General features: G+C 47.3%; 100 protein-coding genes (1 of these 100 cut by a window edge). 68 read left to right on the top strand and 32 right to left on the bottom strand.

The features are described from left to right. Nucleotides 1-96: 96 nt before the first annotated feature. Nucleotides 97-561 carry a helix-turn-helix domain-containing protein gene (locus NH568_RS16910; RefSeq protein WP_349288017.1) on the bottom strand — a complete coding sequence of 155 codons (465 nt, stop codon included), beginning with the start codon at nt 559-561 and terminating at the stop codon, nt 97-99. Between the two features lie 213 nt (nt 562-774). Here NH568_RS16910 and flgB point away from each other — a divergent pair, with 213 nt between their 5' ends. The 21 genes from flgB (at nt 775) to NH568_RS16805 (ending at nt 22,941) form a co-directional block, all read left to right on the top strand. Continuing rightward, nucleotides 775-1,185, top strand: coding sequence for a flagellar basal body rod protein FlgB (gene flgB / locus NH568_RS16905; RefSeq protein ID WP_253049061.1), 411 nt, complete (start codon nt 775-777; stop codon nt 1,183-1,185). A 2-nt stretch (nt 1,186-1,187) separates the two neighbouring features. Beyond that, nucleotides 1,188-1,619 (top strand): flagellar basal body rod protein FlgC, encoded by a 432-nt coding sequence (gene flgC / locus NH568_RS16900; RefSeq protein ID WP_253049058.1) that lies wholly within the window; start codon nt 1,188-1,190, stop codon nt 1,617-1,619. A 15-nt stretch (nt 1,620-1,634) separates the two neighbouring features. Beyond that, entirely contained in the window at nt 1,635-2,312 is a 678-nt protein-coding gene (locus tag NH568_RS16895; RefSeq protein WP_253049055.1) for a flagellar hook assembly protein FlgD, read from the top strand. 37 nt (nt 2,313-2,349) lie between these two features. After that, nucleotides 2,350-3,693, top strand: a complete 1,344-nt coding sequence (gene flgE, locus NH568_RS16890; RefSeq protein ID WP_138546201.1) for a flagellar hook protein FlgE — start codon at nt 2,350-2,352, stop codon at nt 3,691-3,693. A 113-nt stretch (nt 3,694-3,806) separates the two neighbouring features. After that, a complete protein-coding gene (locus tag NH568_RS16885) occupies nt 3,807-4,571 on the top strand; it encodes a flagellar basal body rod protein FlgF (RefSeq protein WP_138546202.1) in 765 nt (254 codons plus the stop codon). Nucleotides 4,572-4,589: 18 nt separating this feature from the next. Then, nucleotides 4,590-5,378 (top strand): flagellar basal-body rod protein FlgG, encoded by a 789-nt coding sequence (gene flgG / locus NH568_RS16880; RefSeq protein ID WP_138546203.1) that lies wholly within the window; start codon nt 4,590-4,592, stop codon nt 5,376-5,378. Nucleotides 5,379-5,393: 15 nt separating this feature from the next. Further along, on the top strand, nt 5,394-6,083 hold the full coding sequence (flgH, locus tag NH568_RS16875; RefSeq protein WP_253049052.1) for a flagellar basal body L-ring protein FlgH: 690 nt from the start codon (nt 5,394-5,396) through the stop codon (nt 6,081-6,083). An 11-nt stretch (nt 6,084-6,094) separates the two neighbouring features. Then, nucleotides 6,095-7,189: a flagellar basal body P-ring protein FlgI gene (locus NH568_RS16870; protein ID WP_138546205.1), complete on the top strand. Its 1,095-nt coding sequence runs from the start codon at nt 6,095-6,097 to the stop codon at nt 7,187-7,189. A gap of 103 nt (nt 7,190-7,292) precedes the next feature. After that, entirely contained in the window at nt 7,293-8,258 is a 966-nt protein-coding gene (flgJ, locus tag NH568_RS16865; RefSeq protein WP_253049049.1) for a flagellar assembly peptidoglycan hydrolase FlgJ, read from the top strand. A gap of 1 nt (nt 8,259) precedes the next feature. Then, nucleotides 8,260-10,272, top strand: coding sequence for a flagellar hook-associated protein FlgK (flgK, locus tag NH568_RS16860; RefSeq protein WP_253049046.1), 2,013 nt, complete (start codon nt 8,260-8,262; stop codon nt 10,270-10,272). Between the two features lie 2 nt (nt 10,273-10,274). Continuing rightward, nucleotides 10,275-11,510 (top strand): flagellar hook-associated protein FlgL, encoded by a 1,236-nt coding sequence (gene flgL, locus NH568_RS16855; RefSeq protein WP_253049043.1) that lies wholly within the window; start codon nt 10,275-10,277, stop codon nt 11,508-11,510. A gap of 379 nt (nt 11,511-11,889) precedes the next feature. Beyond that, nucleotides 11,890-12,852, top strand: a complete 963-nt coding sequence (locus tag NH568_RS16850) for a flagellin (RefSeq protein ID WP_253049040.1) — start codon at nt 11,890-11,892, stop codon at nt 12,850-12,852. A 514-nt stretch (nt 12,853-13,366) separates the two neighbouring features. Continuing rightward, entirely contained in the window at nt 13,367-14,332 is a 966-nt protein-coding gene (locus tag NH568_RS16845; RefSeq protein ID WP_046003947.1) for a flagellin, read from the top strand. A 163-nt stretch (nt 14,333-14,495) separates the two neighbouring features. Then, a complete protein-coding gene (locus NH568_RS16840; RefSeq protein WP_046003946.1) occupies nt 14,496-15,458 on the top strand; it encodes a flagellin in 963 nt (320 codons plus the stop codon). An 82-nt stretch (nt 15,459-15,540) separates the two neighbouring features. After that, entirely contained in the window at nt 15,541-15,972 is a 432-nt protein-coding gene (locus tag NH568_RS16835; RefSeq protein ID WP_253049038.1) for a flagellar protein FlaG, read from the top strand. A gap of 24 nt (nt 15,973-15,996) precedes the next feature. Further along, the gene (fliD, locus tag NH568_RS16830) at nt 15,997-17,403 is read left to right on the top strand and encodes a flagellar filament capping protein FliD (protein WP_253049035.1); all 1,407 of its coding nucleotides are present in this window, start codon (nt 15,997-15,999) and stop codon (nt 17,401-17,403) included. Nucleotides 17,404-17,412: 9 nt separating this feature from the next. Continuing rightward, on the top strand, nt 17,413-17,841 hold the full coding sequence (gene fliS, locus NH568_RS16825; protein WP_054015578.1) for a flagellar export chaperone FliS: 429 nt from the start codon (nt 17,413-17,415) through the stop codon (nt 17,839-17,841). Then, entirely contained in the window at nt 17,831-18,127 is a 297-nt protein-coding gene (locus NH568_RS16820) for a hypothetical protein (protein ID WP_253049030.1), read from the top strand. Before fliS ends, NH568_RS16820 begins: the two co-directional genes overlap by 11 nt. 18 nt (nt 18,128-18,145) lie before the next feature. Beyond that, nucleotides 18,146-20,227, top strand: coding sequence for a 6-hydroxymethylpterin diphosphokinase MptE-like protein (locus NH568_RS16815; protein ID WP_253049028.1), 2,082 nt, complete (start codon nt 18,146-18,148; stop codon nt 20,225-20,227). 6 nt (nt 20,228-20,233) lie between these two features. Then, the gene (locus NH568_RS16810) at nt 20,234-21,562 is read left to right on the top strand and encodes a DUF4910 domain-containing protein (RefSeq protein WP_253049025.1); all 1,329 of its coding nucleotides are present in this window, start codon (nt 20,234-20,236) and stop codon (nt 21,560-21,562) included. A 2-nt stretch (nt 21,563-21,564) separates the two neighbouring features. Beyond that, nucleotides 21,565-22,941 carry an FAD-dependent oxidoreductase gene (locus NH568_RS16805; protein WP_253049022.1) on the top strand — a complete coding sequence of 459 codons (1,377 nt, stop codon included), beginning with the start codon at nt 21,565-21,567 and terminating at the stop codon, nt 22,939-22,941. Here the strand turns inward: NH568_RS16805 and NH568_RS16800 are convergent. From NH568_RS16800 to NH568_RS16700, 21 genes are all read right to left on the bottom strand, one after another. Then, nucleotides 22,938-23,927 (bottom strand): GNAT family N-acetyltransferase, encoded by a 990-nt coding sequence (locus tag NH568_RS16800; RefSeq protein ID WP_253049018.1) that lies wholly within the window; start codon nt 23,925-23,927, stop codon nt 22,938-22,940. The genes NH568_RS16805 and NH568_RS16800 overlap by 4 nt on opposite strands. Continuing rightward, the gene (locus NH568_RS16795) at nt 23,917-24,594 is read right to left on the bottom strand and encodes a class I SAM-dependent methyltransferase (RefSeq protein WP_253049015.1); all 678 of its coding nucleotides are present in this window, start codon (nt 24,592-24,594) and stop codon (nt 23,917-23,919) included. Before NH568_RS16795 ends, NH568_RS16800 begins: the two co-directional genes overlap by 11 nt. A 31-nt stretch (nt 24,595-24,625) precedes the next feature. Further along, nucleotides 24,626-25,369, bottom strand: coding sequence for a nucleotidyltransferase family protein (locus NH568_RS16790; RefSeq protein WP_253049012.1), 744 nt, complete (start codon nt 25,367-25,369; stop codon nt 24,626-24,628). A gap of 1 nt (nt 25,370) precedes the next feature. Beyond that, nucleotides 25,371-26,816, bottom strand: coding sequence for a PfkB family carbohydrate kinase (locus tag NH568_RS16785; protein WP_253049009.1), 1,446 nt, complete (start codon nt 26,814-26,816; stop codon nt 25,371-25,373). Between the two features lie 3 nt (nt 26,817-26,819). Next, entirely contained in the window at nt 26,820-28,280 is a 1,461-nt protein-coding gene (locus tag NH568_RS16780) for a hypothetical protein (protein WP_253049004.1), read from the bottom strand. 4 nt (nt 28,281-28,284) lie between these two features. Continuing rightward, nucleotides 28,285-29,337, bottom strand: coding sequence for a zinc-binding dehydrogenase (locus NH568_RS16775; protein WP_253049001.1), 1,053 nt, complete (start codon nt 29,335-29,337; stop codon nt 28,285-28,287). Next, nucleotides 29,330-30,187, bottom strand: a complete 858-nt coding sequence (locus NH568_RS16770) for an NAD(P)-dependent oxidoreductase (RefSeq protein WP_253048997.1) — start codon at nt 30,185-30,187, stop codon at nt 29,330-29,332. The genes NH568_RS16775 and NH568_RS16770 overlap by 8 nt, the downstream gene beginning before the upstream one ends. Nucleotides 30,188-30,196: 9 nt before the next feature. Then, on the bottom strand, nt 30,197-31,273 hold the full coding sequence (locus NH568_RS16765; RefSeq protein WP_253048994.1) for a radical SAM protein: 1,077 nt from the start codon (nt 31,271-31,273) through the stop codon (nt 30,197-30,199). 13 nt (nt 31,274-31,286) lie between these two features. Continuing rightward, nucleotides 31,287-32,522, bottom strand: coding sequence for a methyltransferase domain-containing protein (locus tag NH568_RS16760; protein WP_088531047.1), 1,236 nt, complete (start codon nt 32,520-32,522; stop codon nt 31,287-31,289). Nucleotides 32,523-32,524: 2 nt separating this feature from the next. Then, entirely contained in the window at nt 32,525-33,451 is a 927-nt protein-coding gene (locus NH568_RS16755) for a transketolase C-terminal domain-containing protein (RefSeq protein WP_088531046.1), read from the bottom strand. Beyond that, nucleotides 33,448-34,212 carry a transketolase gene (locus tag NH568_RS16750; RefSeq protein WP_253048990.1) on the bottom strand — a complete coding sequence of 255 codons (765 nt, stop codon included), beginning with the start codon at nt 34,210-34,212 and terminating at the stop codon, nt 33,448-33,450. The genes NH568_RS16755 and NH568_RS16750 overlap by 4 nt, the downstream gene beginning before the upstream one ends. Nucleotides 34,213-34,215: 3 nt before the next feature. Further along, nucleotides 34,216-34,995 (bottom strand): SDR family NAD(P)-dependent oxidoreductase, encoded by a 780-nt coding sequence (locus NH568_RS16745; protein ID WP_253048987.1) that lies wholly within the window; start codon nt 34,993-34,995, stop codon nt 34,216-34,218. Nucleotides 34,996-34,997: 2 nt separating this feature from the next. Then, nucleotides 34,998-36,050: a transketolase C-terminal domain-containing protein gene (locus NH568_RS16740; protein ID WP_253048984.1), complete on the bottom strand. Its 1,053-nt coding sequence runs from the start codon at nt 36,048-36,050 to the stop codon at nt 34,998-35,000. Then, nucleotides 36,040-36,999: a thiamine pyrophosphate-dependent dehydrogenase E1 component subunit alpha gene (locus NH568_RS16735; protein WP_253048981.1), complete on the bottom strand. Its 960-nt coding sequence runs from the start codon at nt 36,997-36,999 to the stop codon at nt 36,040-36,042. The genes NH568_RS16740 and NH568_RS16735 overlap by 11 nt, the downstream gene beginning before the upstream one ends. 4 nt (nt 37,000-37,003) lie before the next feature. After that, nucleotides 37,004-37,459, bottom strand: coding sequence for a hypothetical protein (locus NH568_RS16730; RefSeq protein ID WP_253048978.1), 456 nt, complete (start codon nt 37,457-37,459; stop codon nt 37,004-37,006). A 21-nt stretch (nt 37,460-37,480) separates the two neighbouring features. Beyond that, the gene (locus tag NH568_RS16725) at nt 37,481-38,140 is read right to left on the bottom strand and encodes a class I SAM-dependent methyltransferase (RefSeq protein WP_253048975.1); all 660 of its coding nucleotides are present in this window, start codon (nt 38,138-38,140) and stop codon (nt 37,481-37,483) included. A 10-nt stretch (nt 38,141-38,150) separates the two neighbouring features. Further along, the gene (locus NH568_RS16720; protein ID WP_088531039.1) at nt 38,151-39,146 is read right to left on the bottom strand and encodes a GDP-mannose 4,6-dehydratase; all 996 of its coding nucleotides are present in this window, start codon (nt 39,144-39,146) and stop codon (nt 38,151-38,153) included. Further along, nucleotides 39,143-40,426 (bottom strand): hypothetical protein, encoded by a 1,284-nt coding sequence (locus tag NH568_RS16715; protein ID WP_253048971.1) that lies wholly within the window; start codon nt 40,424-40,426, stop codon nt 39,143-39,145. The genes NH568_RS16720 and NH568_RS16715 overlap by 4 nt, the downstream gene beginning before the upstream one ends. Next, on the bottom strand, nt 40,427-41,041 hold the full coding sequence (locus NH568_RS16710) for an SIS domain-containing protein (RefSeq protein ID WP_253048968.1): 615 nt from the start codon (nt 41,039-41,041) through the stop codon (nt 40,427-40,429). Beyond that, entirely contained in the window at nt 41,038-41,985 is a 948-nt protein-coding gene (locus NH568_RS16705; protein ID WP_253048965.1) for an SDR family oxidoreductase, read from the bottom strand. The genes NH568_RS16710 and NH568_RS16705 overlap by 4 nt, the downstream gene beginning before the upstream one ends. A gap of 94 nt (nt 41,986-42,079) precedes the next feature. Next, nucleotides 42,080-42,796, bottom strand: coding sequence for a glycosyltransferase family protein (locus NH568_RS16700; protein ID WP_349288015.1), 717 nt, complete (start codon nt 42,794-42,796; stop codon nt 42,080-42,082). A 330-nt stretch (nt 42,797-43,126) separates the two neighbouring features. Here NH568_RS16700 and NH568_RS24230 point away from each other — a divergent pair, with 330 nt between their 5' ends. The 5 genes from NH568_RS24230 (at nt 43,127) to NH568_RS16675 (ending at nt 48,694) form a co-directional block, all read left to right on the top strand. Continuing rightward, nucleotides 43,127-44,227 carry an FkbM family methyltransferase gene (locus tag NH568_RS24230; RefSeq protein WP_253048962.1) on the top strand — a complete coding sequence of 367 codons (1,101 nt, stop codon included), beginning with the start codon at nt 43,127-43,129 and terminating at the stop codon, nt 44,225-44,227. Nucleotides 44,228-44,300: 73 nt separating this feature from the next. Continuing rightward, a complete protein-coding gene (gene pseI / locus NH568_RS16690) occupies nt 44,301-45,341 on the top strand; it encodes a pseudaminic acid synthase (protein ID WP_253048959.1) in 1,041 nt (346 codons plus the stop codon). Further along, nucleotides 45,338-45,589, top strand: a complete 252-nt coding sequence (locus NH568_RS16685) for a phosphopantetheine-binding protein (protein ID WP_253048957.1) — start codon at nt 45,338-45,340, stop codon at nt 45,587-45,589. Before pseI ends, NH568_RS16685 begins: the two co-directional genes overlap by 4 nt. Then, complete coding sequence (locus NH568_RS16680; RefSeq protein ID WP_253048955.1) at nt 45,586-47,184, top strand: pseudaminic acid biosynthesis protein PseG; 1,599 nt, start codon at nt 45,586-45,588, stop codon at nt 47,182-47,184. The genes NH568_RS16685 and NH568_RS16680 overlap by 4 nt, the downstream gene beginning before the upstream one ends. Next, nucleotides 47,177-48,694, top strand: coding sequence for a class I adenylate-forming enzyme family protein (locus tag NH568_RS16675; protein WP_253048953.1), 1,518 nt, complete (start codon nt 47,177-47,179; stop codon nt 48,692-48,694). Before NH568_RS16680 ends, NH568_RS16675 begins: the two co-directional genes overlap by 8 nt. A gap of 9 nt (nt 48,695-48,703) precedes the next feature. On the opposite strand, the gene NH568_RS16670 is transcribed toward NH568_RS16675, so the two are convergent. Genes NH568_RS16670 through pseB form a run of 3 tightly spaced genes read right to left on the bottom strand, consistent with a single transcriptional unit; the run spans nt 48,704 to nt 52,055 of the window. Beyond that, on the bottom strand, nt 48,704-49,840 hold the full coding sequence (locus NH568_RS16670; protein ID WP_253048951.1) for a Gfo/Idh/MocA family oxidoreductase: 1,137 nt from the start codon (nt 49,838-49,840) through the stop codon (nt 48,704-48,706). Nucleotides 49,841-49,845: 5 nt separating this feature from the next. Continuing rightward, complete coding sequence (gene pseC, locus NH568_RS16665) at nt 49,846-51,036, bottom strand: UDP-4-amino-4,6-dideoxy-N-acetyl-beta-L-altrosamine transaminase (protein WP_253048949.1); 1,191 nt, start codon at nt 51,034-51,036, stop codon at nt 49,846-49,848. A gap of 17 nt (nt 51,037-51,053) precedes the next feature. Further along, nucleotides 51,054-52,055 (bottom strand): UDP-N-acetylglucosamine 4,6-dehydratase (inverting), encoded by a 1,002-nt coding sequence (pseB, locus tag NH568_RS16660; RefSeq protein ID WP_253048947.1) that lies wholly within the window; start codon nt 52,053-52,055, stop codon nt 51,054-51,056. 226 nt (nt 52,056-52,281) lie between these two features. Between pseB and NH568_RS16655 the strand changes: the two genes are divergently transcribed. Together NH568_RS16655 and NH568_RS16650 are read left to right on the top strand one after the other, a co-directional pair. Beyond that, nucleotides 52,282-53,067, top strand: coding sequence for a flagellin (locus tag NH568_RS16655; RefSeq protein ID WP_253048945.1), 786 nt, complete (start codon nt 52,282-52,284; stop codon nt 53,065-53,067). 361 nt (nt 53,068-53,428) lie between these two features. Continuing rightward, complete coding sequence (locus tag NH568_RS16650; protein ID WP_253048943.1) at nt 53,429-54,871, top strand: sigma-54 dependent transcriptional regulator; 1,443 nt, start codon at nt 53,429-53,431, stop codon at nt 54,869-54,871. A gap of 242 nt (nt 54,872-55,113) precedes the next feature. On the opposite strand, the gene NH568_RS16645 is transcribed toward NH568_RS16650, so the two are convergent. Further along, nucleotides 55,114-55,728 carry a DNA-3-methyladenine glycosylase I gene (locus NH568_RS16645; RefSeq protein WP_253048939.1) on the bottom strand — a complete coding sequence of 205 codons (615 nt, stop codon included), beginning with the start codon at nt 55,726-55,728 and terminating at the stop codon, nt 55,114-55,116. Between the two features lie 182 nt (nt 55,729-55,910). Between NH568_RS16645 and NH568_RS16640 the strand changes: the two genes are divergently transcribed. From NH568_RS16640 to NH568_RS16500, 29 genes are all read left to right on the top strand, one after another. After that, nucleotides 55,911-57,023 (top strand): ATP-binding protein, encoded by a 1,113-nt coding sequence (locus tag NH568_RS16640; RefSeq protein ID WP_253048937.1) that lies wholly within the window; start codon nt 55,911-55,913, stop codon nt 57,021-57,023. Continuing rightward, complete coding sequence (locus NH568_RS16635) at nt 57,020-58,432, top strand: sigma-54 dependent transcriptional regulator (protein ID WP_253048935.1); 1,413 nt, start codon at nt 57,020-57,022, stop codon at nt 58,430-58,432. The genes NH568_RS16640 and NH568_RS16635 overlap by 4 nt, the downstream gene beginning before the upstream one ends. 195 nt (nt 58,433-58,627) lie before the next feature. Then, nucleotides 58,628-58,969 (top strand): flagellar hook-basal body complex protein FliE, encoded by a 342-nt coding sequence (gene fliE, locus NH568_RS16630; protein WP_054015615.1) that lies wholly within the window; start codon nt 58,628-58,630, stop codon nt 58,967-58,969. A 20-nt stretch (nt 58,970-58,989) separates the two neighbouring features. Next, complete coding sequence (fliF, locus tag NH568_RS16625) at nt 58,990-60,711, top strand: flagellar basal-body MS-ring/collar protein FliF (RefSeq protein ID WP_253049071.1); 1,722 nt, start codon at nt 58,990-58,992, stop codon at nt 60,709-60,711. Next, complete coding sequence (fliG, locus tag NH568_RS16620; RefSeq protein ID WP_253048933.1) at nt 60,704-61,744, top strand: flagellar motor switch protein FliG; 1,041 nt, start codon at nt 60,704-60,706, stop codon at nt 61,742-61,744. The genes fliF and fliG overlap by 8 nt, the downstream gene beginning before the upstream one ends. 3 nt (nt 61,745-61,747) lie before the next feature. Continuing rightward, complete coding sequence (gene fliH, locus NH568_RS16615) at nt 61,748-62,563, top strand: flagellar assembly protein FliH (protein ID WP_253048931.1); 816 nt, start codon at nt 61,748-61,750, stop codon at nt 62,561-62,563. Between the two features lie 102 nt (nt 62,564-62,665). Further along, complete coding sequence (fliI, locus tag NH568_RS16610) at nt 62,666-64,009, top strand: flagellar protein export ATPase FliI (RefSeq protein ID WP_138546248.1); 1,344 nt, start codon at nt 62,666-62,668, stop codon at nt 64,007-64,009. Further along, a complete protein-coding gene (fliJ, locus tag NH568_RS16605) occupies nt 64,009-64,455 on the top strand; it encodes a flagellar export protein FliJ (protein WP_138546249.1) in 447 nt (148 codons plus the stop codon). Before fliI ends, fliJ begins: the two co-directional genes overlap by 1 nt. A gap of 107 nt (nt 64,456-64,562) precedes the next feature. Further along, complete coding sequence (locus tag NH568_RS16600; protein ID WP_253048929.1) at nt 64,563-66,809, top strand: flagellar hook-length control protein FliK; 2,247 nt, start codon at nt 64,563-64,565, stop codon at nt 66,807-66,809. 44 nt (nt 66,810-66,853) lie between these two features. Beyond that, entirely contained in the window at nt 66,854-67,378 is a 525-nt protein-coding gene (fliL, locus tag NH568_RS16595) for a flagellar basal body-associated protein FliL (RefSeq protein ID WP_253048927.1), read from the top strand. 9 nt (nt 67,379-67,387) lie between these two features. Beyond that, the gene (gene fliM / locus NH568_RS16590) at nt 67,388-68,482 is read left to right on the top strand and encodes a flagellar motor switch protein FliM (RefSeq protein WP_253048925.1); all 1,095 of its coding nucleotides are present in this window, start codon (nt 67,388-67,390) and stop codon (nt 68,480-68,482) included. Between the two features lie 29 nt (nt 68,483-68,511). Further along, a complete protein-coding gene (gene fliN / locus NH568_RS16585; RefSeq protein ID WP_054015623.1) occupies nt 68,512-68,913 on the top strand; it encodes a flagellar motor switch protein FliN in 402 nt (133 codons plus the stop codon). A gap of 11 nt (nt 68,914-68,924) precedes the next feature. Beyond that, nucleotides 68,925-69,296, top strand: a complete 372-nt coding sequence (gene fliO / locus NH568_RS16580; RefSeq protein WP_253048923.1) for a flagellar biosynthetic protein FliO — start codon at nt 68,925-68,927, stop codon at nt 69,294-69,296. Between the two features lie 4 nt (nt 69,297-69,300). Continuing rightward, nucleotides 69,301-70,041 carry a flagellar type III secretion system pore protein FliP gene (gene fliP, locus NH568_RS16575; RefSeq protein ID WP_253048921.1) on the top strand — a complete coding sequence of 247 codons (741 nt, stop codon included), beginning with the start codon at nt 69,301-69,303 and terminating at the stop codon, nt 70,039-70,041. A gap of 1 nt (nt 70,042) precedes the next feature. Beyond that, on the top strand, nt 70,043-70,312 hold the full coding sequence (fliQ, locus tag NH568_RS16570; protein WP_054015626.1) for a flagellar biosynthesis protein FliQ: 270 nt from the start codon (nt 70,043-70,045) through the stop codon (nt 70,310-70,312). 4 nt (nt 70,313-70,316) lie between these two features. Then, a complete protein-coding gene (gene fliR / locus NH568_RS16565; RefSeq protein ID WP_253048919.1) occupies nt 70,317-71,096 on the top strand; it encodes a flagellar biosynthetic protein FliR in 780 nt (259 codons plus the stop codon). 21 nt (nt 71,097-71,117) lie between these two features. Then, the gene (gene flhB, locus NH568_RS16560) at nt 71,118-72,248 is read left to right on the top strand and encodes a flagellar biosynthesis protein FlhB (RefSeq protein WP_253048917.1); all 1,131 of its coding nucleotides are present in this window, start codon (nt 71,118-71,120) and stop codon (nt 72,246-72,248) included. Between the two features lie 60 nt (nt 72,249-72,308). Next, nucleotides 72,309-74,405: a flagellar biosynthesis protein FlhA gene (flhA, locus tag NH568_RS16555; protein ID WP_253048915.1), complete on the top strand. Its 2,097-nt coding sequence runs from the start codon at nt 72,309-72,311 to the stop codon at nt 74,403-74,405. A 20-nt stretch (nt 74,406-74,425) separates the two neighbouring features. Further along, nucleotides 74,426-75,949, top strand: coding sequence for a flagellar biosynthesis protein FlhF (gene flhF / locus NH568_RS16550; RefSeq protein ID WP_253048913.1), 1,524 nt, complete (start codon nt 74,426-74,428; stop codon nt 75,947-75,949). Further along, complete coding sequence (locus tag NH568_RS16545; RefSeq protein ID WP_046003902.1) at nt 75,942-76,802, top strand: MinD/ParA family protein; 861 nt, start codon at nt 75,942-75,944, stop codon at nt 76,800-76,802. Before flhF ends, NH568_RS16545 begins: the two co-directional genes overlap by 8 nt. 2 nt (nt 76,803-76,804) lie before the next feature. After that, entirely contained in the window at nt 76,805-77,539 is a 735-nt protein-coding gene (locus NH568_RS16540; RefSeq protein WP_138550023.1) for an RNA polymerase sigma factor FliA, read from the top strand. 43 nt (nt 77,540-77,582) lie between these two features. Next, on the top strand, nt 77,583-77,966 hold the full coding sequence (cheY, locus tag NH568_RS16535) for a chemotaxis response regulator CheY (protein WP_054015632.1): 384 nt from the start codon (nt 77,583-77,585) through the stop codon (nt 77,964-77,966). A gap of 19 nt (nt 77,967-77,985) precedes the next feature. After that, nucleotides 77,986-78,756, top strand: coding sequence for a protein phosphatase CheZ (locus tag NH568_RS16530; protein ID WP_253048911.1), 771 nt, complete (start codon nt 77,986-77,988; stop codon nt 78,754-78,756). A gap of 15 nt (nt 78,757-78,771) precedes the next feature. Further along, on the top strand, nt 78,772-81,006 hold the full coding sequence (locus tag NH568_RS16525) for a chemotaxis protein CheA (RefSeq protein ID WP_253048906.1): 2,235 nt from the start codon (nt 78,772-78,774) through the stop codon (nt 81,004-81,006). A gap of 80 nt (nt 81,007-81,086) precedes the next feature. Further along, entirely contained in the window at nt 81,087-82,247 is a 1,161-nt protein-coding gene (locus NH568_RS16520; RefSeq protein ID WP_253048904.1) for a chemotaxis response regulator protein-glutamate methylesterase, read from the top strand. 54 nt (nt 82,248-82,301) lie between these two features. Next, complete coding sequence (locus tag NH568_RS16515; RefSeq protein ID WP_054015636.1) at nt 82,302-83,087, top strand: ParA family protein; 786 nt, start codon at nt 82,302-82,304, stop codon at nt 83,085-83,087. Beyond that, complete coding sequence (locus NH568_RS16510) at nt 83,080-83,895, top strand: chemotaxis protein CheW (RefSeq protein ID WP_253048902.1); 816 nt, start codon at nt 83,080-83,082, stop codon at nt 83,893-83,895. Before NH568_RS16515 ends, NH568_RS16510 begins: the two co-directional genes overlap by 8 nt. A gap of 24 nt (nt 83,896-83,919) precedes the next feature. Further along, entirely contained in the window at nt 83,920-84,417 is a 498-nt protein-coding gene (locus NH568_RS16505) for a chemotaxis protein CheW (protein ID WP_253048900.1), read from the top strand. 3 nt (nt 84,418-84,420) lie between these two features. Then, entirely contained in the window at nt 84,421-84,849 is a 429-nt protein-coding gene (locus NH568_RS16500; RefSeq protein ID WP_054015638.1) for a DUF2802 domain-containing protein, read from the top strand. Between the two features lie 147 nt (nt 84,850-84,996). On the opposite strand, the gene NH568_RS16495 is transcribed toward NH568_RS16500, so the two are convergent. From NH568_RS16495 to NH568_RS16470, 6 genes are all read right to left on the bottom strand, one after another. Then, nucleotides 84,997-87,144, bottom strand: a complete 2,148-nt coding sequence (locus NH568_RS16495; RefSeq protein ID WP_253048898.1) for an ATP-binding protein — start codon at nt 87,142-87,144, stop codon at nt 84,997-84,999. Nucleotides 87,145-87,242: 98 nt separating this feature from the next. Beyond that, a complete protein-coding gene (locus tag NH568_RS16490; protein ID WP_253048896.1) occupies nt 87,243-87,941 on the bottom strand; it encodes a hypothetical protein in 699 nt (232 codons plus the stop codon). Nucleotides 87,942-88,014: 73 nt separating this feature from the next. After that, a complete protein-coding gene (locus tag NH568_RS16485) occupies nt 88,015-88,392 on the bottom strand; it encodes a hypothetical protein (RefSeq protein ID WP_253048894.1) in 378 nt (125 codons plus the stop codon). 255 nt (nt 88,393-88,647) lie between these two features. Then, complete coding sequence (locus NH568_RS16480; protein ID WP_010385716.1) at nt 88,648-88,944, bottom strand: EscU/YscU/HrcU family type III secretion system export apparatus switch protein; 297 nt, start codon at nt 88,942-88,944, stop codon at nt 88,648-88,650. 253 nt (nt 88,945-89,197) lie between these two features. Further along, the gene (locus NH568_RS16475; RefSeq protein WP_253048892.1) at nt 89,198-91,168 is read right to left on the bottom strand and encodes an amidohydrolase family protein; all 1,971 of its coding nucleotides are present in this window, start codon (nt 91,166-91,168) and stop codon (nt 89,198-89,200) included. A gap of 124 nt (nt 91,169-91,292) precedes the next feature. Beyond that, nucleotides 91,293-93,863 carry a flagellar hook-length control protein FliK gene (locus NH568_RS16470; RefSeq protein ID WP_253048890.1) on the bottom strand — a complete coding sequence of 857 codons (2,571 nt, stop codon included), beginning with the start codon at nt 93,861-93,863 and terminating at the stop codon, nt 91,293-91,295. Nucleotides 93,864-93,967: 104 nt separating this feature from the next. On the opposite strand from NH568_RS16470, the gene ccmA reads away from it, so the two are divergent. The 11 genes from ccmA to NH568_RS16415 all read left to right on the top strand — a co-directional run. After that, on the top strand, nt 93,968-94,591 hold the full coding sequence (gene ccmA, locus NH568_RS16465; protein ID WP_125720822.1) for a cytochrome c biogenesis heme-transporting ATPase CcmA: 624 nt from the start codon (nt 93,968-93,970) through the stop codon (nt 94,589-94,591). Then, nucleotides 94,591-95,277: a heme exporter protein CcmB gene (gene ccmB, locus NH568_RS16460; protein WP_046003892.1), complete on the top strand. Its 687-nt coding sequence runs from the start codon at nt 94,591-94,593 to the stop codon at nt 95,275-95,277. Before ccmA ends, ccmB begins: the two co-directional genes overlap by 1 nt. Before the next feature lies 1 nt (nt 95,278). Beyond that, nucleotides 95,279-96,016 (top strand): heme ABC transporter permease, encoded by a 738-nt coding sequence (locus NH568_RS16455; RefSeq protein ID WP_253048888.1) that lies wholly within the window; start codon nt 95,279-95,281, stop codon nt 96,014-96,016. A 2-nt stretch (nt 96,017-96,018) separates the two neighbouring features. Next, the gene (gene ccmD / locus NH568_RS16450; RefSeq protein ID WP_054015643.1) at nt 96,019-96,222 is read left to right on the top strand and encodes a heme exporter protein CcmD; all 204 of its coding nucleotides are present in this window, start codon (nt 96,019-96,021) and stop codon (nt 96,220-96,222) included. Beyond that, the gene (gene ccmE / locus NH568_RS16445; RefSeq protein ID WP_125720826.1) at nt 96,219-96,698 is read left to right on the top strand and encodes a cytochrome c maturation protein CcmE; all 480 of its coding nucleotides are present in this window, start codon (nt 96,219-96,221) and stop codon (nt 96,696-96,698) included. Before ccmD ends, ccmE begins: the two co-directional genes overlap by 4 nt. A 1-nt stretch (nt 96,699) precedes the next feature. Further along, a complete protein-coding gene (locus tag NH568_RS16440) occupies nt 96,700-98,655 on the top strand; it encodes a heme lyase CcmF/NrfE family subunit (RefSeq protein ID WP_253048886.1) in 1,956 nt (651 codons plus the stop codon). Continuing rightward, a complete protein-coding gene (locus NH568_RS16435) occupies nt 98,655-99,227 on the top strand; it encodes a redoxin family protein (RefSeq protein WP_054015646.1) in 573 nt (190 codons plus the stop codon). The genes NH568_RS16440 and NH568_RS16435 overlap by 1 nt, the downstream gene beginning before the upstream one ends. Next, nucleotides 99,224-99,697, top strand: a complete 474-nt coding sequence (locus NH568_RS16430) for a cytochrome c-type biogenesis protein (RefSeq protein ID WP_046003886.1) — start codon at nt 99,224-99,226, stop codon at nt 99,695-99,697. Before NH568_RS16435 ends, NH568_RS16430 begins: the two co-directional genes overlap by 4 nt. A 5-nt stretch (nt 99,698-99,702) precedes the next feature. Next, nucleotides 99,703-100,968, top strand: coding sequence for a c-type cytochrome biogenesis protein CcmI (gene ccmI, locus NH568_RS16425; protein ID WP_253049068.1), 1,266 nt, complete (start codon nt 99,703-99,705; stop codon nt 100,966-100,968). Then, on the top strand, nt 100,969-101,700 hold the full coding sequence (locus tag NH568_RS16420; RefSeq protein ID WP_253048884.1) for a VacJ family lipoprotein: 732 nt from the start codon (nt 100,969-100,971) through the stop codon (nt 101,698-101,700). A 219-nt stretch (nt 101,701-101,919) separates the two neighbouring features. After that, nucleotides 101,920-102,156, top strand: the start of a protein-coding gene (locus NH568_RS16415; protein WP_253048882.1) for a hypothetical protein. It continues 1,380 nt past the right edge of the window; only the first 237 of its 1,617 coding nucleotides appear in the window; it begins with the start codon at nt 101,920-101,922; its stop codon lies off the right edge, out of view.

Below are 102,156 nucleotides of genomic sequence, written 5' to 3'. Positions count from 1 at the left end.
TACTTTCTTTCTGGGATCTTTAGTCTGTTTGGAGAGCTTACTAAATTCAGAGGGCAGCAAAATCATTATCACATCGATGGATATTAGATTTTGATATTAGATCATAAATTTAATCAATTTGGTATTATCCCCTTTAGGGTGGATTGACCGACTGCTGATCCATGAGAAGTTTTGCCTTTTCAACAATCTGTGAACGGCTGATAACTCGTACTCAATGTGAAAAGACTCAGATATATACTGCTGAATATCTTCTAGTGTTAGCCGACCACCTTCCGTGCGGTCTATAGAGTCGAGTACATATGCTTTAAGCTGCTTCAATTGTGCATCATCCAGTTTGCAAGGGCGGCCCGAGCGAGGTAGTTCTTCCAGGCCTTCTAATCCATATTCGAGATAGTCTTTCACCCATTTGTTCACGCTCGTACGACTGACCTTTAAGTATTCAGCAATCTGATAGCGAGATTTACCTTCAAAGAAATGAGCCAACGCGAGCATGCGTACTTTCTTTCTTGGGTCTATAGTCTGCTTGGAGAGCTTAATAAATTCAGTGGGCCGCAAAATCACTATCACTTCGATAGATATTAGGTTTTGACATTAGATCATAAACTTAATCAATTTGGTATTAGGTGATCTCAGCAGTGAATAGCTTAGCTTTTCGACGGCGAATCTTCCGTTACCTGATTGTAGCCTTGTAGGCAATGCGGCAATTTTCCGCCACCATAATATTGGCCTCATTCTTGCTTTTATCTCACTAAGTCAAATTTTTGGAGTCGGGTTATGGCAATTAGTTTTGATAAAGCATTGGGGGTTCATCCCCACACTATGCTGATCCGGTCTCAGCGTGCTGAAATTTTGGCTAGCAATATAGCCAATGCAGATACTCCTGGATACAAAGCTAAGGATATCGACTTTGGTCAGGCTTTTAAAGCGGCAAAATCGGCACAGCTAAGCGGCAATAAGATGGTAAGAACCAATGATAAACACCTCAGTGGTGGGACTCAATTAAATAATGGTATTGAACAATATCGTACGCCAAATCAAGCAGATACTGGTGATGGCAACTCTGTTGATATACAAGTGGAACGAAACTTGTATGTACAAAATGCATTAGAGTACCAAGCTAGTTTGAATTTTTTATCTGGTAAATTTAAAGGGCTGAAGAAAGCCCTTAGTGGTCAAGGTGGGTAATCATGAGTTTATATAATGTTTTTGATATAGCGGGCTCAGGCATGAGCGCTCAGAATGTCCGTCTGAATACGACCGCCAGTAATATTTCCAATGCAAACAGCGTTAGCTCAAGTCAGGATCAGGTTTACCGAGCCAGACACCCAGTGTTTGCTGCTGAATTGAACAAGGCAGCAGCTGCTCATCCTAACACGATGGGATCATCCGTGGGTGTGAAAGTACTGGGGATTGTTGAAAGTGACAAACCACTTCAGGTTGAGTACAACCCAAATCATCCGAGTGCTGACAAAGATGGGTACATCTATAAACCGAATGTGAATGTGGTTGAAGAGATGACAAATATGATCTCTGCATCGCGTTCGTACCAAACGAATGTTCAGGTAGCGGATGCCGCTAAGCAAATGCTTAGCAAAACCTTGCAACTTGGTCAGCGCTAAGTGGGAGTATAGCCAATGAGTAACGACGTCAATTCAGCAACCTCGACCTATGTCGATTCATTGCGTTGGCCAGATAGACAGGTGCCGACAGAAAAGAATGATGAGTTGAAGCAAGAGGATTTCTTTGCGTTATTGACTCAACAATTGTCCTATCAGGATCCGAGCAAGCCTGCGGACAATGATCAGATGATTGCGCAGATGACGAACTTCACAATGGCCGAGGGAATATCGGATCTGAATTCAAAGTTCGAATCATTGGCTGATTCTATGACTTCTAATTCTGCCTTGCAGGCGTCTACCTTGATCGGTAAAAAGGCGTTGCTAGAGTCGGACACGATTGAGCATGGCCCAGACATGCAAGCACGTGGATCAATCATTGTGACGGAGCCGGTGGAAAAACTGACGGTAAGTATCCTCAATGATAAAAACGAGCTTGTCAGAACCATTGATATGAAAGATCAGCAACCCGGCGCGGTGCGATTTGAATGGGATGGCAAAAATAAAGAAGGCGAGATGCTTCCGCCTGGTGATTACACAATCAAGGCTGAAGGCTCAGTAAATGGCAAGTTTACAGCCTTACCTACGGCGACTTTCAGAAACATAGAGAGCGTCAACGTCAATGGTGCTAGCGGCATCGTTATTAATACTAAAGCAGGTGCCGTGCGACTGACTGACGTCGCAGAATTGGCCTAATTAAAAAGATTTAACCTTAATCGCAAGAGGTGAGAGTATGAGTTTCAATATTGCATTAACAGGTTTAGCTGCGGCTCAGAAAGATCTGGATACGACAGCTAACAACATTGCCAACGTAAACACGACAGGCTTTAAGGAATCACGTGCTGAGTTCGCATCCGTCTATGCATCTTCGGTATTCAGCGCTGGTAAAACAAAAAATGGTGATGGTGTGCAAACCACTATGGTTGCACAGCAGTTCCACCAGGGATCTCTGAACTTTACTCAGAATTCGCTGGATCTGGCGATTACGGGTGAGGGCTACTTCGCAATGAGTGAAGAGTTGGGTTCTCAAGACTTTACTTACAGCCGTGCAGGTGCATTTAAGCTCAATAAAGATAATTTTATTGTTGATGCTCAGGGCAACTTCCTGCAAGGTTTCCCTGTTGACCCAAGCACAGGTGATACGACATCGGTCAGCTTGAGTACATCTGCTGCATTACAGATCCCAGATGCATCGGGTTCTCCTCGTGCAACAACAAACGTTTACACCTCATTTAACCTGGATTCAAGAGTGACAGCGCCTACATTGGCGTTTGATCCAACAGTAAGTGCTTCATACAACAGCTCAACGTCTACAACGATTTATGACAGCTTAGGTGAGCCGCATACACTCCAGATGTACTTTGTTAAAGAAGATCCAGCGACAAACCCAAACCAGTGGCAGGTTTATGCAACACTGGGTGGGCAGTTAGTCGGCCCGGCGGGTGACGGCAGTGTAGCTGGTCCAATTACCGAGTTTGAGTTTGATTCTAATGGTAACCCAGCCTCAACCGGTGATCCAGGTGTGCCAGTCTCTGGACCAACTTTTGACCCGTTCAATATCCCAGCGGGTGCAGGCGCGGGTTTGTCAACATTATTGACCAATGGTGCGACCTTCCCGAGCAATATCCAGATGAACTGGCGTGACGAGGCAAATACTAAGCCACCGACACAGTTTGCGAGCCGTTTTGAAGTAAAAGCACTCGAACAGGATGGTGCGACAACGGGTCGACTTGCAGGTATTGATATTGGCTCTGATGGTAAAATTGTCGCTTCTTACAGTAATGGTGACTCTACTTATCTGGGCCAGGTTGCGATGGTTCGTTTCTCAAACTCGCAAGGCTTACAGCAAGTAGGCAACACAGGATGGAAAAAGAGTTTAACATCAGGTGAGCCTATTGCGGGTGAGCCAGGGTCGGGTACGCTGGGAACCATCAACTCCTCAGCACTCGAGCAGTCGAACGTTAACCTGACCAACGAATTGGTTGACCTGATCAGTGCACAGCGAAACTTCCAGGCAAACTCCCGGGCACTGGAAGTGAACTCAACACTTCAGCAGAACATTCTGCAGATCCGATAATCACCTTCATCACCTCTCAAGGCCGCTCAATGCGGCCTTTTCATTTTCTTGACGATCATGTTGGCATTTATATTGCTTATTCAGTATAGATTGAACAATTTTAGGTCGTTCCCATGGATAAAATGCTGTATGTCGCCATGTCTGGTGCCAAACAAAACCTGGTTGGTGTCGGGCTTAAAGCGAACAACCTGGCCAACGCCAATACCACCGGATTTAAGGCAGACTTTGCACAGGCCCGCTCTATGCAGGCTTTTGGTGAAGGGCTTCCTACCCGTGTGTTTGCTATGCAGGAGCGTCCGGGGACCATGATGACGGGCGGGGCTATCACTGAAACGGGACGTGATCTTGATATTGCGGTTGATGAAAAATCCTGGATCAGTGTGGTGGATGCCGCAGGTGAAGAAGCTTATACCAAAGTTGGCACGCTGAATATCACCGCTGATGGTGCATTGGTCACCAGCCATGGTCGTCAAATTATTGGCGAAGGTGGTCCCATCATTTTACCTTTGCCGGTAGAAAAGGTGGTGTTCAGTGACGATGGTTCTATTCAGGTCAGACCCCAGGGAGCGCCTGCCAACTTTTTGGAAGTGGTCGACCGATTAAAGATAATCAGCGCAGACAATAGCAAACTTGAAAAAGGTAATGACGGTTTGTTCAGACCAAAAGAAGAGCTACTGGAAGATGGGGTGTGTGGATTTTGTGAAATTTCCCCTACCGCCAAGGTTATGAGTGGCTATCTGGAAATGTCTAATGTAAACCCAGTTCACGAGATGGTGGACATGGTAAACCTTCAGCGCCAGTTTGAAATGCAGATGAAACTGATGAAAACAGCTGAAGAAATTGATGAGCGACACACTTCGCTCCTGCGTATCGTTTAAGAGAGTGAGGTAAAGATTATGAACCCAGCATTATGGATCAGTAAAACCGGCTTAGATGCCCAGCAGACTGATATATCAGTTATTTCAAATAACCTGGCGAATGCTAGCACGGTTGGCTACAAAAAGAGCCGCGCGATATTTGAAGACTTACTCTATCAGAATATTAACCAACCTGGTGGACGCTCCTCTCAGGATACCGAACTGCCATCAGGTTTGATGCTAGGTGCCGGTGCTAAGGTGGTTGCCAACCAGAAGAACTTTTCGCAAGGCAATATGCTGAGCACAGAGAACTCACTGGACTGGATGGTTCAGGGACCAGGATTCTTTGAAATTCAGATGCCAGACGGCACAATCGCATACACGCGTAATGGCCAGTTCACCACCGATGAAGAAGGTCGTATCGTGACCTCTGGTGCAGGTTTCCCGCTACAGCCGGAAATGAATGTACCGGATAATGCCAATTCCATCACCATCTCTCAGGATGGGGAAGTGTCTGTCAGTATTCAGGGAGAAGCGGCTAATACAGTTATTGGCCAGCTAGTGATTAGCGACTTCATTAATCCGTCTGGCCTTGAGCCGATTGGCCAAAACCTTTACACCGAAACGGCGGTTAGTGGTGCGCCAGTACAAGGCAACCCAGGCGTTGAAGGTCTTGGATCAATTGTGCAGGGGGCACTGGAAACATCTAACGTTAACGTAACTGAAGAACTGGTCAATCTGATAGAAACACAGCGAGTTTACGAAATGAACTCTAAAGTGATCAAGTCGGTCGATGAGATGCTTAGTTACATTAATCAACAGCTTTAATTGATTGGGGGTAGTATGGACAAGTTAACTACACTTGGCCTGATAGCGGCAGGCTGTATAGCATTGAGTGGTTGTACAACAACGCAGAATAAAGATGTTAAGCGGGACGATCCTTACTACGCCCCCATGTATCCAGAAGCTGAAGCGGCGCCAGTTGTACCAACAGGTTCACTGTTCAATGCTTATGCCAACGATCTGTACTCGGATAAAAAGGCGCTTCGCACCGGAGATATCATCACGGTGGTATTGCGAGAATCAACTCAGGCGTCAAAAGCCGCGAACTCCAAGCTGGATAAAGACAGCGAAGTTGATATCGATCCTATATTGGGATTAGGGGGCGCAGCGGTTAACTGGGGAAGCAAAAGTATTCAGTTGGATGCTGGCTCAAACTCGTCCTTTCAAGGTGACGCGCAGGCCAACCAGTCAAATAGTCTGATAGGTAATATTTCTGTCAATGTGATGCGGGTTTTACCCAATGGTAACTTAGTGATCCGAGGTGAAAAGTGGCTAACTCTGAATACAGGTGAGGAATTTATCCGCCTTGAGGGCCTGGTCAGGCCGCAAGATGTCAATGCTGATAATACGGTAGAGTCAAATCGCATCGCCAACGCGCGTATTCAATATTCAGGTAAAGGCGATACCCAGGAAGTACAAAGTGCTGGCTGGCTGACTAAGTTCTTCATGAGCGCCATCATGCCATTTTGAGGTAAAAGACGATGAGATTATTCAACATGCTTGTTCTGGCCGTGTCACTTGTTACAAGCCAGTTTGTACATGCAGAGCGGATCAAAGATGTGACTATGGTTGAGGGCGTACGTTCAAACCAGTTGGTTGGCTATGGTCTGGTCGTGGGTCTGCCGGGAACAGGTGAACAAACGCGCTTTACCGAACAAAGCTTTAAAGGCATGCTGAATAGCTTTGGTATTACCATGCCTGCCAACCTCAAGCCAAAAATTAAAAATGTCGCGGCGGTCGCCGTCCATGCTGAGTTACCGGCGTTTGTAAAGCCTGGTCAAACAATTGACGTTACCGTGTCCTCCATAGGTAGTGCAGGGAGTTTGCGCGGCGGAACGCTGTTACAGACTTTTCTTAAAGGGGTTGATGGTAATGTCTATGCCATTGCTCAGGGCAGTATGATTGTAGGAGGCCTGGGTGCAGAGGGGTTAGACGGGAGCCGCGTGGTCATCAATACGCCAACGGTAGGGCGAATTCCAAATGGCGGCACCGTTGAGCGTGCAGTCAGGAGTCCGTTTACGCAGGGCGACCACATCACTTTTAATCTAAACCGTCCAGATTTCACTACGGCGAAACGTCTGGCGGACACCATTAATGATCTGGTTGGCCCGCAAAGTGCGCAGGCTATGGATGCGGCATCTGTACGTGTTATAGCACCGCGCGATCCATCACAACGTGTTGCTTATTTATCGACCCTGGAGAATTTAGAGTTCACCCCGGCAGATACTTCCGCCAAGATTATCGTTAACTCGCGTACCGGTACTATCGTCATTGGTAAAGAAGTGAAACTGCAGCCAGCGGCCATCACTCATGGCGGTTTGACCGTGACCATTGCAGAGCAGGTGAACGTATCTCAGCCACAGCCTTTGTCTGAGGGAGAAACGGTTGTTACGCGTCAAAGCATTGTCGATGTTGACCAAGATGATTCTCGTGCCTTCGTATTTGACCCTGGTTCAAGCCTGGATGATTTGGTGCGAGCTATCAACGCAGTCGGCGCCGCGCCTGGCGATTTGATGGCGATACTGGAAGCGCTAAAAGAAGCTGGCGCGATACATGGTCAATTAGTCGTCATTTAACGCTTCTTTTATAATCAAATAGTTAGCCCCGTTTTACGGGGCTTTTTTATTGGCTCAATAATTGCATTGTAATTGGTTATGTATATTGATGTGATTTTGAGCAATGAATACTGATCCGACTCGCAACCAAAGTTTCTATGACTTAACCGATTTGAACTCGTTAAGACAGGACGCACTGAAAAGTACCGGAGATGCCGATGCCTCTGAGGAAGCGTTGCGCAAAGCGGCTCAGCAATTCGAATCTATTTTCACGCAAATGATGTTGTCCAGTATGCGTAAGGCGAATGAAGTGCTGGAAGACAAAGATAGCCCATTCAACTCGAGCAGCGTCAAATTCTATCGTGATATGCATGATCAACAGATGTCTATGCAGCTTTCGAGCGAGGGCAGTCTGGGTCTTGCTGATCTTATTGTGCAGCAATTGTCACCGAATCGCGACGGGTACATGCCTGGTTCGGTGCTGCGTACCGGCGCAGAGTTACAGAGTGACCGAATAGCTAATGGTGAAGCTAATAAACCAATTCAGGATAAGCCAACTGAGGTCCGGGAAAAGGCGGACGGTGAAGTGCGCTTTGATGATCCTGAGTCTTTCGTTAGCCAGTTGTGGGACTATGCCAAATCTGCGGCAGAGAAGATTGGGCTTAATCCAGCGGTTATGGTTGCGCAAGCGGCACTGGAAACCGGGTGGGGTAAACACATTATCGCGCGCCAGGATGGAGAAAGCAGCTTCAACCTTTTTAACATCAAAGCAGATAAGCGGTGGCAGGGTGACAGCGCCAGTAAAATGACACTGGAGTTTGAACAAGGTTTGCCGGTGAAAAAACAAGCTAACTTCAGAGCCTATGATTCGCTCAAAGATAGCATCAATGATTATGTCGATTTCCTGCAGTCAAATCCCAGGTATCAGGACGCCTTGAATAAGACAGACAATCCGGAGCAATATCTGGATGCACTGCAACAGGCCGGATACGCAACAGATCCAAATTATGCAGAGAAAATTAAACGTGTGTTGGGCAGAGGAGAGTTTCAGTCCATGTTGTCAGCGTCAGTGCATCAGGGAGTAAATTAAGATGTCCTTTAATCTTATGAATATTGGTACGTCGGGAGTCAGAGCCAGCTCTGAGCTGCTCCAGACCACCAGTAAAAATATCGCAAACCTGAATACCAAAGGCTACGTTCGCGAGCGGACAGAGCATACTACCATGATTAACAATCAGGTAGGCCGTGGTGAAACGGTACGTTTGCTCAATGAGTTTGCCCAGAAACAGCTCAATCGAGATTTATCGAGTCAGGCTTACTATGAGCAGTTTGTGACCGAAGCCACTCGGGTTGATACCTTGTTTGGTGAAGAATCAAATAATCTGAATCAAAGTATTAACTCCCTGTTCAACAATATGCAGGAGGCGATGAACTTACCCTCCTCAACGGTTGCGCGCTCCCTGTTTTTGACTGATGCCCAGAACTTGATCGATCAGATGGATCGATTATCCGGTATTGTGTTTGATCAGAGCAACATCGTTAACGAACAATTGTCTATCTACTCTGATGAAGCCAACAATCTCATTCAGAAGATCAGCGATATGAATGGTCAGGTTGCTGCACTGAATGGTAATAACAGTGATGGCAGTGGCAGCTCTTTGCTTAACCAACGCGATCAGGCCATCAGAGATTTAGCCGAGCTGGTGGACATAGAGACCTTAGATGGAGCCAATGGTGAGAAATTGGTTTTTCTGGGTTCAGGACAGTCTCTGGTGATGGAGAATGGCAGCTTTAGTCTTTTTTCGATGGATGGCGACCCCGATCCCAATCATAAAACACTGACTCTTGACGTCAAAGATGGTTCAGCCGTCGCACTTGAAGTAGATCACACTACGCTGAGGGGGAAAATCGGCGGGCTGATGGCTTTTCGCGATGACATTCTGGTACCCGCTCAGACTCAACTGGGCCAAATTGGACTATCACTGGCGGATGCCTTTAATCAGCAAAACCAATTGGGGATGGACTTAGACGGTAATATAGGTGGGAATATATTTGAGCTACCGACTGTCGGTGGGTATCCCTATGCCAGCAACACCAGTACGGCACAGTTAACGGCAACTGTTGAACCAGGTAAAGGTCGCGAGGTACCCTCTTCCGACTTCAGAGTAACGTACACGGCTGCAAATACGGTTGAGATAGCTGCGGTTGATAGTAAGGGAAATGTGCTTGGAACACCTGTCACCGCCACAGTCAATGCCGGGGTAATTGATTCGAATTCGGTAGCGGCGGGCGTTGACATGTTTGGTTTGCAGATGAACCTGACAGGCACCGCTAATGTTGGGGATAGCTTTTTAGTTAAACTCAACTCCGGTACTGCTGGTAATCTGCAGCTGGCAACAGACCGTCCTGAAAGTCTTGCACTGGCCTCTCCCATTCGTACAGAGACCGCGGCAAATAATGTCAGTAATGCCACTATTTCAGTGGGTTCTGTAACCAACACGGACCCCGCGACCAGTAACTTTACAGCGGCACCACCGAGTCTTACCAATGGCACCATTACGTTAACTAAGACGGCAAATGCCAACGAATATCAGATTGTGGATGGCAATGGTACTAATACCTTTACCATTACACCGCCAGCTGAAAACATCCTTGCACAGGCAGGCGGTGCGTATGCCAGCTATGGTTTCGATTTCAATATAGAGGGAACACCTGCGACAGGTGATACCTACACTATTGAGTTCAATACGGGCGGTTTCGATGATAACCGGAATGGTCTGGAGTTGAGCAAATTACAAAGCGCGGAATTGGTTAGACAAAATGTAGTCACCACTGCAACAGCAGACAACTTGAAGACGTTCAATGAAGCCTATGCCGGTCTGGTGACAGAAATTGGGGTTGTGGCTAATCAGGCCAAAACCAATGGTGCAGCATATGAAGCGCTGGCTGCTCAGTCAGAAGCCTGGTACGAGTCTATGGCAGGCGTAAACCTGGATGAAGAGGCGGCCAATTTGCTACGTTTCCAACAATCTTACTCAGCGGCTGCGCAAGTACTTAGCGCGGCAAGAACTGTGTTTGACACCTTATTAAGTGCGGCGAGGTAATTATGCGTTTATCTCAAAATATGATGTATCAGAACAATTTGAACTCGATACTCGACAATCAGCAGGAAGTAAATAAAGCGATGCAGCAGGTTAATACCCAAAAGCGCGTATTGACTGCGTCCGATGATCCATCTGCGATGGCACGGGCTTTATTATATACAGATAGGATCCAGACCAATGAACAGTACACAAAAAACCTGACCATGCTCAAAGGTCGGTTGGATACTCAAGAGGGTGTACTGGACAATATCAAAGATTCGTTAACGCGGGCTTTAACCCTGACGGTTCAGGCCGGTAATGGTTCTCTGGTAGATGTAGACCGGGCATCACTATCAGAGGAGCTTAGTGCAATACAAACGGCAGTGCACGACCTGATGAATGCCAAAACCGAAGATGGTCGGTACATATTTTCCGGTTATCAGGACAACACCGAAGCTTACTCGTACAACAGCACGCAGCAACGCTATCAGTATAATGGCGACCAGGGTCAGCATAAGATCAAGGTTGCAGAAGGGGTTGAGATTAAGTCCAGTGATAACGGGTTTGACGTGTTTGAAAGTGTAAATACGCGCCTGAATGTAGCTTCCAATACCGCAACTGTGTCAGGCAGCGTGGTGAGCTCTGATGTCTATGTGACCAAACAAGGTCCTTTTGATGAGTTTCACAAAGCGAATTACAATCCTGACCCGACAGCGCCTGCTGGCTCGAATACCTTCAGTCTGGTACTGACTGCAGGCACACCTAATACCTACACTTTGCAGCAAGGCGCGACAGTATTGGCTACCGGAAGCTATGAGGAAAATCACATTGAAGTGGCGGGAATGGAGTTTAGCTTTACCGGCAATGCTCCTGCGCAGATTGATTTTGATCTGGAAGCGCCAGAAAAAGACAATGTACTTAACATGCTGGATGATTTGGTCGCAGCACTGAATGACACTACACTCAGTGAAAAAGACTACCGTCAGGTACTGGCCGATTCCATGATAGGAATAGATAACGCCAAAAATCGGGTTTCGCAGACACAGTCGGGTTTAGGTGGCAGGCTCAATACAGCAACACGTATCACTGATGCCAACGCAGACTTAGATATTAATAACAAGATTGCAAAAGCCGAGCTGGTTGAATTGGATATGGCAGAAGCCATCACCGATTTGACTAAGCACGAAACCGCTTTGCAGGCATCTCAGGCTACCTTTGGCCGGCTTTCCAACCTGTCTTTACTTGACTATATCAGGTAGTCCTACATTTTAGCGGCTTTTGAGGTGTACCTCGGCCGCTTACATTTCTTTCCGTTTTTTACCAGTTTACATTCTAACCCTATAACTTATATGCCTTTTACTATTCAGTTTCAGATTTGTTCGTAGAATAAAAGGCGGCAATTTATTTCCCACTTTGAACAACTTTAATAAGTTAATTCCATTTAAAATCAAAAGCTTGATAATTTTTTATAAATTTCTCTAAAGTATTTTTTCTGCCGTCCGATAACTTAAGTAACCAAGCCGGAGAGTGAAAACAAACCTTGAAGGCTAAGAGAGTAAGTTTTAGAAGTTTGAGAGTGGGCACTTACAGAGTAAGCACTCGAAGAGTAAGCACTCAGATTACAGTGGGAGAATCACCATGGCACTTTATGTAAATACTAACGTAAGTTCATTGAATGCTCAAAGACAATTAAACAATTCAGGCAACTCGCTTGATGTTTCCTTCAAGCGTTTATCATCGGGCTTCCGTATCAACAGCGCTGCTGACGATGCAGCAGGTCTACAAATTTCAGACCGTTTGACCTCACAAATCAACGGTTTAAACCAAGGTAACCGTAACGCGAACGACGGTATCTCGCTGGCTCAGACAGCTGAAGGCGCGATGGACGAAGTTACCTCAATGTTCCAGCGTATTCGTACTCTGGCACAGCAAGCGTCAAACGGTTCTAATACAGATGAAGACCGTTTAGCAATTCAGGAAGAAATCCGCTCACTTTCTTCAGAAGTGAACCGGGTAGCAGCAGATACAACCTTCGGTGGTCAAAACCTGCTTGACGGTACTTATTCTGCAAACTTCCAGGTGGGTGCTGATGCAGTACAAACCATCGGTTTCAGCATGCAAAATGTTGCCGGTACTACCAATGATATGCAGGCAAATGGCGGTTTTACGCTTTCAGGTATCGCAGGTATCGCCAGTGGCGTAACAGGTGTTGCTCTGAGTACGACGACAGAAACCATCAGTACAAATATCGGTACTGAAGCAGATGCGAAGGTTTTCTCTAACGTATTCACTGAATCAGGTATTTCAGTATCATCTCAGGCAAACGCACAGGCAGTATTGGCTGGTATGGATAACCTGATTGCAGTAGTTGACAAGAAACGTGCAGAGCTAGGTGCGGTACAAAACCGCTTCCAGTCTACGATTCGTAACCAGTCGAATATTTCTGAGAACCTGTCAGCTGCGAAATCACGTATCAAAGATACTGACTTCGCTCAGGAAACTGCAAGCTTAACTAAAATGCAGATCCTGCAACAGGCGAGCCAGACAATCCTGAGTCAGGCTAACCAGCGTCCACAGGCTGCACTAAGTCTACTGGGATAAGATAGGTAGGAAAACAGGTGCCCGGACTTGATGGGGTATTAGCCAGGGCACCTAATTGGATGATAAAGCGGAGGAGCTTAAATCCAATTTAGTTCATCAAAACAATGAACACGTTAATATTAGCACTTTCCGTGCCAATATTATGAAAAAATATTGACACCCACTCTCAAACTTCAAAAAAGAGGCTCTCAGGCCTCTTTTTCTTTTATTTGGCTATGCAGGCAAGTTTTAGACAGACCTTGTTGCACGCCTTACTGGTATTTCGCTAGCCGTTACAACAGAACCGGTACTGATCAGTATAGTTCACAGTACGATGTAGCGAGTCGAAGATGCTATTTTACGCATTGTCAAAATTTCTTGGCACACACCTTGCTTTATTCACTCCAGAAGAAATTAAGTTTGTACAAGCGGCATTGGATTGCCCCTTCACTGAGCCCCGGCCAGTGAAAACAATTGCCTCCTTGTACACCAATGAACAGCTCAATGCTGAGCATTTGTATAGAGAGAGTGAATCATGGCTTTATTTGTAAATACCAATGTCAGTTCCATTAATGCGCAACGACAACTACAAAACTCCGGTGTTGAGCTGGATACGTCCTTCAAACGCTTGTCTTCAGGTTTACGGATCAACAGTGCGGCAGATGATGCTGCCGGTCTGCAAATCTCGGACCGACTACAATCGCAGATCTTAGGTTTGAACCAGGGTAACCGGAATGCCAATGACGGTATTTCTCTTGCTCAGACTGCTGAAGGTGCAATGGACGAGATTACCTCTATGTTCCAGCGCATCCGGACTTTGTCGCAGCAAGCCGCTAACGGTTCGAACACCGATGAAGACCGGCTGGCAATTCAGGAAGAAATTCGCCAGTTGGCAGCCGAAGTAAACCGGGTTGCCAGCGATACCACGTTTGGTGGTCAAAACTTATTGGATGGCTCTTATTCAGCTAACTTCCAGGTGGGTGCAGATGCTGTCCAGACCATCGGCTTTAGTATGCAGTATGTGGGTGCCACGACCAACTCTATGGCTGATAATGGTGGTTTCACGCTTTCAGGTGTGGCAGGGGTTGCCAGTGGGGTATCGGGTGCAGCGCTGAGTGCGACAACAGCAACCATCAGTACAAATATCGGTACTGAAGCAGATGCCAAAGTGTTCTCTAACGTATTCACTGCCGCAGGCATTTCTGTGTCGTCACAGGCCAATGCGCAGGCGGTTATGGCGGGGATGGATGCACTGATTGCGGTTGTCGATAAAAAACGTGCTGAACTGGGTGCGGTACAAAACCGATTCCAGTCGACGATTCGAAATCAGGCGAATGTCTCAGAAAACCTTTCAGCAGCAAAATCTCGGATCAAAGATGCAGACTTTGCGATGGAAACAGCTAAACTGACTAAAAACCAGATCTTGCAACAGGCTAGCCAGACCATTCTTGGCCAGGCAAATCAGCGTCCACAGGCCGCACTGAGTCTGCTACAGGGTTAATAACACAAAAAAATTAAAATAATTTGCAAATAAGGCTAAAGCTTTCGCTTTATCAGTCGATAGCGGATTTAGAGAACTATAAATCTAGGACTCTAAATCATCGCTGCTGGCAGGGTAGGGGTATCCCGTCTCAGCGAGTTATATTGATAAAGCGGAGGCTATTATGGCTTTATATGTAAACACCAATGTGAGTTCACTGAACGCACAGCGGCAATTGAATAAATCCTCAGGTGCGTTAGATACATCTTTCCAACGCCTATCATCGGGTTTGCGCATTAACAGTGCAAAAGACGATGCTGCAGGTATGCAAATCACCAACCGTCTGAACGGTCAGATCAACGGTCTGAATCAAGGTATCCGAAACGCAAATGATGGTATCTCATTGGCGCAAACTGCTGAAGGTGCGCTGGACGAAACCACTCAAATGTTTCAACGGATCAGAACGCTTGCACAACAGGCGTCTAACGGTTCAAACACCGATGAAGACAGACTGGCACTGCAAGAAGAAATTCGCTCACTTTCTGAGGAAGTAAACCGAGTTGCAGCTGACACCACCTTTGGTGGTCAGAACCTGCTTGATGGTACTTATGACGCAAACTTCCAGGTAGGTGCGGATGCGGTACAAACCATCGGCTTCAGTATGCAAAACGTTGCCGCCACAACCAACGACCTGCAAGCGAACGGTGGCTTCACGCTGTCTGGTATTGCTGGTATCGCCAGTGGGGTAACCGGGGTTGCACTGAGTACCACCACAGAAACCATCAGTACAACGATAGGTACAGAAGCTGACGCGAAAGTGTTCTCAAACGTATTCACTGAAGCGGGTATATCAGTTTCTTCGCAGGCCAATGCGCAAGCGGTACTTGCCGGTATGGATCAGCTAATAGCTGTTGTGGACAAAAAACGTGCGGAGCTGGGTGCGGTACAAAACCGGTTCCAGTCAACCATTCGTAACCAGTCAAACGTTGCGGAAAACCTGACAGCTGCGCGTTCTCGTATTCAGGACACTGACTTTGCGGCCGAAACAGCCAGTTTGACTAAGATGCAGATCCTGCAACAGGCAAGTAGTTCAATCCTGAGTCAGGCTAATCAGCGTCCTCAGGTCGCCCTGTCGCTCTTAGGCTAATAATAGTGTGACGTCAAGTTTGCATGAGAAATCGCGAAACTTGGCGTATACTTACAATTAGACTAGAGATTGGAGGTGTATTGTGAAAGAGATTCAGGCAACATTAGGGCTTGGCTCAAATAATGCGGTGCTCACTCCTGGTCAAATTAAGCCTGAGGAAAACGCAGAGACGCTGCGGGCTGTAGAGAAGTTGACCAAGTTGGTTGACAGCCCTGCAGTTCGTGCTCAGGACAAGCAAAAGGAAGAAGCTGACCCTGATGCAGAGGAGAAATTGTTCGCCCAGGTTAAATCTGATCTGGCAAAGCTAAATGACTTTATACCGGTCACAGCAACCAATTTGTCGTTTGAGTTTGATGATAAAGGTAATCCGCCTTTCATCAGAGTCATTGACAAAGGAAGTGACGAAGTGATCCGTGAGATCCCCTCAGAGGAATTTCGCGAAGTTGCTAAGGCTTTGGAAGAATTTGCCGATAAAGTATCAGGAAAAGGTTTGCTGTTTGACAGGACAGCATAAATGAAAGTGAATTGGAGGTAGCAAATGCCACTTATAACGTCTGCAGGCGTCGGCTCAGGCCTGGATTTGGAGAGTATTATTAAAGCATCCGTTGATGCCGAAAATATTCCTAAAATGCAGGCCTTCGTCAAGAAAGAAGAGTCTTTGAAAGTAGAGCTCTCTGCCTTGGGCGAGGTTAAGTCTGCTATCTCCAAACTCAACGATACAGTTAAAAAGCTGGCTGATCCTGATAACTTCGGTAAAAGGGTTGCCAACATTACACAGCCTACATCTGGCGACATCATTAGTGTGACACCTACGTCAGATATTTCAGTTGGTAATTTTGATATTGCCGTCAAACAATTGGCACAGGGGAGCCGAGCTGTCTCTGCTGATGGTGCCTATACATCAATTGATGACGTCGTTAGCGCCACTGGAGGGACGTTAACATTTGGCGCTGGCGCAGATAATAGCTTCACATTAGATGTAACAGCTGGCATGACGCTCGGTGAATTGCGAGATGCAATCAATGCGTCCGATACAAACTTTGGTGTGACAGCCAACATAGTAAACACCGGTACTGCAGCAGGGTCTAAGTTGATACTGACATCGAATGTCAGTGGTTCAGGTAACGACCTGACCGTAACTAATGACAATGCAGAGCTTGATAAAGTCTCGATTGGTACAACTGGTGGAATGACCATTGCTACAGACGATGCTGCACGTAACGCAATCATTACTGTGGATGGCTTAGAAATACAAAGCGATACCAATACCTTTAAAGATGCAGTGCAGGATATGACCATCAAGGCGTTGGCGAAAAGCGCAGGAAACGACACCGATGGCTATGATACGGCAAGCTTGAATGTTGACTATGACAGAGAGTCAGTTAACACACTCATTGATGAGTTTATCGCTAATTATAACAACCTTGTTGGAAATATCGGTTTTCAGACTCGAATTGGCAAACCGTTGAATGGCGATTCATCGATGCGTACTCTGAGTGACCAGCTCATCACTACACTGTCAACGACACTGACCGATGCAGGTCCATTTGAAACCATCTTTGATATTGGTTTGGGAGTGGATAATGACGGCTATCTTGAAAAATCATCTCTGGTTCGTAGCCTGAATGATGCAATGGACAGTAACTACGATGATATTGGCACAGCGTTTGCAGGAGAGAATGGAGTCGCGAAACAACTTGAGACTTTGCTTGATAACTATGCAAGTTCGAGTGGTTTGATTAAAGATCGTGAAGATGGCCTGAATGGCCAGATCAGTGATTTAGAAGACGATGTTGAAAATCATGAATTTCGAATGGCGTCTTTGGAAGAACGGTTGAGAAAGCAGTATGCTGGGCTAGATGTATTGATTGCTCAGATGCAGCAAACCCAGTCTTATCTTGGGGCTCAGCTCGCGAATTTACCAGGGTTCACCAAGTCTACGTAAGGAGCCATTATGTATAACGCAAGAGTTAAAAATTACCAAAAAGAAGCACTGAAAACCCGAGTGGCAGGTGCGGATCGTTACGAAATTATCCAAATGCTAATGGCTGGCGCAGTCGAAAAGATGGTACTTGCAAAAGTATCTATTGAGAAACGTCACCTGGAAGCAAAGGCAGAGCATATCTCAAAAGCCTCTGCAATTTTGGAAGCGCTTCGTGGTTGTCTGGATTTCGAAGTTGGTGGTGAAGTGACCGAGAATCTGTATGCATTGTATTCTTACATGATCGATAGGTTACTGGACGCCAGCATTCAAAATGATCCGGCGATCGTCGACGAAGTATCAAACCTGTTAAAGGAAATCAAGTCAGCCTGGGATGCAATTCCTGTTGACGTGCGTCAGCAGACATTGACTGCCAATGGCGCTGACGCCAATGTCGGTTGATTTTGCGCCAATAGAAGCAACCCTGGATAAGCTAGATGTTGCCTGTCAGGCTGGTGAACTGGAAGAGGCGCAACGTCTCTTCAAGCAAGCAGATGCGCAGATCCGCGCCACATTGACCCGAGAGGTGCTGGCAGACTCTGAACAGTGTCAGCGCTCTGCTGCTAACATCTACCACCATATCCAAGAATTAACCACCCAATTACAGCTAAACAGATCGTCAGTGGCAAAAGAACTGTCGCAGTTTGTTGGCAATCAAAAAAAGATCAAAGCGTATAAAAATACTTAATACGACATTGGCTGAAGTATGAACAAAGATTCCATTTCACAACAATTAGAATCTCTCAGCGACCAGCTTGCTGAGAGTGTCGCTCATCAAGCCCGAGAAGAGCAATTTGCCAAAGAAGCAAACGAACGTTTTAGTAAAAACCTGAAGTGCTTTGAGCAATACTACCCAGATATCGCAAAAGCAATCAATGCACACCAAGTGCGAGACGATTTCTGTTTGCATGTGACAACATCCGGGCATGGCAATTTTGTGCCTAAAAACGGCTCTGCGCCAATATACTCCCAGTCACCCATAGAGCAAACGCAAGGGCAGGTTGATAAGCAGCTCAATAACCCGGTTATGAGCCTGACAGACTATACGGGCTATGGTCAAAACCAGGAAGATGAACGCTTACACGTTAAGTATATGACTCAACTGACCAATCTGATGGTTGATGTCCGTGAGCAAAATAAAGAAAAATTGCACAAGATCCCAGAGAGCTTTCCCAGTGCCATTATCTTTGGGATAGGGCTGGGCTATCACATCCCATTGTTACTCGAACGTACTCAGTTTGATTATATCTTTTTAATTGAACCCGATTTCGAACAGTTTTTCGCAAGCCTTTTTTGTACTGACTGGCATCAGGTGATTGCAGATATTGATGAACAAGGTGGTTGTCTGTTTTTTCACCTGGGGGTTGATCACGCATCTTTTATCCAGGATATTGAAAAGGTGGCGGAAGATGTTGGGGCGTTTGCGCTGGTACGTAGTTTTTGTTATCAACATACGCCAGGTAAAGAGCTAAACACACTGATCCAGCAATGGGTTAAAGACTATTTCCGCTTCCAGTTTGGGCATGGTTTCTATAATGATGCTGTGACCGGTCTGGCCCACGGCATCCATCATATTCGCAATAAAGCCGCCTGGTTGACTAACTCTGCGAAGCATCTCAACAAAGAGACACCGATATTTATTATTGGCAATGGGCCGTCGTTAGATGAGGCGGAAGCCTTTATTAAGCGCAACCACCACAAGGCAATAGTCATTGCTGCTGGGACTTCTATTGCGACCCTGTATAAAAAAGGGATCTCGGTTGATTTTCATGTACTCGTTGAAAGACCTTACTCGAACTACAAAATATTTGGGGAAATAGTACCGCCAGAGGTATATCAGAATACCAATTTAATTGGCTTAAGCACACTTTACCCTGATACGAACCACAGATATAAATGGTCCGGTATTGCAGCCAAAGGGGCAGAGGCGGGGACTTCTCTGCTGGATATCCTGGCATTGCAACACCTTTCTCAAACACTCCCCAAAATACCTTACTGTAACCCTGTAGTGGCCAACGCAGCGATGTCGTTTGCTTTATATCTGGGTTTTCGCAACGTGTATTTATTTGGTGTGGATAATGGTAAGGCCCCCGGTGGTGCTCATCACAGTAAAGACAGCATCTACCGCGACCGGAATGAAGATACAGATGACGAGGGACATTGTCATGTGCCAATCGAAGGTCATACGCTGCCAGCTAATTTTGGCGGTCATGTTTTGTCGAACGATTTGTTTATGGTTGCGCACTCTCAGTTAGAGAAGCTACTTCGCTACTATGATGTTAATTCCTGTCTGAATGTTGGCAATGGCGCCAAGCTTGAGAAGGCGATGGGAGTCGAAGCTGAAGATTTGCTGGATATTGAAGAACAATATGATATCGAGTCGATAGTTGAGCAGATTAAAGCGGAGTGTTTTAGCACATTCCCTCTTGACGACGTCAGTGATGAGTCTATTGCGCTCGATGGGCTAAAAGAGCTCACGGAGCATATCTGTCAGATAGCTTCTGAGCCGGTAGCAAACCGACGTGAAGCTGCAGATCAGCTGAGACGACAGGCACGTTATCTGTATGCATACAGAGACTCTAAATGGGGACACTTGTTTCATGTGATAAGAGGGTCATTGCTCTATTACCATTGTCCGCTGATAACGCTCTTGTATACGTACGAAGATGAAGCGTTTTGCGTCGAACAATACCGCCGTTTAAATGATTTATGGATGAGCTATATCAAAGAAATATATACACATTTTTGTGATCATTACACAGAAAAGTGTGACCTGGGACGGGAGTAATTAGCGGTGCAATATCAAGAAACAGAAGCGTTTTATAGTACCCTTTATGATGAGCTGTTTCCCATCCTGAGATCGATAACAGGCCCTGGGTTGAGACAAAGTTATGATATTTTTGGTCGTTACCTGCCTCTGGAGCGGTTGTCGATCCCCTCGGGCACAGCTTTATTTGACTGGCAGGTTCCAAAGGAGTGGCACTGTGATGAGGCCTATCTGTTAGGGCCAGATGGTGAACGTGTGGCGGATATGCACAGACTTAACCTTGAAGTCGTCAATTACTCTGAGCCTGTGGACATCACTCTGTCTCTGGAGGAGTTACAAGCTCACTTGTACAGTTTACCTGAGCTGCCGGAAGCGGTGCCCTATGTGACCAGTTATTATAAAAAACGCTGGGGGTTTTGTCTCAGTCAGTCACGCCGCGAGCAGCTTAAGCCAGGTCGGTACCGTGCGGTGATCAGAAGTCGCTTTGTCGATGGACATCTGGATCTAGCACAAACGGTACTTCAAGGACAGTCTGAGCAGGAGGTGTTGCTCAGCTCCTATTTGTGTCATCCCTCAATGGCCAACAATGAACTCAGTGGTCCGCTAGTTTTACTGGGCTTGTATCACAGGATAAAGCAGTGGCCAAATCGTCGCTATACGTACCGATTTATGTTGCACCCTGAAACCATAGGGAGCCTGGGTGTGTTGCATCTGATGCAGGACCATTTTCGCCAAAACTTGGTGTCAGGATTGGTATTGAACTGCTTGGGAGGAGACCCTCAGGAGCTGGTATTTAAACACAGCCGCAATGACAATGGGCTACTAGACAAACTCTTGTATCACCTGAGTGAGCAAGGTCATGGTCATAGCAACATTCCATTTAGTCCGCTCAGTGGTTCTGATGAGCGTCAGTACAATGCGCCGGGATTCCAGTTCCCCGTATGTTGTGTAAGCCGCAGTTTTCATACCGGCTACAAGGAATATCATACATCACTGGATAACAAAGACTATATGGGTATCAAACCACTACTGGACAGCATTGATAAGCTCGAAAAAATCTTTTTGGCATTTGAACAAAGCGCGCGGTTTGAAAATACCCATCCTTATGGTGAACCTAACCTGGGTAATCGAGGCTTGTATCCGACGCTGAGTTTTTTCAGTGAAGAGCGGACCCGTCAGCTCGACGAGCTCAACCACATTAAGATGTTACTGTGTTACAGCGATGGCCAGCATGACACCATCGACATTGCAGACAAGTACAATCAATCTGTCACGGAATTTGCAGGTGCAATTATGAAGCTGGAGGCACATGGATTGTTGAAAATGTTGTCACCAGAGGAACAGTTGGAGACGTAGTTATGGCAAATAATCAGGCGGTTGTTGTTGGCGGTGGTATTTGTGGCATGGTTGCGGCTTTGCTCTTAAAGCAACGCTTTACTGATGTGGTGCTGATCGAGCAAGCCGATACGGTTGGTGGCTTGTTTTGCTCCGTCAAAGACAGTTCAGGTGCTGCTTATGATATGGGCTCACATATTCCCAACGCCACCGGTGTGGCAGAATTAGACGAGATATTATTCGCTGATGCGGATACAAGCAGTTGGCATAAAATTGCCAGGCTATGCTCAGGCAATTACTTCGGTGGCAGCTGGGACTTGAACAGTCCGTTTCCGGACGCGTCTAAGTTACCACAAGATATCTATCAGCAAGGATGTGGTGAGTTGATCAACCTCGCCAGCTTACCAGAATCAAACTTGATTTATGAATATTGCGCCAACTCTCTGGGGATTGTTTTCACCGAGAGTATAGTCGTGCCAATATTACGCAAGTTATATGGTCAGGATGCGCCGCTGAAATCATTGACTATGGCTGCGGGATTATTTGGTTTTACCCGTATTCTGGCATTGCCCGCTGATGTAACAGCGACTCTCAAGCAGCTACCTGCCTTTGATGCCAAGCTTGGTTATCAGCGGGAAGCCGATTTTCAGCAGCGTAAAGCACAGGATAATCTCGGTGAGGTGACTTACTACTACCCAACGACGGGAGAGGGCATTGGCTACTGGGTCGCTCAACTGCAAAAACGCGTTGAGCGCGTGGGTGTTGAAATTGTCACCTCTGAACGTGTGGCAAACATTGCGCATCATGATAAAAAGGTGACCAGCCTGGTTTTGGCCAACAGCGGGCGTGTGCTTGACTGCGATTTTCTTTTCTGGAGTGCTCCGCCTTTTATTGCCTTAGCCGCGATGGGCCTGACGCCAGCCAGAGGCCAGGTAACCTTACGCACAGCGCTTATTTTTCATCTCAACTTTGACAGGCCTTTGCTTGATAAGCAGTCCCACTATCTCTGGGTCTGGGATCCGAGCAGTGCGATTTTCCGTCTAACCTTGTATCCAAATTTAACCGGGCAATGTAATCATAATCACTTATCCGCTGAGATTTTGTGCAGTCCCGATGAGATTAACTCCTTTACACAGTCGGAGATCATAGAGCAGCTTGTGTCGATGGGGATAGTTGACCCACTGGCAAAGTGTGTCAGTGGAGAGACTCAGGTAATTAATAACACGTTTCCGGTTCCTACCACAGAGTTTCAGGCCGTTAATCAGCAAAACTACGAGACATTGTCAAACTGTGTTGACAACGTCATCGTATCAGGCCGGTTCAGCGGAAAGTGCTGGCGTCAGGCTGAGGTGTTGATCGAAGCCTACGAGTCGATTATGCAGGCAACCGACGCGAGTTAAGCGTCGGCCCTTGCCAGTCGAACATGAAAATATGGCTCTACATTGCCGCCAAAGCTCAGTTTGAACCAGCCTCTCTGAGGGCTGTTGATCCCCTCTAAATCTAATCGTGATACGCCTTTTTGTGCGAGTAAAGGGAAAGCCTGCCATAGCACTGCAGTACCAGTATGGCTGTCACGCATATCCGGGTGGTTTGCGCCGTAAAAGTAATAAGCCGTGTCCTGATGCATCAAGTAGGTCGCAAAACTGCCGACTTCCTGATCGCGAGTTTGTGCCTGATACATGCAAAGCAGCCCCTGCTGTGCCAGGCTTTTGACTCTTGATGCAAGCGTATCCAATTGCGCTGTACTAATTTCAATTCCCTGGCGTGCCATGGTCATTCCGTAGTACTTTGCAAACAACGCGAAGTCTTGCGACTCTCTGAGGGTAACCTCTTTTTTAATACCGTAGCGGATCTCCTGACGTCTCGACACCGAGCTGTTGTTATAGTTGTCAGAGCATTCCAGAGTATCCAGTGGTGCGGCAAACTCGTCCAGCTCAAGTATGGAAGTATAGCGCGGGTTTACGGCAAACTTGGGTCCATCGTTATGATAATTGACCCACAAAAAAGCACGAATATCCTTAATGGCGGGGTGTAACTTGAGTTGCACTTGAGTGTAATGCTCAGCGAGATACTCAGCAATATATTCTTGTGCAGCGAATAACTCGGAATGGCCTTGGGCACGATTAAGATGATTGGTATTGCGATGCACTATGCCATCATGGATCACATCATGGTGGCCGATAACCTGTGCTTCGCTATCATCTACGATAAGTAGCACCGCGGCAATTCTCTCTTTGCCTTTACAACAGTAATAGGCGTGATATTTCACACTCAGTTGGGCAATAAACTGGCTATGAACAAACGGGCTGCCATGGGGAGATGTAGCAATGAAGCTGTCCCAATTCGGGTCCAGCTCACAGCGTTCAAGACTAAACTTATTCTTCATAAGCGGTTTTTTTCAGCACCATACTCCACGCCGCATGGACGCTATCACTGCCATATTCACTAGACTGAGCATGACTGAGTGAAACTATTTCAAATTTCGATACCAGCTGGTGGATAAGGTCAGCATCAAAAAAGTTAACATTACCGACACCTGCAAACGGGCCCCAGGTGTAGCCGGTTTTGGTGTATTTATCGACTGACTCTGGCGCTTTGTTATAGTCAGAATGTTCAGTGCTAAACCAGTCTGTGATTAGGATTACACCGCCGGGTTTAAGTTGAGTGTACGCCTGATCCAGATAGCGCTGAATGCTACTGGCCGGGTTGTGCACGGACGCGCCCCGGTCGACGATTAAGTCGAATTGTGCCTCAAAGGGCCAGGGCTGAGTAAAGTCGCCCACATATAAGTTTTCGGCAATATCAGTGAATCGTTTTTTCAGTTCACCGATAATGAAGTCACTCCCATCAATGCCATAGACATTTGGACAATAACTCAAGAAAAAGGGGAAATTCGCGCCCGCGCCACAGCCCACTTCCAGTATGGTAAACGACGGGTCGCCGTCGCGCAGACGGGTATTGCGTAGTGCACCACTGACGACTTCGCTCCACGGCCACACGGACATGTGTTGATTGTTGCGGTACAGTTGATCCCAGTTTTGACAAAATGACATATATAAATCCTTCGAAGTAACTATGCTGTTGTTAAGCAAGGTTTGAGCCAGCGTGACTGGTATGATGAACCGCGCTTTTGGCCATAATTTGTGCCCGTGCGTAGCTGTCTGGCGTTCCAATATCGATGTAATGATCATCGACCAGCCAGCCTTGTAATTTGCCAATCATACCAGGCACAACATCCAGACTAAGCTCATAGGGGCGCTGTGCTTCCAGGTGCGAGAAGTAGCGTTCATAGACCTCAGGCGAAAAGATAAAAAGCGCACCACTGGCAAGGTTACCAGGTGGGTTTTCGACCTTTTCGTGAAACTCCTGTATAACCTGATTGGCGTCTAATTTAACTATACCGCAGCTACGTGGCGCCGGGGTTTCGAACAAAAGTAAAGTGGCATCGGTCTGCGTCTGGCGTTGGTTATGAGCCTCAAGCATGCTCTCTAATGAGCTTTGACAGTAGTTGTCAGCATGTATCACCATACATGTTTCGTCTTGCCAGAATGTATGGTTTTTCACCAATGTGCCAGCAGTGCCTAATAATTGGGGCTCATAGCGCAAAGTAATTTTATCCCTGTAAGGGCTATTGGCTACTAATGCCTCAACCTGTTCAGCGAAATAATGTGTATTGATAAGAATGGCTTCTACCCCGAGGTGTACCAGCTTTTCGATCCACAGACTAAGTAAGGGTTGCCCGTTGATAGGGACCAGGCATTTCGGGATATTGTCTGTGATGGGACGTAATCGAGTTCCGAGCCCGGCTGCGAGTAAAATTGCTTTCATTTTAGCTAAATGACTCCTCGATTGCTTTTTCCAGAAACTGTGAGGAAAGGGGCGTGTTACCCAGCGAAGCGACCTGACAGGCCGCAGCGAGGGCGCCAAGATAGCTGGCTTGCCAAATATTACCACCGGCCACCAATGCAAGCGAACTGGCAGCCAAAAGGCAGTCACCGGCGCCTGCGGGATCTACAGCATTCTGATTTAATGCTGGTAATCTGTCATTTTCCCACTTATCGAATGTTGTATTCGGTTTGTGGATCAGCACTCCTTCTTCAGCCAATGTTATCATAAGGTTTTTAGCATTGGATTTTTCAGCAAGTTTCTGGGCAAGTATGACTAATCCATCGTCGGGGTTATTGAGTGCAACACGGACTTCTTTTTCCGTTGGTGTTATCAGGTCCATGTCCAGATAGCGCGAAATATCACCAACTTGTGAAGAGGTCTGACTGTCGGCAACAACTTTCACGCTGTATTTTTTACACAAAGCAGTAATACGGTGTACCAGTGAAGTTGGTAGCAGACCATAATTAAAATCAGAGAAAACCAACAAATCGGCCTCTTGTAAAAGGCTATCAAGCTGCACCAAAATTTCGTTTTGCTTTTCTTTGTCTATTTTATGTCGTCTGACCTGATTGACACGGAGGAGGGTTTTGTTACCGGCCCGATATCTTGTTTTCAGAGGTGTAGGCCTGCTTTCATCAAGATAAAAGTAAGGTTTTACCTTATAGTCTTTAATTTTATCATGTGCATACTGAGCCGCTTTGTCGTTCCCAAGCACAGATATCAAGCTTACTTGCTTTGCTCCAATTGATTTAATATGAGCGGCTGTAATAGCTGCACCACCTAAGAATGTGTCGGTCCTGTTGGGCGTCATGACGATGGTGGGATCTTCTTGTGACATACCCACAGCGGTACCCTGAACATATTCGTCTACGATCACTTCGCCAATAACCACTGCGGTGATTTTTTTTACGTTTTGCAAACATTTATTTATTGAGTCCAGGTCTACGCCATGACGTTTGGCATAGGTTTTTGACTCAGCATAGTCAAAGCTACTCTTTAATTGATCTGCACGCTTGATGTATTTGTCAGCGTTTGATTCAAACTCACCAGAACCAAAAATGAGCTTGCCGCCATAGCTTTTTAATGCATCCAGCTCCGGATTCTGCTTTTCTTCAAATTCTTTGCCCTTAACAACAACATCAGGGCGGTATTTTTTAATGAGCATGCTGGCTGTATCTAAAGTCAGGAAAGCCTCATCAACACATTCGAGAGATTTCACCATTTCTAATCTATGTGTCTCACTAACTCGACTTTTAACTTCCATAGCATGGTCGCTATTCACGGCAACAATCAGAAAGTCTCCGCACTCTTTTGCAAATTTTAGCAATCTAATATGGCCAGGGTGGAGAACGTCAAAGTTTCCCTGAACTAAGACTGTTTTACTCATAAATTACTGCTCTACCTTTTTTAGTAAGTAAACATGGGCGTTATCTTTGTTTAACTGCAATTCGGGAAAAGTCTCATCAATTAGATGTAAGTCACTGGACACGTGTTGCAAGGTCTTTACTGCGAATAGCAATGTTATGAGGTTTTCACTGCGTTGCCCGCTTTGTGGGATGTATTTTGCAATCAGATCGCCACCGTTGCTGAGGCAGGACAGCACCGCATTGAGTATATCTTGTCCCGCTTGATAGAGTAGCTCAGCATCTTCAATGTAAATTAAGTCAAATGTCTTCTTAGGCAATCTTTCAAGCATATACTCACCATGCAAACTCAGTGAGTGCTCGGTTTCGGTGTTTGCAAGCGTAATAAAACCGGGTGTTAACGAATCTCGATGTTGCGAAATAATCAAACCATACGCACTTCTGAGCCAGGGACTGCTACGATAATGGCACAAAGGGGCTGTAAATCTCAGCAACGCGTTGTCTGTGGGGGGGCTCATACTCTTGGAAATGGTTACTTCAAGTAGAGTACGAGTACCACATGAGCCTCTGACACCTCGATGTGTGACAAGAGAATTATTAAACAGTAAGAAAGTACCAGCCTCACCCTCAATTGTATTTATTTCGCCTGCCGGGTCAATAAACTGCGTAGTACCTGTTGTCATTGAAGGTGGGGTCAGATAGAAGAGTATCTTATATATATTTTCATTGTAGCCATCTAAATGAAAGACTTCCGACCCCACGAGTTCTTCAGATAAATTGAACTGCTTTACCTTGACTGACTCTGTCTGCCAGTGACTCTTTAATTGTTGGCTGACTTCTGAATAGACAGATTTCAGGGCGTCAAGCACACGGGCTTCGAGCGCTGAATTTTCTTTGCGGTAGCTGACAGATTTAATTGTGTTTTTGACTTCATCACTGGAAATGTTCTTGTTACTGACGTAACCAAAAGTTGAGCGTTGGTCTATATCATAATTAAAACGTTGATCTATCGCATCGATGATTTGCTTGCTCTGCTCGGCAGTGATAGACGAAACGTAGAATTTTGTTTTTGCAAAATCACTCTCTGGCTTTGTGTGATTAGAATATGCTGCAGAACAAAGGTCACTATACTCATTCCACGACCTTTCTAATGTATCACTGCCTCGTAAGTCCAGAATGTTTGAAGCTGAAAAATGTGAGTTATTTACAATTTTATTGGTAATCTCTTCAATAAAGCCAAGTGAAGCGATGACAATTTTGGCATTTGTGGCTGTGGTATTTTCATCTAAACTGTTCAAGTTTAATGCTTCAGATATCGACTCCGTGTTTGGCGCCAGATCTAATACTGCCTGAGGTGGTATACACTTTTGTTCCTGAACATAATTTAAGATTATCCGTGCACAGCTCCCTGAGCCATACAGATAATATGGCATATGTTCCAAATTATGGCGTTTGTAGAGTTGATGAAACGCATTAACCACATCCATAAGGTTACCCTTCTAAATCTATGACGGCTCTGACTACCTGATTATTTTCCAAGTCATTCAAAGCATTATTGATTTCACTCAAGGTATATTGGTGTGAAATAAAAACCTCCATAGGAAAATCCAGCTCTTGAATAATGCGTCCTATTTTGACTAGATCTCTGTCTGGGTTGGAACCGCCTCCCCAGGAACCCTCAATTCTTTTGCCACAGATGAGGGCATGAGGATCAAGTTGGATTTTCTCCCCGTTAGGTGGGTGAGAGGCAAAAATACACTTACCGGCGTTATGAATTAATTCAAATGCCATTTCAATTGAGCTGGTGTGTCCTGCACACTCGATTGCAAAGTCAAAACCTTGCGGAAAATTGGCAGCAATTTCACTTTGTATGTCATCATGAAGTACATACCCATGGTCTGCACCCAGTGCCATTGCAATCCTGACTTTTTCGGGGTTTGTGTCAATTACAACCACATGCTTCGGTCTAAAGTGCTTAAGCATTAGCAGAGCACTCAAACCAATTCCTCCCAGACCAATTAAAAGGACTGTTTGTTCGTGGCTTGGTTGTACTTGGTTAAGCACAATGCCGGCGCCGGTAGGCAGGGCACATCCGAGTAACACGGCCATGTCATCATTTATGTCATCGGGGCATTGTGTGATCCGGTTTTCTGACACGACAGTGTATTCTGAAAAAGTGGTCACTGGTCCACCATTGATCGTTTCGCCGTCTTGTGATGAGAAAACAGTACCTCCGGCATCAATGCCACTGCCTTTTAACCAACCCAGAATAACCCGATCCCCGACTTTTACTTTTGCGATACCTGGTCCGGTTGCGACGATATTGCCGACGCCTTCATGACCTAGCAGGTGGGGAAGGTACTTATCTTCTCCCCGGTGTCCTCTTGCTTCCATCAGCTGGCTTCTGCACAGTCCTGCGCGGGTCAATTTTACAAGGACTTGTCCGGTTCGAAGCTCGGGCACTTTTAATTTTTTTATCTGTAAGTCTTTATTTAGCTCAGTTAATACGGCAGCGTTAAAATGGTCTGGAATAATGTTATTCATCGTTCAGCTCAGAGACAAAGTGGGTTAGCGAAGTAAGCATATTTGGTACTACCAAGTCAGGAAGACTAAGTTCAAGCCGTGAGTTATCAAGAGAGAGATCAAAATCTCTGTCGGATTTTTGCTGGAACAGTCGAAGTCTGGCCTGCGTTAAACTGACGGATTCAATCAGCTTAATGACATCTGCGATGTTCATTTCCTGGCCTGTTGAAACGTTATAGGTGCCACTTTTGTTATTAGTAAGTAAGCTATAGGCGGCACTGGCTATCAGGGTGACCGGTACAAAATCTCTCTTGCTTTGCCCGTTATTGGTTAACGTGATTTCAGCGCCTGATTTGACTGAATGAAACAAACGATATATCAAGCTGCTGGTATCACCCACACCACCAAAAACGCCGGAAAACCGCATAATAGATAGCTTACATTGGTGTGCCAGATTAATTCTCAGCATATGTTCGGCAAAGACCTTAAAAGCACCATACTCATTTTTAGGCTCCAAAGGGACGATCTCTTGTGCTTGGCTACCATAGTGGCCATAAACGTCGGCAGCACTGAGGTAGACTACTCGCTTGGGTGTGGTGTTTTGTAATGCTTTGAGTATGGTCTGCAGCTGAATAATGTTCTGCTGGCAGCTATCTGTGTCATTCGCCACGGTACGGGTGATAGCTGAGCAGATTATTAAGTTGTCGCAGTCCCTCAGGTGCTCAACGAGATCTGCAACACCTTGGTGCTGGTTTTCAAGATCAACGTCCTTGCGACTAAGTGCGGTAACGGCCATACCTTGCTCAGCCAGTGTGGCTGCAATATTGCGGCCGATATAGCCGCTACCGCCTAAAATCAGTGTTCTATCCATGTGTATCCTCTATAACGTTAACGAGTCTATGATATTGAGATCGGGTCTGGGTCTTATCCAGCCACACCGGTTACACCCCTCCACCAGGTGTTTTGACAGCGCGGCTTTGAACTCGGTAAAGACTTCACCGGTCACGATGTCATGTAAAGAGGTGGTCTTTACATTTCCCATACTTACTGCAATACATGGGAAAAGGTTGCCGTCAACGTTGATGTGAACACTGGACCAGGGGAATTTACACGCCTGAAAATCTTTAGGTCGAAAGCGTTCGCTATTAATATAAGTCACCCTCGGGATCGGTTCAGAAGAGCTGAGATCACATATTTTAGGGTGAACAAAGGCATTACAGGCACTGTTTTGATTGTACTGTCGGACTAACTCAAGCTGCTCGAGAATAACGTCAAAGTGGGTGTATGTCGGTGCGTGAGATGTTGCATACATTTCTACCATCTCATGCATCTTATCAGAATGCTGAAGATGGCTGCCTTTCAAAAACTGGAAGGCGTGTGTATTAGCGCCAAGTACTTCAACGCAATACTTGTGGATTGCAAGCAGATCATGAGCATTTTTGTCCAGAACAACTGTTTTGATATCGAGTACACACTCGCTGTTCAACTCCGCTTTTCGTTTGTGAAAATAGCGGATCTGTTCAAGCAACTTTTCCCACTGTCGAGGCTTCACATCTCGATTCAGGTTACCTATGTCATCTATCGAAATAGAGAGCACTTTAAAGCTAGGTTTACTTAAGATGAAGTCAATTTTCTTTTCAGACAGTAATAGTCCATTTGTGATCATGTTGCAATCGTGCTTTTTGGCGACTTCATCCACGATGACTTCGAAGTCTTTAAATGCTAAGGGCTCGCCTCCTGTGAAAGTCACACGCGCATACTCAGGCAATTGTGCAACTACGTTAAGCCAGTCTTGTGTTGTCATAGCGTCGTCACGTCTGTCCCTGTCTTGAAAGCAAAAGCTACAGTCCAGATTACACAGATTCGTTAAAACAAATACATACCGATGCGGCATCGTCAGTTCACCACTGAAGATTTTATCGGTGATAGCTTCATGCTTATTGTGAAAAGAAGACATAGTGTTGCACCCTCTATAGCGTGCCGTTTAGTAAATTAAACGGGTAATAAATTTGCTTTGGTTTAAGCTCATTACTGAGCCTGGCCAGCATTCTTTTCGCATTTAATCGAGAAGAAAATGCGCTGAGCATGACAGCGGCGTCGGATATGTTGTCAAGACACTCAGTTGATACAATGGGCGTTGTCGAGTTTAAATAGTACTGGCCATTGCGATTAGGGTTGTCATCAAAAACCTTACTAATAGCAGCAAGTTTATTTGGGAAATGATACTTGATGACTGGCAGCATTAGCGCGGCGCCATAACCATATACAGGGAACTTTGTTGCAGCAGCTTCTAATGCTATTTCGCAAGCTTGCATCTGACTATTAAAAACACGGAGACTAGTCGAAACGGTTGCCAATGATATCGGCGGGTTTGTTACTTTTTCTGCGGCAGGCTGATTAGTAAAGGCGAAAATTGCGCTGTTCCAATGATCTTCATTAACCGTCCAGTCTATTAATGTACACCCCAGAGACTCTAGCAGCGTATTAAATGAGGCCAGGCTGAAATAGTTAAGATGTTGGTGAAAAACATGATCAAAGTTGTAGTTCTCGATCAACTTATCCCAAATTGGCACTTGAATTAAGAACAGCGAATTCTTACTTGCAACCTCAACCAGCTCCTGAATGAGTGCTTTAGGATCCGTGACATGTTCAATGACGTCTTTGCAGATGACCAGGTCAGGGGATTCGCTAATCTTACAGCTTTCAAAGAATTCACCGTATACGGTGACTTGGTCGTCATTGATCTGCTGTTCATGACCACGCAATATAGGGTCAACACCAATTAACTGATGTGCGAGTGGCTTCAGTTCCTTCAGCAAGTATGCGTCATTGCAGCCAACCTCAAGAACACAATCATACGTCGGCTTGAAGTTGAGAGACTGTAAAAACTGTTTGAAGAATTCAGCCGTTTTTCGGCCTGTATAGCTTTGCGAGCTTCTGAACTCATACCCTGATTTACTCGCATAGAGAAGTGATTGATCCAGGACATGCTGTAACTGGGCATGACCACATTTTTGGCAGTAGTGCAAAGACTGGTCAGTTTCACCGAGTCCTGAGAGGCCGGGCCGGTTGATAAAGACCTCAGTAAGCGGCAGTGCTGGAAGTTCCAGCACTGGTGTGGTGTTGGTGTGGCCACATACTGAGCACGCTGTTCGAGTTTCATACTTAATATTGCGATATTTATTCAGTTCGTGCTCTTGTGACATAACTAAACCTTTTTGTTCTCAATTAGGGTATTTGCATGCATGACGATGTTATCATCCGTTAAACCAGCAACCTGACACAGTTCGTCATATGTGCCGTAATCGTGAATCATGTTGTTAATCGCCATCTGCTTAAATTGTGCTTTGTCACGGCTTGCCCAGTGGCGCATAACTAAGTCATATACACCGCCATGTTGTGAAAGCTCTTCACATACGATCACCGCTTTTGTTTTGGAGATACTCTGAATGACTGTTTCAGCGTCAAACGGTTTAATCGTATGGATATACAACAATTCAACACTGTGTCCTTGTGCTTTTAATGTTGCACAGGCACGAGAAGCTTGTTTTAACTGAGGACCTACGGCTATAAGTGTGATGTCGCTGCCTTGCTCAATGATCACCGCTTTGCCTAATTCTATTTTTCCAGTTAAATCAAATGAGTGTGGGTTTTCAGTCAGTTTGAAGTAATTGATGGAGCCTTGATCATAGCACTGTGAAAACAGAGTCGAAAACTCGTATGCGCTTGCAGGACTTGTCACTACAGTATTGTCCAGCTGGCACATTAGTGACACATCATTGTAGCAGTGATGACTACAACCAAGTTGTGCGTAGTCGAATGCCCCGCCAACCGTGATAAAATTACCAGCAAGTTGCTGGTAGGCAAAGTCTAGTTTAATTTGCTCAAAAGACCGCTCTATTAAGAAGGGAGCAATCGTATGTGCCACAGGTATTAGGCCTGTGCTTGCTACACCTGCTGCCATTCCCACAATGGTTGGTTCACAAATGCCCACGTTGTAATAGCGATCAGGGTACTCAGCTGCAAACGGTTTAAGTATGCCATGGCTTATATCTCCTACCATAACAACCAGACGAGGGTCTGAAGCGCCTACAGCCAGCATTTTATCGGCAAATTCTTGTCTCAGGTTACTCATGACAGTGCTTCCATTATTTGATCTAGCTCTTCTTTGGTAGGGATCTTATGGTGCCAGGGGCCATGTCCTTCGGTCATACTTACCCCTTTGCCTTTGATATTTTTGGCAATTAAAACTGTAGGAGCATCATCACTCGATTGTGAAAATGCTTGTTCAATTTGCTGGGGGTCATGCCCGTCAAAAACCACGGTATGCCAACCAAAGCTTTTCCACTTTGCGGGGAGATCATCTTTTGGGCATAGCTGCGCAGCAGACTGATTCCAGTCAACAATGACGGTTAGATTATTCAGGTTGCGGTTTGCTGCAACATGGGCACTTTCCCAGACAGTCCCTTCGTGGCATTCACCATCGCCAACCAAGCAGAAAACTCTGTTACTCTGACGCTTTATTTTGTTCGCAAGTGCACAACCCACAGCCATAGGCATGCCGTGCCCTAGTGACCCCGTTGACGCTTCTACGAAGGGCACTTTTGTACGGTCTGGGTGACCTCCCAATATACCTCCGAATTGTGAATATTGTTCAAGTGCATTGTCTGGGAGGAGTCCGAGCTTTTCTAGCACAACCCACAGCGCAGCACATCCATGTCCTTTAGACAGGATGAAGTAATCTCGCTCTTCCCACTGGGGATTGCCAGCGTCAAATGACAACACGTCGGTGTAGAGATAGTTGATGATATCGACAATGGAGTAGGAGCTAGGAATATGCCCTTCTTTTGACTTGTAGATGATCTCCGCAATGCGTTTTCTTAGGTCTTGGTTCATAAATTACCCCTCATAAAAGACGCGGCCTTGACCACCATCAACCAGTAAAGAAGTGCCTACACAGAAAGAGGCTTTGTCCGAAACCAAGAAAGCAACTAACTCACTGACTTCTTCCCGTGTACCAAAGCGTTTAATGGCCATACGCTCGTTTAGGTATTTTTCAACATGTTCAGGTCTGGTTTTGCTCGTTTCATCCCAGTACCCGCCTTCAGTGAAGACCGCGCCTGGTAAAATACCAGTCATTATGACGTTATGTTCCGAAACGTATCTGCCAACACTACGGACGTAAGCGTTTAGCGCGGCTTTGGAAGCACAATATTGCGGTGCTCCTTGATTTTCCAAAGAAGCAATAGAAGAGACATGGCAGATCCTGCCCCATTTTTTCTCGATCATGGTATCGATGAAGTGATTGTTAAGTTCAATCGCATTAAAAAGATTAAAATCAAACACGTTTTTCCAGTCTTGGAGACCTGAGAGCGGATCGGTGACGCCTAAGTTGCCACCCACATTGTTAACGATGATATCAGGTATCAAGCCTAGTTCTTTTAGCTTTTCAGCCAACGCTCTGGCACCTGACCCATCTTGTAAATTGGCTTCCACAACAAAGTTTTTGTTGTTATACAAAGCACCACAGCGCTCTGCGTTTTGTTGTAGTTGTTCGATGTCACGCGCGGCCCAAATAACGTTCACACCTTCTTTTGCAAGTGACTCGGCTATTGATTCACCCAAGCCACGGCTACTGCCGGTGACCAGAGCAAGCTTGTTTGCGATCTTTAAATCCATAATTAAAAAGGCCCTTTAAACCATTCGCCAGGAATATCATGATGTTGTGTAGTTGTAATTCTAGCAATATCCACACCACAATTTCCTGATATTGTTTGAATAAATGAATTAATGTTGGGGTAGTAGTCGGGTGTCAGGCCGTAGCTAGTTGGCTCTGGATAATGTGGCAGGCCAAGGGTGGTGACCGGACATAGCAAGCTCTGAAAGCACTCGCTATAAATTCGATTGGCTATTTCACTGGCTAGAGAGCAAAACGTATGGCCCATATCCGTTACAATACAGCGTCTGGATTTTTTTACAGATTGATACAGTACGTGCCAGTCAATATTGGTCGGTGAGGCGATTTCTATGACTTCACACTGGATACCAAATTGTTGCATATATTTTTGCGCTTGCAGTGCCTCAGACAACATGTAGCTGTTGCTGATAATTGTATAATCTTCACCCTCACGCAAAATACGCGTATGGCGGGGCTGCTCAGTCAGTGGCTGACATTCATCTTCGCTTGCAATTTGGTTATGAAGCCACCTGTGCTCCAGAAAGATAGTTGGGTTATTGTCCATAATGGCGTCATACAGTAACTGTCCGGCATTGTCTGTTAAGCCGGGAACCACCACTTTCAATCCGGGAATGTGTGAAAACCAAGACTGTAAACTTTGCTGATGAGTGGGTCCTTGTCCCCATCCTCGCCCAACAATGAGGCGAATGGTCAAAGGTACCGACATTTGACCATTGAACATGTAGTGCCATTTAGCTGCGTTATTGACCAGTTGATCCATTGCAAGCAGGAAAAAATCGACCCGCTGGTGAGTCATTAAAACACGAGTGCCAGCAATAGCGGCACCGACTCCTATACCTGTCATTGCGTTTTCGGCGGTCGGCATATCGAATACCCGGCTTTGACCAAAAGCCGTCTGTAAGCCCGATGTTGTGCCGAATATTGCTTTTGGATCGTCTATGCCCAATCCCATACATATCATACCAGGGTCATTTTGCATTGCATGATGCTGAGCTTTCTGCAGTTGTGTTGCGAAACTAGTGGAGTTATTTGGCATAGATATACCTCTCGTTATCTATGGGATCCCCAAAAGGGGAGCTTGAAGCAAAATTGAAAGCGGCTTCTATTTCTTGGGTAATTTGTTCAGAAACGCGTGCCTGGAAATGAGAGAAGTCGGAGTCTGAGGATAGCAATTTCTGTAAATTTTTCAGTGGATCATTGGCAAGCCACTCTTCCACTTCGTGCGCCTCACGATAGTTAAGTTCATCGTCAAAGTTTGGCCCACAGTGTTCCCGATGTCGATAGGTAAAGTACTCGACAAGCGCAGGTTTACGTTCTTTCCTGATGAACTCAATCGCTGCCTGGGAAGCTTCAAGTACCCGTTGAGGATCGTTGCCATCCACACTGAAACTTTTGACGCCAATTTCTGCTGCTAACTTGGCAATACTGCGTGAAGCGGGTTGTCTGACGCTTAAAGGACTGTAAACTGAGTACTGATTGTTTTCACAGGCATATAATATGGGTAATGAGCGTACAGTCGCGAAGTTCAACGATTCATAGAAAGCACCTTCTTCGGTCGCTCCATCACCGAAATAACTGATTGTAATCCCATCGCTTTGGCTTAATTGCTGATGTAATGCATTCCCTGTTGCAAGAGGAATGCTGTTTCCGACTATGGCTGTACTGGCTATAAAACCGCAGTCGAGGTCACTCAAGTGCATAGAGCCACCTCGACCAGCTGTACACCCACCGGATTTACCATGCAACTCAGCAATCAATTTGGATAAATCTCCGCCTTTAGCAAGGTAGTGGGCGTGTGCCCGGTGCGAGCTATACGCTTTGTCCCGCGTCGTAAGGTATTGTGAAATAGCAACTGGCACCAATTCTTGACCTATGGATAGGTGCGTTGGGCATCGCATTTTCTGCTCACTATAACGCTCGGCAATAGCCTCTTCTATCTTTCGAATTCTGAGCGTCTGAAAATAGACTTCTTTTAAATCAGGCATGGTTTTATTTACCCTTATCCACAGTAGCTATACAAAACGCAATGGGGCTGTCGCTGATGTGAGCAACATTTCTAAGTGATGCCACTTGTTGCACATCGAGAAAATACTGAGGCATTAATGTTCTTATTTTTTGATAAAACTTGAGTGAAAGAGGACCAGTTTCGTTTATCACTGAGTTACAGCTACTTAGTCGGCCATTGAGTTTGCCAGTCATGAAACACACACCGCTGCTCAGCCTGCCGTACAAATCGATTGCACTAGAATTTTTCACTGTAGAGGCTGAGCTTTGTCTTGTAGACCTTGCAATTGCAAAGTCTGCTTTTTTTAGCAGAGGAGTTAAAGTTATAGGTGCTGCTCGCACAAAGAGAGAAGTAAACAGGTATGAGACTGCATCGCCGAGCGAATAGTCTGGGCTAATTTGAAATTGAATGTGTACTTCTTCAACGTTAGTATCGAACATCTCCGGCGCCTCATTTACGTACTAAGGGATAAACCAGTAGTAATCTCCACTGTAACCTACCTTCTCAAAGAATTTTTTCCAGTCGTCAACATGCTTGATGGTTTTTGCCGTTAGGTTCCAGGCTTCCATTCTGGCTTTCTCTTGCTCACTACGATAAGCATCAACAGTGATAAAGCTCTGACCACGGCTAACTCGTTCGATTTCCTGGAGTGCCAGCGCACAAGCGTCTTCTTCTAGATTGTGTATGGTGTTGATTGAGATCACAGTGTCGAAACTATTGTCTTCAAAAGGCAAGTCAGATGCACATGCGTTCAAAAGATGGGGTTTAACCTCATCTTTGGCATGTTCAATAGCATAGTCAGAGATATCAATACCCTTAAGCTGGATATCAGGTAAAGCCATCATCAAATCAAATAGCATAAACCCTTTAGCGCACCCTACATCCAGTACGCTGCTGTCATTACTGAGGTTAAAATGTGTTATCAAGTCAGGAATGACAGGTTGCCAAAATCTGGGATGATAGTTAAAGCCACCGTAGCCATGATCGCGCTCACCATCAAAAAACTCTTTGCCAAATTGGCGCGCAATCGCTCTTACGGCCTCACTTTTTGATTCCAATCGCCCAGTTAAGTCTCGTTTTGCTTTTGGGTAATTCTTAAGTAAATCTATTTCTTTTCCCATTGCCATTTCTCTATGGTTTATGCACATAGTCCTTAGGTAGCGTGTTTAAAGTATCCAGGTTGTCTTTTACCCAGCTGATGGTGCGTTCCAGGCCATTCTCAAGTGTGATTGTGTCTTGCCAGCCCAGTTCGCTTTTCAGTTTCTGGCTGTCCAGAAGATAGGCGGCATCTTTGCCTAACCTGTCCTCACTCACCTGGCAGACCTGCTCAAATGGTTTTCCGAGCATTTCGCAAATTTTCATCACAAGCTCTCTGACGCTGATGTTTCGGGTTGTGGAGATGTGATAAATATCTCCGTTTTGTCCGTTTTCGCCAATGGAGTGTGTTGCACTTGATACATCATCCATATGAATGAAGGAGCGGGTAGAGTGTCCGCCGCCGTGCAGCGGCAAGATTTCATTGTTTAAGGCACACATAATCGTTTTAGGGATGATGCGATAAAGCTGTTGGCCTTCACCAAATACATTTGCAGCGCGGGTAAAGACAACAGGGAAATCATACACATCGTTGAAGGTGTGTAGGCTCAGATCTGCGGCAGCTCGAGACACTGCATAAGGCGTACTTGGTTGGTAATGTCTGGACTCAGTAACTAAGCCTGAACACGAGCCGTAAACTTCCGGTGTAGATACGTGTACATACCTCTCCAGCCCATCGTACTGTCTGAGCAAGTTATGGAGCTTTATGGTTGATACGGCATTAGTCATGAACCAGTGCTCTGGATACTGCCAGCTTTGCCCAACCATGCTTTGAGCCGCAAAATTGTAGATGTGGCGTATCTTGTACTTCTCAATCAGCGCCATTATTTCTGCCAGGTGGTGATTTAGATCCAATTGATGAAAATTAATTTGATGATCTAAAGAAAGCCACTTGTAGGGGAGCAGTACGGGGTTTGGCTCATTTGAGCGACTGACCGCAATAACCTGTTTTTCCTGCTTAAGCAGGTAAGAGCAAAAAGAGGCACCGGAAAATGAGTTGCTTCCTAAGACTAATACTGGAGACTCGATCATAGTGTACTGTTAGCCTCTTTTATTTTTGAATCTAATGAGAAAAACTGCGCCTGAATGTTCTCAAGTGAATCATTCATCCAAGCATTGATTTGGAATGGGTTATCATTAAAAAAGTGGTTCTTACCTACCTCAAAGAAGTGCTTTTCGTTACTTCTATCAGACAAATTTGGAATGTCGTTGGTTTGAAACCTAAAAATAATTGAGCGAGCACCAGCAAGGTAACTAATGGGATAGAGTGGTCCATTGTCTACGCCCATATTTATGTATGCTTTGTGATACAACGCAAGCCTGATACTAAGGTCAACAGACGCTTCCGGGTAGGTTGGTAAATCGCTATATTTATCGGGCAGTGGCTCACTTACCTTGTAGGTATCTCGGACAATGAGAGGGTAATACTCATTTCTATCCAGAGACAAGACAAAATCTAGCCAGGCATTTACATTGCTATTTCTGTGTTCTGCATTTGACCAGTATTCACGTAAGGTGATGGTTATCAGCTTTTTGTCACCTACCTGATGGCGAATATACTCTGCCACAATAGCACTCGCTTGCTTAGGCGGTATCAGGTTACTGAGTTTGATTTTGTCGTTGACATAGGATTTCAAAATAGTGAAATCCCCCGCTAACTGACGAGGGTTATTGAAATAATTATCTGGATACGTACAAACATTCAGCTTTTTATAAAAGTCTACACAACTTTTCGAGAAAGGCTGATCGATACCGATACAAGCAGGTAAACAGGAAAACATAGGTTTAACGAGCTTTTCAATTCGCCAGTTAGCGTCTTGCTTGTCGTGGAACACGTTGACTTCGGTCGTATTTTCACAGCGACTGGGCAGAATAACAAACTGAATGAATTTTTTGTTTTGTTTTTGTCTTTCGATTTCAGCAAGTACCACGAAAGTTGTGACATCAAAACACGGTAAATTGTAAGACAAGTCATAGAAAGCAAATAATGTGGAGTTCACATCTGCTTTGTCTGCAAGTAACTCCGCGCACGGGACCAGCTGACCACTGGTATGGTTAAAAAAGAATGACTGCTCAATGGAAATACCGATATTTTGCAGAGAATTCAAAATGTCGAGGACAAACTCCGAACAAATCACTACTCTGAGGTCTTGTTTATTTTCAAGCTCAGATAATGCTTGCAGGGAGATAGCTGTCTCTCCCATGAATTCTTCTCCACCAGATGTACACGCATAGATGTTGTCGTCATTGTTAAACTCTGAGCGAACAAACATGTCGGTAGAGGCTGTAATACCATAAACTACAGTAGACATTTAATTTCCTGCTTTTAATTCTTCGTATAAGGCCTTCATTAAAATGTGACCCAGCACCACCTGGGTGTCTTCTGATATCTGCATGTCCTGAATAGCAAAGTGAAATACCTGGTCGACCAGTCGCTTGGCGTGACCGCCATCAAACCCGAGTATTCCAACGGTATGCATACCCAAAGTCTGGGCTTGCTCTATGGCGCGGATAATGTTGCCTGAATTGCCACTGCCAGACAGTACGAGTAATACGTCTTGTGCCGATGCTTTGACCTTTAGCTGGTGAGCAAAAATGTTGTCGTAGCCTATGTCGTTACCAAGGCATGTCAACACTGAACTGTTTGCTGCCAGTGCTTCCACTTTCAGGGCATCTCCCTGGGGGTGAACACCAAATGTAAAGTCGTTTGCAAGGTGGATGGCATTGGCGGCCGAGCCACCGTTGCCACACAAATACAAGGTACCGCCGTTGGCTTTCATATCCAGCAAAGTGCTGACCAGCTGCTTGACTGCATTACCATCAAGTTGTGTCAGTACCTGGCTGAGCGTGTGAACATAGTCCTCAGTCAGAGCGACAATCGGATCCTGGCGTGGTATGGGGGCGACGATGCCTTGTTGTTTACTCATAATACTTCTCGCTGCATCCATTTAAGGTTATAGAAGCGATCTTCATTTTTTAACTGGCCAGCACGATAGGCGCTGATCAGTTCTTCAATCGCAGTGGCGACATTTTTGGTGGGTTTAAATCCTGTCGCCAGCAGTTTATCTGAGTTGATCCGGTAGCACCTTGGGTCATTCGATGGGGTTACCTCAATGTCACAATCAACCTGAGCCTTTACCATATTTGCAATATCCATAATGGAGATATTCTCAAATCCGGCATTGAATACACCGCTGGTTTTTTCTGGATGTTCCAGCATGTAAATGTACAGGTCAGTAATATCGTCGATATGGATGTTTGGACGCACCTGGGCACCGCCAAATACAGTGATTTTGCCATTCTCAAGCGCCTGCATCGTCAACATATTGACGGATACATCCAGGCGTTGACGGGGAGATAAACCACAAACTGTTGCAGGACGAACAATTTGTACAGCCATATCATCCGCGTAGCTCAGCAATACACGCTCGGCAACCATTTTAGTTTTGTTATATTCTGAGATTGGTTCGAGGGTGAGGTCTTCAGTGACCTGCGCTTCATCTTTGACGCCGTAAACACTGCCCGAGGATGCGTAGATAAATTGTTTTATCCCAGCGCGTTTGGCTTTATCAGCCAGTTGCATGGTTGCCAGTGCACTCACTTCCCAGGTCAGTTTAGGGTCTAAGTCACCGCAAGGGTCGTTGGCGATAGAGGCGAGGTGAATGATGCTGTTTACACCGCTCAGCTCAATGTCTGAGGTATGACGCACGTCACCTTTTATCACCGTAAGGTTTTTATGTTCCGGCAGGAAGTTACCAAACCACTGGGTATCCAGTGCGATAACCTGATAGCCTTTGGCGAGCAGCTTAGGTACTAATACCGTGCCCTTATACCCGGTGGCACCGGTCACTAAAACGGTTTTATTGCTCATTGTTCTCTCTTTTTGAATACTTTAATCACCTGGCATGACAATGCTCTAGCAAAAATTACGCCCATGTGTGCGGGCGCCATTGACTTACGCTGTGTTAGACAGTTTTTTGTTCAACGTGCTTATTTATATCGGCAAGGTGGGGATGGTTCTTTAATGTTTCTAATAACTCACTGTAACTAAAGCATAGATTATTATTAAATTGCTGATAAATCGCCTGAATTGCAGTGTAGTCATCTGGTTCATCCAGTGTCAGGCGATAATGGCTGTGATCGTCTCCTGCGCTAATGATATGGCTATTCATAGTGCTGAACTTTGCCATACCTAAGGTGACATGTTCTCTGTCTGATGAATGAGTGGCCTTTTGATGTGTGCGTTTAAGCAGGTGATAGGCAAACACACATGTGTCCAGCCCACGTGGAAATCCGCTATGGGGTCCCAGGCTGACCATGTCGACGTCATGATTTTGATAATAGTGAATAGCCTGCGAGACAAGCGTTGCATCGATCAGGGGGCAATCACTGGTTAGACGAACAATCGCAGTATCACTTTGAGCACCGAATTGGGTCGCAGCCAGGTAGTATCGACTTAGCACATCTTCTGTGCTGCCCCGAAAATAGTTTATGCCCATTCTTTCGCACAATTCTACGATTGGGTGCTCTGTGCCATCATCCGTGGTTGCAATGATAACGTGTTTGGCCAAATCACCAAGACGTTCTAGCATCACCTGAAGTACCGAGCTGGTACACAATGGCAGCATCACTTTGCCAGGAAGGCGGGTAGAAGTCATTCTGGCCTGAATAATTATTTGCACGTCCTTCAAGATAAACCTATTCGCTGGAGCTCAGTGTTGGTTTGGATATTATATGAGTGACATCAGGCAAGTAAAGCCAAATTCGGATATCCATAGAGTGAGTTGGTGGTTCTGTACAAAAGTAACTCAATAGTTGCTCGTTATTTATAATAAAGTCTGATTATGACTGTGGAATCTTGCACCCCAGGACAACCATGCATAGAGTTAACGTATAAGAAACGCTTTATATACAATAGTAAATCTGTTTTTATAAGGCGGTAGTAGAAGTAGCTGTGGAAGTAGGAGTAGTGCACACATGCTAGATTGAAAGTAAGTTAACAGGGGAAGGCAGTGAAACTAGCAGACACTCAATTTTATGTTTATGGTGGGAGCCACTATGGACAGGCGTTAACAGCCTATCTAATGGAAATGGGTCTCAGACCACGCGCTATTTTAGACAGAGCGCCCAAGTTCAAAGAATATGCAGGTGTACCTTGTCTTACTTTTCCACAGGCGGGTCTGGATACCAACTATCCGATCATTGTCACTATTCTCGGCTTTAGTGGGGTGGAAGAAGATTTGCGTCAGGCTGGATTTCTACACATTATAGATACGTTGGTTGCATTTGACATGTTCCCTGAGGCTCTTCGGAAATTGAATGAGTGTGGTGTGTTATGGATGCAGGCACCTGCGAGCAGCCAGATAAACAAAACCTGTTGTGAAGCGGTTTTATCTTTGCTCAGTGATCAACGGTCACGGCACACTTTTGAGCAGATTGTTAACTATCGTAGTAATCCCTGCCGGCAGTATTACCCGATACCGGAGCAATACGAGATGTACTTTCCACCAGGGATACCTGATTTATATCAATATGATACGATGCGTATTTTAGACATTGGAGCGTTTGATGGTGACACTTTTGCAGCTTTCTATTCGCGTTATGCGACGTCTATTGAGGATTACACGGCACTTGAAGCCAGCGCTAACAATATCAAACTGTTTCTCAATCGTATACTTGCTATGGGTGTAGAGGGTAAGCCTGTCAATATACGTCGTCTTGCTGTTGGACTCCCTGAAGGACAAAGGCTTAGAGTCGAAGAGAATTCGTCAGCTACGGTTGTCAGCGTAGTTGCCGCGGACGAAGAGGTACCACCAAATTGTTTGGTTGAGAGTGTTAACCTCGGTACTATAATGCATCAAGTAAAGTGTAACGTATTGAAAATGGACATTGAAGGCGCTGATTTTGATGCATTGTGCCAGGCTGGTGAATATATTTCTAAATACACACCAACATTGGCATTATCTTTGTATCATACACCTGAGGATTTGTGGAGAATCCCGTTATTGATCGAATCATATGCTCCGGGTCGGTATCATTACTATCTGAGACAAGAGGGGCATTGGCTTTTGGAAACACAATTGTACGCTGTACCTAAACCAAGCTTGCTGTGATTCAAGACATCAAAGACAGGGAACCTCAAAAAAGCTAAGATAATAAATAAGTTAAATTGAATTTGAGAACATCATGACGTTTCAATCAGGTTTCAACATTGCAGGTCAGAGTGTCGGCCATGACCAACCTTGCTACATCATCGCAGAGATGTCTGCAAATCATGGCCAATCACTAAGTAAAGCCAAAGAGCTGGTTTATGCTGCCAAAGAAGCCGGTGCGAATGCCATAAAGCTGCAAACCTACACAGCAGATACTTTGACTATGGACTGCAAACTGCCGCATTTTGAGGCAACCGGCCCCTGGCAGGGTCAGTATTTATATGACTTATATAAAGGGGCCTATATGCCCTGGGATTTTCATGCTGAGTTGTTTGAGCTGGCTGAAAAAATTGGCATCACCTGTTTTTCCTCACCCTTTGATAAAACTGCAGTCGAACTGCTGGCTCAACTGAATGCGCCGGCCTATAAAATTGCTTCACCGGAACTGATTGACCATCAACTGATCCGAGATGTGGCGGCCACCAACAAGCCCGTGATCATGTCAACGGGCGGCGCCACTCTGGTAGAGATTGCGGAGGCGGTGAAGGTAGCTGAAGACGCGGGTATTAAAGAATTATGTCTGATGAAATGTACCAGCACCTATCCTGCTCCGGCCAACAGCATAAACCTGCGTACTATCCCACATATGCGAGAGGCATTTGGTTGCCCTGTAGGCTTATCTGACCATACTTTAGGGAATGATGTACCGCTGGCCTCAGTGGCGGTCGGTGCATGCATGATTGAAAAGCATTTTGTGATGAGTAAAGAGGATAACACCGCAGACAGTTTCTTCTCTATGACGCCCGATGAACTGGCTGATTTAGTGCATGGTGTTCGGCAAATTGAGCTGGCAATGGGGCAAGTTCATTATCCCAGCGAGGCGTCTAAAGCACGCCGCTGTGTGTATATCGTCAAAGACATCAAAGCAGGGGAGCGGATCACGCCAGAGCATGTTGCACAGATGCGACCAGGTGGCGGAGAAATTATGCCCAAATCCCTGCCGGATGTTATTGGCCGCACAGTAAACAAAGCTTTGGTACGCGGGATGCAGTTAAGCTGGGGAGATATGCAATGAGTATACAACGAGAAGCCGTACTGACTTTGCTAAAAGCGTTTTTTGAAGCGCGTGCTGTGGTGGTGAGCGAAGCTGATTTTGAGTCCTTCGATTTTGTCGCTGCCGGTGTATTGGACTCTTTTGAGGTATTGTCGATGATCATGCACATTGAAGCGCATTTAGGCTTGTCAGTCCCACCCGAACTGCTGCTGGATACGCGCAATGCACAAGTGGGGCGTTTCGCTGATGCCATAGTGGCGCTGGCATGATAGCCATCCGTGTCGATACGCGCTGTGGTATGGGCCACTTCATGCGCATGAAGTGGCTGGCCAAAGCTTTAATTGAACAACACCAGCGAGTGATGATGCTGGTGGATGCGAATACAGTGCCAGCACGTTTCTATCATGATCTTGATGTTGGGCTTATCGAAGTGCCTCAGCAATCAGACACCGTAAATGATGCGCAGTTTGCTCTGGATGCCCTCTCACAGCGAGGAGAAACAGCCAGTCGGTGGGTGGTCGATGGATATGGCTTCGATGTGCGATGGGAACAGCTTATTCGGCAAACCGGAGCAACCTTGTTGGCCATGGATGATCTGGCCCGGGCCCATGTGGCTGACCTGGTGGTGGATGCTAAATGGCAGGGGTTAAAGACTGCTGCACGTTATGAAGGCAAACTTGCGCAGCACAGCCAGACTTTACTGGGCCCGGATTATTGTATTCTGGCACCCGAGTACCGTCAGCTTCAGGCTGAAGTGCGTGATGGGGGGGTGTTATTTTCATTGGGCGGAGGCGGAGACTGGCATGTGCCTGCACGCTGGATTTTCCGCTTACTCGAAACGCCGCCTTGCGGACTTGAAAGTATGCCGATACAGGTGGTGATTGGCCCTAAGGCCACGAACACTGAGCAGCTGTATACACTGGCTGCGAAACACCGCCGCTTAACTTTGATTGAACAGGCAACCAGCCTGGCCAGCTACTACCAGCGCTGTGGCTTATTTGTGGGCGCGTTGGGAACATCTTTATATGAACTGGCCGCGACACAAACCCCAGCGCTGAGCTTTAGCCTGGCTGTCAATCAGGATAATGAAATGGCGGACCTTGAGGCGCTGGGGCATTACCTTCATATCCCAGACTTACTGGCACAAGATACGCACAAGGTTGTTGAGCTAATCGCAACTTTATACAGTGAGCGTAAGCGGGTACAACAGCTTTGCACAAAAGCAGCTATTAATGTAGATGGGCTGGGGGCACGGCGTATTGCGTCTGCTCTGTTAAATGGAACGGGAGCAGGACTGACAGCACCTCAAGGCGGCAATGAGCAGCCAGACACAAGCTGGACACTGGCGGGTAACTTGCAATTGTTCCCGGTGGCAGATGTGCACATCAACCGCTACCTCAGAGCCCGTAACCGCAGTGATAACGCCTGGCGTATGACTATTACCGAGCGAATTAATGAAGTAGAGCATTATCGCTGGTGGTTCCGTCAAACCCGTGACTCATTTGTGCTGTTGCAGGGCGATGAACCGCTACTCTATGTCTGGCATCAATGTACAGCAATAGAGGGACAGGCCTATCTGTTTGGTGGTTGGTTTGCAGCCAGTGACGCGGTTAATTTTGTTCATGCTCAGCTTATTTTGCAGTGGCAGCTGACACTCACGGGCGAGGTTTTCCCTGATGCCGTCTGGGTTGCGGTGATCAATAAACAAAATCGATTTGTTAACCTGCTCAATGAGCGGGCGGGCTTTGTGGCCCTGGCAGAAGATGAGCCAGGTTATAAAGCTGTACAGCAGCTCTTTCCTGATGCCAGCCACCAGGACTTTAACTTTGTCGCCAAATACCCAATGAGGACAGACTGTGAGTAATATCTATCAAATTTTTGCGCAGCATGTGCAGTCTCAGCCAGATAAGGTCGCTTTGGTGTTTGAGCAACAAACGGTGAGTTATCAGGCGCTGAATATCAAAGTATTGAAACTGTGTGCCCATTTTTACCGCTTAGGGTTACAGCCGGGTCAGCGAGTAGCCTTATTTGCGCCGAACGGCCTGGAATACCCGGTGGTGATGCTGGCAGCGGCGCGCCTCGGCCTTGCCATTGTGCCGCTACCCATCAGCCTGAAGGGTGATGCGCTGTCGGTGGCGTTAAAGAAAACCCCTGTTGCAGCGGTAATAGCCTGGCCTTCTATCGGGCGAACGCTATTGGCGGATGCAGTCATAGAGCCAGCTAATCTGATCAGTCTTTCACAGCCCGTTGCTGATGAGCCGTGCTGGCAGGATATTATGTCAGAGCAGTTGCCGGCGCAGGCGGCGAATACCCGCGAGCCAGTGGTGGATATCAATGCACCTTTTATACTCACTATGACATCCGGCTCGACAGGTCAGCCCAAACCCATCGTTCTGAGCCAGCAGTGTAAAATCACCCGAGCGTTTGACGCCACAATCCATTATTACAGATTAACTCCGGATGAAGTTGTCTTGGTCGCCACTCCGCTTTATCACTCGCTGGCCCAGCGCGGGGTGTTGATGCCGCTGATGCTGGGGGCAACCAGTGTGATCCTGCCCAAATTTACTTTGCCGAAATGGCTGGAAGCCATCAAAACGCATCAAGTCAGTTTTTTATTTGCCGTATCAGCTCAATTAGAAAGCTTGCTCAGCTGTGACGAAGAAATGGATCTGAGCTCGCTGCGCTGCGTGGTGTCGTCGTCTGCTGTGCTCGCGGGAGAATCTAAACAGGCGCTGTTAAAAAAACTACCTTGTCGCTTGCATGAGTGTTATGGCGCCTCTGAAGTGGGCGTTGTCAGTGATTTTTGTGTCAGCGAACGACGCGATAAAAACGGTGCTGTCGGCGCGGCTTTGCCTTTTGTTCAGGTTAAAATCTTGGATAAAGAAGGGTGTACTTTGGATGCCGGTGAAGTGGGTGAAATTGCCTGTCAGACGACAACCGGGTTCAGTGGCTATTTAAAAATGCCACAGCAGACGCAAGATGCTTATGACGCTGACGGGTATTTTCTTACGGGCGACTTGGGATATCTGGATGAAGACGGCTTTTTGTATTATGTCGGACGTAAAAAAGAGGTGATCTCCAGCGGGGGCATCAATATCTTTCCGCAGGATATCGAGGCCGTTATCAAGAAGCACCCCAAAGTGATTGATTGTGTTGCTTTTGGTTGTGCGGACAGGCAGCTGGGCGAATATATCAAAGTGGTTTATGAGCAGCAGGGGGATGTAGATATCAGCCGCGAGCTGCGGTTACTGTGTTTATCTGAGCTCACTGACTACCAGCAGCCGCGAACGCTCGAGCGCCTCAGTGCTTTGCCCAGAAACCCGATGGGCAAAGTGCTTAGAAATGACGTAAAAACGCGTTATTCAGAGGTGTAAAAAGGGGTGTCAGGAGGAAACCTGACACCAGCCGTGCTGCTGGTCAGAGGTCACAGCCGCTTCAAACAATGCCATCCCCGCTTGAGCCTGGGCAAAACCAAATACATATTCATTTTTGGGCGCAATACCTGCCTGATAGGCCGTCAGACCCTGATGAATATCCGTGTACAAATTGGCAAACGCTTCGACAAACCCGGTTGGGTGACCCGGCTTCATGCGGTTGTAACGAAACTGATTGGCGTATTGGCATTGTCCTGCGCGGTCCAGGATTTCTCTTCTGCCGTCACTAAATTGCAGCTGCAGCTCGTCAGGGTTGAGCTGTACCCAGGTAGCACTGCCGGCCGTGCCATATACTCTGATTTGCAAGCCATTACGATGGCCTATGGCGGTTTTTGACATCCACATACTGCCACGGATCCCATTAGGGTATTTAAGCAGCATTTGTACATCGTCGACTAATCCCGGGTAATCGGAGTGGTTGGCAAATTGAGCACAGGTTTCTGTTGGTTCCAGTTCCAGTAAATAACTTGATAAGTGGTGTAAATGTACACCCAAATCAAGGCAGATAGTCGGCACCTGATAGTCCTGAAGTCGCCATGCCTGAGGTTTCGCCGGTTTGCCGGCAATATCCGGTGGGCGTTTAAAACCTTCCTGCGGCATTTCCAGGTGAATTTTTTGGATCTGGCCCAGCTTACCCTGATCAATAAGGTGTTTGAGCTCTCGAACCATAGCATAGCCACTGTAGTTATAAGTCACCGCCAGAAAGTGTGTTGCGGGGTCATACACTTTTGCTAACGCTTGTGTCTCAGCGGTTCCACAGACCAACGACTTTTCGCAAATGATCGGAATATTTTTATCCAGTAATGCCGTCAGTACATCCAAGTGATGGGGTGTCGGTGTGAGAACCACCACCGCGTCTACCTGGTCTTTTTCTTGTTCGATAAGGGTGCGCCAGTCACTGTAAGTGCGTTCGGTGGCGATATCCCACTGTTGTGCGGTCGCTTTATTGGTATCCTGATCACGACTGAAGGCACCAGCCACCACTTTAAAGCGATTATCCAGCTGCGCAGCACTAAAGTGCACGTAGCCGACGGCAGAATTCATGCCTCCGCCAATAAAAGCTAGGTTTAAGGGCTTGGTTGTCATGGTTGCTACTCCTTTAGTGCAGAGTGAGTTTTGTGCCAGTTGCTGAGCAGCTGACAAAGGGTATCGGCGATGTGTTGTTGTTGTGTTGTCGTTAAAGACGGAAACAGTGGCAAGGTGATAGCGCTGTGATAATAGGCTTCGCTGGCTGGGCAATAGCCGGGCTCGAACCCTAATTGTTGATAGTAAGGCTGCAAATAGATAGGGATATAGTGTACATGAGCATAGACCCCTTGTGCTCTTAACTGAGTAACAAGATGCTCATGTAACTGCTCGGTGCTATGAGCAATTCTCACGACATACAAATGATAAGCACTGTATTGATTATCAGATTGGGACAACGGAGTGATACCTTCATTTTTAGCGAACAAGGCATCATAGTGTTGTGCAAGCTTGTTGCGAGTGGCAACAAACTGTTCAAGTTGTGCCAACTGACTCAGACCCAGCGCGGCATGCAGGTCCGTCATGCGATAGTTGAACCCCAGCGCTTGTTGCTGATAGTACCAGGGACCATGGCTTGGCTCAGTCAGCAAGGTGGGATCTGCCGTGATACCATGGCTGCGTAGTGAGCGCATGCGCTGTGCAAGCTGCTCATTTTGCGTCACGGCCATACCGCCTTCAGCCGAAGTTATAATTTTAACCGGGTGAAAGCTGAACACACAAATATCTGAATAATCACAGTGGCCAACAGGTTTATCCTGATAGCGTCCTCCGATAGCGTGGGATGCATCTTCGATGATTTTAAAGCCATATTGGCTGGCGAGCTTTGCGATAGCTTCCATATCGCAAGACTGCCCAGCAAAGTGTACGGGGATAACCACATCGGGGAGTTTACCGAGTGCTTGGGCGCGTTTCAGTTTGTCTTCCAGTGCACTGATACACAAATTACCTGTTGCGGCATCAATGTCGGTAAAGTCTACCGAGGCGCCGCAATACAGGGCGCAATTTGATGAGGCCACAAAAGAATTTGGTACCGTCCAGACCAAACTATCCGCTGTGACATCCAGTGCCAGACAGGCAATGTGCAAAGCAGATGTTGCACTATTCACTGCCACGGCATGTGCCGCCTGACAGTACTGTGCAACAGCTTCTTCAAATTGCGGTACAACCGGACCCTGAGTCAGAAAATCAGACTGCAACACCGCTACAACTGCATCTATATCTTGCTGCGCGATGTTCTGTTTGCCATAAGGGATCATGTTGTGCTCCTGTCAGGCTAGATCAATGCCTGAGTATTAAAGGCTTTAATGGCTTCGACAGACAGGTAGTCCGGATTACTGAGTGAATTGTACTCAAATCCAGGTGCTACGGCATGACCTTGCTCCCCGAGTGCATTGGTATCAAAGTCATTGCTGCGGCTGCTAAACTTAATGCCGGGCGCGATGACAAAGTGATCGCTAAATTCAAAGGTATCAAAGCAGAGATCTTCGGGACACATTACTTCGTGCAGTTTTTCTCCCGGGCGTATACCAATTATTTTATGTGGTAGTTGCGGTGCCATGGCTGTGGCAAGATCCACAATGCGGATGGAAGGGATCTTAGGTACGAAAATCTCCCCGCCCAACATACGCTCGAAATTCTTCAGCACGAAGTCCACGCCCTGCTGGAGACTGATCCAGAACCGAGTCATATCGGCATGGGTAATAGGGATATGATCGCAACCTTCATCGATAAAGCGTTGAAATACAGGGACAACTGAGCCTCTCGAACACACCACATTGCCGTACCGAACGACAGAGAACAGGGTTTTATGTCCACCTGCGATGTTATTTGCTGCAACAAACAATTTGTCGGAAGCCAGCTTAGTGGCACCGTACAGGTTGATCGGGTTAGCTGCCTTATCCGTTGACAGGGCAATCACCTTTTCGATGTTGTTATCGAGCGCAGCTTCAATCACGTTCTCGGCGCCATTAATATTGGTTTTGATGCACTCCATGGGATTATACTCAGCTGCCGGCACTTGTTTGAGTGCTGCGGCATGGATCACGTAGTCAACGCCCTGCATGGCACGATAAAGGCGGCTTTTGTCTCGAACGTCACCGATAAAGTAACGCATGCAAGGGTCATTAAATACTTGCTGCATCTCAAATTGTTTTAGCTCATCACGAGAAAAAACAATAATTTTTTTTGGCTTGTATCGGGTAAGTAGTGTCTTAACATACTTTTTGCCGAATGAGCCGGTGCCGCCTGTGATGAGAATGGTTTTGTTATCAAACATAAAGTCCACCTAAAGGTGCATTGAATTCTTTACAGTATAGAAAAAGGTATGACTGTAAGAAACCCGCCTAACTAAAGATAAAAAAGTGATTACTCAACACTTTATATCAGTTATGGAGTTTTTGCAGTAAATATACCAAGCGTAGTATTCAATTTCTTACAATAGATGACTTTTTGAACACAAAGGAGTAGACTTAACTTAATATAACACCTGATGGGGAGGCGTTATGCAGATAAAATCTCAAAGCAATAGTTTTTTTAATCAGGTTGATCAAACCAATAATAAGCTGAATCAACAGCTTGCTAGTGGTAAAAAGGTCAACTCGGCTGCAGATGATGCGGCCGCACTACAAATTATCAATCGTCTGACGTCGCAACAGGAAGGATATAACCAATCTATCCGTAACGCGTACGACGGCATCTCATACTCACAAACGACAGAGTCTGCTTTGTCTGGAGTGAACGATGCTGTGTCGCGGATCCGCGAGTTATCACTTCAGGCAGGAAGCGGTGCGCTGACTGACAGCGACAGGCAAGCTCTGCAAGAAGAAGTGACTCAGTTACAGTCACAGATCACGGACACGTTTGAGAATACGACGTTTGGTGGACAATCACTGTTTGATGGCAATCAAACTAGTTTTCAAGTTGGTCCGGACGCGAATACCACACAAGGTTTCACCGCATCGGACGGTAGCTTCGCAAACCCTATACTGAGTGTTGATATTTCAACGCAGGCGGGTGCACAAACTGCCATAGATGCGGCCGATCAGGTGTCGGAAGCGCTGAACACGCAAAGAACGCAGCTAGGGGCTTTCGAAAATACTCTTAATAGCACCATACGTGGTCTGGGTACGCAACGAGACAATATCGTGGAAAGTCAAAGCAGGATCCAAGATACTGACTATGCCAGTGCCGTAGCTGAACAAACGGCCAATGACATCTTATCGCAGGCCTCTATTGCATTGCGCGGTCAGGCTAATCAGTCAGCTTCGTCTGTTTTAGGTCTGCTATAGGTTCACCGCGGTCTCAACAAGCATTTCACGAAAGCCAGCGAATCAACGCTGGCTTTTTTGTGCATTTTGTCCACTGGCGAGCGCCCTCCCGGCACGTTGATGTAACTGCAATCATACAGTAGCCGGCGCTACTTATATCTGCGATAAAAAAGTCACTCAGCGTACTTACGCACATGTCCCCTTAAAATGTACACACCTCTGATTTTTCGACACTTTAATCCTTAAGTATTGATTTAGCGCATAAGCGGTGGCGTTTTTTTGGCGTTGATGTCAAAAACTTGCCACTTAGGTATTGCATCCCCATGTCACTGACTTACAATCAATACTATTGATATAAACAAAGAAGTTGGATCTTGCGGGCATGATTACGATCCTCGATAACAATAATAACAGAGCATCTGGACTGGCAGCGGCATTGGGCTTTGTTGGTCAGCCAGCTCAGGTAGTTGCGGAGTCTGATTTTACCCCAGCGCTGTTAAGCAATCTGCAGGAGCCGGTGGTCATCCTGGGGGCTTTGTCGCAATTAGAGCATGAGGCGTTGATTAAGTCTTTGCCCGCCGTCCCGTTCCTGTTAATTGGGGAAACGTTAAGGCCGCTACTTGCTCTGGCCAACGTCATTGGCCTCATCACTGAGCCTTTTGGTCAGGAAGTGACAATGCAATTGTTACATGACTGCCAGCAATACTTGCGCATGCTACCTGGGAAATCGACTCAACTGAACGATGCTAAATCGTTTGATGGCCTGGTCGGGGATACTAAAGCCGTTAAAGAAGTGCGCTTTTTGATTTCTCAGGTTGCTAAAACAGATGCTAACGTTTTGATCCTCGGTGAGTCCGGAACCGGTAAAGAAGTTGTTGCGCGTAATGTGCATTTGCTCTCTAACCGTAATAGTGGTCCATTTGTTCCGGTCAATTGTGGTGCTATTCCTGGGGAGTTGCTTGAAAGTGAGCTTTTCGGACACGAGAAAGGTGCGTTTACCGGGGCGATTTCTGCGCGTAAAGGCCGCTTCGAACTGGCGCAAGGCGGCACACTCTTTCTTGATGAAATTGGTGATATGCCATTGCAAATGCAGGTTAAGTTGTTGCGTGTATTGCAGGAGCGTAGCTACGAGCGTGTTGGTGGAACCAAGCCAATTCAAGCTGATGTCCGTGTGATCGCTGCAACACACCGCAATCTGGAAATCATGATTGAAGAGGGCAAGTTCCGTGAGGATTTGTTCTATCGCCTAAATGTGTTTCCCATCGAGAACCCGTCACTGCGAGAGCGTGCTGACGATATTCCATTATTGTTAAAAGAGTTACTGCGCCGCGTAAGTGAACAAGGTGGTAGTTCGGTCAAATTTACCGATCGCGCAATTGAAAGCCTCAAGGTACATGGCTGGCCCGGCAACATTCGCGAGCTGGCTAATCTGGTAGAACGTATGGCCATTATGTTCCCTGAAAAAGTCGTGGATGTGACGGATCTGCCCGGTAAGTATCGCTACATCGACGTCGAAGCCTTTGAGCCTGAGTATCCAGAAGAGCTACTCGAAAAAGATGTCTTCAACGAGTTGTTCAGTGAAGGATTCAGCGATTTTGAGGATGAAGAAGAAACACTCGAACAAGGCAGTGCAGAAACCGGCCTGGGTTTATTGCCAGACGAAGGGATCGAGCTTAAAGAGTACCTGGCTGAGATGGAAATTAGCCTGATCACTCAGGCTCTTGAGCGCTATGATTATGTGGTCGCCAGAGCCGCTGAGATATTGGGTGTACGCCGTACAACGCTGGTCGAGAAAATGAAAAAATACAACCTGAATCGCGACTAGAAATAATCGTAACACACTGAGAAACGGCGCTTCTATAGCGCCGTTTTTCATGGTCTTGGAAATGCTGCCTGCCGATTTTTCTGGTCGGGTGGCCAGGGCGAAAAAGTAAATATCATCCGGTGTTTTTGTTTTAAATTAATACCAATTCTTCTAACGAAACTTTTAACCTCGTTTGCGGCATATTTGCTCCTTCAAATCGAACAGGTATTCAGTGAAATTGACATAAGTTACACTGATGTATGCTACTTTTGAGTACTCAGCTTCGCTTTAATATCCAACTGCTGACATGCCTCTATAATAGGTGCTTTGCAAAAGCAGTCTTCGTGATGGTCATTGACCATGCCGCAGGCCTGCATATGGGCATAAACGGTGGTAGGTCCAAGAAACTTGAAGCCACGCTTTTTTAAATCTTTAGCAAATTGTGTGCTTATCTCTGTGGTTGCCTGATAATCTTCAGGACTGTGGATCGTGCTTACGATCGGCGTAAAATCAACAAACTGCCACTGGTAGTATGCAAAGCTGCCAAATTCTTGTTGTATCTCAATAAACCGCTTGGCGTTATTGATTGTTGCCTGAATTTTTAGCTTGTTACGAATGATCCCTGCATTATCCATCAACTTAATGACGTCCTCTTCAGTCATTGCGGCAACCATATGCGGGTCAAATTGATGAAAAGCCGCCCGGTAGTTGTCGCGCTTTTTCAAAATGGTGTACCAGCTCAGGCCTGCCTGTGCTGATTCCAATGTAATAAACTCGAACAATTTAATGTCTTCAAGGACTGGCTTTCCCCATTCATCGTCATGGTAAGCCACGTAATCCGGCTTACTTAAATCAACCCAGTGACAGCGTGTGCGCATGATATTTTCCGTAAGTTAGGTGATGTACATGTACCAGTTTAGCGTATATTGAAGTGCTGTACAAATAAACAGCGTCAAACTTTTGAAGGTGTTTTTTTTGCGTAATTTGCTGAATTTAAAAGAAAATAAAGTTGGCACATCAATTGCTTTTTACAAGTATCTAGGTTTAAGAGAGCAATATCATGGCATTAGCAAAAGTGATTAATCCACAATTTGTGCCAACGACCCAGTACAATCCCTGTCTGCTGCAAGAAGCCTACATGGGTGAGCTGAGCGATCTGCGTCAGCAGGCCAGCTGGTTGGGTCATCTGGTTGACACCATGCCTGCGGGTGTGGTGGTACTGGATGGTCAGGGCATGATAGCCAAGGCGAATCAAATAGCAATTGATATGCTGGGTGAACCACTGGAAGGCGAAAAGTGGTTCAGTATTATCCAGCGCTCTTTTAGTCCACAGCAGGATGATGGCCATGAAGTCTCGCTTAAAGACGGGCGTCTTATCAAGCTGGATATTACAGCACTGACGCCAGAACCTGGTCAGTTGATACTGATGACGGATCTGACGGAAACACGACGCCTGCAGGCACGTGTTGCACATATGCAGCGCCTGAGTGCGCTGGGCAAGATGGTTGCCTCTTTGGCTCATCAGGTGCGCACGCCTTTGTCTGCGGCCATGCTGTATGGCGCCAATTTGGGCAGCAGTAAACTGCCAGCTCAATCACGAGATAAATTCCACACTAAGTTGATGTCTCGCTTGAAAGACCTTGAAAATCAGGTCAATGATATGTTGTTGTTCGCAAAAAGTGGTGAGCAACAGGTGATTGAGCGTGTTTCAATGCAGCAATTGCTAAGTGAGGTCAAAGCGGGGGCTGATGCAATGGTGCTACTGCACAAAGCACAGTTGTCCGTTGAACTACCTGAGCCAGATATCGAAATTCTGGGCAATAAAACAGCGCTGGCCAGTGCAATTCAAAATCTGATCCATAACAGTGTTCAGCATATTGGAGCGGGTGCCAAAATTGAAATTTGTGCCAAGCGTGAGTCTGGCACAGACACTGTCCGCATCAGTGTTTCCGATAATGGCCCTGGTGTTGACCTGAATCAGGCAAGCAAATTATTTGAACCTTTTTATACAACTAAATCTCAGGGCACTGGTCTGGGGTTAGCCGTTGTGAACTCGGTCGCCCATTCTCACAAAGGTAGGGTTGACGTCAAGAACAATGAAAGTGGAGGAGCATGTTTTAGCATGTTACTGCCTATTTCCAGCGAACATTCATCATTACAGGAGGCCGTATGAGCAACAAAATTTTGGTTGTCGAAGACGATGCCGGGTTGCGTGAAGCACTGATAGACACCCTTGAAATGTCAGGGTTTGAGTGCGTCGAAGCCGATAGCGCTGAACAGGCAGTCATACTGTTAAAAGAGCAGGTATTTTCCCTGTTGGTCAGCGATGTGCAAATGGGGGCCATGAGTGGCCTGGATCTGCTCAGAACGGTGAAACTTAATTACCCTGAGCTACCTGTGTTGATGATGACTGCTTATGCCACAATAGATGACGCGGTTGAAGCCATGCGCCTGGGAGCGATTGACTACATGGCTAAGCCATTTGCACCTGAGGTATTACTTAACATGGTCAGCCGTTATATGCCGGAGAAAGAGAAAGAAACCGACGGCCCGGTGGTTGCTGACAGTAAAAGCCTGGAGTTGCTTGAGTTAGCTAAGAAAGTAGCGCGCTCTGATGCCAGTGTGATGGTGCTGGGCCCAAGCGGTTCAGGTAAAGAAGTACTCGCGCGCTATATTCACGACCGCTCGGATCGTGCAGAACAGCCTTTTGTGGCAATTAACTGTGCCGCTATCCCGGAGAATATGCTTGAAGCAACATTGTTTGGCTACGAAAAAGGGGCATTTACTGGCGCTATTGCAGCTTGCCCAGGCAAGTTTGAGCAAGCACAAAAGGGCACTATACTCCTTGATGAAATCACTGAAATGGATCTGGGCTTACAAGCTAAATTGTTGCGGGTATTACAGGAAAGGGAAGTAGAACGTCTTGGGGGCAGAAAGACCATTGAGCTGGATGTCAGAGTATTGGCGACCAGTAACCGAGATCTTAAAGAAGCCGTTAATGATGGCGTCTTTCGCGAAGACCTATACTATCGTTTGAATGTCTTTCCTCTGACCTGGCTGCCTCTTGCGGAGCGTGGTGGGGATATTGTCCCGCTAGCTGAGCACCTGTTACAGCGTCACTGTGACAAATCCGGCAAATTGACTCCTGTATTATCACAGAGCGCGCAGGATAAATTGCTCAGTCATCGTTGGCCGGGTAACGTCAGAGAGCTGGATAACGTGGTGCAACGAGCCTTGATTTTGCAACAGGGAACAGAGATCACTGCTGACGACATTTTTATTGAGAACTTTTCACCGCGATCAGTGAGTACACCGCAGCAGCCAGTTGATCAGGTTCTCACACCTGTGCGCAACGATGCTGAAGAGGTCAGTTCGATTGCCATTAATGTGAATAATGACGATGCTGAGGGGCTCAATTATAAAGAAGAGCTTCAGGACAAAGAGCATCAAATTATTCTGGATACACTTTCCCGGTGTAATGGCAAGCGTAAGGACGTCGCTGAGCTGTTGGGGATCAGCCCCAGAACGCTTCGCTACAAACTCGCCAGAATGCGTGACCTGGGGTTACCTGTTCCAGCCTGAGTGAAACCCCTTATATCCGGGCATTTGATATGTCCGGATAAAGGGGGTTTTTGATGATCCGATCGCAGAACTATCCTACTGTCAAAAAATCGACCTTCCAAAAATCAACTTAACTAGTTGAAATATAATGAAGTTATAATTGGCACGCTTTATGCTTTGTTAGAGGTATGTATAACTCACAAAGTGAGCCAGACCATGAAAATTCAATCTACCGGGCTTTATCAGGAAATGCAGGCAATGGCCTCAGAAGCCGGCCGCGTAAGACCACAGGATCCGAATAAGCTGCCAGTTCAGGCAACAGCTGCTACGTCAAGCGCCCAGTTTGGTGACTTACTCAGCGATGCACTTAATACCGTAGCTGGATTACAGCGTGACGCTAAAGAAAAGGTGACTGCTGTTGAAATGGGCGACCGCAGTGTTTCACTGGCTGAAGCAATGATTGCCAAGAACAAATCTTCGGTGGCATTTGATGCTACAGTACAGGTCAGAAATAAGCTGATAGAAGCTTATAAAGACATCATGAGCATGCCAGTATAATCAGAGTTTAGCGGAGAGTAATCGTGGCTACTAATCAATCAACCGATCTGGCACTTGCTGATGGACAAACAGTTCCCGGCGCAGGTGGCGAAGCAGATACGCAACAAGAGCAAAAATCGGGCTACTTTAGTGCTTTGAGCGGTGTTGATATGCTCCGCCAGGTTACTTTGGTGATCGCACTGGCCATCTGTCTGGCAATCGCGATTTTTATCATTATCTGGGCACGTCAGCCAGATATGCGTCCATTAGGTCAATATCCTACCGAAGAGCTGGTTCAGACCCTGGACTTTCTGGATGCACAGAAAATTGAGTATGAACTGGATGGCAACACCATCATGGTGGCTGAGTCAGATTATCAGGATATCAAGCTGAGAATGGCCCGTGACGGGTTTAGCCAGGCACCTAGCAGTGGCACCGATATTCTGATGCAGGATATGGGCTTTGGTGTGAGTCAACGTTTGGAGCGTGAACGTCTTAAGCACAGCCGTGAACAACAACTGGCCCGCACCATTGAAGAACTGCAGGACATTAACCGCGCTAAAGTTCTGCTGGCTATTCCGAAAGAGAATGTATTTGCACGACGTGAAAAACAGCCGTCAGCGACTGTAGTCGTGACGCTTAAACGAGGTCGGACACTGGATAGTGAAGAAGTAGATTCAATTGTTGATATCGTTGCGTCTGCGGTACAGGGGTTAACACCGGCACGTGTCACTGTGACAGATCAGAATGGTCGTTTGCTTAACTCTGGCTCTCAGGATTCTCTGGCAGCACGTTCTCGCAAAGAATATGAGATAGAGCGTAAGCGTGAACAGGAATACCTGGAAAAAATCGACAGTATCATGATCCCTGTTGTCGGTTTGGGTAAGTATACCGCACAGGTTGACCTGACCATGGACTTCAGCGCGATAGAAGAAACTCAGAAACGCTTTAACCCGGATTTGCCCGCGGTACGCAGTGAAACCACGTTTGAAGAGAACAATGTGGGTGGCCTGGCGGTGGGGATCCCTGGTGCGCTAACGAACCAGCCTCCGGTGAACTCAAATATTCCAGAAGTAGCCGGACAAGGCAATGGCTCGGGCACAACCCCGTCACGTATACACAAAGAAGCGACACGTAACTACGAGCTGGACACCACCATCTCACATAAACGTCAACAAACCGGCGTGATCCGTCGCATCAGTGTTTCGGTTGCTGTGGACTACATGAATAAGCCCGATGCCGAGGGCAATATGGTTATGACACCGCGTTCTCAGGAAGAGCTGAATAACATTCGTCGCTTGCTACAGGGTGGGGTGGGTTTTGATATGCAACGTGGTGACGCGCTGGAAGTGGTGACTGTACCGTTTGTACGTGAAAATATTTTGGAAGAAAGCGACTTGCCCCTTTGGGAGCAGGAATGGTTCATGAAAACCATCCGTCTGGTTATGGGCGCGTTGGTTATCATAGTGCTGATTCTGGCGGTCGTGAGACCTATGCTGAAACGCCTGATTTACCCAGAAGATACGCTTGAAGAATATGATGAAGATGCACTAACCTCTGGAGTAGACCTTGGTGACAGCACTTTAGATATGTTAAACAATGACTTTGATGAATCAGCAGTTGGCTTCTCTTCCGATGGTACATTACAATTGCCAGACTTACATGGTGATGAAGATTTGCTTAAAGCTGTCCGTGCACTGGTTGCGAATGAGCCAGAGCTGTCTTCTCAAGTAGTCAAAGCATGGTTAACCGAAGATGAGTGATGAAGAACAAAAACAACTGCCGCCGGCGTTCGATGTAGACAAACTGGATGGGGTCGATAAGGCCGCCATCCTGCTACTAAGCCTGACGGAAGAAGATGCCGCCCAGATCCTGAAACACCTTGAACCTAAACAGGTGCAAAAAGTGGGTATGGCAATGGCGGCACTCGATGACTTATCGCAGGCCAAAATCAGTGCGGTCCACAATCTGTTTATCGAGCAAATTCAGAGTTTCAGTACCATTGGCTTCCAGTCAGAAGACTTCATTAAGAAGGCACTGACTGCAGCACTGGGCGAAGATAAAGCTGCCAGCCTGATCGACCAGATTGTGATGGGATCGGGCGCTAAAGGCCTGGATTCTCTGAAGTGGATGGATTCCAAGCAGGTTGCCAACATTATTCGTAATGAGCACCCGCAGATCCAAACGATTGTATTGTCTTATCTCGAACCAGAGCAGTCCGCTGAAATTCTCTCTCAGTTCCCTGAGAAAGTTCGCCTCGATCTGACAATGCGGATCGCTAACCTCGAAGAAGTACAACCAGCAGCACTGCAGGAGCTGAATGAAATCATGGAGAAACAGTTCGCAGGTCAGGCCGGTGCGCAAGCTGCGAAAATGGGTGGCCTGAAAGCCGCTGCGGATATCATGAACTACCTGGATACCAACATCGAAGGTCAGCTGATGGACTCTATCCGTGAACATGATGAAGAGATGTCGCAGCAAATTCAGGATCTGATGTTTGTCTTTGAAAACCTCATGGATGTGGAAGATCGCGGTATTCAGGCGATTCTGCGTGAGGTGCAACAGGATGTACTGATGAAAGCCATCAAAGGCGCCGACGATTCATTGAAAGACAAGATTATGAAGAACATGTCTAAACGTGCGGCTGAGATGATGGCGGATGATTTAGAAGCCATGCCACCGGTGCGGATCAGTGAAGTGGAAGCTGCGCAAAAAGAGATCCTGGCAACGGCTCGACGCCTTGCTGACTCAGGTGAAGTTATGCTTGGCGGCGGTGGCGGTGAGGAGTTCCTGTAAACCATGGCGGAAAAAAAGCTATATCGTGGCAAGCCGGTCAGCTCCGAAGCATTAGATGAGTTGCTGGAAAACTGGCCAATCCCTAATGTAGAAGAAGACTTAAGTAAATATTCCGGGCGCTCCACGGCAATGGGCACGCCACTTGAGGAGCTTTATCAGCACAAAGTACAACAAACTGCGCCTGAGCCTGAGGAAGAAGAAGTCCCAATGCTCACGCTGGAAGAGCTGGAGCAGATCAGACAAGATGCCTTTGAAGAAGGTCTGAAGCAAGGCCACGAACAGGGGTATATTGAAGGCTTTGACAAAGGTGTCAGTGAAGGGAAAGAAGCGGGCTATAAAGAAGGCGTGACACTCGGTAAGGAACAGGGGATTGAAGAGTCTAAACCGTTGATTGAAGAACGTCTTCAATCGCTGTCTGCGTTACTGGAAGCGACACAAAAGCCGCTGCGACAAATTGACGAGGCCGCCGAAAAGCAACTGTTGCAGCTCGTCAATTTATTGGCAGAGCAAGTCATCTTCGAACAAGTTAAAACCCGGCCCGAGCTTATTCTGCAAGCCTTGAAAAAGGGGCTTGATGCGCTGCCACTACACGATACTCAGATGCGGATTAATCTGCACCCTGAAGATCTGGCGTTAGTGAAAGAAGCCTATGGGGAAGAAACCATTGCCGAGCAGCATTGGCAGCTGGTGCCCGAACCAACGCTTGAGCGTGGTGGGTGTCACATCAGAACGCCGGACTCATCCATCGATTTGAGCCTGAAAAATCGTATTAGCGAAGTACTGGGCAGCTTTTTACAAGACAGTGGTGTAGACCCTTAACACTTTTCATTACTCGGTACCTGCTGGTGGCGGTACCGTCCTTTCTAAAAGTTGGTTAGGTTTTTGCATAAGTGGACTATCTCAATTTTTCACTGATAGCAAATGACAATATCCAGTTCATCAGAGCAGCCACTGGCGGAGCGCCTGCAAAAATTTCAAAAACACATTCAACCCTATGGGGTTGCGGTGGCGGGCAGCCTGACTCGTGTGGTTGGCTTAACCTTGGAGGCGAAGGGCCTCAACGCACCGGTTGGCAGTCAGTGTAAAATAGAAACAATACGTGGCTTTGTGGATGCCGAAGTCATTGGCTTCAATCAGGATACGCTTTACCTGATGCCGAACGATCATATCTCTGGCGTGTTACCCGGTGCCCGGGTTATCCCGCAGATCAAAGAAGCGGGGTTACCTGTAGGTATGAGTCTATTGGGTCGAGTCGTAGATGGTCTTGGCCGTCCCTTAGATGGCTTAGGCACGATTGAGGCTGAAACTCACCTCAAATTTGCACAGTCAGCCATTAATCCATTGGCCAGACGCCCGATCAAAGAGCCTATGGATGTGGGTGTTCGTGCAATTAACTCTATTGTGACCGTCGGCCAGGGGCAGCGGATGGGCTTGTTTGCGGGCAGTGGTGTTGGTAAATCAGTCCTGCTTGGCATGATGACACGCGGTAGTGAAGCGGATGTCATCGTTGTTGGGCTGGTCGGTGAGCGGGGACGAGAAGTTAAAGAGTTCATCGACGAGATCCTGGGAGTTGAAGGGCGGCGTCGCTCCGTGGTGGTCGCGGCACCTGCCGATGCGTCTCCGTTGATGAGGCTGAAAGGGTGTGAGAGCGCAGTCACAATTGCTGAATACTTTCGAGATCAGGGGCTGAACGTACTCTTGTTGCTTGACTCTGTAACTCGCTACGCCATGGCGCAACGTGAAATCGCACTGGCGGTGGGAGAGCCTCCGGCAACGAAAGGTTATCCGCCTTCGGTATTTGCCAAACTGCCTGCGTTGGTTGAACGTGCGGGAAATGGAGGTGAGGGACAGGGCTCCATTACCGCCTTTTTCACCGTACTGAGTGAAGGGGATGACATGCAGGACCCGATCGCGGACTCTGCGCGTGCAATTCTTGATGGTCATATTGTTTTATCTCGTGACCTCGCTGACAGCGGCCACTATCCGGCCATAGATATCGAGAAATCGATTTCCCGGGTGATGCCTCAGGTGGTGTCAGACAGTCATATGCAACAGGCCAGGGTACTCAAGCAGGTGTATTCCATGTATCAGCAGAATAAAGACATGATCACGTTAGGGGCCTATCAACAGGGGAGTGATCCAATGCTGGATCAGGCTATTAATATGATGCCAAATATTAACGCCTTCTTGCAGCAGGGCATGAAAGATGTTCTGCATTACGATGAGTGTCTGCAAGGCCTGGCACAACTTCTGGGACAAGGCTAATGGCAAACAATAAACTTGATTTACTTTATAAATTGGAAAGTGAAAAAGAAGAAAAGCTACGCCTCAACTTTATCCAGGCGGAGCAAAACTTTCACGCCAACCAGCAAAAGCTCACTGGTCTGAACGAGTTTCGTCTTGAATATAGTCAGCAGCTGCATCAAAAGGCTTTACAGGGCCTGTCCAGTGCCGGGTTTGGCCAATATCACGCTTTTATCAACAAAATTGAAGAAGCTATTCGCCAGCAGGCCAATACAGTTGCAACCGCTAAGCGGGTGGTCGACCAACGCCGCAAGTTATGGCTAGAGCAGCAGGTCAAGGCCAAAGCAATCGCGAAGCTGATTGAGAAAAAAGCGCTGGAACAGCAGCAGAGGCTTGCAAAAGCTGAGCAGAAAATGCTTGACGAGTTTGCGACTAATATTTTTATGCGTCGTAAGCAGGCTTACTAAGGCATATCAAAATTTGCACAATAATGGCGTGTTTTTTGCAAAGTCATTACAGCACATCAATTTAATCCGGTTAGCGGCGTGAAGTTGCCGCATATAAAGGTGAGAGTATGGTCAATGTTTCGCTAGAAGTAGCAATCAATAACGGAGTTTCGGCGAAGGGAAAGGATCAAACGGAACAGTCCGAGGACTCGGGGTTTCTCGCAATGTTAGCTCAGGCAGAGCAAGACAGTAGCGATGAAGCTTCGCAGTCAAATACGGATGAGGCGGGAGAATATATGCCTTTGCCAGGTGGCCTTGACCGCCGGTTGGGGTTGGATGACAGCCAGCTTCCCGCTGGCAAAAAAACGCTGCCGGATGAGCCTTTAAAGCTGGATGATTCAGCGCTCCCAGGCAAGACAGACCCGAAAATGGGGGCCGGTACGGTCGTCACTCCGGGCACTGATACAGCCACAGATACCAGCAGCAGCCATGCAGATGATTTGCTTTTGCAGATCAAATCATCGAATGCGCAAAGTACTGATTTAGCGCAAAACCTGGCACCGGTTCCTAAAGCACTGAAAGATTATTTGTCTAAAGCTGAACAAGTGACAGGTCCGGATAATACAAAGCCGGTTAATGGTATCGGGCCTGTTTTACCGTCGCCTGCGGAGCAAAATAGCGATGACACAGAGCTACCTGATGTTTCTGCAAACGCTGAAGCGCAAAGTGGCGTAGTGAAAAAGCCAACTTTGGACGCCAGCCTGTATGGCAGTGGTAAACTTGGTCAAGGTGAAGTGCGGATAGAAGAGCCGGGAGATCCGATTGTTGCCAAACGAGTTGATAAGGTAGGCCCTGTTATCTCGCAGCCGACAGATGAAACTGGATTACAGACTCAAAACAAGCCTGCAGAGGGTGATGTTAAGCTGGATCCCATTGCTCAGCTTGCTAAAGGTGAGAGCGCCGATAGCGCAAAACAGGCTGCAGACACAGCAACTGGTAAACAAGGTAACACAGAGGCCGCTGTAAAACTTGCAAATGAAGCACAGTCAGTAAAGGCCGACACTGAACTGCAGCCTTTACGCGATAACGCATCCGCACATAGTCGTGCTGCACACAGCGATGTGAGTGAGTTACAGCCCTCTAGTGCCGGGAAGTCTCGACGTCCTGTTGATCAGATTGGTCCCGTAGTTACTGCCCCTCAAGGAGATAAAGAGCGCGTACAGGGTGACGAGCAGGTCATAAAATCTCAACAGCCAGCAAAAAGCAGTGCAACTGTGGCAACGACGACAACGACGACTGAATTGAAGGCGATGGTTGACTCTCTTACTCCTGAGCAAAAGCAACTACTGGAGACGAACCTTCGCGCGCAATTAAAAAGTGGCGAGCTAAGCGATCCTGAGCAGCGCGCTAAGGCACAGCAGGTGTTGCATGAGCTAGGGGCAAAGCCTGCACAGAGTGCTGCGAGCAAACCACAATCAGCTATTGAGCCAGGCTCCAAACAGGCAGATGTAACGGATAAGCCGCCGAAGTCTGCGATTGCCGAAAAGGACGTTAAAGTATTTAGTGCAACGGACCATGCTGCACCTGATAAAGTCAATAAACAAGCCGCAGCACTAAGCCAGTCGGGGGCGGGCAGCGTCGATGCAAAATCTCCGGGTAAAGAAAACGTACAGCAGACAGTGGTAGCAGACACGTTAGAAGGTGAACACCCTGAGTTAGCCCAGCTCAAAAAAGAAGGTGGCCAACCGGAGCAACAGAATTCACAGCAACGCAGTGCAATGCCTGCGCCTGTTGAAAATATTTTTAAGGCAATTCGTGGCGAGCGTCCCGACGAAGGTATGAAGCACGAGTTTAATGAAGTGCTGGCGCAAGTTGAGCAGGTTAGACAGAGTCAGCAGGTCAATCAGCAAAGTGCTGTTAATCAAAAAGCCATGCAGACAGATCCCGCTATCAGTCAGGCCATTAATATTGCCAGAAATGACGCAGTCAAAGCCTTACAAGAGCGTGTCAATATGATGCTCAATATCAATAACAAAGAAGCCGAGATCCGCTTAGACCCGCCTGAACTGGGCAGTATGCAGATACGTATACGTTCCGAGGGAGAGCAGGCTCAGGTGAACTTTGTTGTGCAAAACCAGCAAGCCAAAGAACAGCTTGAACAGTCCATGCCGAAACTCAGAGAAATGCTGGCCGAGCAGGGGATCCAGCTTGGAGAAAGTAACATTCAGCAAGGTCAGGGCGGTGAGCAACAGCAGCAGGAAGCATCCCAAGGTCATGGAACACTTGCTAATAATGTCAGCGAAGCGCAAAATAACGGCCAACAATCAACAACTAGCAGACGGCAAAGTGATTCAGCAATAGATTACTATGCGTAACAGCTGCTATGATTAAGGTTAGTGTGACTTAAAGAAGCGCGAATATGGCAGAAGAAAGCGATTTAGAAATAGAAGAGACGGGTGGCTCGAAAAAGAAATTAATCATCATCATTGCCGCTGTGGTAGTTGTTTTGGCCGCAGTTGCAGGCTACTTTTTATTTGCAGGGTCCGATGAAGCCCCCGAATCGCTGGCCGAAGAAACGACTGAGCAACAGATGCAGGCTAGCCAGCAAAATGCAGCGCAGACGGGCAGTGCATTGTATGTTGCTATGCCTAGACCTTTTGTATTTAACGTACCCGGAGCAAGCCGGGATCGTATCGTACAAATAAAGGTACAACTTCTTGTACGTGGTGACGTCAATGAAGAGGTAGCTAAAAAGCATATTCCTCTGATTGAGGGGACCTTGCTGAGTGTGTTTTCTACCACCACAGCCGACGAACTGAGTACCAGCGCGGGCAAAGAAACACTGCGACTGAGTGCATTAGATAAGGTTCAGGCCGCAATGGAGAGTGTGGAAGGCAGCAAAGTAGTTGAACGCGTATTATTTACCGGTTTTGTAATGCAGTAGGAAGAGTCAGTGAGCGACTTATTATCACAAGACGAAATCGATGCCTTATTGCATGGTGTTGATGAAGTCGAAGAAGAAGAAGTCCCCGATAGTGACGATGGCGGGACGAGTAACGCCCTACAATACGACTTTTCGTCGCAGGACCGAATCGTTCGTGGTCGTATGCCGACCCTCGAAATTGTTAATGAACGATTTGCCCGTCATATGCGGATCAGCTTGTTTAATATGATGCGTCGCACCGCAGAAGTATCCATCAATGGTGTGCAAATGCTCAAGTTTGGCGAGTATATCCACACGCTGTTTGTCCCCACCAGCCTGAACATGGTGCGCTTCCGCCCGCTGAAGGGTACCGGGTTGATCACTATGGAAGCCCGACTGGTATTTATACTGGTAGACAACTTCTTCGGTGGTGATGGGCGCTATCATGCAAAAATTGAAGGACGAGAGTTTACGCCAACAGAGCGGCGGATCGTTCAGATGCTGCTCAAGATAATCTTTGAAGATTACAAAGAAGCCTGGGCACCGGTTATGGATGTCTCGTTTGAGTATCTGGATTCGGAAGTGAACCCCGCGATGGCCAACATAGTGTCACCTACCGAGGTGGTGGTGATCAGCTCATTCCATATCGAGCTTGACGGCGGGGGAGGCGACTTCCATATTTCCTTACCTTATTCAATGCTTGAACCTATCCGGGAATTGCTCGATGCGGGTGTCCAGTCAGACACTGAAGATACGGATCTGCGCTGGAGTAAAGCGCTACGCGACGAAATTATGGACGTCGAAGTTGAGCTGTCTACGCAGTTACTTGAGGTAGATCTGTCTCTGGAGCAGATCATGCAGTTAAAAGAGGGAGATATTATCCCCGTTGAAATGCCCGAGCACATCACAGTGTTTGTAGAAGAACTGCCGACTTTCCGGGCTAAAATGGGACGTTCCCGCGATAATGTGGCGCTGCAGATCAGTGAGAAGATTAAACGCCCAGAGTCTGTTAAATCTGAGCTTCACGTCTTTACCAAGGGTGGTAAGAAGCTGGATTCGGATGCCGAATTGGCAGAATTAGAAGAAGATCTGCACCTGTCTGAAGGTGTGGATTTAGATTGGTGATGAAGAAGTTAATTTAAGGTAGTCAGTGCATGAGCGATGATCAAGATACAATGGACGAATGGGCGGCTGCACTTGCAGAGGCCGAGGAAGCTGACCAGGACGGTGCTGAAGCCGAAGTTGCGGAACTGGAAGAGTTACAGGACAGCGGTGCTAATCTGAGTGCGGATGAAAAGCGCAAACTCGATACGATTTTAGATATCCCGGTCACCATTTCAATGGAGGTGGGGCGCTCTAAAATCAATATTCGTAATTTACTCCAGTTAAATCAGGGATCCGTTGTTGAACTGGACCGGGTTGCCGGTGAACCGCTGGATGTATTGGTTAATGGTACGTTGATTGCGCACGGCGAAGTGGTTGTAGTAAACGATAAGTTTGGTATTCGCCTGACTGACGTGATCAGCCAGGTCGAACGCATTAAAAAGCTTCGCTAGCAGCCTGGGTAATGAGTGCTTTAATGTTCTCCAGTGTGGCTGCGGTGCAGCCACCAAGCGGGCTCAGCGGTGAGCTGTTATCGGTTGGCCTGTCATTGGCTTTTGTGGTGTTGGCCATTATTGGCTTGGCATTGCTTGTAAAACGTTTCAATCCAAATCTGGGTAATAGCCAGGATTTTAAAGTGATACGAAGTTTACCGTTAGGGAGCAAGGAGCGCCTGTTGGTTATTGAAATTGATGATAAGCAACATTTGCTCGGTGTCACGCCACACAGTATCAATTATTTATATCAGCTAGAGTCGCCACTGGAGGTGACTCCCACAGCGCCTTTTGCCAAAGAACTCAGTCGCTTAATGTCTGGCGCAAATAACAATAAGAAATAAACCTATGATCCGAATTCTCTTCCTCATCAGTGTGTTTTTCTTCGCATCAAATGCCTTTGCTGATGGTATTGAGGCTTTGAGTGTTACAACTAACCCGGATGGCTCTCAGGAATATTCTGTAACCCTGCAAGTCTTGGCCATCATGACAGCACTGAGCTTTATCCCTGCTGCTGTGATTATGATGACCTCGTTTACACGTATCATTGTGGTCTTGGCGATCTTACGTCAGGCAATTGGCTTGCAGCAATCGCCGTCAAACCAGGTATTGGTGGGCATGTCGCTGTTTCTGACCTTTTTTATTATGGCGCCAATATTCAATCAAATTAATGACCGTGCGGTACAGCCTTATTTGAACGAAGAATTGACGTCGATACAGGCATTGCAGCAAGCCAAAGAGCCAATCAAAGCATTTATGCTTTCCCAAACCCGTATCAAGGATTTGGAAACATTCGCTAAGATAGCGGGTTACGATAAGCTGGATAGCCCGGAGGACACGCCGTTTGTGGTCATTATTCCGGCGTTTGTGACCAGTGAACTACAGACCGCTTTTATCATTGGCTTTATGTTTTTTATTCCTTTCCTGATAGTTGATTTGGTGGTTGCCAGCGTCCTGATGGCGATGGGTATGATGATGCTCTCACCCATGATTGTGGCTTTACCCTTTAAGATCATGCTGTTTGTGTTGGTCGATGGTTGGTCTTTGATAATGGGCACGTTGGCGCGAAGTTTTGGCTTAGGAGTGTGACATGGAACCAGAAGTTTTTGTCGACATTCTTAGTGACTCGCTCTTTATTGTTATCAAGCTGGTGACGGCTATTGTACTCCCCGGTCTGATGATAGGGTTGGTGGTTGCGGTATTCCAGGCCGCAACGTCGATTAACGAACAAACTCTGAGCTTTTTGCCCAGGCTCATCATCACTATTGTGGCACTGATTTTCGGTGGCCACTGGATGGTGCAGGTGCTGATGGATTTCTTCAACCAGTTGGTACTCCAAATCCCTGAAATTGCAGGGTAGTGCAATGGAGTACCCCTTAGCAATCATCATACAGTGGCTGAGCGACTACATGTTACCGTTTGTCCGGATCAGCTCCATGATCATGATTATGGCCGGTTTGGGCGCCCAAAGTGTGCCAACTCGTGTGAAGCTTGCTCTGTCGATTGTGGTCACGGTGGCGGTTGTGCCTGCCATCCCCCAGACTCAGTTTACTGACTTATTTTCCTTCGCCATGATATTGGTCGTGACGCATGAAATGATTGTCGGGGTTGCGATTGGTTTCGCCTCGGTACTACTACTGAATACGTTTATTGTGGCGGGTCAAATTTTGGCAATGCAAACCGGGTTGGGTTTTGCGTCTGTGGTTGACCCCGCCAATGGCCTGAGTGTACCCGCCGTAGGTCAATTCTATCTGATCCTCGCGACGTTATTGTTTTTTGTCTTCAATGGTCATCTGATGATGATCAACATGGTGGTCTATAGTTTTCAGACCTGGCCTATCGATGGCAGTTGGTGGGTGGTTGATAACTACTGGCTGATAGTTACCTGGGGTAGCTGGCTGTTTGCTACAGCGCTTGCGCTGTCTTTGGCTCCTTTAACGGCCATGCTACTGATTAACCTGTCATTTGGCATAATGACCCGCGCTGCGCCGCAGATGAATATTTTCTCTGTTGGATTTGCGTTTACTATGGTGTCGGGTCTGTTGATTATCTGGGCAACGATGGGCAACTTTATTATTCAGTACGAGTTTCAGTGGCTGAAAATGACAGAACTAATGTGCAACCTGATTGGTTGCACGGTGTAATCAAGTACCGGGAGCGAGAAGATGGCAGAAGATTCTGGTCAGGAACGCACGGAAGAACCCACAGACAAAAAAATTGCAGATGCCCGTAAGAAAGGGCAAGTGGCCCGCTCAAAAGAGCTGGGGACGACATTCGTGCTTATTTTTTCTGCCGTGTCGTTATTACTGTACGGACCAGACATTGCCAAAGGCCTGTATAACATGATGGGCCGTATGTTCACACTGAATCGCAATGAAACTTACGACACCACTAAAATGTTTTCTGTCTGGGGGGATGCATTTTCCGAGATCGTTTTTCCACTCAGTATGTTCGTTTTAATCATCATGGTTGCCGGGATAATTGGTAATACATTGTTAGGTGGTTTTAATTTCAGCTGGCAGGCTGCTGCACCTAAGCCGAGCAAAATGTCACCTGTGAAAGGCATTAAACGCATGTTTGGGCCTCAGGCAGCTATAGAGCTGGTTAAGTCAATACTCAAATTTGTGTTGGTAGCCGGGTTTGCAATCTTACTGATCAAGGTATTCTTCTATGAGATCTTGCATCTGAGTATCGAGCAAATCCCTGGCAGCATTCTGCACTCACTGGAAATTTTAGCCTGGATGTTTCTCGCGCTGAGCTGCACTATGGTCATTATTTCCGCAATCGACGCGCCTTATCAGAGCTACAATCATCACAAACAGCTGAAGATGACGCTTCAGGAAGTAAAAGATGAATATAAGAACTCGGAAGGTGACCCTCAGATCAAAGCCCGCATTCGGCGTACACAGCGCGAGATGTCACAGCGACGGATGATGCAGGAAGTACCTGATGCTGATGTGGTTGTAACCAACCCGACCCACTATTCTGTGGCGCTCAAATACGACACCGAAAAAGCGGGTGCACCTATGGTTATCGCTAAAGGGGTGGATGAGCTGGCCATGCAGATCCGTAAAATAGCCAAAGGAAATGAAGTCCCGATTGTCGAGTCACCTGTTTTGACGCGATCTCTGTACCATACGACCGAAGTGGGTGATCAAATTCCACAGCAACTCTTCACCGCTGTTGCACAGGTACTGGCTTACGTATTCCAGTTGAAAAAGTTCAACAAAGGGCGGGGTAAGCGGCCTGTTGCCCTTAAAAAAGACCTCCCCATTCCAGACGAACTTAAACACTAAGCTAATTGGTATCAAACTTGCTTTAATGTAACTGCGTCAATAATTTGTGGTTTGTAAGTTATGGATTTTAAAGCGGTTTTACAGCAGGTTAATCGAGATAAAAAAGAGTACGCCAAAGGTGTTGGTACCCCAGTGTTGGTATTGGCTGCTTTGGGCATGGTGGTGTTACCTATGCCACCTTTCCTGCTTGATATCTTGTTTTCATTCAATATTGCCCTGGCATTGGTGGTACTGCTCGTTACGGTCTACACCATGAAGCCGCTTGAATTTGGCATGTTTCCTTCAGTATTGCTTATCGCAACAATTTTGCGATTGGCACTTAACGTAGCCAGTACCCGGGTAGTACTGCTGGAAGGTCATAACGGCGGAGACGCAGCTGGTAAAGTGATTGAAGCGTTTGGCTCCGTCGTAATTGGCGGTAACTACGCGGTTGGTCTGGTGGTCTTCCTGATCCTCATCATCATCAACTTTGTGGTAATCACCAAAGGTGCTGGTCGTATCTCCGAAGTATCAGCCCGTTTTACCCTGGACGCGATGCCCGGTAAACAAATGGCAATTGACGCAGACCTGAATGCCGGTTTTATTTCGGCAGATGAAGCCAGAGCAAGACGTGAAGAAGTAACGCGTGAAGCAGACTTTTACGGTTCAATGGATGGTGCCAGTAAGTTCGTAAAAGGCGATGCGATAGCGGGGATTGTAATCCTGGCGATTAACATCATTGGTGGCCTGTTTGTGGGGATGGTACAGCATGACCTGAGCTTTGGCAGAGCCATGGAAGTCTATACCTTACTGACGATAGGTGATGGTCTTGTCGCTCAGCTTCCTTCATTATTGTTGTCAATTGGTACCGCGATTGTTGTAACCCGTCAGAACGAATCACACAACATGGGCGAGCAAATGACCCAGCAGCTGGGCAACGAGAAATCCTTGTCTATCGCAGCAGGGATCCTGATTGTCATGGGATTAGTACCTGGTATGCCTCATGTTGCATTCCTGGGCTTGGGCGCACTCATTGGCTATCTGGCTTATTATTCACACCAGCAAAAACTTAAAGCACAAGAACAGCAAGCCGAGGACTCAAAAGGCGGCGCGGTTGCTGCTCAGCAGCAGGAACAAAAAGAGCTTGGCTGGGATGATGTACAGCCGGTAGATGTGATTGGTCTGGAAGTTGGATATCGTCTTATTCCCCTGGTTGATCAATCACAGGGGGGCGAGCTGTTGAATCGCATTAAAGGAGTGCGTAAGAAGCTGTCACAGGAGCTTGGCTTCCTTGTGCCTCCAGTACATATCCGTGACAACCTGGAGCTGGACCCGAACGCTTACCGTATTACCTTGATGGGCGTAGGCTCAGGAGACGGCGAACTGAAACATGGTGATGAGCTTGCGATTAACCCGGGCCAGGTGTTTGGTCCAATTAATGGCGTTGCCACTAAAGACCCTGCTTTCGGCCTGGAAGCTGTGTGGATCAAACCTGAACAAAAAGATGAGGCTCATTCTCTGGGCTATACAGTAGTGGATGCGGCCACGGTGGTCGCCACACATATCAGCCAGCTGCTGACTAATAATGCGTCTTTACTGTTGGGCCATGAAGAAGTTCAGAATCTGTTGGATATGCTGGCCAAGAGTCACCCTCGCCTGGTCGAAGGTCTGGTGCCGGATGTATTACCACTGACAACCGTAGTAAAAGTGCTACAAAACTTGTTAAACGAAGGGGTCGCAATTCGTGATATGCGCTCTATTGTTCAGACTCTGGTTGAATATGGGCCTCGCAGTCAGGACCCTGATGTATTAACGGCTGCCGTACGTATTTCACTGCGCCGACTCATAGTGCAGGATGCGGTTGGCGGGGCAGATGAAATCCCTGTCATAACATTGGCGCCTGAGTTGGAACAGATGTTGCATAAGTCACTTCAGAACGCAGGTGATGAGGGGGCAGGCATAGAGCCAGGCCTTGCAGAGCGGCTTCAAGGTTCATTAAGAGAAGCCCATCAAACGCAAGAAATGCTCGGCGAGCCGTCCATCTTATTAACCTCAGGTATGTTAAGAAGTGTGCTGTCACGATTTGTAAAACACACCATCCCGGGACTCAGAGTCATGTCATATCAGGAAGTACCGGATGAAAGACAAATTAAGATAGTGAGCTCAGTTGGACAGTAGAGGACTAGAAGGGGCTGACCATGAAAATTAAACGTTTTTTTGCAAAAGATATGCGTACCGCTTTGAAAGAAGTGAAAGAAGAGCTTGGTGCGGATGCGGTAATTATGTCAAACAAGAAGCTGGCTGACGGTGTAGAGATCGTTGCCGCAGTTGATAATGACCGCACGCCTGCGCCTCAGCCTCAGACGGCACCTCAACAGCCAGTAGCACAAGCTGCCCCTCGTCAGGCTGCCCCTCAGCAAAGCGCGCAGCAAGGCTATAACCAGGCTGCCAGAATGGTCCGTCCACAGCCTCGTCGTGCCGAGCCACAAAAGCAGGCACAAGTTGCAGATAGTCTCGAAGCTTTACTTGAGCGCCAAGCCCCTCGTCCTAAGTCGCCTGAGCTTGCTTCGATGTTTTCTCAATCTGGTATCAACACAGATGATATGTTTCAGCCTCAACAACGCAGCGAAGCCCCGGCTAAGGCAATGCCTCAGGCAGCTCGACAGCCGCGTTATGAGGCTCCAAGTCATAGTTTTGACGCGCGTGAAGAGAGTACCTCCTGGGAGTTTGGGGATGATCTGGAACAAGGGTTTGGTGACGAACCTGCGGCGCAGAAAACAGCCAACGATGACGAAATGTCCTCTATGCGCGATGAAATGAACGCAATCCGCCAGCTACTCGAGTTTCAGCTGTCAGGGCTGATGACTCAGGAAATGGCACGTCGAGATCCAACTCGTGCTTGCCTGGTTGAACGCCTGAAAGGCATGGGGATCGGTGCTGAAGTAGCTGAGCAGATGGCCTGTTTTATTCCGGATGACGTTTCTCGTAAAGAAGCTTGGAATGCGCTGCTTAATATGGTCGTCAATCAGATGCATACAACCAACAACGATATCCTGCGTCAGGGTGGTGTGTACGCGATGGTTGGACCAACAGGAGTAGGTAAAACGACTACCGTTGCAAAATTGGCGGCACTGGGCGCCCAAAAATATGGTGCTGACAATGTGGCATTGATCACCACAGATACTTATCGTATTGGTGCTTATGAGCAATTGGCAACCTATGGTCGGATCATCGGCTGTCCTGTCAAGCAAGTAAAAGATGCCAATGAACTTGCTGAGGTTCTTTATCATTTACGCAATAAGCGTCTAATATTAATAGACACGGCTGGAATGAGTCAGCGCGACCTGCGTTTAACCGAGCAGTTAAACACTTTGATGCGCAGCAGCCGTGTTGACATTCGCAGCTACCTGGTATTAAGTGCAACAGCACAAATGCATGTACTGCAAGAGACAGTAAACCACTTCAAAAAAGTCAATTTAAGTGGTTGTATTTTTACAAAACTTGATGAAAGTCTAAGTTTAGGTGAGATTATTAGCATAGCGATTCAAAATCGTCTGCCAATAGGGTATCTTACCAATGGTCAGCGAGTGCCTGAAGACATTCGCGTGGCAAACGCTCAGAAGTTAGTCAAAAAGGCTGAGCAATTGTATTTAAAGAGAACAAAAGCACAACATTCGCGACGTGAACCAGTGGCGTCCCAGACAGTAGGAATGTATGATTAATACAGTTTTAGATCAAGCAAGTGGCCTGCGGAGAATGAACCAAAAAAATAACCACAGTGTAAAAGTAATCGCAGTGACTGGTGGTAAAGGTGGTGTAGGTAAAACCAATGTATCCCTTAACACTGCCATTGCGTTAGGACAGCAGGGTAATCGGGTCTTGGTGCTTGATGCTGACTTAGGTCTGGCCAATTGTGATGTCATGTTGGGTTTAAGGGTAGAGAAAAATTTATCTCATGTATTGTCTGGCGAATGTGAACTAGACGAAATCCTGGTTGAGGGACCTGCTGGCATCCGTATCGTCCCGGCGACATCTGGCTCGCAGAGTATGGTAGAGTTAACACCTGCCGAGCACGCAGGCCTAATTCGTGCATTCAGCGAGCTCAGTAGCGAATTCGACATTTTAATTGTCGATACCGCAGCAGGTATTTCAGATATGGTTTTGAGCTTTTCCCGAGCTGCTCAGGACGTTTTAGTGGTGGTGTGTGATGAACCCACCTCAATCACCGATGCTTACGCGCTGATTAAAGTTCTAAGCCGCGAACATGGTGTATATAAGTTTAAAATTGTGGCCAATATGGTACGCAGTTTAAGAGAAGGGCAAGAACTCTTCGCTAAATTATCCAAAGTCACCGACCGGTTTTTAGATGTTGCTTTAGAACTGGTTGCAACGATACCCTTTGATGAAAATATGCGTAAGTCTTCGCGACGTCAAAAAACCATCGTTGAGCTTTTCCCCAATTCACCTGCTGCCGTGGCATTTAGAGGTCTGGCAAGCAAAGCTGTCAAGTGGCCCATCCCCCATCAACCATCAGGTCATTTGGAATTCTTTATTGAGCAACTGGTAAACGGTTAACGATGGCTTCACCGGTCAACCGCATGGCGGGATATAAAACGACGGACCACCTTCATAAGGTGGTTGAACGTCATACGCCATTGGTAAAAAAGGTGGCCTGTCATTTATTAGCTAGGTTACCAGCCAGTGTTCAGTTAGACGATCTCGTGCAGTCTGGCATGATAGGACTAATCGAAGCCTGTAAAAACTTTGATGCAAGCAAAGGGGCAAGCTTTGAAACGTTTGCAGGTATCCGAATTCGTGGCGCAATGATAGACGAGATCCGCCGTGGTGATTGGGCTCCGCGCTCTGTTCACAAAAACGGCCGGATGGTAGCAGAAGCCATTGCTGAGTTAGAATCTCAGCTTGGGCGGGAACCAAAAGATACTGAAATCGCTGAAAAACTTGATATTACGCTGGATGAGTACCATCATATTTTACATGATGTGAATGCGAGTAAAGTTATCGGTATCGAAGACTTGGGGGTCGACGAAGACGTAATTTCTCCCGCAGGCAACGATTTTGCGCTAGACAAACCATTCAATAATGTTAAAAATGAGCGCTTTAACGAGTCGTTAGTCAATGCTATCAAGACTTTACCTGAGCGTGATGCCCTGGTGTTGTCTTTGTATTACAACGACGAGATGAATTTAAAAGAGATTGGCGCGATCTTAGAGGTCAGCGAATCTCGAGTGAGTCAGATTCACGGTCAAGCAATGATCAAGCTTCGTGCAAAGATCAATGACTGGATCAATTAGAGTAAGTTTTACAATATAGGTTCAAACCTCACCGGAGGAAGTTTTGGATAAGAACATGAAAATTCTCGTGGTTGATGATTTCTCTACGATGAGAAGAATAATCAAAAACCTGCTAAGAGACTTAGGCTTTACCAATGTTCAAGAGGCTGATGATGGCAGTACGGCACTTCCAATGTTGCAAAATCAGGACTTCGACTTTGTCGTAACTGACTGGAATATGCCGGGCATGCAAGGTATCGATTTGCTACGTGCAATTCGTGCTGATGACAAGCTTAAACACATCCCAGTACTCATGGTTACAGCAGAAGCGAAAAAAGAACAAATCGTTGCCGCTGCCCAGGCTGGAGTTAATGGTTACATTGTTAAACCGTTTACGGCAGGAACCCTGAAAACCAAACTAGAAAAAGTGTTCGAACGTTTAGGCTAGTATTGATAAGGGTAGGCTTATGTCAACATCTTCTGTGCCACAGATAACTCTGGAACAGGCTAAACTGCTCGTTGAATACCTTGAACAAGGTGAGCAGGAAAAGGCTGATGAGATATTAATTGAGGCCACCAACAAAGAACAATCAGAGCTATTCGCTGAAGTGGGCAAGCTGACTCGACAACTTCATGAGTCGTTGAAAAACTTTGAGTTAGATACCCGATTAGCAGACCTCACGACAGAAGCCATTCCAGATGCCAAGCAGCGCCTCAATTATGTCATGGAGATGACAGAAAGCGCTGCTAATAAAACCATGGATGCCGTAGAAGCGAGTCTTCCCTTAGCCCAAGAACTTGCCGATGAACTCTCTGAAATTAAGCCCACCTGGGACAGACTAATGAGCCGGGATATCCAGCTCGGAGAGTTCAAGTCTTTATGTCATGATCTTGACAGTTTTATGCAGTCCTCAAGAGGCCGTACAGATGAGTTACAAAATCTGATGACCAATGTACTGATGGCGCAAGATTATCAAGATTTAACCGGACAGGTGATCCGGCGTGTCATAGAGCTGGTTCGTGAAGTTGAAGACAGCCTTATTCACTTGTTGACTGTATTCGGTACTGCAGATGAAAGTCAACAAACTGCAGCCCAGCCGCAGTCACAAACTAAAGCCACCCCCGTTGCTGATGAGTTGTCAGGTCCAGAGGGTCCAATAATGGACGCTGAGTCTCGAGATGATGTCGTATCCGGGCAGGACGAAGTTGATGACCTGTTGTCGAGTTTGGGCTTCTAATAGGAGAGTATGCGAATGAGCTTTGAAGTCGATGAAGATATCTTACAAGACTTTCTTGTTGAAGCTGGGGAAATACTCGAACAGTTATCAGAGCAGCTTGTCGAACTAGAAAATAACCCGGAAGATAAAGAGCTGTTAAATGCCATTTTCCGAGGCTTCCATACCGTCAAAGGGGGGGCAGGCTTTTTAAGCATGACCGAACTGGTGGACGCCTGTCATGGTGCGGAAAATGTGTTTGATGTCCTACGCCAAGGGCAGCGTCACGTTACGGCTGAGTTGATGGATGTGATTTTACAATCACTGGACACTATCAATGAAATGTTCTCGTGTATCCAAAACCGCGAGCAACCCGAGCCGGCAGACCCCCATTTATTGGAAGTATTACACCAACTTAGCCAGCCTGAATCTGAAGATGAGGTGATTGCAGCCCCTGCCGCAGCAGAGCCAGAGCCAGTTGTCGCGACACCCAGTGCAGACGATGTGCTTTTTGATGCACCATCCGATCCAGTAAGCGAGTCTTCAGATGAAAGCGCTGACAGCATTGATGAAATCTCCGAGGAAGAATTTGAGAGTTTGCTGGACGAACTACACGGTTCAGGAAACGGCCCGTCAGCAGCTTCACAAGAACCGGCTAAACCGAGCGCGGCACCAAGCTCGTCGAGCAGCGATGATGGTGATATAACCGACGACGAATTCGACAGTTTATTAGACGAGCTACACGGAGTTGGGCAATTTGGTGCAACACCTGCTGCTGCAGCACCTGCACCGGCACCAGAACAACCCGCAGCCGCTGAAAAGGCACCTGCGTCGGGTGGTGGTGACGATGACGAAATCAATGACGACGAATTTGAAGCCTTACTGGATGAGCTACATGGCAAGGGGCAAGCGCCAAAGTCGACAGAGACAGATGTAGCAGCGCCTAAAGAAGCCGCAAAAGCGCCGCCTAAGCCAGAACCCAAGCCAGCAGCACCTGTAGCTAAACCGGCGCCAGCGCCAGCAGCCAAGGCGCCAGCTGCAAAACCTGCATCAGAGGCTAAACCGGCAGCAGATAATAAAGCCGTAGCGAAAAAACCTGCCGCGCAAGCTGAAACCACAGTTCGGGTAGATACCAAACGCCTGGATGAGATCATGAATATGGTCGGTGAGTTAGTGTTGGTGCGTAACCGCTTGGTTAGTTTGGCCAATAACTCTAACAGCGAAGCAATGGGCAAGGCCATTTCAAACCTGGATGTGGTTACAGCAGACCTTCAGGGTGCTGTCATGAAGACCCGGATGCAGCCAATTAAGAAAGTATTTGGTCGCTTCCCCAGGGTTGTTCGTGATTTGGCTCGCAGTCTTAAGAAAGACATTAGCCTGGTATTGGAGGGGGAAGATACCGATCTGGATAAAAACCTGGTTGAAGCCCTTGCGGACCCCTTGGTTCACTTGGTTCGAAACTCAGTGGATCATGGTATTGAAATGCCAGACGTGCGTGAAGCCGCTGGTAAATCAAGAACCGGTACAGTGACGCTATCTGCATCTCAGGAGGGCGATCACATTCTGTTGACCATCCGTGACGATGGTGCAGGTATGGACCCAGAGAAGCTGAAGAAAATTGCTATCAGCAAAGGTGTAATTGATTCTGATCAGGCAAGCCGCTTATCAGATAACGAGGCATATAACCTCATTTTCGCACCAGGTTTCTCAACCAAAGAACAAATTTCCGACATCTCTGGCCGAGGTGTGGGTATGGATGTGGTCAAAACCAAGATCACTCAGCTCAATGGTTCTGTAAATATCCAGTCAGAGTTGGGCGTGGGCACTATCCTTGAAATCAAAGTGCCTCTGACATTGGCAATCTTGCCAACCTTAATGGTTATGATCGGTCAGCAAACATTTGCTCTGCCACTTGCCGGAGTGAGCGAAATCTTCCACCTGGATTTGACTAAGACTAATGTCGTTGACGGGCAACTCACGATTATAGTACGTGAAAAAGCCATACCCCTGTTCTACCTGGAACACTGGCTTGTGAAAGGTGCTGACAGAGGCGCCCGCAAGGCTGAAGGGCATGTCGTCATCGTTCAGATGGGCACCAAACAGGTTGGGTTTGTTGTTGACTCTCTTATCGGTCAGGAAGAGGTAGTGATTAAACCGCTTGACGCCTTGTTGCAGGGTACGCCTGGTATGGCAGGGGCAACAATCACCTCTGATGGTGGTATCGCGCTTATCCTGGACGTCCCCAGCATGTTGAAATATTACGCCGGTAAGTAAATACCTGGCGCATTTATACCGACAAAGTGGTGTCTTTGACACCACTTTTCGGATCTGTAACGAATAAAAGAGCAATGCCAATGGCAGTTAAAGTATTAGTTGTAGATGACTCGAGCTTCTTTCGTCGCCGAGTGAGTGAAATACTAGAAAAAGATCCAGAAATTCAAGTGATTGATTTCGCAGTAAATGGTCAGGAAGCAGTCGACAAAGCTGCCCGCCTCAGACCGGATGTGATCACTATGGATGTGGAAATGCCGGTGATGGATGGGATCAGCGCAGTGAAGCAGATCATGCAGAGCTCACCGACTCCGATTCTGATGTTTTCGTCGTTAACACGTGAAGGTGCGAGCGCGACTCTGGATGCATTAGATGCAGGTGCAGTCGACTTCTTGCCCAAAAAGTTCGAGGATATTGCGCGTAATAGTGAAGATGCGATCCGCTCTTTGCAAAACAAAGTCAAAGAAATCGGCAGACGTCGGGTAAGCAGATTTACCCGCCCGATCAGTTCTTCGTCAACACCTCCACCTATGCGGAGTACACCAACCGCTGCGCCCTCGGGGTTGCGTTCAGCGGCCAAACCGATAGCACAACCAGACCGTTCTTTTTCAAGACCAGCGGCCGACACTCCAAGCACTGGCGCATCGTTTAAAGCCTCAGGCAAGAAATACCAAATTGTTGCAATTGGCACCTCCACTGGTGGGCCGGTCGCATTACAAACAATTTTGACTCAGCTGCCAGCGAACTTTCCACATCCAATTCTGCTTATTCAGCACATGCCAGCAGCATTCACTCCTGCATTTGCACAGCGCTTAAATAGCCTGTGTAAAATCAAAGTGAAAGAAGCTGAGCAGGGTGACAGGTTGCAACCTGGTGTTGCCTATCTGGCGCCGGGTGGTCAGCAGATGTTGGTTGAAGCCAGAGGTGGAAGTAAAACGCTGAAAGTGTTTGAAGATGATAGTCCCCGTATCACCTATAAACCCAGTGTTGATGTCACGTTTGCCAGTACCGCTAAGGCATACGGAGGAGATGTATTAGCTGTGATCCTGACTGGGATGGGAGCAGACGGACGTGATGGTGCCAGAATGTTGAAACAAAGTGGTGCGACTATCTGGGCACAGGACGAAAAAACCTGTGTGGTATATGGTATGCCACAAGCTGTTGCCAGCGCGGGTATTTCGTCTGAAGATATTGCTTTGCAGGATGTTGCACTCAGAATAAACAAAGAGATAGGTTGTGCATAGTTGATATATGCCTGAATACTTGTCTGTGTTTGGCCGAAGGAATAAAAGAAAAACGTGAAAATCTGGACGGTAGCAAACCAAAAAGGCGGGGTGGGTAAAACCACCACCACAGTGAGTCTCGGTGGGATTCTGGCGCTTCAGGGAAAGCGTGTATTATTAATCGATACAGATCCTCATGCGTCATTGACTTACTATTTTGGCATTGACTCAGAAGAGTTAGAAGTCAGTGTATACGACATCTTTATTCGCGGCTCAAACATGGCCAGTGAGGAAATCCTGCAGGCACTGTGTCCTTCAACCATAGAGAACCTGGATATTTTGCCGGCGACCATGGCCATTGCCACGCTGGACCGCAGTATGGGTAACCGTTCCGGTATGGGACTGATCCTTAAAAAGGCGCTTGCTAAGATAAGTGAGCACTATGATTATGCTATTCTTGATTGTCCTCCTGTGCTTGGCGTGCTCATGGTCAATGCGCTGGCCGCGAGTGAACGTATCTTGATCCCAGTGCAAACTGAGTTTTTGGCGTTAAAGGGACTTGATCGTATGATGCGAACAATGTCATTAATGCAAAGTTCGCATTCCAAGCAATATCAATATACTATAGTGCCAACTATGTATGATAAGCGCACAAAAGCATCTCTTGAAGCATACAAGTCTCTGGTGGAAACCTACCAGGACAAAGTCTGGCCCGGGGTTATCCCGGTTGACACCAAATTCAGAGATGCCAGTTTAGCGCAACAGGTGCCAGTTCAGTACTGCCCAAAATCGCGCGGCGTTTATGCTTATCGCGCCTTGTTGGAACATCTGGCTGAAGTTGATAGAGGTAACGATGAGTAAGCATCTGTTTGCCAACGAACAGGTCATGAAACAATATCTGGGTGCTTTGTTACGTGAAGAAGAGGAAGACGACGTCACGCTTGCACCAGTCGCTAAGCTTTTGGAGTCTGTTCCTGAAGCGCAGGAGGGCCTTGCCACGCCAAGTCCTGCTGAGCAAAGCGTCGTGGATGATGTCGTTACTGAAGCATTACCAGAACAACCCGCTGCCGAGCCTTCGGCAGAATTGACGATACCTCAGGAAGTTGAGCCGCAAGAGCAGGTAATAACCCCGGCTGATGATCTTGAGATAACTGAAAATACTACTATTATCAAAGAAGAAGCTGAACAGGCTGTGCCGGCTCGTGCGCGGGATGCCTATCTTGAAAATGAATTTCAGGCGTTATTCTTTGAAGTTGCCGGGCTGACTTTGGCGGTGCCGTTAAAGTCGCTTGGTGGTATACATCAGCTTACAGAAGTTAATCAATTGTTTGGTAAGCCAAAATGGTTTAAGGGCGTGATGCTCAACCGGGAAGAAAAGCTCAATGTTGTAGATACTGCACGTTGGGTTATGCCGGAGAAGTTTACACCTGAGCTGGAAGAAAAGCTCAATTACCAGTACTTGATCATGCTGGGCGATAGCCAGTGGGGACTGTTGGCAGAAAATCTGGTCAATAATATTACGTTGAAACCAGAAGACGTTAAATGGCGAACAGCCGACGGCAAAAGGCCATGGCTGGCGGGCGTCATTAAAGAAAAAATGTGCGCACTGATAGATGTTGAGAATTTAAATCGATTGCTAGAGCATGGCCTCGATAGCCGAGAGCAGTAACTAGCATCTAACTGGAGTAAAATCATGAGTCAAGAGAGAATACTTTCGGCTGATAAAAATGCAGATAGTAATGATGAAGTCCTTCAGTGGGTTACCTATAAGCTAGAGGATGAAACCTACGGCATTAATGTAATGCAAGTGCAGGAAGTATTGCGCTATACCGAGATTGCCCCTGTGCCGGGCGCGCCAACTTATGTGCTTGGTATCATCAACCTACGTGGTAACGTAGTTACGGTTATCGACACACGCTCTCGCTTTGGTCTGCCAAGCTCAGATGTCACTGATAACTCTCGTATCGTGATCATCGAAGCTGAAAAACAAGTCGTTGGCATTTTGGTCGACAGCGTAGCCGAAGTGGTTTATCTGCGCAGCTCAGAGATTGATAGCGCGCCAAACATTGGTACTGAAGAGAGTGCTAAGTTTATTCAGGGCGTGTCGAACCGTGAAGGTGAGCTACTGATCCTGGTTGATTTGAACAAACTACTCAGCGATGATGAGTGGGATGAGTTGAGTCATATTTAACCCGTGCAAGCAGTAACCCAAAACGAGATTTTATTGCTCCTGGTCATTGCCTCAAGCCTGCTATGTTTAGTGTGCTTGGGGTTTATTTTTGCGCTGAGTAAAAAAGTACAACAACAAAACCACGAACACGGTAAATTGCTTCAGCATATGAAGCGAGAAAACGAGCAAGTTGCTATTTTACGTAGTGAAATCGCCGAGGTCCGTGCTAGTGTACTAAGTATTGGTAAACGACTGGTTGCCTGCGAGAATTACGCAAAGGATCTGGCCCAGCAACAGGCTGCGCAAAAATATGACGATCCTGATGCTAAGATTTACTCACGCGCAGTCAAAATGGTTGAACTGGGCGCAGACATAGAAGAAATCATGCGCGAGTGTGAACTACCCCGGGCCGAAGCAGAACTGTTAATGTCCCTACACAATAAACAATCATAGAGTGGTTTATCCTCAGCCAAATCAGCCAACGACATCCAGACCGGAGTTTTAGCGTTGGCTGAATAGTATAGATGTGCCTGTACCAGTATTACCTATTGAACGCGTTGAAACAGCCTTTACCTCGCGTAAATCAGATTAACAGCGTCCTCACTGCTGGTTAAACTGACTGGGCGCTATGCCATACTGTGCTTTAAAGCACAAGCTAAAATAGCTTTGAGACGAAAAGCCACACTCAAAGGCAACCTGGGTGACGCTCATGCCGTTTGCCAGCATTTCGGCTCCTTTGTTCAGCCTGAATTTTTTAACGTACTCAGAGAACGTCTGGCCTAACAGGGCTTTGAACTTCCTTTGTAGCTGTCGTTCGCTCATAGCAACCACTGGCAGAAGACATTTGATGCTCAGGGTTTGTTCCGTAAAGTGGGCTGCTAACCATTGTTCTAACTGTTCAATAAACTGGATATCCTTATTGCTAAGCCCAGCGTATTTAGTGCCCTGATGTGCTGTCGGCACCACTGCACTGGACAGAGCGCCAATTCTTTGACTGATCAGCGTGCGAATATTAAGTAAGTTCTGAATACGGGTTTTAAGCTGCTCTGTGTTAAAGGGCTTACTCATAAAGGCGTCAATGTCCATTTTCCAGGCGAGCATCTGACTTTCTTCATCGCCCTTCGCGGTCAGCATCAGTATTGGGATATGGCAGGTCGTGATTTCTTCCCGTAATTGTTGTGCAAGCTGAAATCCATCAACTTTTGGCATCATTAGATCAGAGAGTATGAGATCCGGTACCTGTGTTTTGGCAAGCATAAAACCACTTTCACCATCACTGGCGAACAACAGCTGATGGGAATGGCTAAGGCAATCAGCCAGATAAGACTGCATGTCAGGATTGTCTTCGACAATCAATATGCGTGGTAAATGTTGTGTACTGTCATCGCTATTTTGCACAACCTCTGATGTGATTTGATGTTCAAGGTTTGCCTGCTCCAGTGTGACGACCTCACTTGTATGCAAGCTGATATGCGTTTGTGGCTCGCCGTGACTCAATGGGAAGGTGACAGTAAACTGTGTGCCAGAAACTCCATCACTTACAACTTGTATTTGACCTTTTGCACGCTCAACTAAGTCTTTTACCAGCGCGAGCCCAATACCCGTACCTGCAACCGTCTTGCTCATAGGTGTATCCAGGCGGACAAAGCGTTCAAAAATGCGGTGCTGATCCTCAGGCGCAATGCCGATACCCGAGTCGCTAACGCATAGTTGGGCCTGCTCCTCTGCCAGCGTGCATCTGATGGTTACTTTACTGTCGGGCTTTGAATACTTGATTGCGTTGGACAGTAAGTTACAGACAATGGCTTCGGCATCCTGACTGGCAATGTCCACCAGACAATCGACATCTGTATCACAATGAACCTCAATGTTTTTCTCCCTGGCTATCGATATAAAGGCATAACTTAACTGCTCAGCCAGCGCGTTTAATGCCAGAGTATGGTGTTCTTTCGGCTGTGCAAAATCAGCTTTGGTCAGTTCCAGAGTTTGTTCAACTAATCTTTGCAGCCGCTTGGCATTAGCGAGGATTTTTTTCAGCGGTTTCTGAGCCTTTAGATCTGTACTGGCTATGATTGACTCAAGCGGGCCGGTGATGAGTGTTAAGGGAGTCCTGAATTCATGAGATACGTTAGCGAAAAAGGTATTTTTCTTTGCCAGAGTTTCTTCTGTCAGCTGTACTTTCTCAGCCGCCATTTTAGCAATTTCCTGCTCCGCTTCTATTGTCGCATTGTAAAAATGAAAACAAGTGAGTCCCAACGCCATAAACGCAATGATCACATTGGATACATGAATATATGGGAGTAGCTCTGCATAGGCATAGGTGTACTCAATATCCTGAGCAAACAGGTAGCAAGCGACAAACAGGCCCATACACAACAAAGTACAGGTCACAATGCCCCACAAAGGGATTTTCCGGTAAAACAGAATAAAGGGAACGGCGGCCCATAAATAGTGCTGAAAACCGGGCGCTAGTCCTAAGTACAGGATAACTACCGTCGAATGGACGAGTACCTCTGCGACCATTAACAGTACGGCGCCTGAAGTATTATTGCTACGATTCAGCCGCAGTGCAATGTACCATGCCAGGGTGCTGAATACTTCCAACACAACTAACTCTGGGATTGCCAGAATGATAAAGTCGACAATCAGTAAGGCATGTACAATCAGCCCCAATATACCTACCGCATTAATAATGGTTTGCATCCGGGTATTGCTGACGGTCATAAAGGGGTTTTGTGCAGCGTCCATAGTGTCTCAGCGATGAAATTCAGTTGTTAAAAAAGTAACCCAGAATAACATAGCGAAAAAGTGTGCAGCAAAAATGGACTAAAGATTAAAAAGGCTGATCATTCTGATAGATAGGCTTTTAAAGGTATACGCGCGTTCAGCATATCCAGCTGTTTCTCGGCTTCTTCTCTCACCCAGAGGGTCAAACCATAATTGGCCAGATAGCGCAGGTGCTGTTCAATTTGAGGCGCTGCGTTGATTTCAAGCAATCTCAGTAATGCTTCTTCCTGAACGTCTTCGTATTGTGACGTTAAATAAGGTGTGAGTGCTTCGAGGTGCTCAGGTTGCAGTCTATTTTCCAGTAAGATCAGTAAGTCTTCTTGCTGTAGTGCATCAAGGGATTGTGATTGGTGCAGAATTTTATTCGTATGCGCAAAGAGTAACTCTGGTTGTTTCAGGAGTACTGCTTGCTCAGTTAAGGTCAACAGGGCATGTGGCTCCTCTGTCGAGTGCAAGCGCTTGTTCAGCTCAGCTTTCAAACTTGCGAGTGTCTGGCTAACCAGTTGAGTGGAAGAAGCCGCGGCGAATGGTGTTGTTTGTGAAGCAAGTGCTGTTTGGGGTTGCGTAACGGGTCTGTTTGGTACCTTTAACTGTGGTTGATGAACAATGTGATCTTCATTGAGAGGTTGCTCAGTATTGTGACACATCCGGTTATCATGATTTGGTGCAACGGGTTGTGGGTCGGGCGTCACCCAGACAAGTGTCATCAGCCCATGAATAACCAGGCTGGTTGCTGCGACAAATGCGATTTTGCTCATAATGAATACTTGCGTTGATTTCGGTGGGTTACACAGGGCAGCACATAAAAGGGCTTGCCCCGTGTGATGGTTGCTAGCACTCTGGCTCGTCTTTGCTGACCGACGCGTAAAAATAGTTTTGCATATTACCATGTCGGGTAATGTCCAGTTTCAGCCATTTGCGTTTGCCAATCTTCCCCTTGCGGTAACTAAACCGTGTGTCCTGTACTTCAAAACGGCAGCGGTTTGAATCACATTTTAGCTGGGCAGTTTCTCCGGACTTAACCTGTTTTTTACTGTGAGGTGAAAACATCGAGCTGTCTGAACTGTTATAAGAGGCCACTTGCACCCACTCAATGGATGTACAGTTTTTGACTCGAAAACGTTTTGCTTCCGCTGGAGCGGACGTTGCCAAAGTGCCTAAAGCGCCAATCAGCAGCGCCGAATTCATGAATAGTTTGATGTGTGACATGGTATTTTCCTCTACCGTTTTTGCTTTATATGGTGTGTCCGATAGGACGGTGAAATACTAGGCAAGCAGAGGGGCAGGGGCATTAACTGATGCGACAAAGTCCGTCAATTAACCGACATACGAGGAAAAAATTATCATAGTTGTCAGTATATTAAATAAAATGTCGGGAATTTATATGTGTCACAGGACGGCAAAGTATCGCTCCTTAACCCAAAGAAGAGTGAGTTCACACAATGAGGTTTGGGGTTTGTGCCATCAGGCCTTTATATTCAGCTTTCCCTGGAAGTGTTTCCAACCAGGAGGAAATTTACCACGCAGTACGTAAGAGAAAGCGATTAGCTCTGCAATCACATAGTAGAGCTCTTTGGGGATTTCTTCATGCAGGTCGAGCTGGCTGAGCGTCTGGACCAAAGTGGCATCTTCATGGATCATGATGTCTTTTTCTTTGGCAAGTGCAATGATCTCTTCGGCAAGTTCGCCAAAACCCTTACAAACGACTTCGGGCGACTTACCCGCTTCATATAACAGGCCAATGGCGGTTTTTTGTTCCATAACATTTAACTACACAGACATCTTAGTATCAAAGTAGCATGTAACACCGTCAGATAAAAACCCCTTACCCGGATTAATATCCGGATAAGGGCTGCCAGTTTAGCGGTTATACCAATTTGCTTAATTAAGTGTTCTATTTTGAGGCAAGAAAATATGCTCGATAACAAGGCAAAAATTTCGCTATTTAGTTATTCTAAATGAGAAATTTTTAACACAGTTAGCGTCATATTTGCTCCGTCAAATTGAACAGGTATTAAGTTAAATTGGTATTATGACACAATCTGCCATTTACCCAGGTCTGGCGGACTGGCACATCTCTCAGTCCGACTGCGGGGCGTGTTAGGGGATCTTCATCCAGAATAACCAAGTCGGCCTGTTTACCAACCACCAGTTCACCGATGAGGTGGTCCATATGACATTGCCAGGCTGCATCATAGGTTGCAGCGCGCAGGGCCTGCGCCATGGTGGCACACTCTTGCTCATTGAGAATAGGAGGGTGGCCATTTTGATAGGCTTCCTCAGGGGCGTCTTCCATCATACGGGTGACGGCTTGTTCCATCATACGCAGGGGCCCAATCGGTGAAACAAAGTGATCACTGTGCAGGGTATAGCGCAGCGCATGTTGAGTCGCAGAGGCGGTGCGATCCAGGTGTTCAACAACGGGTTGCTGAGGAAACACCTTATGTTTGAAGGTATAACCCCAGTAGCCCACATGCCCGATTAAAAAGCTTGGCGAGAGTCCCAGATAGTCCATATCAGCCAGGTTCTGGTCGCTCAGTAAAGAAGCATGCTCAATGCGATGGCGTTTTTCCAGCCCCGCTTTTTCCTGGTTGTTGAGTACATCACGATAAGCCAGGATGGTGTTATTTATGGCATGCGTTCCATTGGCGTGGATCATCAACGGCCAGCCTCGCTTATCTAACTCACTCACCAGTGCCAGAAACGGAGACTCTACTTCATGGTCCGCTTCACCATCCGGCGGGTTGAAATTCCAAACACCATTGGGGTAAGTGTCATTGATATTGCTGTCCGGAAATTGATATTTGGTGAGCTGATATCCGGTCAGACCCTGGTTAGAGCCATCGCTGACGATTTTAGCATGGGCAATATTGAACCAGTCGGTATGGTAATGGGCAGGTTTGGTAGGGGTGATCTTAGTCCACTGATCGGGACAGGTATAAAACAATGCGCCGCCCAGTCGTAACCCGGCAAGGCCACTGGTGGCCATCTTACTCAAAATCTCCAGTTCAGCGTTTTTTAAAGACGCGCCGAGCGCGGCATCCCACATCAGGGTTACGCCCCGTGACAACGCGAGTTTAAAGATCTTTTGTAGATTACTAAATAGGTTCGTAATGCCTTTGGGATGCTCCAAAAAGTACTGCTCCAGCGCGACTTTTATGACCGGACCTATCTCATCAGATTCAAGTAATATACCGTTTCCAGTGGCAGGTTGTTTGGTTGCATTCAGCGCATTGGTATTGACGTAAGCAACGTGACCGGATGCATTCATAATAAAAATGCACAGGTCTTTTCTGTCAGCCTGATCATTAATTTTATCCAGGTCATCTTTTGTGAAGTCCTGCCAGGGAGTGGGACTCACTGTCCCGCCAGCGGATGTTGTTGTAATGGGGTTGAATTGACTGGGATCGACGCCAAAAGCTAGCAGCCATTTACGATTTCTTGGTAACTCCCGGGCGGCTTCAACCAAAGTAGTACATACCGACTGTTTGTTGTATTCCCTGCCTATCAGATATTGGTCGTCGCCATGACCGCCACTTTCAACCCCTCTTCTGAATGGTGCCAGCTGCACCCAAGCGTTAAAAGAAGCGGTGGGAGTCAAATGAACATGGGGTTCAATCAGTCCCGGCAACATGCAGGCCCCTTGTAAATCTTCGGAGTCGGCGTGTGGATACTGGTTTTGACAGTCAGTCAGGCTACCCGTATGGACTATCTGCCCATGCTCGATGACAACGGCTTCAACGGTTTTGTTTACATCACCGTTCTCGAGCGTACGAATAGTACCGCCGTAAAAAATCTTGTGCTGCTGAGGGGGCCTGACAAACTGATTGGCAATGTAATCATCTATGTAATGCTCGGCGGCAATCAGGAGTTTATCGAGATTGAAAATCCCCTTATCTGACTGGTTATTATCGCTTTGTACGGCATGGCCAAACAATTGGTAGTTACAGCAGGCACAGCCAAGGTGTGGGTGGTGCGAAGACATAGCGTTCTCCTTTGCATATGTGATGTAGTGTTAGGCAAGTCAGACTTGCGCTACAACTGTAGAACATATGGTCAAAAGTGAAAGCAGCCCGAACAGGCTGTGATCCTGACGAGTAAAATTTGTGTTACACCTGAATACTCACGATGGCGTGGCTGTCGTAAAAGCGCTTCACCTGCGACGCATCCTCGCGTAATTCGATTTCACCAACCTGAAGACCATGTGCGGCCAGTTTACTGCGCAGCGCATCCAGGTGCGGTTGTGCCAGCTGGCAAACCGACGCGCTGTCGCCAACAATCTCGCAGTCGACGGCTTTGTCCATCAGCTCCGCCTGTACACTTAACTGACCAAGCTTGGCGTAATCAAAGTTAAGCCGCACAAACCATACTTGTTTTTCCGGCATATTGGCTTTGGCGGGTTTCTTATACTTGCCTATCTGAAGTTCACTCTGACGACATTCCTGCGGCAATTTGAGGGGCATAAATAAATTGATCAGCAACTGACTTTCGCTATCGAATTTTTGCGCCAGCGGCGGTGGGCTGGCATTGTTGGCCAAGTTGTTTTGCAACAGCGCCAGGTCGTCCATCAGACGAGACTGAGCTTGCTGAGTCACCGCCTGAATAAACTGACCGGGAGACGAGAGTTTAGTGCCGGGTTGCAGGGTTTCGACCAGGGCCGAAACACGCTGTTCCAGGCTGGTTTGCGGCGGTAAGCTCTGGGTTTTGGCAGTAAGCTGAGTGCCCAGTAAAGTCACTATGAGCTTATCCAGTGCTTGCGCAAAACTGCTATTGGGCAAAGTAGGCTGGATCTGGCTGGCAAGCGCCGGCAGCCGGGCAAACAGTTCATGGCTCACCTGCTCGGGTGAATGACGTGTTTCGTCCATCATTTTACTAAAGGCCTGATGCACAAGGCGCATTAAGTCGGCCGACTGCGGGTTGCGAAATTGCTGCGTCGCAGACAGAGTTTCACTGAGCTGCTGTTGCAGTGGTGGGCCTGATTGTGTTGGTGTTGCTTCTATCTGGCGCAGTGTTTTGCTCAGGATCTGGGCAATTGGTAAAGATAAACTGGGTTTGGCCGACGCTGCCTGTTCAGCTTTTGCCGAGATCGTTTGGTTTGACTGGTTCTCTGCGGGCTTGCCTGCTGATTCCTCACTCATCGCCTGTGCCTGTTGCAACTGAGGGTTTATAAGCTGTGCGCTGTAAGGCTTTTGTTGAGGAACCACTGACGCAAATACCTGCTGAAGTATCGCCAGGCGTTGAGTAAACGTACCGGACAGCTGGGAAGCAACAGCTGGCTTGTCTGTTGTCGCAGGCGCTACCGTCTGTGCATCTTTGGCTGTGGCAGCTGAGCCGGAGGTCGGCGCAGGTGCTTGTAACAAAGCCTTGCTGGTTTTGCCTGGTTCTTGTGTTGTTGTCCCAGCTTTTGCCGAGTCGGTATTACGTTCAGCGGCTGAGTTACTCGATGATGCCTGAGGCGTCTGCACGTTACTTTTTGGCGTGGCTTGCTTAGTGATGTTAGTGAATACTTGCTCTACGTTATCCAGCAGCTGTAAAAGAGGTTGACTGTGTACCGGCGTCATGCTTTTTAGTACCAGCGCTGCATTGTTGGCTGCAATCTGAGGTAAAGTCGCATTGGGTGATTTTGCAGGCGAGGGAGAAGGCTGAGTAACAGCCGGTGCTTGAGAACCCTGGGCTTGTTTTGTGTTGAAAAAGGGCCTGGACAGCAGCTGACCCAGGGCTTGTTTAACCGTCTGTTTAATGTCTGCCATCGACACGTTGAGCAAAGGTTTGTCGTAGCTGAGTGTTGATTTACTGTCAGGTGCAGGGCTAATGGCTTTTTCCAGCTCGGCAGCGAAACGGTGTGTGGCCAGTTTGGGCAGTGCCTGCTGCAAAGGCGTGGCGAGTTTTACCTCAGTTGATTGCCTGGCTATGCCGATTTGCAGTCCGTCGGGCTGGGCTTTTAGCTGAGCATTGAACCAGCTGTTGAGCTTCAGCGCATTCTGGGCTTCAGGGGTTTTCACTTCAACCTGCTGGTTGGCAAGCTGCAATGTGGCGCTGCTGCGGCCAAGCTTAATCTTGGGTTGCTCTTGATTACCAAGTTGTGCCAGTAAAGAAGTTAGTTTGTGCTTACTAATTGGCGCTTTCATCAGCTCATCGCCAAAGGCATTAAAAATCTGTAGCAGCAAGTTATTCTGCCTGGCACTGAGGTTGGCAACGAGTTTATTCTCTTGCTTGAGCAAGTCAGCCAGAGCAGGGGGAACTGGCAGCGCCAGGCCAATTTTTTCCAGCATTAAGGTGGACTGATTGCTGCCCTTAAGCTGTGCATCCAGCTGCAAAGCGCTTTGTCCGCCAAGCCCTTTGATCAGACTCAGCAGACTCAGCAAAGTTTGCGCGGGTTTGATCTGTAGCTTCAGTTCTGGTGTGCTGACCGTCAGTAGTGTGCCGTCGGCACTGATCTTTACTTCGGCTTCGGGTAATTTCAGCGGCTGCTGCAACTGACTCTGGCTGGCCAGTCGTACGCCTTGCCAGCGGCCATCTATCGTCACTTCCATTTGAATGCTGTCGGGTTTGATCACCAAATTGCGGGCATTGAAGCTCTGTTCAGTCGCTGCGGTCGTGTTTGCTGATGACCCGCGTTCATTCAGCTGTGATGTGGCCAAATGTACATTGTTTTGAATAGAAATCGTCGGCTTATTCATTATTTTAAATCAAATTTTCGTTGATCGGTCGCATCCAATTATTCGTATTACCCTACCATTATGATAGACTAACGCCCAATTTTTTAGCGTCAGAGAGTCGCGCCTTGCTAGAGATTAAGTCCGTCACGTGTGTAAAACAGGACCGCTGTTTATTTGAGTCATTGAGTTTTTCGCTTCAGGCGGGTCAGATCATGCAAGTTGAAGGCCCAAATGGTGCAGGTAAAACGTCTTTATTACGTATTATTGCGGGTTTCGCCCGTGCCGATGAAGGCCAGATCTGCTTTGAAGGCCAGGACATCAGTCGGGACTACGACACCTTCGCCGAGTCCTTGTTGTTTATCGGACACAAAACCGGTGTAAACCAGCAGCTGACAGCCTATGAAAACGTCCAGTACTGGTTACAAGTGCACGGTTACGGGGCAGACGAAGAAGAAATCTATACGCTGCTAGGCCAGCTTGGTCTGGTTGGGCTGGAAGATGTCCCCGTGCGAACTCTCTCCGCAGGTCAGCAACGTCGGGTTGCGCTGGTGCGGCTATGGCTGAATAAAGCTCGCCTGTGGATCCTCGATGAGCCCTTTACTGCACTCGACAAAAAAGGCGTCGCGCTGCTGCAACAGCAGTTTGAATCCCACCTGGCAAATGGCGGCGCTATCTTACTGACCACCCATCAGGATCTGACGACTCAGTTCAGCTCCCTGAAAACCCTGGCTCTGGAGTACCGCCATTAATGAAGGTTGAGCATTCTTACTGGCATTTATTTGTCGCTGTTTATCGTAAAGATGTGACTTTGGCTTTTCGCCAACGCGCCGAAATCGTAAACCCGCTTCTGTTTTTTCTGATAGTCATTTCGTTATTTCCGTTGGCAATTGGACCCGAACCGGCCTTGCTGGGGCGCATGGCTGCAGGTATCATTTGGGTAGCCGCGTTGCTGTCGACCATGCTGGGTCTGGACAAGCTATTTCGCGATGATTATGCCGACGGATCGTTGGAGCAAATGATAGCTTCACCCTATCCTATGTCTTTGTCTGTGCTGGCCAAAGTGGCCGCGCACTGGACCATCACCGGATTGCCTATGGTGCTGATGGCACCGTTATTTGCGCTGTTGATGAACCTCGACAGCCAGGCACTTGGCGCAACCATTCTGACTTTGTTGATTGGAACGCCGTTGTTAAGTTTTATTGGCGCCATAGGCGCCGCATTAACCGTGGGTCTGCAAAAAGGCGGTATTTTGATGAGTCTGCTTGTTTTGCCTTTGTATATCCCGGTTCTGATTTTCGCAACCTCTGCCATTGATACCGCCAGTATGTCGGTTGCTTATGGCGGACAACTTGCGATCCTTGGCGCCATGCTGGCCGTTGCCATTGTCACGGCGCCAATTGCCATATCGTCAGCTTTAAGAGTGAGTGTAAGTTAAAATGTGGAAGTGGTTACATCCCTATGCCAAAGCGGAGCGTGCTTACCAATTGTGTAACACCTTGCTTCCGTACTTTGTTACCGTAACGGCGGTCTGTATCGCCGTAGGATGGGTCTGGGGCCTGGCGTTTGCCCCGGCAGATTATCAGCAAAAGGACAGCTATCGCATTATCTTTATCCATGTGCCGTCGGCTATTTTGTCGATGGGGGCGTATTCTTCTATGGCGATTGCCGCAATCGTAGCGCTTGTGTGGCAGATTCGTAATGCTGAACTGGCCGTGATTGCCATTGCTCCGGTTGGCGCGGCGATGACCGCCATTGCCCTTATTACCGGTGCGGCCTGGGGTAAACCTATGTGGGGTGCCTGGTGGGTCTGGGATGCGCGTCTGACCTCAGAACTGATCCTGTTGTTTTTGTACTTTGGTGTATTGTCTTTGTATCACGCCTTTGAGGACAAAAAGTCAGGTGGCAGAGCGGCCTGTATTCTGGCCATTGTTGGAGTGATCAACCTGCCGATTATTCATTTCTCTGTTGAGTGGTGGAATACTCTGCACCAGGGCTCAACCATCACCAAGTTTGATACATCTGCCATCGACCCGTCTATGTTATGGCCGTTGCTGATCAATATTTTAGGGTTTGCCGCCTTTGTCGGCGCACTGTCACTGGTCCGTCTTAAAAACGAGATCCTTCAGGTCGAGAAGCACCGCCCCTGGGTGCGCCAGCTGGTTAGTCGAGGTTAAGTATGCAGTTTGAATCTTTGAGTGACTTTTTTCACATGGGCGGTTACGCCTTTTATGTCTGGTTATCGTTTGGTAGCTGTGCCTTTATCCTGCTGGGCTTGGTATGGGCGTCGCTGAACGACGCCAAGCGCATTAAGCGTGAAGTCGATGCACAAATGAAGCGTGAAGCACGTATCAAGCAAGCCCAAGAGGAGGCTAAAGCATGAACCCAAGACGTAAAAAACGCTTATTTGCCGTATTGGCCGTGATATTTGGGATCGGCTCAGCGGTCGGTTTGACTCTGTATGCGTTACAAGAAAACATTAACCTCTTTTATACGCCCAGCGAGCTGATTGAAGGCAAAGGCCCTGACAAAGAGCTGCCTTATATCGGGCAAAAGCTGCGCATCGGTGGCATGGTTGTGCCTGGCAGTGTGGACCGGGAAGAAACCTCTCTGGATGTGACCTTTAAGCTTATTGACACCGGCCCTATGGTCACCATTAAGTACCACGGTATTTTGCCTGATTTGTTCCGTGAAGGTCAGGGTATTGTTGCCCAGGGCACACTGGTTGAACCTAATGTCATTGAAGCATTTGAAGTGTTGGCAAAACACGATGAAGAGTATATGCCCGCTGAGATCGCTGAGGCCGTGAAAGGGATCAAGCACGAAAAACCTAAATATAATTTAAACAGCGAGAACTAGTATGATCCCTGAGATAGGTTATTTTTCATTGGTTCTGGCCATGGGCCTGAGCCTGCTGTTGTGTATTTTTCCTCTCTGGGGCGCTTATACAGGCAATCTGCGTCTGATGCGTACGGCCCCGTCACTGGCGGTGGGTCAGTGTTTACTGGTGTTATTTTCTTTTGGCGTGCTGATTTACATCACATTGACTGATGACTTTACCGTCGCTTATGTTGCACATCACTCTTCCAGTACGCTGCCCTGGTATTACAAGGTCACATCAACCTGGGGTGGCCATGAAGGCGCCATCCTGTTGTGGTTGGTGATGCAGGCAAGCTGGACGGCATTAGTTGCCATGATGTCTAAGTCCTTGCCCTGGGTGCTGCGCGCGCGCGTACTGGGTGTGCTGGGTTTCCTCGGGGTTGGTTTTATGCTTTACACCTTGTGGATGTCGAGCCCGTTTGAGCGTTTGCTGCCTTACTACCCGGTTGAAGGCCGCGATTTGAATCCATTGCTGCAAGACCCAGGCATGATCATTCACCCACCTTTGCTGTATATGGGGTATGTGGGCTTGTCTGTGTCCTTCTCGTTTGCAATTGCTGCCCTGTTAACTGGCAAGCTGGATAATACCTGGGCCAAGTGGTCGCGTCCCTGGACCATGGCGGCATGGGGCTTTTTAACCTTAGGTATTACCATTGGTAGCTGGTGGGCTTATGCAGAACTAGGCTGGGGCGGCTGGTGGTTCTGGGATCCGGTTGAAAATGCCTCTTTGATGCCCTGGCTGGTGGCCACTGCACTCCTGCACTCGCTGGCTATAACGGAGAAACGCGGCGTGTTCAAATCCTGGACTGTTTTATTAGCTATTGCCGCATTTAGCTTGTGTTTGTTGGGTACGTTTATCGTTCGTTCCGGCATCATTGTATCGGTACACGCATTTGCCACCGACCCCGATCGTGGTTTGTTTATTCTGTCTTTCCTGGCCTTAGTGGTGGGAGGAAGCCTGGCACTCTACGGGCTACGTGTGAGCCAGGTGTACAGCGAAGGTCGCTACAAGCTTGTGTCACGCGAAGTCGGGTTGTGGGTGAATAACATCTTCCTGGTTGTGGCAACCCTGATTGTATTGCTGGGCACGCTCTTGCCAATGATCCACAAAGAACTCGGGCTGGGTTCCATCTCCATTGGTGTACCTTTCTTTAACCAGATGTTTGCCATCCTGATTGTGCCCTTTGCCATCTTAATGGGCATGGCGCCTATGTTGCGCTGGAAACAGAATAAGTTGCCACCACTGGCTAAGAAGTGGGTTGCTATTTTTGTCGCCACCATTGTGATCACGAGTGCCTGGCTATTCTCCAGCTTTGATGACATCAGTACGCTGACCTATCTGGCCACCGCACTGGCGGTATGGATCTGTATCGCCACTGTGGTTGACCTGGTTGAAAAAGCCAGTGTTCATCCGAGCACGGCTCAGGGTCTGAAACGCCTGGGCATGAGCTACTGGGCGATGGTGCTGGGTCATGTGGGTATTGCATTTGTGATTGCCAGTGTGACCCTGACGTCAGCGTATTCTGTTGAACGCTCAGTGGTTATGACAAAAGGTGAAACCGCAACGTTGAATGAATATGAGTATCGCTTTGAAGGCGTAAACGAGATCCGTGGCCCTAACTATGGCGGTCATGCCGGTGAAGTAACCGTATTTAAGGACGGCGAGTATGTAACCTTGTTGCATGCAGAAAAACGTTTGTACGATGTGGGTATGCAGTTTATGACCGAAGCGGCAATTGACGATGGCTTCTACCGTGACCTGTATCTGGCACTGGGTGAGTCCATGGGCAATGGTGCCTGGTCGCTGCGCATTTACCATAAACCGTATGTTCGCTGGATGTGGCTGGGTGGTATTCTGATCTCCCTGGCGGGCTTTATTGTCTTGGCCGATAAGCGTTATCGTCGCCGTAAGCAACCCTCTGTGGAGCACGCATAATGAACAAGAAGTTTTTAGGCCTGGTGCCACTGCTGATCTTTGTATTGTTGTGTGTGTTCTTGTATCAGGGCTTATTCGGTAATCCCAGAGAGCTGCAAACCGGCCGCCTGGGTCACACCATGCCAGCGTTTGAGTTGCCTGATCTGATGGATGAGCAAAAGCGCTGGACCGATCAGGACTTGCTGGGAGAGGTGTACCTGCTGAATGTGTGGGGCACCTGGTGCCCGACCTGCATTGCGGAGCTGGGTTATCTGACCGAGCTGCGTGAGCAGGGCGTGCGTATCATCGGTTTGTACTACGAGCAAGCCTATGACCCCGACTTTGGCGATCAATTTGATATTAACTACCTGCGTGCCGACGTACAGCAAATGTTGTCGCGGGCAGGTGACCCTTATCAGTTTAATATCCTTGACCTTGAGCGCACTCTGGCGCTGGATTTAGGGGTTTCCGGCGCGCCGGAAACTTTCCTGGTAGATAAAAACGGTAAGATCATTTTGCACCACACCGGCGACATTAATCCGCGCGTGTGGCGCAGCAAATTTGCTCCGGCAATTCAGGAGTTGCAACCATGAAAAAACTAATGCTGGCATTGGCATTACTGGCAGGCCTGTGGTCGCTCAGTGCCCATGCTGTTGAAGACAAATACCAGTTCAAAAACGCCGAACGAGAGCAGACCTTTAAAGAGCTGGTGCAGGAACTGAGATGTCCTAAGTGTCAGAACCAGAACATTGCGGATTCCGATGCCGTGGTCGCCAAAGATTTACGCGATCGCGTGCTGGATATGGTCCAGGAAGGCAAGTCTAAGCAAGAAGTCATCGACTTTATGATTGACCGCTACGGTTACTTTGTTCATTACCAGCCGCCCGTTACCCCGGCCACCATTGTATTGTGGGTGATGCCTGTAGTGATCCTAGTGCTGGGTTTTGGCTTTATTGTATTCAGACAGAAAAAAGCCGCCCGCAAGCAAAGCTGGAGCCCGGAAGATGAACAAAAACTGGCAGAGCTTATCAAACAAAGCCAGCGTAAGGAGCGTACGTCATGAATGACATGATGCAAATGTGGAGCATGTTTGCGCTTCTGACTGTGCTGGCAGGCCTGTTTGTGGTGATGCCGTTTTTCCGTCGTGACAAGCTGGTGGCTGTAGATCATGATGCCAATGCCGAGCGCATAGACATTTATCAGCAGCGTTTACAGGAGCTGGCAGAAGAGCTGGCCAATCAGCGTATTGACCAAAGCAGTCATGATGAATCTGTACTGGAGCTTAAGCGTCGACTACTGAACGAGCTGTCACCGGAGCGTACGCTGGATACACGGGGTAACAACCTGGTGCTTGCCGCCACAGGTGTGGCATTCTTGCTGGTCGTTAGCGCGGTATTCTACTCTTTTACCGGCAGCCAAAAACAAATTGCCGACTGGTATAAAGCCGTTGATATGTTGCCCGAGTATGGCCAGCGTGCGGTGATGCAAACGGGTGAGCCACTCAGTCCCAATGAGCTTCAGGCGTTTGCGCTGGGTCTGCGTACTAAACTGGCAAACAGCGGTGATGACGCGGTTGCCTGGATGCTGCTGGGCCGTGTTGCAATGTCGCTGAATGATTTTGAAATGGCGATGCAGGCGTTTGATAAAGCGTTGGCAATGCAACCCAATAACAGCAATGTGAAGGTTAGCTATGCCCAGGCGCTGCTGGTTGAGGGCTCTGAAAATGCGATGAACCGTGCTGCACGTATGTTGTCTCAGGTGCTACAAAGTGAGCCACGTAATATCGATGCGATTTCTTTGCTAGCGCTGATCGCCTATGAGCGCCAGGACTGGAAAGAGTCCAAAGCGGCCTTTGAAGTTTTATTGGCGAGCATGACTCAGGACGACCCGCGTTACGCGATGATCCGTCAGCGCATTACTGAACTGAACGAAAAGCTGAACTCAGCACAAGCTTCACAGCCAGCGATGCCGGCTGATGGGCTGCAAGTAACAGTGACACTGGCAGACGAGTTAGCTGATAAAATACCAGCAAACGCGACTTTGTTTGTCTTTGCCAAAGCGGCGGAAGGCCCGCCAATGCCACTGGCGGTCGCTAAACTTACAGATTTTAACTTGCCATTGAGTGTCAACTTGGACGATAGTATGGCGATGATGCCTAACCTGAAGCTGTCAGGGTTCAAAGAAGTGGTTGTAACTGCACGTATTTCCGTGGATGGTAATGTGGCGTTGCAACCTGGTGAGTTAGAAGGCGTGACTCAGACCATCACTTTAACTCAAGAGGTGCAGCAGGTCGCGGTCACTATCAGTCGTGTTATAACCAGCACAGGAAGCTAAATGTATAAAAAACTCGTTGGCGCCGCTTTGGCGCTAATTTTATCAGGGTGTGCGCAAGTCCCCGAAGAAAAACAAGATCCCCGGGATCCACTGCAGTCGCTCAACCGTCCGTTGTATGACTTTAATATGGATGTCCTGGATGCCTATATCTTACGTCCTGCGGCGAAAGGGTATATTGCTATTACACCAGCACCGGTGCGCAGCAGCCTGGTGAACTTCACAACCAACCTGGCTGCACCGACAGATGCCGTGAACGCTGCTCTGCAGGCAAAACCGGGTGATGCAGGTGTGAACGTTGCACGTTTTTTGGTGAACACAACGGTGGGCATTTTTGGTCTGTTTGATGTAGCAAAATCACTGGGCCTGGAACACAAAGATGAAGACTTTGGTCAGACACTGGGTATCTGGGGGGTCGGTGATGGTGCTTATCTGATGATCCCGGGTTATGGCCCGTCAACGGCTCGTAACCTTACGGGTGATATCGTCGACAATGTTGTGCTGCCAGAAATTGCCTTGTCCACACCGCAAACTATTCTGGTATTTGCCCTGCGTGCGGTTGAGGCAAGAGCCAGTCTGATGTCACAGGAAAAACTCCTTAACGAGTCACTCGACCCGTATATTTTTCTTAAGGATGTCTATTTCCAGCGTCAGCTTTATGAACTCCACGATGGCAATCCACCCGTTGAGGAGGAGCCAGAAGAGTTCGATGAGGATTTCCTCGAAAACCTATAAACAGCAATTAGATAAGCCGACTTAATGTCGGCTTATTTTATTCCATCTGATTCCTTCACTCTGATAGCCAGAGCCACTCAACACGAGTTTGGATGGTTAGGGCATACTTTTCCCGGCTAAAAACCAGATTAGCTGGTCTGGCTCAGCGCCTCTATAGACACTTTGTTGACATTCACATTGTTACAGTAACTGCGATTTCACTCAACAAGGACCTATGACATGAAATACCTACAATCACTTATGGCAGTGTGTATTGCCCTGAACCTGAGCGCCTGTGGCGATGATGACAGAATTCACCCGCCAGGCGGCGGAGGGGAGGTACCAGACTCTGGCAGAGTTGTGCATGATATCGCACTGAGCTCACCTTCAGCAGAGCATCAATTAGTTGAAGACTTTCCGGTCACACAGTACCTGACGTATGACAGTGGTGCGCAGCCGCTAACAAGCCTCACCAGC

Source organism: Pseudoalteromonas sp. XMcav2-N (assembly GCF_024124545.1).
Taxonomy (GTDB): domain Bacteria; phylum Pseudomonadota; class Gammaproteobacteria; order Enterobacterales; family Alteromonadaceae; genus Pseudoalteromonas.
Note: the sequence above shows the minus strand (reverse complement) of the source record. Positions and strands in the feature narration are given on the sequence as shown.

Coding starts and splice junctions, on each gene's coding strand:
- flgB (WP_253049061.1), top strand. CDS start 775: ATGGCAATTAGTTTTGATAAAGCATTGGGGGTTCATCCCCACACTATG.
- flgC (WP_253049058.1), top strand. CDS start 1,188: ATGAGTTTATATAATGTTTTTGATATAGCGGGCTCAGGCATGAGCGCT.
- NH568_RS16895 (WP_253049055.1), top strand. CDS start 1,635: ATGAGTAACGACGTCAATTCAGCAACCTCGACCTATGTCGATTCATTG.
- flgE (WP_138546201.1), top strand. CDS start 2,350: ATGAGTTTCAATATTGCATTAACAGGTTTAGCTGCGGCTCAGAAAGAT.
- NH568_RS16885 (WP_138546202.1), top strand. CDS start 3,807: ATGGATAAAATGCTGTATGTCGCCATGTCTGGTGCCAAACAAAACCTG.
- flgG (WP_138546203.1), top strand. CDS start 4,590: ATGAACCCAGCATTATGGATCAGTAAAACCGGCTTAGATGCCCAGCAG.
- flgH (WP_253049052.1), top strand. CDS start 5,394: ATGGACAAGTTAACTACACTTGGCCTGATAGCGGCAGGCTGTATAGCA.
- NH568_RS16870 (WP_138546205.1), top strand. CDS start 6,095: ATGAGATTATTCAACATGCTTGTTCTGGCCGTGTCACTTGTTACAAGC.
- flgJ (WP_253049049.1), top strand. CDS start 7,293: ATGAATACTGATCCGACTCGCAACCAAAGTTTCTATGACTTAACCGAT.
- flgK (WP_253049046.1), top strand. CDS start 8,260: ATGTCCTTTAATCTTATGAATATTGGTACGTCGGGAGTCAGAGCCAGC.
- flgL (WP_253049043.1), top strand. CDS start 10,275: ATGCGTTTATCTCAAAATATGATGTATCAGAACAATTTGAACTCGATA.
- NH568_RS16850 (WP_253049040.1), top strand. CDS start 11,890: ATGGCACTTTATGTAAATACTAACGTAAGTTCATTGAATGCTCAAAGA.
- NH568_RS16845 (WP_046003947.1), top strand. CDS start 13,367: ATGGCTTTATTTGTAAATACCAATGTCAGTTCCATTAATGCGCAACGA.
- NH568_RS16840 (WP_046003946.1), top strand. CDS start 14,496: ATGGCTTTATATGTAAACACCAATGTGAGTTCACTGAACGCACAGCGG.
- fliD (WP_253049035.1), top strand. CDS start 15,997: ATGCCACTTATAACGTCTGCAGGCGTCGGCTCAGGCCTGGATTTGGAG.
- fliS (WP_054015578.1), top strand. CDS start 17,413: ATGTATAACGCAAGAGTTAAAAATTACCAAAAAGAAGCACTGAAAACC.
- NH568_RS16820 (WP_253049030.1), top strand. CDS start 17,831: ATGTCGGTTGATTTTGCGCCAATAGAAGCAACCCTGGATAAGCTAGAT.
- NH568_RS16815 (WP_253049028.1), top strand. CDS start 18,146: ATGAACAAAGATTCCATTTCACAACAATTAGAATCTCTCAGCGACCAG.
- NH568_RS16805 (WP_253049022.1), top strand. CDS start 21,565: ATGGCAAATAATCAGGCGGTTGTTGTTGGCGGTGGTATTTGTGGCATG.
- NH568_RS16800 (WP_253049018.1), bottom strand. CDS start 23,927: ATGAAGAATAAGTTTAGTCTTGAACGCTGTGAGCTGGACCCGAATTGG.
- NH568_RS16795 (WP_253049015.1), bottom strand. CDS start 24,594: ATGTCATTTTGTCAAAACTGGGATCAACTGTACCGCAACAATCAACAC.
- NH568_RS16790 (WP_253049012.1), bottom strand. CDS start 25,369: ATGAAAGCAATTTTACTCGCAGCCGGGCTCGGAACTCGATTACGTCCC.
- NH568_RS16785 (WP_253049009.1), bottom strand. CDS start 26,816: ATGAGTAAAACAGTCTTAGTTCAGGGAAACTTTGACGTTCTCCACCCT.
- NH568_RS16780 (WP_253049004.1), bottom strand. CDS start 28,280: ATGGATGTGGTTAATGCGTTTCATCAACTCTACAAACGCCATAATTTG.
- NH568_RS16775 (WP_253049001.1), bottom strand. CDS start 29,337: ATGAATAACATTATTCCAGACCATTTTAACGCTGCCGTATTAACTGAG.
- NH568_RS16770 (WP_253048997.1), bottom strand. CDS start 30,187: ATGGATAGAACACTGATTTTAGGCGGTAGCGGCTATATCGGCCGCAAT.
- NH568_RS16765 (WP_253048994.1), bottom strand. CDS start 31,273: ATGTCTTCTTTTCACAATAAGCATGAAGCTATCACCGATAAAATCTTC.
- NH568_RS16760 (WP_088531047.1), bottom strand. CDS start 32,522: ATGTCACAAGAGCACGAACTGAATAAATATCGCAATATTAAGTATGAA.
- NH568_RS16755 (WP_088531046.1), bottom strand. CDS start 33,451: ATGAGTAACCTGAGACAAGAATTTGCCGATAAAATGCTGGCTGTAGGC.
- NH568_RS16750 (WP_253048990.1), bottom strand. CDS start 34,212: ATGAACCAAGACCTAAGAAAACGCATTGCGGAGATCATCTACAAGTCA.
- NH568_RS16745 (WP_253048987.1), bottom strand. CDS start 34,995: ATGGATTTAAAGATCGCAAACAAGCTTGCTCTGGTCACCGGCAGTAGC.
- NH568_RS16740 (WP_253048984.1), bottom strand. CDS start 36,050: ATGCCAAATAACTCCACTAGTTTCGCAACACAACTGCAGAAAGCTCAG.
- NH568_RS16735 (WP_253048981.1), bottom strand. CDS start 36,999: ATGCCTGATTTAAAAGAAGTCTATTTTCAGACGCTCAGAATTCGAAAG.
- NH568_RS16730 (WP_253048978.1), bottom strand. CDS start 37,459: ATGTTCGATACTAACGTTGAAGAAGTACACATTCAATTTCAAATTAGC.
- NH568_RS16725 (WP_253048975.1), bottom strand. CDS start 38,140: ATGGGAAAAGAAATAGATTTACTTAAGAATTACCCAAAAGCAAAACGA.
- NH568_RS16720 (WP_088531039.1), bottom strand. CDS start 39,146: ATGATCGAGTCTCCAGTATTAGTCTTAGGAAGCAACTCATTTTCCGGT.
- NH568_RS16715 (WP_253048971.1), bottom strand. CDS start 40,426: ATGTCTACTGTAGTTTATGGTATTACAGCCTCTACCGACATGTTTGTT.
- NH568_RS16710 (WP_253048968.1), bottom strand. CDS start 41,041: ATGAGTAAACAACAAGGCATCGTCGCCCCCATACCACGCCAGGATCCG.
- NH568_RS16705 (WP_253048965.1), bottom strand. CDS start 41,985: ATGAGCAATAAAACCGTTTTAGTGACCGGTGCCACCGGGTATAAGGGC.
- pseI (WP_253048959.1), top strand. CDS start 44,301: ATGACGTTTCAATCAGGTTTCAACATTGCAGGTCAGAGTGTCGGCCAT.
- NH568_RS16685 (WP_253048957.1), top strand. CDS start 45,338: ATGAGTATACAACGAGAAGCCGTACTGACTTTGCTAAAAGCGTTTTTT.
- NH568_RS16680 (WP_253048955.1), top strand. CDS start 45,586: ATGATAGCCATCCGTGTCGATACGCGCTGTGGTATGGGCCACTTCATG.
- NH568_RS16670 (WP_253048951.1), bottom strand. CDS start 49,840: ATGACAACCAAGCCCTTAAACCTAGCTTTTATTGGCGGAGGCATGAAT.
- pseC (WP_253048949.1), bottom strand. CDS start 51,036: ATGATCCCTTATGGCAAACAGAACATCGCGCAGCAAGATATAGATGCA.
- pseB (WP_253048947.1), bottom strand. CDS start 52,055: ATGTTTGATAACAAAACCATTCTCATCACAGGCGGCACCGGCTCATTC.
- NH568_RS16655 (WP_253048945.1), top strand. CDS start 52,282: ATGCAGATAAAATCTCAAAGCAATAGTTTTTTTAATCAGGTTGATCAA.
- NH568_RS16650 (WP_253048943.1), top strand. CDS start 53,429: ATGATTACGATCCTCGATAACAATAATAACAGAGCATCTGGACTGGCA.
- NH568_RS16645 (WP_253048939.1), bottom strand. CDS start 55,728: ATGCGCACACGCTGTCACTGGGTTGATTTAAGTAAGCCGGATTACGTG.
- NH568_RS16640 (WP_253048937.1), top strand. CDS start 55,911: ATGGCATTAGCAAAAGTGATTAATCCACAATTTGTGCCAACGACCCAG.
- NH568_RS16635 (WP_253048935.1), top strand. CDS start 57,020: ATGAGCAACAAAATTTTGGTTGTCGAAGACGATGCCGGGTTGCGTGAA.
- fliE (WP_054015615.1), top strand. CDS start 58,628: ATGAAAATTCAATCTACCGGGCTTTATCAGGAAATGCAGGCAATGGCC.
- fliG (WP_253048933.1), top strand. CDS start 60,704: ATGAGTGATGAAGAACAAAAACAACTGCCGCCGGCGTTCGATGTAGAC.
- fliH (WP_253048931.1), top strand. CDS start 61,748: ATGGCGGAAAAAAAGCTATATCGTGGCAAGCCGGTCAGCTCCGAAGCA.
- fliI (WP_138546248.1), top strand. CDS start 62,666: ATGACAATATCCAGTTCATCAGAGCAGCCACTGGCGGAGCGCCTGCAA.
- fliJ (WP_138546249.1), top strand. CDS start 64,009: ATGGCAAACAATAAACTTGATTTACTTTATAAATTGGAAAGTGAAAAA.
- NH568_RS16600 (WP_253048929.1), top strand. CDS start 64,563: ATGGTCAATGTTTCGCTAGAAGTAGCAATCAATAACGGAGTTTCGGCG.
- fliL (WP_253048927.1), top strand. CDS start 66,854: ATGGCAGAAGAAAGCGATTTAGAAATAGAAGAGACGGGTGGCTCGAAA.
- fliN (WP_054015623.1), top strand. CDS start 68,512: ATGAGCGATGATCAAGATACAATGGACGAATGGGCGGCTGCACTTGCA.
- fliO (WP_253048923.1), top strand. CDS start 68,925: ATGAGTGCTTTAATGTTCTCCAGTGTGGCTGCGGTGCAGCCACCAAGC.
- fliP (WP_253048921.1), top strand. CDS start 69,301: ATGATCCGAATTCTCTTCCTCATCAGTGTGTTTTTCTTCGCATCAAAT.
- fliQ (WP_054015626.1), top strand. CDS start 70,043: ATGGAACCAGAAGTTTTTGTCGACATTCTTAGTGACTCGCTCTTTATT.
- fliR (WP_253048919.1), top strand. CDS start 70,317: ATGGAGTACCCCTTAGCAATCATCATACAGTGGCTGAGCGACTACATG.
- flhB (WP_253048917.1), top strand. CDS start 71,118: ATGGCAGAAGATTCTGGTCAGGAACGCACGGAAGAACCCACAGACAAA.
- flhA (WP_253048915.1), top strand. CDS start 72,309: ATGGATTTTAAAGCGGTTTTACAGCAGGTTAATCGAGATAAAAAAGAG.
- flhF (WP_253048913.1), top strand. CDS start 74,426: ATGAAAATTAAACGTTTTTTTGCAAAAGATATGCGTACCGCTTTGAAA.
- NH568_RS16545 (WP_046003902.1), top strand. CDS start 75,942: ATGATTAATACAGTTTTAGATCAAGCAAGTGGCCTGCGGAGAATGAAC.
- NH568_RS16540 (WP_138550023.1), top strand. CDS start 76,805: ATGGCTTCACCGGTCAACCGCATGGCGGGATATAAAACGACGGACCAC.
- NH568_RS16530 (WP_253048911.1), top strand. CDS start 77,986: ATGTCAACATCTTCTGTGCCACAGATAACTCTGGAACAGGCTAAACTG.
- NH568_RS16525 (WP_253048906.1), top strand. CDS start 78,772: ATGAGCTTTGAAGTCGATGAAGATATCTTACAAGACTTTCTTGTTGAA.
- NH568_RS16520 (WP_253048904.1), top strand. CDS start 81,087: ATGGCAGTTAAAGTATTAGTTGTAGATGACTCGAGCTTCTTTCGTCGC.
- NH568_RS16510 (WP_253048902.1), top strand. CDS start 83,080: ATGAGTAAGCATCTGTTTGCCAACGAACAGGTCATGAAACAATATCTG.
- NH568_RS16505 (WP_253048900.1), top strand. CDS start 83,920: ATGAGTCAAGAGAGAATACTTTCGGCTGATAAAAATGCAGATAGTAAT.
- NH568_RS16495 (WP_253048898.1), bottom strand. CDS start 87,144: ATGGACGCTGCACAAAACCCCTTTATGACCGTCAGCAATACCCGGATG.
- NH568_RS16490 (WP_253048896.1), bottom strand. CDS start 87,941: ATGAGCAAAATCGCATTTGTCGCAGCAACCAGCCTGGTTATTCATGGG.
- NH568_RS16485 (WP_253048894.1), bottom strand. CDS start 88,392: ATGTCACACATCAAACTATTCATGAATTCGGCGCTGCTGATTGGCGCT.
- NH568_RS16480 (WP_010385716.1), bottom strand. CDS start 88,944: ATGGAACAAAAAACCGCCATTGGCCTGTTATATGAAGCGGGTAAGTCG.
- NH568_RS16475 (WP_253048892.1), bottom strand. CDS start 91,168: ATGTCTTCGCACCACCCACACCTTGGCTGTGCCTGCTGTAACTACCAA.
- NH568_RS16470 (WP_253048890.1), bottom strand. CDS start 93,863: ATGAATAAGCCGACGATTTCTATTCAAAACAATGTACATTTGGCCACA.
- ccmB (WP_046003892.1), top strand. CDS start 94,591: ATGAAGGTTGAGCATTCTTACTGGCATTTATTTGTCGCTGTTTATCGT.
- NH568_RS16455 (WP_253048888.1), top strand. CDS start 95,279: ATGTGGAAGTGGTTACATCCCTATGCCAAAGCGGAGCGTGCTTACCAA.
- ccmD (WP_054015643.1), top strand. CDS start 96,019: ATGCAGTTTGAATCTTTGAGTGACTTTTTTCACATGGGCGGTTACGCC.
- ccmE (WP_125720826.1), top strand. CDS start 96,219: ATGAACCCAAGACGTAAAAAACGCTTATTTGCCGTATTGGCCGTGATA.
- NH568_RS16440 (WP_253048886.1), top strand. CDS start 96,700: ATGATCCCTGAGATAGGTTATTTTTCATTGGTTCTGGCCATGGGCCTG.
- NH568_RS16435 (WP_054015646.1), top strand. CDS start 98,655: ATGAACAAGAAGTTTTTAGGCCTGGTGCCACTGCTGATCTTTGTATTG.
- NH568_RS16430 (WP_046003886.1), top strand. CDS start 99,224: ATGAAAAAACTAATGCTGGCATTGGCATTACTGGCAGGCCTGTGGTCG.
- ccmI (WP_253049068.1), top strand. CDS start 99,703: ATGATGCAAATGTGGAGCATGTTTGCGCTTCTGACTGTGCTGGCAGGC.
- NH568_RS16420 (WP_253048884.1), top strand. CDS start 100,969: ATGTATAAAAAACTCGTTGGCGCCGCTTTGGCGCTAATTTTATCAGGG.